Genomic DNA, 88,503 nt, shown 5'->3' with positions numbered 1-88,503 from the left:
CAGCCGCGCAGGCCGAGCGTCGCCAGGACCACCGACAGGTCACGGTCGACGACCGCGACGTCGGCCTCCTCCCGCACCCGCGGCTTCGCGTCGAACGCCACTGACAGGGCCGCGGCCCGCATCATCTCCAGGTCGTTCGCCCCGTCGCCGACGGCGATCGTCCGCGCCGGGTCGACGCCGTCGGCCGACGCCCACTCCCGGAGCGCGGTCGCCTTCGCCGCCGCGTCGACGACGTCGCCGAGCACGCGCCCGGTCAGGATGCCGTCCGTCACCTCGAGCCGGTTCGCGCGGCAGTGGTCGAGGCCGAGGTCGGCTGCGAACGGGTCCAGGACCTCGTGGAACCCGCCGGAGACGACGCCGACCGTGCCGCCTGCGGCGTGCACGCCGTCGACCAACGCACGTGCCCCGCTGGTCACCCGGACCGCCTGCCGTGCGGACCGGAAGACGTCGTCCTGGAGGCCCGCCAGGGTCGCGACACGCTCCCGGAGGCTCGCCGCGAAGTCGATCTCGCCGCGCATGGCCCGCTCCGTGATCGCGGCGACCTGTGGCCGGGTCCCGGCGGCGTCGGCGAGGAGTTCGATCACCTCGTCTTCGAGCAGGGTGGAATCGGCATCGAGGACGACGAGGAAGCGGGGCACGGACCAACGGTACCGACAGCCGGAGGCGCGGCTGACGTNCGCCCGGCAGGACGCCTACGCGTCGGTGCCGACGGCGACGCTACGCGTCGGTGCCGACGGCGACGCTACGCGTCGACGCGCACGCCCTTGCCGACGACCGTGATGCCGGACTCGGTGACCGTGAAGCCGCGGGCCTCGTCGGCGGCGCGGTCGACGCCGACCTGCGCACCCGGTCCGATGACCACGTCCTTGTCGAGGATCGCCCGGTTGACGATCGCCCCGGCACCGATCTCGGCCCGCTCGAACACGATCGAGTCGAGGACCTTCGCACCCGAGTCGATGCTGCACCACGGCCCGATGACGCTGCGCTCGAGCTGGGCGCCCGAGAGCAGGCAGCCGAGCGAGACGATCGAGTCGACCGTCGTGCCGGTGTTGCCGTTCGCGTCCCGGACGAACTTCGCCGGCGGCAGGTTCGTCTGCTGGTTGAAGATCGGCCAGTCCTGGTTGTACAGGTTGAAGACCGGGACGGGGGCGATGAGGTCCATGTGCGCGTCGAAGAACGAGTCGATCGTCCCCACGTCCCGCCAGTAGTACTTGTCGCGGTCCGTCGAACCCGGGACGTCGTTGCGCTGCAGGTCGTACACGCCGGCGTCGCCGCGCGCGACGAAGTCCGGCACGATGTCGCCGCCCATGTCGTGGTTGCTCGTCTCCACCTGGCCGTCGCGGAGGACCGCGTCGACGAGGGCGTCGGCGTCGAAGACGTAGTTGCCCATCGAGGCGAGCACCTCGCCGGGGGAGTCGGCGAGCCCCACGGCGTCCTTCGGCTTCTCGAGGAAGGCGTCGATCTTGGTGGGGTCGTCGTCCGCGACCTGGATGACGCCGAACTGGTCGGCGAGGCCGATCGGCTGGCGGATCGCTGCCACCGTGGCACTGCGGCCGGAAGCGATGTGGGCCTCCACCATCTGGTGGAAGTCCATCCGGTAGACGTGGTCTGCCCCGACCACGACGACGATGTCGGGGCGTTCGTCCCGCAGCAGGTTCAGCGACTGCAGGATCGCGTCCGCCGAACCGGCGAACCACCGCTTGCCGAGCCGCTGCTGGGCGGGGACGGAGGCGACGTAGGAGCCGAGGAGCCCCTCCATGCGCCACGTCGCCGCGACGTGACGGTCGAGGCTGTGCGACTTGTACTGGGTGAGCACGACGATCTTCTGGAGTCCGGAGTTCACGAGGTTCGACAGTGCGAAGTCGATGAGCCGGAAGTTGCCGCCGAACGGGACTGCTGGTTTCGCGCGGTCCGCGGTGAGGGGCATGAGCCGCTTGCCCTCTCCGCCGGCGAGGACGATGCCGAAGACCTTCTTTGGTGCCATACCGCTCACAGTATGCGTCCGGACCCGCGAACGGTTACGTTGAACCGGTGCGAGTCGATCTGTTGACCAGGGAATACCCACCAGAGGTGTACGGCGGCGCCGGCGTCCACGTGGCTGAGCTCACCGCAGCGCTGCGGTCGGGGACGGACACGGAGGTCCGGGTCCGGGCCTTCGGGGCCTTCCGCGACGAGGCCGACGTCTGGAGCTACCGGACGCCGGACGGCCTCGACCGCGCGAACGGCGCGCTGCAGGCCCTCGGCACCGACGTCCGCATCGCCGCGGACGTCGAGGGCGCCGACCTCGTGCACTCGCACACCTGGTACGCCAACGCCGCCGGCCGCATCGCGCAGCTGACCCACGGCATCCCGCACGTCGTCACGGCGCACAGCCTCGAGCCGCTCCGGCCCTGGAAGGCCGAGCAGCTCGGCGGCGGCTACCGCCTGTCGAGCTGGATGGAGCGCGAGGCGTTCGAGCAGGCCGACGGCGTCATCGCGGTGTCGAAGGCGATGCGTGCGGACATCCTGCGGTCGTACCCGTCGATCGATCCGGCACGGGTGCAGGTCGTCTACAACGGCATCGACATCGACGAGTGGAAGCCGACCGTCGACGAGGACGCCGTCCGGGCGCTCGGCATCGACCCGACGCGCCGCAGCGTCGTGTTCGTCGGCCGGATCACCCGCCAGAAGGGCCTGCCGTACCTCCTCCGCGCGGTGGCGTCGCTGCCGTCGGACGTCCAGATCGTCCTCTGTGCCGGCGCGCCCGACACACCGGAGATCATGGCCGAGGTCACCGGGCTCGTCGAGTCGCTCCGTTCCGAGCGCGACGGGGTGGTCTGGATCGACCGGATGCTCTCCCACCAGGAGGTCGTCAACGTCCTGTCCTCCGGCACGGTGTTCGTCTGCCCGTCGATCTACGAGCCGCTCGGCATCGTCAACCTCGAGGCCATGGCCTGTGGCATCCCCGTCGTCGGCACGGGGACCGGGGGGATCCCCGAGGTCGTTGCGGACGGCCTCACCGGACGGGTCGTCCCGATCGACCAGGCGCAGGACGGCACCGGCACGCCGACCGACCCGGACCGCTTCGTCGCCGACCTCGCCGCGACGCTCGACGAGGTGCTCGCCGACGAGGGCCTCGCCAAGCTCATGGGGCGCGCGGGTCGGCTGCGGGTGGAGACCGAGTTCACGTGGGACGCCATCGCGCAGCGGACCCGCGCCGTGTACGACCAGGTGCTCGCCGGGCGCTGAGCGGACCCCGGCCGTGCGCGGCCGGGTGCTCGCCGGTCGCTGAGCCGACCCGGGCGCGTGGCGTGGACCGATCCCGGTGTCGCGCCACGGGCCCGGTGTCCGACCCCGTAGGCTGGGGACATGCCCTCGGTCGTGCGCTTGTCAGACGTCTCCGTGGTCCGCAACGGGGCCACCATCCTCGACTCCGTGACGTGGGAGGTGCAGGACGACGAGCGCTGGGTCGTGCTCGGAGCGAACGGCGCCGGCAAGACCACGCTGCTGCAGGTCGCCGGGGCGCAGTCGTTCCCGACCACCGGACAGGTCGAGGTGCTCGGCACCGAGCTCGGTGGGGCCGACCTGTTCGAGCTCCGGCCCCGCATCGGCTTCGCGTCCACCGCGCTCGCCCGTCGGATCCCGGTCACCGAGACCGTCCTCGACGTCGTCCTCACCGCGGCCTACTCGATCACCGGTCGGTGGAACGAGGAGTACGAGGAGCTCGACGTCCGGCGTGCCCAGCGCGTCCTCGACGAGTGGGGCCTCGGCGCCTTCACCGAGCGCACGTTCGGGGAGCTCAGCGACGGCGAGCAGAAGCGGGTCCAGATCGCCCGCGCCGTCATGACCGACCCCGAGGTCCTGTTCCTCGACGAGCCGGCCGCGTCGCTCGACCTCGGCGCCCGCGAGAGCCTCGTGCGCACCCTCGGCGGGTACGCGCAGAGCGCCGACTCGCCGGCCATCGTCATCGTGACCCACCACGTCGAGGAGATCCCGGCCGGCTTCACCCACGCCCTGATCCTGGCGGACGGACGCGTCCAGGCGGCCGGACCGATCCGCGAGGTGCTGACCGACGCGACCCTCACGACGGCGTTCGGCATCGACCTGAGCGTCACCGAGGACGACGGCCGCTGGACCGCCCGCGCGTCGTAGCGGCTCGCACGGCCGATCTGGTAACGTAGACGGCTGGCGCACGCCGCAGACTTCCCGCGCGGTGTCCTCCGGATCCCTGGCCCACGGTCAGGTGTCTCCTGGTCATCCGCGCAGTCCGACCATCTCAACCGAGGAATCTCCATGAAGACCGACATCCACCCCGAGTACAACGCCATCGTCTTCCGCGACCTGGCCTCCGGTGAGACGTTCCTGACGCGCTCGACCGCGACCAGCGACAAGACCATCGAGCTCGACGGTGCGACCTACCCGGTCATCGACGTCGAGATCTCGTCCGCGTCGCACCCGTTCTACACGGGCAAGCAGCGCATCCTCGACTCGGCCGGTCGCGTCGAGAAGTTCAACCAGCGCTTCAAGGGCTTCGCCAAGTAAGGCAGCTCGCGCGCGTCCTGACGGGCGGTCCTCCTCCGGGAGGGCCGCCCGTTCGGCGTTGGTAGGGGTGAGTGCGCTCGGCGTCGGCGGGCGGTTGCTTGCGTCCAGCTCGAGCGCCGGAACCAGGTTCCGGGCACAGCACCGCGGAAAAGCGTGGTGTGGTGTCCGGAACCAGGTTCCGGCGGCGTCGCTGCGAGGTGGCGGCGTCGCTGCGAGGTGGTGGCTTTACTGCGACGGCCGCGGGACGGGCGCGTGCTACGAACCGTTGCGGTGCGGCCAACGCCCGTCGGCAGTGAACGCCGCGTCGCGCTTCGCCCGCATGTACTCCTGGAACGACGCCGCTTGCTCGGCGCACCAGCCGACCTGTTTCCGGTGGAGCTCCTCGGCCGAGACACCGAGTTGGTCCGGGTACTTCGCGGCGATCGCCTGGGCCACCCGCCCGGCAGCAACGGCGTCCGCCCCGGCATCGTGCGCGTCGGACAGCGTCACGCCGTAGAGCTCTGACGCGGCCTCGAGCGTCCGCTTGCCCTTCCGGTACGTGTCGAGCGCCTTGTCGATCACGAGCGGGTCGACCACGTTGCCGATGACGGGGGAGGGCAGGCCGTGCCGACGGGCCTCCCGATCGAGGACCGTGAGGTCGTACGGTGCGTTGTAGATGACGAGCGGGATCCCGCGGGCGAACACCGCCTCGACCGCAGCGATGACCTCGGCCACGACCTCGCCCGCCGGGCGTCCCTCGGCCTGGGCGCGCTCGGTCGTGTAGCCGTGGACCGCGGCCGCACCCTCGGGGATGGCGATGCCGGGGTCGGCGACCCAGGCGCCCTCGACGATGGAGCGACCGGTCATGTCGATCAGGCCGACGTGCGCCGTGACGATCCGGGCGGTCTCGACGTCGACGCCGGTCGTCTCGAGGTCGAACACGCCGAGGGCGTGCCACCACGGTCGGCCGGAGAGGTCCTGCACCGCTGCCGGGGCGACGCGCGCGCTGCCGGTGCCGGTGTCGCCGCCGGTTTCGTCGCCGGTGCCGCCGACCCCCGGGAGGGCGGAGGACGGTGCGGTCTCGGTCGCGGAGTACGTCACGCGGCCAGGCTAACGGGACGCACCGACACGCACGACGCGACCCGCCTGCGGGACGTGCGCCGTGCCTCCCGTCCGAGCGACCGGACGGGCGGACCCGACCAGACCCGCCCACCGGACGGACCGCCCCGACCAGACCGGCCCACAGGACGGGTCGGCGCGTCGGCCCTCATCCCACGGGACGGGCCGGCGCGTCGGCCCTCAGCCCGCGGCGGGAGCCGGACCCGGATCCGCCACGGCCGCCACCGGCGCGACCGGGGCCGCGCCGACGTGCAGCCAGAAGAACGACTGCGTGCCGAGGGTCAGGGTGACGTTCCCCTCGTCGTCGAACGACGGGAAGGTCCCGCCGCCGAACAGGTCGTACAGGGGCCGACCGGCGAACTCGGGCGCGTGCACCGTCACCGAGGTCGGGTTGGTCGCGAACGAGAAGACGCAGAGGACGTCCTCGGCGTGCGGCCCGAACTGCTGCCCGGAGCCCTCCCAGGACCGCACGAACGCCAACACCGAGTCGTTCGAGGTGTCCTGCACGTCGAGGGTGCCCATGCCGAACACGGGGTGGGCCTTCCGGACGTGGATGACGTTGCGGACCCAGTGCAGCAGCGACCGCGACTGCGCCAGCTGCGCCTCGACGTTGACCTGCGCGTAGTTGTAGACCAGGGACTGCACGACGGGCAGGTACAGCTTGCCGGGGTCGGCAGTGGAGAAGCCGGCGTTGCGGTCGGGCGTCCACTGCATCGGGGTGCGGGACGAGTCGCGGTCGGGCAGCCAGATGTTGTCGCCCATCCCGATCTCGTCGCCGTAGTACAGGAACGGCGACCCCGGGAGCGAGAACAGCAGCGCGTGGATCAGTTCGAGCTCGGCGCGGGAGTTGTCGAGCAGGGGCGCGAGACGCCGCCGGATGCCGATGTTGGAGCGCATCCGCGGGTCGTAGCCGTACCAGCCGTACATGGCCTGCCGGTACTCCTCGCTGACCATCTCCAGCGTCAGCTCGTCGTGGTTGCGGAGGAACACGCCCCACGCCGCCGACGAGGGCACGTCGAGGGTCTCGGACAGGATCGCCTTGAGCTCGGAGGCGTGCTGGGCGCGCAGCGAGTAGAAGATGCGCGGCATGACCGGGAAGTCGAACGCCATGTGGCACTCGGGCTCCTCGTCGGTGCCGAAGAACGCGGCGGTCTCGCGTGGCCACTGGTTCGCCTCGGCGAGGAGCACCCGACCGGGGTACTCGTCGTCCACCATCGCGCGCAGCTTCTTGATGAACTCGTGGGTCTCCGGCTCGCCCTCGCCGTTGCCCTCCTCGGACTCGAACAGGTAGGGGATCGCGTCGAGCCGGAGCCCGTCGACGCCCATGTCGAGCCAGTGGCGGACGACGTCGTACACGGCCTCCACCACGGCCGGGTTCTCGAAGTTGAGGTCCGGCTGGTGCGAGAAGAACCGGTGGAAGAAGAACTGTCTGCGTACCGGGTCGAACGTCCAGTTCGACTCCTCGGTGTCGACGAAGATGATGCGGATGTTCTCGTAGTGCTCGTCGGTGTCGCGCCAGACGTAGAAGTCGCCGTAGGGGCCGTCCGGGTCCTCTCGGGACTGCTGGAACCACTCGTGCTGGTCCGACGTGTGGTTGATCACCATGTCGATGACGATGCGCATGTTGCGTTCGTGCGCCTTGGTGACCAGTTCGCGGAAGTCCTCGAGGGTGCCGAACTCGGGCAGGATCGCCTTGTAGTCGGCGATGTCGTACCCGCCGTCACGCAGCGGCGACTGGAAGAACGGCGGCAGCCAGATCGCGTCGATGCCGAGCCACTGCAGGTAGTCCAGCTTGCCGATCACGCCCTGGATGTCGCCGATGCCGTCGCCGTTCGAGTCGACGAAAGAGCGGATCATGCACTCGTAGAAGACGGAGCGCTTGTACCACTGCGGGTCCAGGGTCAGGCCTGGGAGCTGGATCGGGGCCGTGAACGTCACCCTGGACACGCTAGGCCGCCAGGCTGGCGCTGTCCGCAGGAAGGGTGCAGACCGCCGACGGGCCGGCCTGTCGGCCGTTCGGCCGTTCGGCCTGGAGGCACGGATCACCTCCACAGGTCGCTCGCGTCTGCGAGTTCTCCACATCCACGTCGCCAAGGGGGCTTGTGCGACGGTCGCCTTCCCTAGACTGGCCCGGATGCGTCCGCCCGTGCTCTCCCCGTACCAGTCCCTCATGGCAGCGACCCCGGTCGTGCACCGTGCCGTGCAGGTCGACGGCCGACGGACGCACTACTGGGTGTACGGCCCCGAGGACGCGACGCGCACCGTCCTGGCCGTGCACGGGTTCCGCGGCGACCACCACGGGCTCGAGACCATCGCAGCGCACCTGCAGGGCGTCCGCGTGATCGTGCCGGACCTGCCCGGGTTCGGCGTGTCCGACCCGCTGCCGACCTCCGACATCGACTCCTACGTCGGGTGGCTGACCGGGTTCCACGCGGCGCTCGGCCTCGGTGCGGACACCGTCGTGCTGGGGCACTCGTTCGGTTCCATCGTCGTCGCGGCGACCGTCGCCGCCGGTCTGCGGACCCGCCTGCTCGTGCTCGTCAACCCGATCGCGGCCCCGGCGCTCCAGGGCCCGCGGGCGATCGCGACCGGCGCGGCGATCGGTTACTACCGCGCCGGGGCCCTCCTGCCGAAGCCCCTCGGGCTCGCGCTGCTGCGCGACCCCGTCATCGTCCGGGTCATGAGCATCGCGATGCTCAAGTCGCACGACCGCGAGCTGCGGCGGTGGGTGCACGACCAGCACGACCGGTACTTCTCGGCGTTCTCCGACCGCAGGAGCGTGCTCGAGGCGTTCCGAACCTCGGTGACCCACGACGTCGCGGAGTACGCGGCCCGCATCAACGTGCCGGTGCTGATGATCGCTGCCGAGCACGACGACATCACGGCGGTCCCCGAGCAGCGGGCGCTGGCGGCGCGGCTCGCCGACGCCGAGCTCGTCGTGGTGCCGGACGTCGGGCACCTCGTCCACTACGAGACCCCGGCGGCGGCGGCCTCTGCCGTGTTGCGGCGGATGGACGATGCCCCCGGAGCGCGCCCCGGCGCCCCTCGCGGGGCGTGGGCTCGCTCGAAGCGGGCCGCGGCGGCGGCGCCTGACGGGGCGGACGCAGGTCGCGCCTCCCGGTCCGACCGCGGCGCGGAGCGCGCGTCGTGAGCCGCTTGCGGATCGGTATCGACTGCCGGTACGTGCGGATCGGCCGACACGACGGCATCTCGCGGTTCACCGCCGGCGTCGTGCAGCACCTGCCGGACCGGCACGACTACACGCTGCTCGTGCACGACGAGCGCCAGCTCGAGTCGCTGCCGGCCGGACTGCCGCACGCGCTGCTGCCGGCACCGACCGACGCGGGGGAGCCGTTCGTCGCCCGCCACGTCGACCGGCTCGGGCTCGACGCGGTGTTCTCGCCGATGCAGACCATGGGGTCACGCGGCCGGCACTACGCCCTCGTCCTCACGCTGCACGACCTCATCTACTACCGAAACCGCACCCCGCCACGGGAGTTCTCGTGGCCCATCCGTCTCGGGTGGCGTGCGTTCCACCTGTCCTGGGCGCCGCAGCGCTTCCTGCTGAACGGTGCCGACGGCGTCGTCACCGTGTCCGAGACCACCGCCGGGCTGATCCGGCAGCACCGGCTCACGAAGCGTCCGGTCACGGTGGCGTACAACGCGGCCGACCCCGCCCCGCGTCGGCCGGCGGACGGACCGCGCCGGCGCGACCTCGTCTACATGGGGTCGTTCATGCCGTACAAGAACGTCGAGACGCTCGCCGCCGCGGTGCCGTTGCTCGGGGCGGAGTGGCGCCTGCACTGCATGTCGCGCGTGTCCGACGCCGATCGCGCGCGCCTGTCCCGCCTTGCGCCGCCCGGGTCGATCGTGTTCCACGACGGTGCGAGTGACGAGGAGTACCTCGACGTCCTGCGCTCCGCGACCGCGCTCGCGACCGCCTCGCACGACGAGGGCTTCGGCATCCCGCTCGTCGAGGCCATGGGCGTCGGGACCCCGGTCGTCGTCAGTGACATCCCGATCTTCCGCGAGATCGGCGGGGACGCTGCGGAGTACTTCGATCCCGGGTCCCCGTCCGCGGTCGCGGCCGCGGTCCGACGGCTCGAGGCGCGCTGGGACGAGGCCGCTGAGCGCTCCGTCGAGCGGGCGGCACGGTTCCGCTGGGCGGACTCGGCCGAGCAGGTCGTCCGTGCCGTCGAGCGCGCGGTGGAGGACCGCGCCGGGAGGACGGGGAGCGACGGGGACTGAGCCGTCCCCGACGGTGCCGACGTCCGCGACGGCGCGGTGTCGGTCGTCCGGTCGCGCGCGTCAGTCCTCGGGCCGAGCCGCCGTCACGGTGCTGCCCGGGAACGCCTCCTCCGCCGCGTGCGAGGCCTTCGCCATCACCGCGGCGAGGGCCTGTCCGCGCCCGATCGTCCGGACGGTCATCTGCTGGGAGCCGGGGTCGTCCGTCGGGTCCGCCGTCCCCCAGCCGCACTCGACCCCGCGGACCCCGCCGATGGCGAGCAGCTGGCGTGCGACGTCGAGCCGGCGTGCGGTGACGTCCCGGTCGGCGGAGACCCCGACCTCGACCTCGCCGAGGTCCGCGACGGCGTAGACGTGGACGCCGTTGCCCGCGGTCCGCTCGGCGGCGCGGCTGAGGTCGGCGACGAGGGCGTCCTGCTGCTCGGCCGGCAGGTCCGGGTCGACCGTGACGGTGGACGTCACGTCGTAGCTCGCGAAGCCCGTCTTCTGCGTGTCGCCGGCATCGACCGACCGGACCCCGTCGAGCGCTCCGGCTGCCGCGGCGAACCGGGCCTGCGCGGCGTCGGGTTGGGGGAACACCCCGCCGACCCCGCTCTGGACGCTGCCGATGATGGTGCTCAACGCGACGACGAGCACGCCGGCCGCGACCACGACGCCGACGAGCACCAGGGCACCGCGGCGGACGCGCTGTGCACCAGACCGGGTCGGGACGGACGACGTCTCGGGACCGAACGCTCGGTCGAGGTCGTCGTCCGGGCTGTTCGACCACCCGGGCCCCTCGGTGCTCACGTCGTCCCCTTTCCACCCACCGGGGTGCGCCCCGGGGGTGACCGCGAGCCTAGTCCGCGGGGGTCACGGCCGGGTCAGCTCCGCCGTTCGAGGGGGTTCTGGTACGCGAACGCCGCGCCTCCCGGCCCGTCCGAGGCGTCGTCGACGGGGTCGTCGAAGCGGACGAGTTCGGCGTGGAAGCGCTCGGGGTCCCACCGGAACGAGTGGATCGACCCGTTCCGGATCGGGGTGCGGTGCCGGTCGGCGGTGCCCGGTGCAGCCGCGTTGACGACGCTCCGGATCACGGCGCCGTGGGTCGCGACGACGACGGAGCCGCCGTCGAAACGGACGGCGATCTCGGCGAGCTGTTCGGTGACGCGCGCGAGGAGCGCCGCCCGGGACTCTCGGCCGGGCACGTCGTCGTGCGGGTAGCGGACGCGGATCTCGGCGTCGGTGAGCCCCTCGGCCTCGCCGTAGGACCGCTCGACGAGGCCCGCGTAGGTGTCCGGCACCCGCAGTCCGAGTCGGTCGGCGATGATCGAGCCGGTCTCGAACGCGCGGGACAGCGGCGAGGCGACGACCGCGTCGAACCGGCGTCGGGCGAGCAGGTCGGCGGCGCCGGCGGCCTGGGCGCGGCCGGTGTCGTTCAGGGGGACGTCGGTCGACCCCTGGATGCGGCGCTGCCGGTTCCAGTCGGTCTCGCCGTGGCGGACGAGGGACAGGCGGGTCGTCACCGTTCGGACGCCGCAGGTCGGGTCGGCACGGCGGGTCCGACCGGGACAGCGGGGACGGTCGCGGCGGCTGCGGCGTCGGGGGCGGTCAGCCGGGACGCGAGCTGCACGAGGGTCTCGGTCGTGCCCGCGTCGATCTTCACCGCGGCCCGGCGGTCGCTCCTGGTGGTGCCGCGGTTCACGATCACCACGGGGTGCCGCCGGCGGACGGCGTGGTCGACGAGGCGGACGCCGGAGTTCACGGTGAGGGACGACCCGACCACGAGGAGGGCGTCGGCGTCGGCGACGATCGCCACGGACTCGCGGAACTTCTCGGCGGGGACGAACTCGCCGAAGAACACCACGTCGGGTTTGAGGTCCCCGCCGCACACGGAGCAGTCGGGCACGACGAAGCGCTCCACGTCGGTGATCTCGACGTCGCCGTCCGGTTGCAGCTGCACCGAACCGGGCTCGTCGATCCAGGGGTTCGCGCGGTCGATCGTGGCCGCGAGGTCCGAGCGGGAGAAGACCTGGCCGCACGTCAGGCAGACGGCACGGTCCATCGAGCCGTGGATCTCGACGACGCGGCGGGAGCCGGACCGCAGGTGCAGTCCGTCCACGTTCTGCGTGATGACCCCGGTGACCGTGCCGGCACGCTCGAGCTCGGCGAGGGCGCGGTGGCCGTCGTTCGGCCGGGCGGCGGCGAACGTCCGCCACCCGAGGTGCGACCCGGCCCAGTACCGCTGCCGCTTCGCCGGGTCGGAGCGGAACTCCTGGAAGGTCATCGGCTTGCGTACCACGCGTCCTGCGCCCCGGTAGTCGGGGATGCCCGAGTCGGTGCTGAGCCCGGCGCCGGAGAGCACCGCGATCCGCTTGCCGGCGAGCACCTCGACGGCGCGGTCGAGGTCGTCCGCGGCGGGGGGCTCGTCGATCGGGGGCATCGTGTTCACGGTACCCTCAACAGCCGACCCCCTGGCGCACTTCCCACCCTGGAACGGAGCCCCGTGCACGTCGTCCGCATCGAATCCCTCGACGATCCCCGCCTCGACGACTTCGCACGGCTCACCGACGTGGCGCTCCGCCGGGTGACGGAGCCGGAGGGCGGCCTGTACATCGCCGAGTCGAACACCGTCATCGAACGGGCGGTCCGCGCCGGGCACGTGCCCCGCAGCGTCCTCGTGCAGGAGAAGTGGCTGGAGGGTGTGCTGCCGCTCGTCGCCGACCACGACGGCCCCGTGTTCGTCGGACCGGACGCGCTGCTCGAGGAGCTCACCGGCTTCCGGATGCACCGCGGCGCGATCGCGGCGATGCACCGACCGGCGCTGCCGAGCGTGGCCGACGTCGTCCGGGACGCCCGGCTCGTCGTCGTGCTCGAGGACGTCGTCGACCACACGAACGTCGGTGCGGTGTTCCGGAGCGTCGCAGGTCTGGGCGCCGACGCCGTGCTCGTGAGCCCGCGCTGCGCCGACCCGCTCTACCGACGGAGCGTCCGTGTCAGCATGGGGACGGTGCTGCAGGTGCCGTGGACCCGGATCGGCGAGTGGCCGGCGGCGGGTGACGCCCTCCGCGACGAGGGCTTCCACCTGGCGGCGATGGCGTTGACCGACCGTTCGGTCGACCTCGACGCCTTCGTGACGGACGTCCCGGAGAAGGTCGCACTCGTGATGGGGACCGAGGGGCAGGGCCTCACGCCGGCCGCGGTGGCGGCTGCGGACACGACGGTCCGGATCCCCATGCACCACGGCGTCGACTCGCTCAACGTGGCCGCGGCGAGCGCCGTCGGCCTGTGGGCGGTCGCGCACGCGCAGCGCGCGCGCTGACCGGAGCGGTGCGCGGCGGGCGGTCCGAAGGGGGCGGTGCGCCGCATCGCGTACCGCACCGGGTCCGCTCGGCCGGTCGGGAGGCGCGACCCGCGTTCTCCACAGCTGGTGCGTCCCACCGGGGCCGGGTCGGGCCTCCCGGCTAGGCTCTCCTGCTGTGTCACGAGTCGTCCGCCGCCCCCGCTCCGCCGTCCGGCGGCCCGTGACGGTCTCGGTCGTCGCCGTGCTCGTCCTCGTGGCGGGCTACCTGGTCGCAGCGGCCGTGGTGCCGTTCGCACCGGCGAGCGCCTCGACGACGACGTACGCGGCACCGACGTCGACCGTGCCGGACCTGCGGTTCCCCGGGTACGGCGCGACGGCGGTGGAGGCGACCGGGTTCCCGGAGAGCCTCCGCACGAGCGGGGACGAGCACGAGCGGTCGATCGCGAGCATCTCGAAGGTCGTGACGGCGCTCGTGGTGCTCGACCGGAAGCCGCTGCAGCGGGGGGACGACGGTCCGACGATCACGTTCACGCCGCAGATGCAGGCCCTGTACGGGCAGTACCTCGCGAAGAACGGCGAGGTCGCGCCGATGCCGGCCGGTCTGCGCCTGTCCGAGTACCAGACCTTCCAGGTCATGCTCATGAAGTCGGCGAACAACTACGCCGGTGCGCTGGCGCTGTGGGCCTTCGGGTCGATGGACGCCTACCGGCAGGCGGCGGGCGCCTGGCTCGACGAGCACGGGCTGGACGACACGAGCATCCAGGAACCGACCGGCCTCGACCCGCACAACCGGTCGACCGCGACCGACCTGGTCGACCTCGGCCAGCTGGCGTTGGCGAACCCCGTGGTCAAGGAGATCGTGGGCACCAAGCAGGTGACGGTGCCGGGCGCTGGCGAGATCGAGAACTCGAACAAGCTGCTCGGCCTCGACGGGGTGGAGGGCATCAAGACGGGCACCCTCGACGAGGCCGGCGCGTGCCTGCTGTTCGCGGCCACGTACGAGCGCGGCGGTCGGCAGGTGACCGTCGTCGGCGCGATGCTCGGCGGGGTCGACCACGACGCGCTCGACGACGACGTGCAGCGGCTCCTGCGGTCGGTGGCGGACAACTTCCAGGTCGTGACGCTCACCCACCAGGGGCAGACGTTCGGGTCGTACCGCACCCCGTGGGGATCCCGTGCCGACGCGGTGGCGGCCGAGGCGCAGGACGTGCTCGTGTGGGGGCGGACGACGGTGTCGGCGAAGGCGCACCTCGACTCGGTGACGGTGGGGGAGCGCGGCGAGTCCGTCGGGCGGGTCCGCTTCACGGTGTCCCACCACGATCCGGTGACCGTCCCGCTCGAGCTGGACCGGACCATCCCGGACCCGGGCATCTGGTGGCGGTGGACGAACCCGTTCCGCGGCACGTGACCGGGGCCGGCTGCTCAGGCACGCTGACGGGACCGCGGGCTTGCTGACGCGACGGCGGTCCTGCCGGTAGCGTCGACCCCGTGACGACGACGTTCCCCCGCAGCACCCCGTCCGCCCTCGGCATCGACGCACGCGGGGTCGCCGCGTTCCTCGACGCCCTCGAGTCGACGCCCGACGTCGAGGGGCACTCCTTCGTGCTCCTCCGGCACGGCCAGGTGGCGGCGGAGGGCACGTGGGACCCGTACCGCGCGGAGTCGGTGCACCTGCTGTACTCGCTGAGCAAGAGCTTCACCGCGGCGGGGGTCGGCATCGCCGTCCGCGAGGGGCTCGTCGACCTCGACGCCACGGTGCTGTCGTACTTCCCTGAGCTCGACGCCGAGGTCACCGACGAGCGGAGCCGTCGCATCTTGGTCCGGCACGTGCTGGCGATGGCGAGCGGCCACCGCGAGGAGACCCTGGAGCGGGCCCGGGCCATCGACCCGAAGAACATCGTCCGGGGCTTCCTGTTGCTGCCGCCCGACGAGGAGCCCGGCACGGTCTTCGCGTACAACCAGCCGTGCACCTACACGCTCGCCGAGATCGTCCGCCGGGTGTCCGGCGGGTCGCTCGTCGACTGGCTGCGCCCGCGGCTCCTCGACCCGCTCGGCGTCACCGACCTCGCCTGGAAGCGCGACGAGCAGGGCAACGAGCTCGGCTTCAGCGGCTGCTACGCGCCGGTCGACGCGGTCGCGAAGCTCGGCCAGCTGTACCTCCAGCGCGGCGTGTGGGACGGCCAGCGCATCCTCGACGAGGACTGGGTCGACGCCGCCACCCGGGTGCAGGTGGAGAACCCGCTCGAGGAGAACCCGGACTGGAGCCAGGGGTACGGCTTCCAGTTCTGGATGGCCCGCCACGGGTTCCGCGGCGACGGCGCCTACGGACAGTTCTGCGTCGTCCTGCCGGAGCAGGACGTCGTGCTCGCGCTGACCGGGCAGAGCCTCGACATGCAGGCCGTGCTCGACGCGGCCTGGCAGCACCTCCTGCCCGCCGTCGACGGCGCGGACGCGGACGCGGCCGCCGACACCGCACTGGAGGCACGGATCACCTCCCTGGGACTGCCGCCGGTGGCGGGGGAGCGGCTCCCCGACGACGCCGCGGTGGGTCCGCTGCGCCGCGAGGGCGACGCGTGGCGGCTCTCGGTCGAGGTGGACGGCGGCACCCTCGACGTCCCGGTGGGTGAGGGGGCGTGGGTCGTCGACGGTCCACTGGCCGGCAGCGGAGCGCTCGTCGACGGCGGTCGCACGGTCGCCGTGGAGGTCCGGTTCGTCGAGACGCCGCACGCCGCCCACGTCCGGGTCGCCCGCGACACCGGTGCGACCTCGTTCGCCTGGGTGACCGAGCCGCTCCACGACGGCGCGCTCACGCTCCGACGTCCCGCCGACTGACCGGCGGCCGCACGGGTCGGATCAGGGCGTGTCCGAGCGCCGGCCGACCGCCTGCAGGGTCGGCCGCTTCGGGCTGATCCCGTCGCCGGAGGACGTGTGCCGGATGCGCCGGACCACCCACGGCACGAGGTACTCCTTCGCCCAGCCGAGGTCCTCGGCGCGGGCCTCCCGCCACGGGCGTGCCTCCAGCGGCTCCGGAGTCCACGGGGCCAGTTCGTGCTCGACGCCGAGCGCGTCCAGCACCGCGGCCGCGACGGTGGCGTGCCCGGTCGGGGAGTGGTGCAGGCGGTCCGGAGCCCACATGCGCGGGTCGCGGAGGACCCGGAGCGCCCACATGTCGGCCACGACCGCGCCGTGCTTCAACGCGATGGCGTGGAGGTTCTCGTTGTAGATCGCCGTCTTGCCGCGGACCATGCCGAGCACCGGGGTCATGCCGACGTCGGGACCCGTGAACATCACGACGGTGGCGCCGTCGCTCCGGAGCCGGGCGATCATGGCGTCGACCTCCTCGGCGAGCGCGTCGGGGTCGGTGCCGGGGCGGATGATGTCGTTCCCGCCGGCGGACACCGTGACGAGGTCCGGTCCGAGCGCGAGCGCGGGTTCGACCTGCTCGTCGATGATCTGCCGGAGCAGGCGCCCCCGGACGGCCAGGTTCGCGTAGGCGAAGTCGGCGTCGCCGGCACCGGTCGTCGCAGCGCGGTGTGCGAGGACCTCAGCGACGCGGTCGGCCCAGCCGCGGTTGCCGCCCGGCACCGTGGGGTCCGGGTCCCCGATGCCCTCGGTGAACGAGTCACCGATCGCGACGTACCTGGACCACGGATGACGTTCTGACACGTCTCGGACCCTAGTCTCGTGGCATGAGCACGGCCAACCCGATCCCCGCGGACCTCCTCCAGCGCATCGCCGCACGGGCGCCGGGGTACGACACCGCGAACGCGTTCTGCGTCGAGGACCTCGACGAACTCCGCGCCGCCGGCTACCTCCGGCTCGGGGTCCCGTCGGAGCAGGGCGGGAGCGACCTCGGGCTGCGGGCGACCGCGGCGGTGCAGCGGACCCTCGCCCAGGCGGCGCCGGCGACGGCGCTCGGGCTGGGGATGCACCAGGTCTGGGTGCAGGCGGCTCGCGCGGTGCGTGCGCGAGGCGAGTCGTTCCTCCAGGCAGTCACCGACCACGCGGCGGACGACCACCTGCTCGCGTTCGGGGTGAGCGAACCCGGCAACGACGCCGTGCTCTTCGACTCGCTGACGCGGGCGGAGCCCGACGGCGACGGCGGCTACCGCTTCACGGGCACGAAGGTCTCCACCTCGCTCGCCCCGGCGTGGGACGTGCTCAGCGTGTTCGGGAAGGACACCTCCGGGCCGGAACCCGTCCTCGTCCACGGCTTCGTCCTGCGGTCGGACGGCGGCGTGCGGCACCTGGACGACTGGGACGTGCTCGGCATGCGCGCCACGCAGAGCCGCACGACCCTGCTCGAGGGCGTGCACGTGCCCGCCGGACGGATCGTCCGCACGCTGCCGGTCGGGCCGAACCAGGACCCGCTGACCTTCGGCGTGTTCGCGGCGTTCGAACTCCTCGTCGCCGCCGTGTACGTGGGCATCGCCGAGCGTGCCGTGCAGCTCGCGGTGGCGGCCGTGCGGGAGCGGACCGCGCTCGACGGCACGCCGCGGTCGAGCGACCCGGACGTCCGTCGGGCCCTGGCGGACGCGCAGGGCGCCGTCGACGCCGTCGCGCTCCAGGTCGACACGCTCGCCCGCGACGTCGACGACCTCGTCGACCACGGGCCGCGCTGGTTCCCGCTGCTCGTCGGCACGAAGGCCCGGACGGTCGACGCGACGCAGCGCGTCGTGGACGAGGCCCTGCGGGTCGTCGGCGGCTCGGCGTACCGCGCCGGCAGCGAGCTCGCGCGCCTCGCCCGGGACGTCCGGGCCGGCCAGTACCACCCGTCGACGCGGGACTCGGCCGCGCGCACGATCGCCGCGGGCCTGCTCGGACCCGTCGGCTGAAGCGCCCGCCCGCGGTGCCGGCAGCGGGCGGGACGTCGATGTCGGCGGTCGGTGGCATCATCGCCGTGTGAGCAAGCAGGACGGACGCAACCGGCTCGTCTCCGACGCGCCCGTCGACGACGTGACCGCCACCGTGCTGCACGTCGACATGGACGCCTTCTTCGCCTCCGTCGAACTGCTCGACCGGCCCGACCTGGTCGGCCTGCCGGTGATCGTCGGGCACGACTCCGACCGCTCGGTGGTGACCGCCGCCACGTACGAGGCCCGGAGGTACGGCGTGAACTCCGCGATGCCGATGGCGGTCGCCAAGCGCCGCTGCCCGAACGCCGTCGTCGTCGAACCGCACTTCGAGAAGTACCGCGAGCAGTCCGCTGCCGTGATGGCCGTGTTCGACCGCTTCACCCCGCGGGTCGAGCGCCTCGGCATCGACGAGGCGTTCCTCGACGTCGCCGGCGCCCTCCGGCTCTACGGCACCCCGTGGCAGATCGGGGCGGCGATCCGCCGAGCGGTGTTCGCGGAGACCGGTCTGCACTGCTCGGTGGGCGCGGCGGCGACGAAGTTCGTCGCGAAGCTGGCGTCGAGCCGGGCCAAGCCGGACGGGCTCCTCGTCGTGCCGGCCGACGACACGGTCGCGTTCCTGCACCCGCAGCCGGTGTCGGCGCTGTGGGGCGTCGGCGGCAAGACGCAGGAGACGCTCGAGCGGCGCGGCATCCGCACCGTCGGCGACCTCGCCACCACCCCACTGGCGTCCCTCGTCTCGGCGCTCGGGCCGGCCGGCGGGCAACGACTCCACGACCTCGCGTGGGGCCGGGACCCCCGGGTCGTCGAGACGGGGGTCGGGGAGAAGTCGATCGGGCACGAGGTCACGTTCGGCCACGACCTCACCGAGCGTGACGACGTCGCCCGCGAACTCCTGCGCCTCGCGGACAAGGTGGCCGTCCGGCTCCGCCGTGCCGACGTGCAGGCGCGGACGGTCGCGCTCAAGGTGCGCTACACCGACTTCACCACGCTCACCCGGTCACGGACCCTGGCCGAGCCGACCGACGTCGCCAAGCGGCTGCACCGCGAAGCCGTCGAGCTGTACGACGTGCTGCACCGTCCGGGCAACCGGATCCGCCTGATCGGCGTCCGCGGCGAGAACCTCGTACCCGCGGCGGCGAGCAACGCCCTGTGGGACGACGACGCGCCGTGGCGTGAGACCGAGACGACGGTCGACGCCGTGGCCGCGCGCTTCGGTGCCGGCGTGCTGCGACCGGCGTCGCTCGTGCGGAACGCGCCCGAGCAGCGTGCCCCGCACGCCCGGCAGGACCCGGCGTGACGGTACAATCGGGTGGAGTGAGCGCAGCGGAGTACGACAACCAGGACCAGGCCGCGACGCTGTGGAGCGACGCGTCGGACGGGTCCGCTGTGCGGCCACACGACGCGGCGGCGGCGCAGGCCGAAGCAGCCGGCAACGCCGCGGCCGAGCACCTCTCGCCGGCGTTCCCGGACCGCGCCGCGTGGGGCACCGCGTCGAAGCTGCGCGCCTGGCAGGTCGAGGCCCTCACGAAGTACTTCGAGACCGAGCCGCGCGACTTCCTCGCCGCCGCGACGCCGGGTGCCGGCAAGACGACGTTCGCGCTCCGGCTCGCCACGGAGCTCCTCGCGCGCGGCACGGTCGACCGCATCGTCGTCGTCGCACCGACCGAGCACCTCAAGCGGCAGTGGGCCGACTCCGCCGACCGCGTCGGGATCCGCATCGACCCGATGTTCAAGAACGGCGACGGCATGTTCGGTCGGCACTACCAGGGCGTGGCCATCACCTACGCGCAGGTCGGCATGAACCCCGAGGTCCACCAGCGGATCACGGCCGGCGGCAAGACCCTCGTCATCCTCGACGAGGTCCACCACGGTGGCGACGCGCTCACCTGGGGCGACGGCATCCGCGAGGCCTTCACGAAGGCCACCCGCCGCCTGTCGCTCTCCGGAACGCCGTTCCGTTCCGACACCGCGCCGATCCCGTTCGTGCAGTACGCACCGGACGAGCAGGGCATCCGGACGTCGATCTCCGACTACAACTACGGCTACGGCCGGGCGCTCAAGGACGGCGTGGTCCGCCCGGTGCTGTTCATGGCCTACGCGGGGCAGATGCGCTGGAAGACCCGCATGGGCGACGAGATGTCGGCCTCGCTCGGCGAGCAGGTCACCAAGGACATCACCGCCCAGGCGTGGCGCACCGCCCTGGCGCCCGAGGGTGAGTGGATGCCCGCCGTGCTCTCCGCCGCCGACAAGCGGCTGACCGAGGTGCGGCGCGGCGTGCCCGACGCCGGGGGACTGGTCATCGCGACCGACACGACGACGGCACGGGCCTACGCACGCATCCTCCAACAGCTCACCGGCGAGCGGCCGACCGTGGTCCTGTCGGACGAGGCCGCGGCCTCGGAGCGGATCGGGGCGTTCGCCGAGGGGGACTCGCGCTGGATGGTCGCGGTCCGCATGGTGTCCGAGGGCGTCGACGTCCCGCGGCTCTGCGTCGGCGTCTACGCCACCAGTGCGAGCACGCCGCTGTTCTTCGCGCAGGTCATCGGGCGCTTCGTCCGGGCCCGGCGCCGGGGCGAGACCGCCTCGGTGTTCCTGCCGAGCGTGCCGAGCCTGATGGCGTTGGCGGCGTCGCTCGAACTCGAGCGGGACCACGCGCTCGACCGGCCGAAGGACGCCGACGACGGCCTCTACAACCCGGAAGACGCGATGGTCGCCGAGGCGAATCGTGAGGACCGCGCCTCCGAGAGCCTCCTCGAGGTCCAGCCGTTCGAGGCGCTCGACTCGCAGGCGTCGTTCGACCGAGTCCTCTACGACGGCGGCGAGTTCGGCTCCGGTGGCGAGGTCGGCTCGCTCGAGGAACTCGACTTCATCGGCATCCCCGGGCTGCTCGAACCCGACCAGGTGCGCGACCTCCTCCGGGCTCGTCAGGCGTCGCAGGCGAAGCGCTCGAAGGGACGCCAGGCCAAGGACGGACTGCCGAAGCCCAAGGTCGACGAGGCCCGTCCGATGTACATGACCCTCAAGGAACAGCGCTCCGAGCTCGCCCGGCTCGTGTCGATCTGGTCGCGCCACTCGAACGAGCCCCACGGCGCGATCCACGCCGAGCTCCGGCGGATCAGTGGCGGCCCGGCCGTCGCGCAGGCGAGCGTCGAGCAGATCCAGAAGCGCATCGACGTGCTGCGCTCGCGGATCGGCGGGCGCCGGTGACCCCCGCGTGATCGAGCCCGTCGACGACCGCACCTGGCTGGTGCGGCGCGACCCGGAGTCGTCGCCCGAGGCGATCATCGACCGCTTCGGCGGCGGGTACCGGCTGCGCCGGTTCTCGTTGACCGAGTCGCGGCGGACGCAGCACGGCGTCTACACGGGGCCCGAGCTCGCCGAGACCGCGTGGTGGCGACTGCGCGACCGACGCTCACGGGACTGACCCGGACGACACCCCGGATCGGGCCGCACCGCATCCCCGAGACCGGTCCGAGCGCGTTCCGACAGACTCGGGTGATGCACACCCTCCTGCTCCGGATCCGCGAATCGTTCTGGTTCCTCCCGGCGGTCCTCGGGATCGGCGCGATCGTCCTCGCCGAACTGCTGGTGCTGCTCGACCGCTCCCTCGTCGACGCGGGTACCCGACTGACGTTCCTCGACGCCCTCAGCGCGAGCGGTGGCCGGTCCGTGCTCACCACGATCGGGACCGCGATGCTGACCGTGGCGGGCACGTCGTTCTCGATCACGATCTCGGTCCTCGCGACGACGTCGTCCACCTACGGCCCGCGGCTGGTCCGGAACTTCATGGCCGACCGCGCCAACCAGTTCGTCCTGGCCGCGTTCACGTCGACGTTCCTCTACGCGATGGTGGTGCTGCGCTCCGTGCACACCGCGGTCGACGACGGCGACGCGTTCGTCCCGGTCGTCGCGATCCACGTCGCCGTCCTGCTCGGGGTCGTCGACGTCGCCGTGCTCGTGTTCTTCATCCACCACATCGCATCGAGCACCCAGATCACCTCGCTCCAGGAGCAGGTGCAGACCGACCTCGAGGCAGTCGTCGACGCCGTGTACCGCGACGGCGACGACGAGGGTGTCCGTACCGGAGCGGTCACCGGGCCGCCTGCCGACGGGTGTGCGATCGTCGTGCGGACCGCCGGTGACGGGTACGTGCAGTCGGTGCACTGGGCGGCGCTCGTCTCATGGGCCGCCGACCACGACGCGCGGATCGACGTGGTCGCCATGCCCGGCGACCACGTCATCGTCGGGGACCCGGTCTGGCGGGTCACGCTGCCGGACAGCCCCGACCGCCCGGCCGACGACGGCACGGAGCGCGACGGCACCGCGGGCGACCGGACGGCGCAGGACCGGGCGGAGCGGGCCCTCCGGGGTCTGCTGCGCTCGTCCGTCGCCCTCGGCAGCGCCCGCACGCCGCTGCAGGACGTGGGCTTCGCGTTGCAGCAGCTCGTCGAGATCGCCGTGCGCGGCCTCGCGTCGGGCACCAACGACCCGTACACCGCCGTGAGCGCGCTCGACCTGTCCGCCACCGCGCTCGTGCCGCTCTGGCGCGGCCGCGAGCCGGTCACGGCCTACTGCGACGACGACGGCGGCGTCCGCGTGGTGCCGCGGTGGCCGGCGGTGGTGGAGCTCGTCGACTCCGTGTTCGCGTCGGTGCTGACGTACGGCAGCGAGCACCCGATCGTGCTCGAGGCCGCCGTCCGGCTGGCCCGTCGGCTCGAGGACGTCGCCCCGGAGCGGCGGCGCGGACTATTGGAGCCGACGCTCGACGCGCTCCAGCGGGCACGCGGCTGACCCGGGCCCGCGGCGCACCAGGGAACGCGGCGCACCAGCGAACGCGGCGCACCAGGGAACGCGGCGCACCAGGGAACGCGGCGCACCAGGGCGGTCGGCCGACACCGGCCCCAGCGCCCCGGACTAGCGTCGCCGACGTGAGCGATGAACGACGCCGAGAGCTCGGCGAGAGCGACGCCCCTGTCGAGGACGAGATCGAGGACTCGTTCGAAGCGGTCGTCGAGGAGGGTGCCGAACGGCTCCAGCGGACAACCCGCGTGGTGGTGGCGACCGGGCTCGCCGGCGGCCTCGAGATCGGGCTCGGTGTCATGGCGTACCTGGCCGTCCTGCACGAGACCGACAGCCACCTGCTCGCCGGTCTCGCGTTCGGCATCGGCCTCATCGCCCTGTACCTCGCGCACAGCGAGCTCTTCACCGAGAACTTCCTCCTGCCGATCGTCGCGCTCGTCGCCCGGGAGGGCACCGTCGTGCAGCTCGCTCGGCTCTGGGTCGGCACGCTGCTGAGCAACCTCGCCGGCGGCTGGCTGTTCATGTGGCTCGTCGTGCAGGCATTCCCGCAGTGGCACGACGAGCTCGAGGAGGCCGCACGGCACTACGTCGACGCGCCGTTCGGGCTGCAGGTCGCGGTGCTGGCGGTCCTCGGCGGGAGCACGATCACCCTGGTCACACGCATGCAGCAGGGCACCGACTCCGACCCGGCGAAGATCGTCGCCGCCGTCGTCGGCGGGTTCCTGCTCTCCGGACTGCAGCTCTTCCACTCGATCCTCGACTCGCTCCTGGTGTTCGGGGCGATCCAGGCCGGCGCCGACGTGTCCTACGGGCAGTGGGCGGGGTGGTTCGGCTACACGCTGGTGTTCAACGTGCTCGGCGGGGTCCTGCTCGTCACCGCGCTGCGACTGGTGCGCTCGGCCGACCTCGTGCGGCACCGCCGACGTTCTGCGCGCTCCGGCCCGAGCGGCGCGGCCTGATGACGACACAGGGGAAGTTCCGGTAGACCGGACGCATGGCAGATTCGATCCCGCACGTCCTGGTCCTCGGTGGCGGCGCCGCCGGCTACACGACCGTCAAGCAGCTGCAGAAGCACGCCGCCACGGTCCCGATGCGCATCACGCTCGTCGACCAGAACACCTACTACACGTACCTGCCGTTCCTGCCGGAGGTCGCGGGCGGACACATCGCACCCAAGGACGTCACCGTCGAGCTGCGACGGGCGCTCCGCCGCACCCGCGTCATCCAGGGCAAGGTCACCGGGATCTCGTCGAAGGACAAGACCGTGTCGATCTCGACGGCGGGCGGCGACGACCGCACGCTCGGGTACGACCAGCTCGTCGTGGCCCTCGGCTCGGTCACGCGCACGTTCCCGACCCCCGGGCTCGAGGAGTACGGCGTCGGCTTCAAGAGCGTCGAGGAAGCGGCCTACGTCCGCGCCAAGCTGCTCGACAACATCGCGAAGGCCGCGGCGACCCGCGACGAGGAGGAGCGTCGACGCCTGCTGACGAGCATCTTCGTCGGCGGCGGCTACACCGGCGTCGAAGCGATCGGCGAGCTCTTCGACGTCTCGCAGGCCGCGATCGGGACGTACCCGTCGCTGGCCGGCGAGCACCCCCGCTGGGTCCTCATCGACGCCCTCGACCGGGTCGCCCCCGAGGTCGGTCCCGAGCTGTCGAAGTGGACCCTCGAGTCGCTGCGCGCCCGCGGGATCGACGTCCGGCTGAAGACGACGATGCCGAGCGCCGAGGGCGGGGTCATCAAGCTCTCGGACGGCGACGAGTTCGCCGCCGGCCTGCTCGTCTGGACCGCGGGCGTGAAGCCGAACCCGCTGCTCGACGCCTCGGACCTGCCGCGCGGCCCGAAGGGGCACCTCGCCGCCAACGCGAAGCTGCAGGTCGAGGCCGAGGACACCCACGAGGTCGTCCCGGGCGTCTGGGGCCTCGGTGACGTCGCCCAGGTGCCCGACCTGACCGCCGAGAAGCAGCCGGCGTACTACCCGCCGAACGCGCAGAACGCCGTCCGGCAGGCCGTGGTGGCGGCGGACAACATCGTCGCGACCATCACCGGGAAGCCGCTCGAGGAGTACCGCCACCCGTCGATCGGCACCGTCGCCTCGTACGGCGTCGCGAAGGGCGCGGCGAACATCAAGGGCGTCAAGATGACGAACCTCCTCGCCTGGCTCGCACACCGTGCGTACCACGTCTACGCGATGCCGACGCTCAACCGCAAGGCCCGCATCATCATCGGCTGGGTCACCGGCGCGGTCTCCGGTCGCGACGCGACGTCGCTGATCAAGGAGACGGACCCGCGGCAGAACTTCGTCGAGGCGTCGAAGAGCTGACGCGACCACGTGACGGACGGGAGGCGCGGTGCCGGCTGGCACCGCGCCTCCCGTCCGTCCGTGGCCGTGGCCGTGGCCCCACGAAACGCGCACGCTTCGACCTCCCGCGCGTCGTTCGACGCGTGCCGCGTCGAACCGCGTGCGTTCCGCGAGCTCACCGCACCGAGCGGACCCGTCGCCGTGAGCGGCGCGATGGCGATCCTCGCCGAGGAGCACGAACGCGAAATGCCCCCTGGCCGCAAGGCCAGGGGGCATCTTCTTCGCGTGTCCGAGGGGGGACTTGAACCCCCACGCCCTAATACGGGCACTAGCACCTCAAGCTAGCGCGTCTACCAATTCCGCCACCCGGACAGGGTGTTGATCCAGTTGCCGGCCGGTCTTCCGGGTGTTTCCCCGGCGTTCCTGCCGAGAGAAGACACTAGCACGGGTCTGAACGGGCCATGAACACGGTCGTGCATCCCGGGCGCGTCCCCGCTGGCGACGCCTCCGGGGACGAGTGCGGACGCGGGGTGTCGGCACCGGCCGGTAGCGTGGCCGCATGACCGACCCCCAGGCGAGCACGGCATCCGACCTCGAGCTCGAGGAGACCGCGTCGATCGCTCGTGACCTCATCCGCATCGACACGACCAACTGGGGCGAGGGCAAGTCCCGCGGTGAGACCGAGGCCGCGCACTACGTCGAGGCGAAGCTCCGCGACCTCGGACTCGAACCGCAGCTGTTCGAGTCCGAGCCGGACCGGGTGAGCGTCGTCGCCCGGGTGCCGGGGCGTGACCGCGACAAGCCGGCCCTGGTGGTGCACGGCCACCTCGACGTGGTCCCGGCGGACCCCGCGAACTGGTCGGTGGACCCGTTCGGCGGCGTGGTCCGCGACGGCATGCTGTGGGGCCGCGGTGCCGTCGACATGAAGAACATGGACGCGATGATGCTGACGTCGCTGGCGGACGTCATCGCCGCGCAGGGCGCACCCGAGCGCGACCTCGTCATCGCCTACTTCGCCGACGAGGAAGCGGGCGGGGTGCTCGGCTCCCACCACGTCGTCGAGGAGCACCCGGAGGTGTTCGCGGGGGCGGACACGGCCATCAGCGAGGTCGGGGGCTACTCGATCACGCTGGGGGACCGGCGCGCCTACCTGCTCCAGACGGGCGAGAAGGCCCTGATGTGGATCAAGCTCGTCGCCACCGGCACCGCCGCGCACGGATCACACGTCATCCGCGACAACGCGGTCACGAAGCTGGCCGCGGCCGTCGCACGGATCGGCAGTGAGGAATGGCCGGTCCGCCTGTCCGCGACCACCGACGCGATGGTGGCCGAGGTCGCACGGTTCCTCGGGGTCGACCCGGCGGTGACCGGCCCGGACGAGGTCGCACTCGCCACCGGTTCTGCATCACGGTTCATCCACGCGGCGTTGCACACGACGACGAACCCGACCGTGCTGACGGCCGGGTACAAGCACAACGTGATCCCCGACGCCGCCGAGGCGCTCATCGACATCCGCTGCCTGCCGGGGGACGAGGACGCCGTGCTCGCCCGGGTCCGCGAGCTCGCGGGCGACGAGGTCGAGGTCGTGACGTCTTTCCGCGACGTGGGCCTCGAGCAGGAGTTCGGCGGCCCCCTCGTCGACGCGGTCCGTGACGTCCTCGGGCGCCACGACCCCGGCGCCCCGGTGCTGCCGTACCTGCTGTCCGGCGGGACCGACAACAAGGCGCTCTCGACGCTCGGCATCGCCGGCTACGGGTTCGTGCCGCTGCAGCTGCCGGCGGGCGTGGACTTCCCGGCGATGTTCCACGGGGTCGACGAGCGGGTGCCGCTCGACGCCCTCGCGTTCGGTCGGCGGGTCCTCGGCGACCTCTTCGCGTCGTACTGATATCTTCGATGGTCGCCCTCGTGGCGGTGTCCTGACAGACCTCCCTCCGGAAGGCCGGTGCCATGCACATCCTCGAGGCGATCTTCCTCGGCTTCGTCCAGGGGCTCACCGAGTTCCTCCCCGTCTCGTCGAGCGCGCACCTGCGGATCGTCGGGCTCTTCCTGCCCGACGCCGAGGACCCGGGGGCGGCGTTCACCGCCGTCACGCAGCTCGGCACCGAGACCGCCGTGCTGATCTACTTCTGGAAGGACATCACGCGGATCATCGCGCGGTGGTCGCGTTCGCTGTCCGGCCGGACGGTGCCGCGGAACGACCCGGACGCCCGCCTCGGTTGGCTCGTCATCCTCGGCACCATCCCGATCGGCGTCGCCGGGCTCCTGCTGCAGGACACGATCGAGACGACGTTCCGGTCGCTCTGGATCGTGGCGGTCGTCCTCATCGTCTTCGGCATCGTGCTGGGGGTCCTCGACGTCGTCGGCCGCAAGGTCCGGCGCATCGAGCACATGACGTTCGGTGGCGGCATCCTGATCGGCCTCGCGCAGGTGCTCGCGCTCGTGCCCGGGGTGTCCCGGTCCGGCGCGACGGTCTCGATGGGGCTCGCGCTCGGCTACACCCGCCCGGCCGCCGCACGGTTCGCGTTCCTGCTCGCGGTGCCCGCCGTGTTCCTGTCCGGTCTGTACGAGGCCGCGACGAGCCTCGGCGACACCGGCGCGCCGTTCGGGCTCGTCGACACGCTGGTGGCGACGGTCGTGGCGTTCGCGGTCGGGTTCGTCGTGATCGCCGCGTTCATGAACTACATCAGCAAGCGCAGCTTCCTCCCCTTCGTGGTCTACCGGATCGCACTCGGTATCGTTCTCCTCGTGTTGCTGTCGCTTGGTGTGATCCAGCCGTGAGGGCCTGGGAGGCCCCGTCCGTCCCGTCCGTCCCCGGAACCGGTCCGCGCCCCGTCGTGCACGACACGGCCGCCGGGAGGCCCGTGGACCCGACCCGAGGCGACGAGCGGGCGACGCTGTACGTCTGCGGCATCACCCCGTACGACGCCACGCACCTCGGTCACGCCGCGACCTACCTGGCGTTCGACACGCTCCTCCGCGCGTGGCGCGACGCCGGGCTCGACGTCGACTACGCGCAGAACACGACCGACGTCGACGACCCGTTGCTCGAACGTGCCGCGCGCGACGGCGTCGATTGGCGGGAGCTCGCAGCGTCGCAGATCGACCTGTTCCGCCGCGACATGGAGGCGCTCCGGATCGTGCCGCCGGACGAATACGTGGCGGTCACGGAGGAGGTCGAGCGCGTCGCCGAGGCAGTCGCGTTCCTGCAGGAGACCGGCTACGCGTACGACGTGCCGACGGACGACTCGGAGGGCGACGACGTCTACTTCGACGTGCACCGTCCGACCGAGGCGTGGGCGCTCGGTGACGAGAGCCGACTCGACCGCGAGACGATGCTCGCGCTGTCGGCCGAGCGCGGCGGCGACCCGGAGCGGCCCGGCAAGCGGGACCCGCTCGACCCGCTCCTCTGGCGAGCTGCCCGTGACGGCGAGCCGAGCTGGGACACCGAGCTCGGACCGGGCCGACCGGGCTGGCACATCGAGTGCAGCGTCATCGCGGGCGACAAGCTCGGGCTGCCGATCAGCGTCCAGGGCGGTGGCAGTGACCTCGTCTTCCCGCACCATGAGATGAGTGCCGGGCACGCCGCCGCGCTCGCGCACCAGCCGCTCGCGAGCGCGTTCGTGCACACCGGGATGATCGCCTACCAGGGCTCGAAGATCTCGAAGTCGCTCGGCAACCTGGTCACCGTGCGGGGGCTCCTCGACGAGGGCGCCGACCCACGGGCGATCCGGCTCGCGCTCCTCTCCCACCGGTACTCGGACGACTGGGAGTGGTTCGCGGGCGAACTCGAGTCGGCGGCGAGGCGCCTGGCGACCTGGGACGACTGGGCCGCCGGACGGACCCCGTCGCACGCGGACGACGCGGCGGACGTGATCGCCCGGATCCGGGCACGCGTGGCGGACGACCTCGACACCCCGGGCGCGGTCGCCGCGGTGGACACGGCGATCGCGGGCGGTACGGCTGCCACGCCGGACCTCGTGGACGTCATCGATGCGCTGCTCGGCATCCGTCTGGGCTGACGCGGGCGCGCCGTCCTCCGGTCCGGTCGCACGACGTGCCATGCGCGTGCCGCGCTGGTCACACGATCGGTCGGCTGGCGCCGCGTCAGGCGACACATGGTGCGACCAGGCGCGCGGGCCGGACGGGAGGCGCGTGGCGGGTCGCGCCGTGCCTCCAGTCCGGTCGACGGGTCGCGTTGGTCGCACGACGTGCCGTGCGCGTGCCGCGCTGGTCGCACGATCGGTCGGCCCGACGCCGCGCCGGGCGACACTTCGTGCGACCAAGCGCACGGGCCGGACGGGAGGCGCGTGGCGGGGGCGCGTCGTGCCTCCAGGCCGGTCGACGGGGGACTTGGTCGCGCGACGTGCCTTACGCGTGCCGCGCCGGTCGCACGTCCGGTCGGCCGGCACGTCGGGCGACACTTCGTGCGACCGGGCGCACGGGCCGGGACGGGGGGGCACGACACGCCGCGCGCGGTCCGGCGAGGTTCCACGGACAGCGTGCCGGGCCGCAGGGATGCCGAAATCGTGGAACCTCGGCAGGGCGGGCAGGCCGGGCAAGCCGCGCCGGCCTCGCCCGCGGAGCCCTACTGCTGCGGCGGCCGGAACCCCTCGCCACCGGCGGTGCCGCCGTCCTTGCCGTCCTTGCGCTCCCGACGGCGGAGGTACTGCTCGAACTCCTGCGCGATCGCGTCACCGGAGGCCTCGGGGGAGTCGACGGTGTCCCGGGCCTGTTCGAGCTGCCCGATGTAGGAGGCCATGTCCTCGTCGTCGGCCGCGAGGGCGTCGATGCCCTCCTCCCACTCCGTCGCGTCGTCGAGCAGGGACCCGCGCGGCACCGTGACGTCGGTGAGCTCCTCGATCTTGTCGAGCAGCGAGAGCGTGGCCTTCGGCGAGGGGGAGTTGTGCACGTAGTGCGGTACCGACGCCCACAGCGACAGCGTGGTGAGCCCGGCCTTGTCGACCGCGTCGGCGAGCACCCCGAGGATGCCCGTCGGACCCTCGTACGACGACCGGTCGACGTCGAAGGCCGCGCGGACCCCGGCGTTCTCGCTCGACACGAACACGGAGATCGGCCGTGTGTGCGGGACGTCCGCGAGCATGGCGCCGACGAACACGACCGCGTCGACGGAGTACACGTCCATGAGGTCGATGACCTCGGAGCAGAAGCCGCGCCACGTGCGCGAGGGCTCCGGACCGACGAGGACGAACACGTCGCGTTCGCTCGGCGAGCCGGTCGCACCGACGACGGGACGGCCGTCGGCCCCGGGCCCGTAGAGCACGATCCGCGGCCACTGGATCCCGCGGGCCCCGTCGTCGTCCGCCCCGACGTTCGGCCGGTTGAACTGGTAGTCGACGTACCGCTCGCCGTCGATCTCGCGCAGCTCCTCGAGCTCGAGCGCGTCGACGATCCGACGGGCGAGTCCGCTCGCCGCCTCTCCGGCGTCGTTCCAGCCCTCGAACGCGACGACGAGCAGACGACCGTCGCTGAAGGGGGAGTGCTGTGGCACGGGGCGGACCTCCTGGAAGGGGCGCGGTCCGGGAGCGGGCCGCGCGCGTGGGACGTTGACCAGGCATCCACTGTAGGCCCGCAGGCACCTCGACCGGGCGGCAGTCCGCCGCCAGCGGAACCCCCGAGCGGCCGGGCGGAACCCGCGGACGGCTAGACTCGTCGCCCGTGACCGCCCAGCACCCCGACCGAGTCCTGCCCGCAGCCGTGCTGTGGGACATGGACGGCACGCTCATCGACACCGAGCCGATCTGGCAGCAGTCCCAGGTCGAGCTGACCGACCGCTTCGGTGCGACCTGGACGCACGAGGACGGTCTGTCGCTCGTCGGCTCCGGGCTCGAGCGGTCCGGCGAGATCCTCCGCGACCGCGGGGTGGACATGGAGGTCGAGGAGATCGTCCTCTGGATGACGGAGTACGTCTCCGACCGCCTGCGGCACGACGAGCTGCCCTGGCGTCCGGGCGCCCGCGAACTGGTCGAGGAACTGCACGACCGCGGCGTCCCGACCGCGCTCGTGACGATGTCGCGCCGGTCGATGGCGCTCGTGACCGCTGCGGCGCTCGGCGACCGGGGGTTCGACGTCGTCGTCGCCGGTGACGACGTCGAGCGGCCGAAGCCGTTCCCCGACGCCTACCTCGCCGCCGCCGCCCAGCTCGGCGTCGAGCCGACCGCCTGCGTCGCCATCGAGGACTCCGCCACCGGCGTCGCGTCCGCCGTCGCGTCCGGAGCCGTGACCGTCGCGGTCGAGCACATCGTCCCGCTCGCCGACATCGCCGGCGGCGACGTGCACCTCACGACGCTCGGCGGCGTCGACGTCGACCGACTGGTCGAGTTGACGAGCCCAGCGCTCGCCGCGCGCGCGGACCATCCGGGAGGCACGGCGCACGTGCCCGCGGACGCTGCGGCGACCGAGGGCGGTGCCCGGTGAGCGACCTCGACCACGCCGGCGACGAGGCGGCGGCGATCCGCGCCTCCCGTCCGGACGACGCGACAGCGTCGCTGCCGCACACCGCAGGCGGCGCGCCGCACACGCCGCCGCGCGGACCGTTCCGGTCCGGCGACCGCGTGCAGCTCACCGGTCCGAAGGGCAAGCTCACGACGCTCTCGCTCGAGACCGGTGGCGAGTACCACACGCACCGCGGCGTGCTCCGGCACGACGACGTGATCGGGCAGCCGGACGGGTCGGTGATCCGTGCCTCGACGGGCGACGAGTACCTCGCGCTCCGGCCCCTCCTCAACGACTACGTGATGTCGATGCCGCGCGGCGCCGCGATCGTGTACCCGAAGGACGCGGCGCAGATCGTGGCGTTCGCCGACGTGTTCCCGGGCGCACGCGTGGTCGAGGCCGGCGTCGGCTCCGGAGCGCTGTCGCTGTTCCTGCTCCGCGCGATCGGCCCGACCGGTCGCCTGCAGTCGTTCGAGCGTCGCGAGGAGTTCGCGGCGATCGCGCGCGGCAACGTCGGCACGTTCCTCGGCGCGGTGCCGGACAACTGGTCGGTGACCGTCGGCGACCTCGTCGAGGCGCTGCCGGAGGCCACCGAGCCGCAGAGCGTCGACCGTGTCGTGCTCGACATGCTCGCGCCGTGGGAGTGCGTCGACGCCGCGGCCGACGCGCTCGTCCCGGGCGGACTCATCGTCTGCTACGTGGCGACGGTCACGCAGCTCTCGCGCACCGCCGAGGCCCTCCGCGACACCGGCCGCTTCACCGACCCGATGCCGAGCGAGACGCTCGTGCGGACCTGGCACGTCGAGGGGCTCGCCGTCCGTCCGGACCACCGGATGGTCGGGCACACCGGCTTCCTGGTGACCGCGCGGCGACTCGCGGACGGCGTCGTGCTGCCGAACCTCAAGCGTCGGGCCGGCAAGGCGGAGTTCTCGGACGAGGACGTCGAGGCCTGGACCCCCGGCGCGGTCGGGGAGCGCAACACCAGCGACAAGAAGCTGCGGAAGGTCGCGCGCCAGGCGGCTGCGCAGGCTCGCAGGGTGGCGGCGGCCGAGGCGTCGTCCGCGTCCAGGGAGCACGGAGACGACCGGTAGAGTACCGACCGTGCCCGTCCTGCATCGAACCATCCCCGCACTCCTGGTCACCATCGGACTCGCGGCGTCGCTGACGGCCTGCGCGGCCAGTGGTGCCGGTTCCGCCCCCTCGAGCTGCCCCCAGCCGGGTGCCGCGTCGCGGGCCGTCACGGCCTCGGGCGCGTTCGGGAAGGAGCCGGAGGTGAACGTGCCCGACGGGCTCACCACCTCGGGCACGCAGGTGTCGGTGCTGCGCCAGGGCAGCGGCCGCGAGATCGGCGACGGCACGCCCGCCCTCATCGAGTACACGCTCGTCGACGGCTCGACCGGCAAGGTCGCGCAGACGAGCGGCTACTCCGGCCAGACCGCCCCGATCACCGCGGGCGCGTCGAACTACGGGGCGCTCGGCAAGGCGCTCGAGTGCGCGCACGTCGGCGACCGGCTCGCCGTCGCACTGCCGAAGAGCGCGCTGAGCTCGTCGGGCACGGACACCGGCTCATCGAGCAGCTCCTCCGGCAAGGCCGAGGACGCCGTGGTGGCCGTCATCGACGTCGAGCGTGCCTTCGACTCCCGCGCGACCGGCACCCCGCAGCTCGCCGGCGACGGCATGCCCGCGGTCGTGCTGGCGCCGTCGGGTGCGCCCGGCATCACCATCCCGTCGTGGAGCGCACCGAAGTCCGACGAGCTGCACCTGCTCCGGAAGGGCGACGGGACGAAGCTCACCGCGAAGGACACCGCGGTCATCAAGTACACGGCCGTCACGTGGGCCGCCGACCCGAGCGTGACCGGGTCCAGCTGGACGGACGGGTCGGGCGCGCAGACCGTGCCGCTCGCCAAGGGGCAGATCATCGACGGCGTCCGGAACGCGATCCTCGGCCACCGCGTCGGGGACCAAGTCCTCGCCGTCGTGCACAACCAGGGGTCCACCGACGTCTACGTCGTGGACATCCTCGGGGTGATGCCGCGCTGATCCGTCGCCGTCCACCGACCGCCGCGCGGGTGCACTCCGGTGCATCCGCGCTGCCGTAGGATCGGCTCCGTGCCAGCGACCCGTGCCCCCCGCGTACCCGCCGAGGAACGGCTCTTCAGCCTCGTGCTGGCACTGCTGTCGACCGAGTCCGGCCTGACGAAGTCCGAGATCCTCGCCAACGTGCAGGGCTACCGCCAGCGCTACGTCCAGGGCGGCGACAACGCCTCGCTCGAGCGGCAGTTCGAGCGCGACAAGGACGACGTCCGCGAACTCGGCATCCCGCTCGAGACGATCGAGACGCCCGGGGCGTCCGGCAACAACCAGACCCTGCGCTACCGGATCCCGAAGGGCGAGTACGACCTGCCGCTCGACGTCCGGTTCACGCCGGACGAGTCGGCACTGCTCTCGCTCGCCGCGATGGCCTGGCGTGAGGGCGCCCTGTCCGCCGACTCCCGTCGCGCACTGCTCAAGGTCCGTTCCGCGGGCGCCGAGGACGACGACGGTGCGACGGTGCTCGGAGTCGACGCCTACGCACCCCGGCTGCGCGCCCGTGACGCCGCGTTCGAGCCGCTGCGCTCCGCCCTCGACCGCGCCGCAGCCGTCCGGTTCGACTACATCACCCCGGGCCAGCACGAGCCACGCCGTCGCGAGCTCGCCCCGCTCGCGCTCGTGCAGCACGGCGGGCGGTGGATGCTCGCCGCCCACGAGTTCTCCACCGGCTCCGAGAAGAACTACCTGCTGTCGCGGATCGTCGGCCCGGTCAGCCAGTACGCGGTCGGGCAGCACCCGGCACCGGCGGGTGCTGGGGAGCGGGCCCTGGCCGAGCTCGACCGCATCTGGGCGAGCCGGACCGCTCGCATCCGGGTCGTGCCCGGGTCGGACGCCGAGCGGCGGCTCTCGCGCCGTCGGGACACCGCGACCGAGGCCGACGGCACGCTCGTGCTGCACCACGTCGACCCCCAGATCCTCGCCGAGGAGCTCGCGGCGTTCGGACCCGAGGTGCGGGTGCTCGAACCCGACGACCTCCGCGACCGCGTCACCGCACGACTCCGGGCACTCGTCGCCGACCACGAAGGAGCCGCCCGTGGTTGAGCAGCCGTTGCAGGCGCAGGACAAGCTCGCGTTCCTGCTCGCCCTGGTGCCGTACCTCATCGACCGGGAGCGCGTCTCCGTCGCCGAGGCCGCGCGCCACTTCGGCGTGCCCGAGGCCCGGATCCGGCGTGCCGTCGAGCTCATCGCGGTGTCAGGGGTGCCCGGTGAGACGATGCAGTACCAGCACGGCGACCTGTTCGACATCGCGTGGGACGACTTCGACCAGAACGACATGATCGTGCTGACGAACCTGGTCGCGATCGACGACTCGCCCCGGTTGTCCGCCCGAGAGGCCTCCGCCCTGATCGCCGGGCTGCAGTACCTGTCCGCGCTGCCCGAGGCCGCCGACCGGGACGCCATCCGGGCGCTCATGGCGAAGCTGTCGCGCGGTGCCGGGGGAGCGGCGTCGAACGTCGCCGTCGGGCAGGACCTGCACGACGCCGCGCTCGCGACGATCCGGCAGGCGATGGCCGACGGCCGAGGGCTCTCGTTCGAGTACGCCGGCCCGCGCACGCAGGGCGGCACCCGCCACGTCGACCCGCTGCGCGTGGAGTCCATCGACACGGACTGGTACCTCCGCGCCTGGGACCTCGACCGGCAGGCGCTCCGGACGTTCCGGCTCGACCGGATGTCGGGCGTCCTGGTCGAGGACCGTGCGGCGACGAAGACCGCGGCGGACGTGGTGATCCCGGACACGCTGTTCCAGCAGGCGGGGGAGGACGTCATCGTCACGGTGGAGCTCGACTCGTCGTCGTTGCCCCTCGTGGCGGACTTCCTCGCCGACACCGCGGACGCGCCGGACGCGGACGGCCGGGTGCGGATCCGGCTCGCGGCGTCGAACGGCTTCGACGGCGTGGTGCGGCTGGTGGCGGGGTTGCCCGGGCGCGCGGTGGTGCTCGACCCGCCGGCGGCACGGCAGGCGATCCGCGATTTCGCGGCCGCCGCACTCGGCGAGGGCTGACGCCGCCCCCGCGTCGCCCGTAGGCTTGCGCGCCGTGTGCCTGCGTGCCGTGTGCTTGCGCGCCGTGTGCCGTTCCGCTCGTACGTTGCCGAATCGCTCGTGGGTGACCGATTCGCTCGTGGGTGACCGAATCGCTCGTAGGTGGTCGTTCTTTCCGACCTCCTACGAGCGATTCGGCAACCTACTCCGGGTGTGATGGGCTCGAACGCCGCCCGACCCGACCCGACCCACGCGCCCGCCGCCCCCCGCCGCCGCCCGCCCGCGCCGCGCCGGACGGGAGGCACGTGACGGATCCGCACCGCGCCTCCCGTCCGTCCGCTCCACCGACCCCACCGGACGCACCTGGCTGTCGGACCCGTCCCGTAAGATCGGCGCATGGCTTCGACGACCGCAAGCGGGCGAGCGAAGCGGCCCGGGCGACCGAAGAAGGACGCCGAAGGCCGCATGTCGCTCGGGCAGCACCTGATCGAGCTGCGCAACCGCCTGTTCCGCGCGGTGATCGCAGTCGTCGTCTGCGCGGTCGGCGGGTGGTTCCTGACCCCGTTCGTCCTCGACGCCCTCCGTCAGCCCGTCCAGCAGTTGGCCGAGGTCGGCGGGCACACGGCGGAACTGAACTTCCCGATGATCACCGGGGCCTTCGACCTCCGGCTGCAGATCGCGATCACGATCGGCATCGTCATCTCGAGCCCGGTGTGGCTGTACCAGATCTGGGCGTTCATCGTGCCGGCGCTCGTGCGGCGCGAGAAGCAGTACGTGTTCGGCTTCCTCGGCACCGCGATCCCGCTGTTCTTCGCCGGGTGCTGGTTCGGGTGGTACATCCTCCCGCACGTCGTGCAGATCCTCGGCAGCTTCGTGTCGAGCCAGGACACCTCGATCGTCGACGCGAAGGCCTACTACAACTTCGTCATCAAGCTCATCGTGGCGGTCGGCATCGCGTTCGTGCTGCCGGTGTTCCTGGTGCTGCTCAACTTCGTCGGGGTGCTGTCGGCATCGGCGATCATCAAGTCGTGGCGGGTCGCGATCCTCTGCATCCTCGTGTTCTGCGCGATGGTGACCCCGTCGGCCGACGTCATCTCGATGTTCCTGCTCGCGGTGCCGATGGTGGTGCTGTACATCGCCGCGTGCGCAGTCGCGTGGGTGCATGATCGACGCATGGCGAAGCGGCAGGCGAAGCTGGACGAAGAGTACGGACTGTGACGAACTCGGACCTCAGCCCCGCCGAGCGCTACGCGGCGGCCAGGGTCCGGAGCCGCTCCCGCAACCTGGAGCTGTTCCGGTCCGACCTGCGCTTCGACCTCGACCCGTTCCAGCTCGCTGCGTGCGGTGCCATCGACCAGGGACGCAGCGTGCTCGTCGCGGCGCCCACGGGTGCCGGCAAGACGATCGTCGCCGAGTTCGCCATCTGGCTCGCGATGCGGCAGCCCACGGCCAAGGTGTTCTACACGACGCCGATGAAGGCGTTGAGCAACCAGAAGTACGCCGAGCTCGTCCAGGTGTACGGGGAGACCGAGGTCGGGCTGCTCACGGGTGACACGAACGCCAACCCGCGCGCCCGCGTCGTCGTGATGACGACCGAGGTCCTCCGCAACATGATCTACGCCGACTCGGACCTGCTCGACGACCTCGCCTGGGTGGTGCTCGACGAGGTGCACTACCTCGCCGACCGGTTCCGCGGCGCGGTGTGGGAGGAGGTCATCCTCCACCTGCCGACCGAGGTCCGGCTCGTCTCGTTGAGCGCGACGGTGAGCAACGCGGAGGAGTTCGGCGACTGGCTGCAGACCGTCCGGGGCGACACCGACGTCATCGTGTCCGAGGACCGCCCGGTCCCGCTGGAGCAGCACGTCCTCGTCGGCTCGAAGATGGTCGACCTGTTCGACTCGAGCGGCGCAGCCGCGACGAACCGGGTCAACCCGGAGCTCCTGCGGCTCGTCGGTGGCGCATCCCGCAGCGAACGGCACGGGGGCGGACACCGTGGTGGCCGGGGTCGCGGCGGGTACCACGACCGCCGCGGTCCGCGCACCGAGAAGCTGTACCGCGAACAGATCGCCCACATGCTGGACGACCGGATGCTGCTGCCGGCGATCTTCTTCGTGTTCAGCCGAGCCGGGTGCGACCAGGGTGTCCGGAACGTGCTGCGCTCGGGGCTGTCGCTGACGACCTCGCAGGAGCGGCGGGAGATCCGCGAGACGGCGGAGTACCACTGCCGCACCCTCCTCGACGAGGACCTCGCCGTGCTCGGCTACTGGGAATGGCTGGAAGGACTCGAGCGCGGGGTGGCGGCACATCACGCCGGACTGCTGCCGGCGTTCAAGGAGGTGGTCGAGGACCTCTTCCAGCGCAAGCTGCTCAAGGTGGTCTTCGCCACCGAGACCCTGGCCCTCGGGGTCAACATGCCGGCACGCACGGTGGTGTTGGAGAAGCTCGAGAAGTTCAACGGCGAGGCCCGCGTCCCGATCACGCCGGGGGAGTACACCCAGCTGACCGGCCGTGCCGGGCGCCGCGGGATCGACGTCGAGGGCCACTCGGTCATCCAGTGGAGCGACGGGCTCGACCCGCAGGCGGTCGCGTCGCTCGCGAGTCGGCGGACCTACCCGCTCAACTCGTCGTTCAAGCCGACCTACAACATGGCCGTCAACCTGATCGACCAGTTCGGCCGCGCCCGGACACGTGAGGTCCTCGAGACCTCGTTCGCGCAGTTCCAGGCGGACCGGTCCGTGGTCGACCTCGCCCGCAAGGTGCGGTCGCAGCAGGAGTCGCTCGAGGGCTACCAGCAGGCGATGACCTGTCACCTCGGCGACTTCACCGAGTACGCGGCACTCCGACGCGAGCTCTCCGACCTCGAGCGCACGAACGTCCCCGGCGGACGCGAGGCCTCCCACGGTGCCCGTGCGGAACGGCAGGCGGCGATCACCGACGTCCGGCGCCGCCTCCAGCGCCACCCCTGCCACGCCTGCCCGGACCGCGAGGCCCATGCCCGCTGGGCGGAGCGCTGGTACAAGCTCAAGCGCGCCAACGACAAGCTCGTGCACCAGATCCGGTCCCGGACCGGCGCGGTGGCGACGACCTTCGACCGGGTCACCGACGTGCTGCTCCAGCTCGGCTACCTCGTCGCGACCGGCGACGGCGAGGCCACGGTCGCCGCCGGTGGGCGTCGCCTGCAGCGCATCTACGGCGACCGGGACCTGCTGGTCGCCGAGTGTCTCGAGGCCGATGTCTGGACGGAACTCACCCCGGCGCAGCTCGCCGCGATGGCGGCCACGATCGTCTACCAACCCCGCCGCGAGGACGCGCCCGGCACGGAGCACGCGCTCCCGCGCGGCGCCTTCCGCCCCGCGCTCGATGAGACCCTCACCATCTGGTCGCGGCTGGACGACATCGAGCGGGACGCCCGGCTCGCGGGGTCGCAGCCGCCGACGCCCGCGATGGCCGTCGGCATGTTCCGCTGGGCCTCCGGCTCCGCGCTCGACGACGTCCTCCGGACGCTCGACATGCCCGCCGGCGACTTCGTCCGCTGGTCGAAGCAGGTCATCGACCTCCTCGACCAGATCCGGAACGCCGCTGACGACGATCTCGCCCAGACCGCGCGACGCGCGACGGATGCGGTGCGGCGCGGCATCGTCGCGTACGCGACGGTCTGACGGGAGGCACGGTGTCCGTCCGCGAGTCCGCTGCGCGTCCGCAGGTCCACGGCTCCCGCGCGCGTGGAGCGGGTCGGCGCGGTGCAGGACGGCGTGTTGCCGGACAGCGGGGTGCCGGCGCGCCCGGGACGGGGACCACTCTGCCCGCGGGCCCGTTCGGGCCGGTGCCGGTCGGCGTCGCGTTCCCCCTGGCGGTGATCGGCGGGCTGCTCCTCGCGCTCTCGTTCCCGTCACCGGGCTGGTGGTTCCTCGCCTACCCGGCGGTCGCGTGCCTCCTCGTCGCGGTGATGGGGCAACGTGCGCGCCGCGCGGCGTGGCTCGGCTACCTCGGCGGCGTCGCGTTCTGGGTACCGGCGATCTCGTGGGCAGGACGGTACCTCGGCCCGGTGCCGTGGTTCGCGCTGGCGCTCTTCGAGGCGGCCTACCTCGCGCTCGGCAGCGTCGCGATCGCGCTCGCCTACCGGTGGGTGGCCCGGGCCGTCCCGTCCACGGCCGGGCGGGTGTGGGGGCTGCCGGCCGTCGTCGCCGCGCTCTGGACGGGGCGGGAGTGGTTCTCCGGCAGCTGGCCGTACGGCGGCTTCGCGTGGGGCCGCATCGGGCTGTCGCAGTCGCAGGGGCCGTTCGCGCACCTCGCCGCGTACGTCGGGGTCCTCGGGCTGACGTTCGTGGTCGTCTACTGCGTCGCCGTCGTGGTGTCGTTGGTCGTGGTCGTCCCCTCCGGTCCCGGGCTGTCCGTGCGCGCCCCGTTCCGTGTCGCGACGGCCGGCCTGCTCGTGGCCGCGGTGCTCGCCGTCCCGGCGTGGCCGACCGCGGTGCGCGGGACCGTCCGCGTGGAGTCCGTGCAGGGCAACGGCCCGGCCGGGTACTTCGACGGTGCCGCACCCGGCGAGGTGTTGGCCGCGCAGGTGGCCGCGACCGACCTCGCCGCGAAGGGCGTCGACTTCGTGGTCTGGCCCGAGGCGTCGGCCGAGTACGACCCGCGGCAGCAACCAGTGGTGGCCTCGGCCCTCGACTCGGTCGTCGACACGATGCACGTGCCACTCGTCGCCGGAGCGATCACGCAGACGTCGTCGGGGGTGCTGCACAACACGTCCTTCGTGTGGACGACCGACGGGTGGCAGTCGTCGTACGACAAGAAGCGGCCCGTGCCGTTCGGCGAGTACGTCCCCGACCGGTGGTTCTTCTCGAAGCTCGCGCCGTCGTTGATCGGGTTGTTGCAGCGGGACTACACCCCGGGCACCAAGCCGAACGTCCTGCCGGTCGGCGGGATCCAGGCCGGCATCGCCATCTGCTTCGACATCGTCGACGACGGGCTGACGACCGACATGGCGCGCGGGGGAGCGCAGGTCATCCTCGCGCAGACGAACAACGCCGACTTCGACGGCACCGACGAGAACCTCCAGCAGCTCGAGATCGCCCGGATGCGGGCGATCGAGACGGGTCGGTCCCTCGTCAACATCTCGACGGTCGGTGCTTCGCAGGTGATCGACCCGTCCGGGCGGACGATCGATCGGGTGCCTGCGTACACGGCCACGTCGATGGTGACGGACGTCCCGCTCGGCACGTCGACGACGCCGGCGACCCGGTTCTCCGGCGACCTCTCCCTGGTGCTGTGCCTGGGCGGCCTGCTCGTGCTGCTCGCCTGCGCCCCGTGGCGCCGCCGACGCTCCTGAGCGCACGGTCGGACCGGGCCACGCAGTCGGCCACTGGGAACGCACTGTGAATGCACCGGGTGGGGGAACGGGTGCGGGTGGGACAGTGTTGGGGAGGGCAGGACGAGCGGAAGGAGCACAGACATGGCTGATCGGAGTCTCCGCGGGATGCGGCTCGGGAGTCAGAGTCTCCAGAGCGAGGAGGGCGTCGAGCTCTCGGACCGCAAGCGTGCGGTCTACCAAAGCGGCTCGGGTGAGACGTTCGACGTGATCTTCGCGGCAGATGCCGAGGTCCCGTCGACGTGGTCCGATCCCCGCTCCGGCCGGGAGGGCCGTCTGCTCGGCGACGACGGCGTGCCCGTCGAGGTGGCCGAGGAGGACGTGAAGGCGCCCAGGACCCACTGGGACATGCTGCTCGAACGTCGCTCGCGTGAGGAACTCGAGGAGCTGCTCCAGGAGCGGTTGCAGTACCTGCGCGCTCGACGCGGCGCCTGAGCCGGCCCGCACGACGACGACGCCCGCCCCCAATCGGATCGGGGGCGGGCGTCTGTTCGTGTGGGCGTCTGTCCGTGTCGGCAGCTCGTCGTGAACCGGTCGCCTCGGTGTCGCCCCTACTTCGTGTCGCCCCTACTTCGTGTCGCCGAGCTGGCTCGACGTCTCCTCGTCGGCAGCGGCGAGACGGGCGTCGACGCTCTTGTCGGACTCCGCGAGCCGCTCGTCGAGGCCGGAGTCCGGCACGATGTCCGCTGCCGTGGCGTCGGGACGAGCCGCCGCCGCGGTGGCTGCGTCGGCCGCCGCCGTGTTCGCCAGGCTCTCGTTCGCCAGCTTGGAGATCCGCGCCAGGAAGTCGCCATCCGCGTCGCCGCCGGCGGCCGGAGCGCCCCCGCCGCGCGGGGCGGTGAAGCCCTCGGCGATGCCGGACAGCGCCTTCGTGAACTCGCTCGGGATCATCCACAGCTTGTTGGCCGTGCCCTCCGCGAGCTTCGGCAAGGTCTGGAGGTACTGGTAGGACAGCAGCTTCTCGTCCGGGTCGCCGGTGTGGATGGCGTCGAAGACCGTGGCGATAGCCTGGGCCTCGCCCTCGGCCCGGAGGACCTGCGCCTTGGCATCACCCTCCGCCTGGAGGATCGCTGCCTGCCGCTGCCCCTCGGCTTCGAGGATCTGCGACTGCTTCGTGCCCTCGGCCTGCAGGATCGCGGCGCGTCGGTTCCGCTCGGCACGCAGCTGCTGCTCCATGGCGTCCTGGATCGACACGGGCGGCTCGATCGCCTTCAGCTCGACGCGGCCGACGCGGATGCCCCACTTGCCGGTCGCCTCGTCGAGGACGACGCGGAGCTGACCGTTGATGTTGTCGCGGCTGGTCAGGGCCTCTTCGAGGTTCAGACCGCCGACGACGTTGCGGAGGGTGGTCGTGGTGAGCTGCTCGACCGCTCCGAGGTAGTTGGCGATCTCGTACGTCGCCGCCCGGGCGTCGGTCACCTGGAAGTAGACGACCGTGTCGATCGACACGACGAGGTTGTCCTCGGTGATCACGGGCTGCGGCGGGAACGAGACCACCTGCTCGCGCATGTCGATGAGCGGGCGCAGGCGGTCGATGAAGGGGACCAGCAGGTTCAGCCCCGGGCTGAGCGTCTTGTGGTACTTGCCGAGCCGTTCCACGATGCCCGCGGTCGCCTGCGGCACGATCCGGATCGCTCGGGCGAGCACGACGATCACGAAGATGACGACGACGAGGATGAGCAGGAAGAGCAGGATCGTCCCCGTTGAGAGGGTGGTCATGAGACGGCTTTCTGGTCGATGCGGACGACGGCGGTCGAACCCTCGATGGACTCGACGACGACGGGGGTGCCCAGGGCGGGCAGACGTTCGGTGGACGTGCCCGCGAGGCGGGCGCTCCAGGTCTCGCCGTTGGCGAGCCGCACCTGACCGGGGCCGGAGGAGGTGAACGCCACCGCGACGGTGCCGGTCAACCCGACCAGGGCCTCCACCCCGGTGCGGTGGGGGTCGGCTCCACGGTTCAGGGCGTGGAGGACCCGGGGCCGGACCAGGAAGAGCAGCAGGAGGGCCACGGCCGCCGCGATGAGTGCGGATGCCCACCACGGTGCTCCGAGCAGGGCTGCCACCAGCCCGCCCGCGGCTCCCGCGGCGAGCATGATGAAGATGAAGTCGAGCGTGAAGATCTCGACCACGCCCAGGATCAACACCAGGCCGATCCAGACGATGGTCTGGACCCAGTCCGTTCCGTTCACGCGATCTCCCTCCCTCGGTCGCGCGCGGCTCTCTCGCTGCGTCGCGACGGCCGGTCCAACTCCGTTCAACATATCAACGACGACCGACGAACGGGTGGTGGACGGTAGGCTCGTTGCGGCATCGAGACATCCGACCCACCAGGAGCACGACTGTGAGCACCCCCCTCGCCCCCGGAACCCTCGCCGACAAGCGTGCCCTCGTGACGGGATCGTCCCGCGGCATCGGCGCCGACACGGTCGGGTACCTGGCCGAGGCCGGCGCGAAGGTCGTCGTCAACTACCGGAACAAGGCCAAGCGTGCCGAGCAGATCGCCCAGAAGATCGTCGACGCCGGAGGATCCGCGCTCGCGATCGGTGCCGACCTCACCGACCACGACTCCGTGCAGGCCATGGTGGACCGCGTCGTCGAGGAGTGGGGCGGGATCGACCTGCTCGTGCTCAACGCTTCCGGCGGCATGGAGTCCGGGCTCGGCGAGGACTACGCGCTCCGGCTCAACCGCGACGCGCAGGTCGACATGCTCCGCACGGCCGTGCCGCACATGCCGTCCGGGTCGCGGGTGGTCTTCGTCACCAGCCACCAGGCCCACTTCGTGGAGACCGCGGAGACGATGGACGAGTACGTCCCCGTCGCGAAGAGCAAGCGCGCCGGCGAACTCGCGCTCCGCGAGCTCGTGCCGCAGCTGGACGCCGCCGGGATCGAGTTCGTCGTCGTCTCCGGCGACATGATCGAGGGCACGATCACGGCCACGCTCCTCAACCGCCTGAACCCGGGTGCGATCGAGGGTCGTCGGCAGGAGGTCGGCAAGCTCTACAGCGTGTCGGAGTTCGCCGCCGAGATCGCCCTCGCCGCGGTCGAGCCGATCCCGGCAGACCACACCAAGCTCGTGGGCGATGTCAGCGGCTTCGGTGTCGCGCCCGACGGCTCGCCGGCCGCGTAGCGTACGGCCGTGACCGCTCGACCCGGCCTGCGCCGTTCCTCCCGCATCCTCCTGCTCGACCCGGAGGGCCGGGTGTTCCTGATGGACACGAAGGCCCCCTCATCGACCGGGGAGCACCGGTGGATCACGCCCGGCGGCGGCGTCGACCCGGGGGAGGACCACCACGCCGCGGCCGTCCGCGAGCTCCGTGAGGAGACGGGGATCGTGGTCGAGGACGCCGGGCCGAGTGTGTGGACGTGGGACTTCGAGGTCACGTGGGACCGAGCAGACCACGACCGTGGCCACGCCGAGTTCTACGTCGTGCGGACGCCGGGGTTCGCGCTCTCGGACGCCGGGTGGACGGACGACGAACGCGTCGACATCCTCGACTCCCGGTGGTGGACGGCGGACGAACTCGACCGGACGGACGAGCCGTTCGAACCTGCCGAGCTGCCGGACCTCGTGCGCCGCTTCGCCCCGTAGACCCTGCTTCCGCGGTGTCGGGGCAGACCGGTACGGTGATGTACATGGATACCGGTTCCGGGCGCGCCGCCGACCAGCACGACCGCATCCGCGTGCGCGGCGCGCGGGAGAACAACCTCCGTGACGTGGACGTCGACCTGCCGAAGCGTCGCCTGACCGTCTTCACGGGGGTGTCCGGCTCGGGCAAGAGCTCGCTCGTGTTCGGCACCGTCGCGGCCGAGTCGCAGCGGATGATCAACGAGACGTACAGCGCCTTCGTGCAGGGATTCATGCCGAGCACGGGCCGACCGGACGTCGACCTCCTCGACGGCCTGACCACCGCGATCGTGGTCGACCAGGAGCGCATCGGAGCCGATCCGCGCTCGACGGTCGGGACCGTCACCGACGCCAACGCTGTGCTCCGCGTGCTCTTCAGTCGGCTCGGCTCGCCGCACATCGGCGGGCCGAACGCCTTCTCGTTCAACCTGGCGACCGTGACCGCGGGTGGGGCCATCACCGTGCACAAGGGCAAGGACGCGTCCGCCCAGCGGGTCTCGTTCAACCGGCTCGGCGGCATGTGTGCGGAGTGCGAGGGCCGCGGCACGGTGACCGACATCGACCTGACGCAGCTGTTCGACGAGACGCGGTCCCTGGCGCAGGGCGCGATCACCATCCCGGGGTACGGCACCGACGGGTGGAACGTCCGGATGTTCGCGGAGTCCGGCTACGTCGACAAGGACACCCCGATCCGCGACTTCACGGAGCAGGAACGGCACGACTTCCTGTACCGCGAGCCGACGAAGCGCAAGATCGCCGGCATCAACATGACCTACGAAGGACTCGTGGTCCGGGTGCGTCGGTCGTTCCTGCAGAAGGACCGAGAGGCGATGCAGCCCCACATCCGGGCGTTCGTCGACCGCGCGATGACCTTCACGGCCTGTCCGTCGTGCGGCGGCACCAGGCTGAACGACGTCGCGCGCTCGTCCAAGATCGACGGCAAGAGCATCGCCGACGTCTGCGCGATGCAGATCAGCGACCTCTCCATGTGGCTGCGCCGGCTCGACCGCCCGTCCGTCGGGCCGCTCCTCGACGGCCTCCGGTCCCTGGTCGACTCGTTCGTCGAGATCGGGCTCGGGTACCTCTCGCTCGACCGGCCGACGGGGACGCTCTCGGGTGGCGAGGGGCAGCGGGTCAAGATGGTCAAGCACCTGGGCTCGTCGCTGAGCGACGTCACCTACGTGTTCGACGAGCCGAGCACCGGGCTGCACCCCCACGACATCGAGCGGTTGGACGGCCTGCTGCTCCGCCTCCGCGACAAGGGCAACACCGTGTTGGTGGTCGAGCACAAGCCCGAGGTGATCGCGATCGCCGACCACGTGGTCGACCTCGGTCCCGGCGCAGGGACGGCCGGCGGGACGATCTGCTTCGAGGGGTCGGTCGACGAACTCCGGGCGAGCGACACCGTCACCGGCCGGCACCTCGACGACCGGGTCGTCCCGAAACCGCAGGTCCGCCGGCCCACCGGTGCGCTCGAGATCCGCGGCGCGTCGCAGCACAACCTGCAGGACGTGGACGTGGACGTCCCGACCGGGGTCCTCACCGTCGTCACCGGTGTGGCCGGTTCCGGCAAGAGCACGCTCGTCCACGGGTCGCTGTCCGGTCGAGACGACGTCGTGGCGATCGACCAGAGCGCCATCCGGGGTTCGCGGCGCAGCAACCCGGCGACGTACACCGGCCTGCTCGAACCGGTCCGCAAGGCCTTCGCGAAGGCGAACGGCGTGAAGCCGGCCCTGTTCAGCCCGAACTCCGAGGGTGCGTGCCCGGCGTGCAACGGCGCCGGCGTCGTCTACACCGACCTCGGCATGATGGCCGGCGTCTCGGCGACCTGCGTCGAGTGCGACGGCAGACGCTTCGACCAGTCCGTCCTGCAGTACCGGCTCGGCGGCAAGGACATCAGCGAGGTCCTCGCGCTCTCCGTGACCCAAGCGGAGCGGTTCTTCGGCGCGGACGACTCGCGGGTCCCCGCTGCACACGCGGTGCTCCTCCGGCTCGCCGACGTCGGGCTCGGCTACCTCACCATCGGTCAGCCGCTGACGACCCTGTCGGGCGGCGAGCGGCAGCGGCTCAAGCTCGCGACACGGCTGGGCGAGCCCGGGGGAGTGATCGTGCTCGACGAACCGACGACCGGTCTGCACCTGGCGGACGTGGAGCAGCTGCTCGGGCTGCTCGACCGCATGGTGGACAGCGGGCGGACCGTCGTCGTGATCGAGCACCACCAGGCGGTGATGGCCCACGCCGACTGGATCATCGACCTCGGCCCCGGCGCCGGTCACGACGGGGGACGCGTGGTCTTCGAGGGGACCCCCGCGGAGCTGATCGCCGCACGAACGACGCTGACCGGTCAGCACCTCGCCGAGTACGTGGGCGGCGCTTGACCGGGAGGGCACCACTCACCCCCACGCGCAGGCGCGCTGAGGCACGCGCAGGTACCCGCGCGTAGCGTGCGATCCATGACGTACAGCCAGCCTGACCCTGCCGAAGAGACCACCGCCGCCGAGGCACCCGAGCAGCCCGACACCGACCGCGAGGACCTCGAGGAGTCGGGGCGCGAGGACGCCGCCCTCGAGATCGACGCCGACGACGTCCCGACGGGGGACGACACGCCGGGGGAGTGACGTCCAGCGGTCCTCGATCGGGGGACACACGCCGCCGTCGAACCCGGTCGCGCCGCCGTCGAACCCGGTCGCGCCGCCGTCGAACCCGGTCGCGCCGCCGACGCTCCCAGTCACACGGGCGTCCGGAGCCGGCCGCGAACCGCGAGGGCGGCGCTCCGGACCTGCGGCGGCAGGGGAGACACGACGAGGTTCCAGAACGGGCGTTCGGTGGCGCCGAGCGAGGTCTTGAAGCGACTGATCCCCTCGTCGACGTGGCCGACCAGGTCGACGGCGGTGTGCCCCTGCTCGAGCGAGGACCGCAGGAGCTCGTGGAAGAGCGCCGTGCTCGGGTTGCTCGTGCGGAAGGCGCGGAGCGTCCCGCCGGCCCATCCGGTGACCACCGGGTGCCGGGTGAGGGCGACGATCACGCCCGCGACCTCGTCGGCGACGGTGGCGCTGAATGAGCGGACGTCGTCCCGGCCCTGTGCCCACCGCTCGAGTCGAGCGCCGATGTCGGCCGGGTACGGGGACGGGACGCCACGGCTCGAGTACGACTCCTCGAGGACCATCGGCAGGTGGGTCGTCAGCTCCCCGGGCAGTGAAGGGCGGACCACGACGCCCTTCCGGCTGGCGGTGGTCACCGCCTGGCGTGCACCGCGCTTCATCCCGGCGAGCAGCAGTTCCGGTGTCGTGTCCGCGAGGTCGACGACGTAGGTCCGGTCCGGGGTCGCCTCGACCCCGGCGGCTGCGAGCGTGGACGCCGACACGTCCGTGATCCCGGGCCCGAGGTCGACGTGCGCGGCGAGCACGCCGTGCCGGACCTGCCAGCGACGGAAGGCACGGAGGGTCTCGCCGAGCACCGCGGCGGGGACGAGCGGACCGACGTACGGGAACGGCGGCATCGCCGGACGACGCGTGCGACCCGTCGTGGAGAGCAACGGGAAGACGCCGACGGGGTCATCGTCGTGCAGGACCACCAGCGGGTCGAACCGCCAGCCGAAGACGTCGGCCTGCACGGTCAGCCAGTCCCAGTCGTGGAAGCCGGTCGCGCCGGGGTGTCGTGCGACGAGGTCGTCCCACACAGCGGGGTCGTCCGTACTGGTGAACCGCACTGTTCCTGACACGCTGGTCTCCGTCCGTTCCCGCCGTGGTGCACCGCGAGCCTACGAGCGGGCGGGATCCGGCAGCCGGTCGGCGGAGGAACGTTGCGGGATGCCGTCGCGGTTCGACGCGGATCCGCCGACCCCTCACGACGCTGGTCACAAGCGCCGATAATGCATATTATGTCAACTCACGTTGGCTGGGAGCACCAGACAGAGGTCAGACTGCACTCGAGATCGCGCTGCCCCGGTCCCCGGAGCGACCACACACCGCTCCCCGCTCCGTCAGGACACCGCCACCGTCATCCCGGCCGACGTCGACGGCGAGTCCATCGCGACGAGCGCGCCGGGCAGGTCGTCGAACCCGATCGTCCGGCCGATCGACTCCGCGGGTCGCAGTCGCCCGGCGACGATGTCGTCGAGCATCGCCGCGTACTCACTGACCGCGATGCCGTGACTGCCGAGCAACTCCAGCTCGTCCGCGATGACCCGACCCATCGGGATCGCCGGCGTCGCCTCGTCGTCGAGCAGCAAGCCGACCTGGACGTGTCGACCCCGTGGCCGCAACGACGCCACGGCCGCGACCGACGTGGCGCGACTGCCGAAGGCGTCGACCGACACGTGCACCCCGCCGTCCGTGAGCGTCCGGATCGCGGACACCGCATCGTCGTCCATCGTCACGGGCACGGCACCGAGCGCCTCGGCGCGCGCGAGCGCAGCGGCCGACACGTCGACCGCCAGGACGCGCGCCCCGGCCGCCACCGCGACGATGACCGTCGACAGGCCGACTCCCCCGCAGCCGAAGACGGCGACCCACTCCCTCTCGGCGACTCGTCCTCGGGCGTGGACGGCGTGGTAGGCGGTCCCGAACCGGCACCCGAGGCCGGCGGCTTCGGCGAACCCGACCGCGTCCGGCAGCGCGACGAGGTTGACGTCGGCGTGCGGGACGACGAGCGCCTCGGCCCAGGACCCGGCGAGTGTGAAGCCCGGCTGCTCCTGTCGCGTGCACACCTGCGTCGCCCCGGCGCGGCACTCGGCGCACGTGCCGCACGCGAAGACGAACGGCGCGGTCACCCGGTCGCCGACCGCGAACCGGGTCACGTCGGCCCCGACCGACTCGACCACGCCGGCGAACTCGTGTCCGGGCACGTGCGGGAGCCGCACCGAGTCGTCGTGGCCCTTCCAGGCGTGCCAGTCGCTCCGGCACACCCCGGTCGCGGCGACCCGGACGACGACCCCGTCCGCCGGGGCGACGGGGTCGGGCACCTCGACGATCGACGGAACGGACCCGAACTCCCCGTACTGCACTGCGCGCATCCCGTCATCCTGACAGACGGACGCGCTGTCCGCCCTTCTACGGGTCAAGGCCGGGAGGCACGGTTCGGCCTGGCAACGCGCGCTGCGGTCCGGTGGTCGCCCGTCGCACCGCCCGGTCCACTACGATCCTGTGCGTGCGTTCACGAACGGTGGCCCCGACCCTGCTGCTCTCGCTCCTGCTGGGGGGCGCGGCAGCCCTGACCGGAGCATCGCCGGCGTCCGCCCATGCCGCGCTGGTGTCGAGCGACCCCGCTGCGGACAGCACCGTCACCGAGTCGGTCGAGCGGGCGACGCTGACGTTCAGCGAACCACCCCTGACCGGGCTCGACGCCGGTCTGCGCATCGAGGTGCTCGACGAGTCCGGCGCTGACGTGTCGTCCGGCTCCGTCGAGGTGAGCGGCGCGTCGATGTCCCGGGCGGTCGACCTCGGCCCGGGCCGCTACCGCGTGCTGTGGCGGTACGTCTCCCCCGACGGACACCCGATCACCGGTGAGTACGGCTTCACCTCCGCCGTCGAGGTCGAGACCCCGGACGCGGATCCCACGTCCAGCCCCACTGCCGGTGATCCCGCTGCCGGCGGAGCAGCGACGTCCGAGCCGTCGTCCTCGGCGGCGGCGGGCTCCGACGACGACCTGGCCGAGGCCGGGTCCGCGGAGGACCCGACCGTACTGCCCTGGGTCGCGGGCGGAGCGGCGCTCCTCGCCCTCGTCGTCGCGGTCGTCGCCCTCGCACGTCGGACGCGGCGACCGCACGCCCGGCCCTGAGCCGGTCGACCCTCCCGCGTCCGACCGGCCACGCCCGGACGACCGGAACGACCGGCACACCCGGCCGACCGCTCAGCCCCGACCGCTCAGCGACGACCGCTCAGCGACGACCGCTCAGCGACGACCGCTCACTCGCCGAAGCCGGACCGGACGAGCTCCACGAGAGTGTCCACCGCTTCCTGCGCGTCGGGCCCGGACGCCTCGACCGTCACGGTCGCGCCCTTCGGCAGGGCGAGCGCCATGATCGCGAGCAGGCTCTTCGCGTCGACGCCGTTCACCCGGACCCGCGACTCGAACCGTGCGGCGGTCTTGACGAACTCCGCGGCCGGGCGCGCGTGCAGTCCCGTCTCGTTGACGAGGTCGGCAGCACCGGACACCGCCGCGCCGTCCGCGGCAGCGTCGTCGACGGGAGCCGACGGTCCGACCGGATCCGCGCCTCCCGGCTGGTCGTCCGCCGGACCACCCGCGGTCGCCGCCGCGGCGAGGACCGCCGCCACGTCGCCGCCCGTCTGGGCTGCCACGGCAGCGGCGACCGCCCCCTCGACGAGTGGCGCGCGGGAGACGTGCACGCGCTCGCGCACGTCGTCGTCGAGGAAGTCGAGCGCCGTGTCGGTCGTCAGGTAGGCCGATCCGAGGTCGCAGAGCACGACGATGCCGTCGGCGTCCGACAGCGACTCGATGCCGGCCGTCACGGCTTCGAACGAGGTGCCGATCCCGCCGTCCTCGGTCCCGCCCGCCGCGACCAACTGCACGTCGCCCGCCATCTGCCGGGCGAGTTCGACGGTGCCACGCGCCACGTCGGCGCTGTGCGAGACGACGAGGATGCCGACGCTCACGCTGCGTCCACCGCCGCGCGCAGCACGTAGACGCTCGACTGCGCCCCGGGATCGCGGTGCCCGACGGCCCGCTCCCCCAGGTAGCTCGCCCGCCCCTTGTGCGCGACGAGCGCGTCGGTGGACTCGGCGCCCGTCGCGGCGGCGTCCGCGGCGGCGACGAGGATGTCGCGCGGGGACGCCCCCGATCCCGCCGCGGCGGCCGCGGCGTCGACCGCCGGGCTCCAGGCGTCGACCATGGTCTTGTCGCCGACCTCGGCCTTGCCACGCGAGACGATGCCGTCGCGCGCCGCGGTCAGCACCGCCACGAGCGTCTCGGCGTCCAGCTCGTCCGCGTCGCCCGCCGCCTGGGCGGCCTTGAGGTAGGCGGTGCCGTAGAGCGGACCGGCCGCGCCGCCGACGGTCGAGATGAGCTTCGTCGCGACGACCTTGAAGACGGCACCGGGGGTGTCGAAGGTCCCGCCCTCGACCGCCTCGAGGACGGCGCGGAACCCACGGTCGAGGTTCTCGCCGTGGTCCCCGTCGCCGATCTCACGGTCGAGGGTGACGAGCTCGGCCCGGTGCTCGTCGATCGTCGCGGCGGTGCGGCGCACCCAGTCGATGGCCCATGCGGTGTCGAGCGCCAATGCGGTGTCCCTTCTGCGGCCGGTCCTCGTGGACCGGGATCGTGGTCGGTGGGTCAGCGACCCCAGCGCAGTGCGGGGGTCTCCACCGGGGCGTCCCAGAGCGTGGTGAGTTCGTCGTCGAGCACCGTGACGGTGAGCGAGAACCCCGCCATCTCCAGGGACGTGACGTAGTCACCGACGAGGCTACGCGCGACCTCGTACCCGCGGTCGGAGAGGACCTCGGCGGCGCGTCGGTACACGATGTACAGCTCGGACAGCGGCGTCCCGCCCATGCCGTTCACGAGCAGCAGGAGCTTCGATCCCGACGGTGCCGCCAGGTCGGTGAGGATCGGTTCGAGCACGCGGTCCACCAGCTCGTCCGCAGGTGCCATCGGGATGCGCTCGCGCCCGGGCTCGCCGTGGATGCCGATGCCGAGCTCGACCTCGTCGTCGGCGAGCGTGAACGAGGGCTCCCCCGCGTGCGGGACCGTGCCGGACGAGAGCGCGAGCCCCATCGAGCGGGTGACCTCGTTGACGTGCCGGGCGACCGCGGCGACGGCGTCGAGGTCGTCCCCGCGTTCGGCGGCGGCACCGGCGCACTTCTCGACCACGACCGTCCCCGCGACGCCGCGACGGCCCGCGGTGTAGAGCGAGTCCTGCACGGCCACGTCGTCGTCGACGACGACGGACTCGACCCGGACGTCGTCCATGCCGGCGAGCTCGGCGGCGGTCTCGAAGTTGAGGACGTCGCCGGTGTAGTTCTTCACGATGTGGAGCACGCCCGCTCCCCCGTCGACCGCCTTCGTCGCGGCGACGATCGGGTCCGGGGTCGGACTGGTGAAGACCGGCCCGGGGACCGCGGCGTCGAGCATGCCGTACCCGACGAACCCGGCGTGCAGGGGCTCGTGCCCGCTGCCGCCGCCGCTGACGATGCCGACCTTGCCGGAGACCGGTGCGTCGGCGCGGTGCAGGTGGATCGGGTCCTCGACCAGCACGACGTGTCCGGCGTGTGCGCGGGCGAACCCACGGACGGTCTCGTCGACCACGGACTGTGGGTCGTTGATGAGCTTCTTCACGGGGGAACCTCCCTGTCGACGGTGACGCGTTCACCCTACAGCGGGCGCCCGTTCCCCTGCCGTGCACGTTCGTGCAGCACGATCGTCGCGCAGGGCCCCCGCCGGACGGGCGAACTCGCAGGCGTCCTGCACGTTCGTGCACTTTCGCACGGATCGCTCGGGAATCCATCGCCCCGGGCGGAACCGCGTCACTATGCTCGGGCCCAATCACTCAACGGGGAGTGCCGGACGCAGCACCACCGGACCCCCACCCCTCACGCACTGGAGGTCACCGATGGACGGCATCGGCGTCAATTTCCTCTCGGAGCTCGTCGGCACGGCGATGCTCATCATCCTCGGTGGCGGTGTCGTCGCCGCCGTGTCGCTCACGAAGTCCAAGGGCTTCGGCGCGGGCTTCCTCATGGTCACGATCGGCTGGGGCTTCGCCGTCTTCGCCGGCGTCACCGTGTCGTACAAGTCCGGCGGCCAGCTCAACCCCGCGGTCAGCCTGGCGCTCGCACTGCTCGGCAAGATCACCGTCGGCGAGATGTTCCTCTACTGGCTCGCGCAGCTGATCGGCGCGATCATCGGCGCGATCATCGTCTGGCTCGCCTACAAGCAGCACTTCGACGAGGAGCCCGACGCGGCCGCCAAGCTCGGCGTCTTCTCGACCGGCCCGGCGATCCGCTCCTACGGCTGGAACGTCGTGACCGAGATCATCGGCACCTTCGTCCTGGTGTTCGTCGTCCTCGCCTTCACCAACGGCAAGACCCCGGCCGAGCTCGGCGCCGTCCCCGTCGCCTTCCTGGTCATCGCGATCGGCGTCTCGCTCGGTGGTCCGACCGGCTACGCGATCAACCCCGCCCGTGACCTCGGCCCCCGCATCGCGCACGCCATCCTGCCGATCAAGGGCAAGGGTTCGAGTGACTGGGCCTATTCGTGGGTCCCGGTCGTCGGGCCGCTCATCGGCGGTGCCCTCGCCGCCGGTGCGTCGACGTTCCTCCTGCCGATCGTCGCCTAGTACCCCTCCTCTCCACCACCGCCGCGGCCGGCACCGCTGCCGGCCGCGGCACACCCAACACCCGTAAGGAGCACCAATGGCCGACTACATCGTCGCCATCGACCAGGGCACCACCTCGACCCGAGCGATCGTGTTCGACCACTCCGGCTCGATCGTGTCCGTCGGACAGAAGGAGCACGAGCAGATCTTCCCGCGCGCCGGGTGGGTCGAGCACGACCCCGCCGAGATCTGGGACAACACCCGCGAGGTCATCGGGCAGGCGCTCTCCCGCGCCGACATCACCCGGCACGACGTCGCCGCGGTCGGCATCACCAACCAGCGTGAGACCGCCGTGGTGTGGGACAAGAACACCGGCAAGGCCGTCTACAACGCCATCGTCTGGCAGGACACCCGCACCCAGGACATCGTCGACAAGCTGGCGGACGGCGACACCGACCGGTACAAGGCCATCGTCGGCCTGCCGCTCGCGACCTACTTCGCCGGCACGAAGATCGCCTGGATCCTGGACAACGTCGAGGGTGCGCGCGAGAAGGCCGAGGCGGGCGACCTGCTCTTCGGCACCACCGACACCTGGGTGCTCTGGAACCTCACCGGCGGCACCGACGGCGGCGTCCACAAGACCGACGTCACGAACGCCTCGCGCACGATGTTCATGGACCTCGAGACGCTCCAGTGGCGCGACGACATCCTCGCCGACTTCGGTGTGCCGAAGTCGATGCTCCCGGAGATCGTCAGCTCCTCCGAGGTCTACGGGCACGTCGAGTCGTCGAGCCTCCTCCGCGAGGTGCCGATCGCCGGCATCCTGGGCGACCAGCAGGCCGCGACGTTCGGGCAGGCGGCGTTCGACCAGGGCGAGTCGAAGAACACCTACGGCACGGGCAACTTCCTCATCTTCAACACGGGCACCGAGATCGTCCGGTCGGAGAACGGCCTGCTCACCACCGTCGGCTACAAGCTCGGCGACCAGGAGACGCACTACGCGCTCGAGGGGTCGATCGCCGTCACGGGGTCGCTGATCCAGTGGCTCCGCGACAACCTCGGGCTCATCGGCAGCGCCCCGGAGGTCGAGGCCCTCGCCAAGACCGTCGAGGACAACGGCGGCGTGTACTTCGTGCCGGCGTTCTCGGGCCTCTTCGCGCCGTACTGGCGTCCCGATGCCCGCGGTGCGATCGTCGGCCTCACCCGCTACGTCAACAAGGGCCACATCGCGCGTGCCGCCCTCGAGGCGACGGCGCTGCAGACCCGCGAGGTCCTCGACGCCGTCAACGCCGACTCCGGCGTCGACCTGACGGAGCTCAAGGTCGACGGCGGCATGACCGCGAACGACGCGCTCATGCAGTTCCAGGCGGACATCCTCAACGTGCCGGTCGTGCGACCGGTCGTCGCGGAGACCACCGCGCTCGGCGCCGCCTACGCGGCGGGCCTCGCCGTCGGGTTCTGGGCGAACCTCGACGAGCTCCGCGCGAACTGGCAGGAGGACAAGCGCTGGGAGCCGCAGCTCGACGACGCCGAGCGCGAGCGCACCCTGCGCCTCTGGAAGAAGGCCGTCACGAAGACCTTCGACTGGGTGGACGAAGACGTCAAGTAGGCGACTGCCCACGTGACCGCCTGGAGGCGCGGTGCGGGTCCGACGGACCGGCACCGCGCCTCCAGGTCGTTGCGCTGAGCGCGGGGAGCCGTCGACGGCGCGCGTCCTGACCGCGGAACCGGGTTCCGGACACAACACCGTGCTTGTTCGTGGTTCCGTGTCCGGAACCTGGTTCCGGCGGCTCCTCAGGCGGCGGGTGCGACGCCGACCCAGTCCGCGAGCTTGCGGGCGGCCGCCCCGGAGTCGACCACGTCGGCCGCGACAGCGAGCTGCTCGCGGAAGCGCTGCAGGATGGGACGGTCCGCCTGGGCCGGGTCCTGGGCCAGCCGGAACGACACGAGCCCCGCGGCCGCGTTGAGCAGCACGATGTCGCGCACCGGACCCTGCTCCCCCGCGAGCACGCGGTGCACGATCGCGGCGTTGTGCTCCGGGTCGCCGCCGAGCAGGTCCTCGGTGCGGGCCCGGGCGATGCCGAGGTCGCGCGGGTCGATGTCGTGCTCGATGACCCGCCCGCCGGTGACCTCCCAGATGTGGCTGTGCCCGGTGGTCGTCAGCTCGTCCAGGCCGTCGTCACCGCGGAACACGAGCGCCGTTGCGCCACGGGTCTGGAACACGCCCGTGATGATCGGCACGAGCTCGAGCTGTGCCACGCCCACGGCGTTCGCCTCGCACCGCGCCGGGTTGACGAGCGGCCCGAGGAAGTTGAACACGGTCGGCACACCGATCTCACGGCGCACCGGGGCCGCGTGCGCGAAACCGGGGTGGAAGGCGCTCGCGAACGCGAAGGTCAGACCGACACGCCGGAAGGTGTCCGCGACACGCGCGGCGTCCATCGTCAGGTCGAGCCCGAGCGCAGCGAGCACGTCGCTCGAACCGGACTTCGACGAGCTGGCCCGGTTGCCGTGCTTGACGACCGGTACGCCCGCCGCCGCGATGACGACGGCGGCCATCGTCGACACGTTGACGGTGCCGACGACGTCGCCCCCGGTGCCGACGATGTCGAGGGCCATGGGGTCGACGTCCAGCGGGACCGCGGCGTCGAGGATCGCGTCGCGGAACCCGACGACCTCGTCGACGGTCTCGCCCTTCGCGCGCAGGGCGACCGCGAAGGCGGCGATCTGAGCGGCGGTCGCGTGCCCCTGCACGATCTGCTCCATGGCCCATGTGGACTGCCTGATCGACAGGTCCTGACGCGCCATGAGGGCGCTGATCACCGATGGCCACGTGAGTGCGTCGTGCATGCGTCGATCGTAGTGACTTGGAGCGACCCGCCAGTCGACCAGGAAAACACTGTCCGTGGTTTCGGCCATAATGGAGTCTGTGACTAGCACCCCTCTCTCCAGATCAGCCACCGCACCGGTCCTCAACAGGCCGAACGCCGTGGCCGTGGGGACGATCGTGTGGCTGGGCAGCGAGGTCATGTTCTTCGCCGGCCTGTTCGCGATCTACTTCACGCTCCGCAGCACCTCCCCCGAACTCTGGGCGACCGAGACCGCCAAGCTCGAGGTGCCGTTCGCGTCCGTGAACACGATCATCCTGGTGCTGTCCAGCTTCGCCTGCCAGTTCGCCGTCTTCGCGGCCGAGCGCTTCCAGGTGCACCGCACGAGCTGGAACCCGCGCCACTGGGGCATGACCGAGTGGTTCTTCGTGACCTACTGCATGGGTGCGATCTTCGTCTGCGGGCAGATCTTCGAGTACGCCAACCTCTGGCACGAGGGCATCACGCTCTCCTCGAGCGCGTACGGCTCGGCGTTCTACATGACGACCGGGTTCCACGGCCTCCACGTCACGGGTGGCCTGATCGCGTTCCTGCTCACGCTCGGTCGCGGGTTCGCGGCCAAGAACTTCGGTCACAAGGAAGCGACCACCGCGATCGTCGTGTCGTACTACTGGCACTTCGTCGACGTCGTCTGGATCGGCCTCTTCGCCGTCATCTACCTTCTCAAGTAGGAACTGGATAGCCCCCACCGCATGTTCAACAGAACCAAGTCCAAGAAGGGCCGCCGGTCACCGCTGGCGACCGTGTCGCTCATCGTCGTCGGTCTGATGACCACCGGCGGTGCGTACGCGCTGTTCAGCTCCACGGCGAACGCGGACGACAGCTCGAGCTCGGTCTCGGCCGCGTCCACCCAGTCGAAGGTCAACGAGGGCGAGAAGCTCTTCGCCTCGAACTGCGCCACCTGCCACGGGCTGAACGCCCAGGGCACGAACGAGGGCCCGTCCCTCATCGGCGTCGGCGCCGCGTCGGTCGACTTCCAGGTGGGCACCGGCCGCATGCCGATGGCCGCGTCGGGCCCGCAGGCCGAGCAGAAGCCGGTCCAGTTCACGAACGACCAGATCGACGCGCTCGCGCAGTACGTCGCCTCGCTCGCCCCCGGCCCCGCGGTCCCCTCCTCCGACCTCACGGACGGCAAGGGTGACGCGGCCGAGGGTGCCGAGCTCTTCCGCATCAACTGCGCGATGTGCCACAACGTCGCCGGGGCCGGCGGTGCGCTCACCGAGGGCAAGTACGCGCCGAACCTGCAGAAGGTCTCCGGCAAGCACATCTACGAGGCGATGCTCACCGGCCCGCAGAACATGCCGGTGTTCAACGACCTGAACCTGACCCCGCAGCAGAAGGCCGACGTCATCACGTACCTCAAGTACGTGCAGGACAACAAGTCGCCCGGCGGCTTCGCGCTCGGCTCCATCGGACCGGTGGCCGAGGGTCTGTTCATCTGGATCTTCGGGCTCGGCGCGGTCGTCGCGATGACCGTCTGGCTGACCGCGAAGTCCAACTGATCGTCCGTGTCGAACGACACTGAAGGGAACACCATGGCAGAGCACGACGACGAGGCACTGAACTCGTCCTCGGCTGTCGAGAAGCACGGCACGACGGAGGGCCCATCGGCGCCGGCCGGCACCGCGGTCCTCCCCGCGGACCCGTTCGAGAACCCGGGCGAGCCGCCCCACCGTGCGCGTCGCACGGACGTCGACCCGAAGAAGCAGCGTCTGGCCGAGCGCCAGGTCGCCACGTTCTTCTACCTGTCGATCGTCGGCAGCGTGCTGGCCATCGCCGCCTACGTCGCGTTCCCCATCAAGGAGGACGACTTCGGCTCGGTCCGCCTCGCGAACCTCTGGCTCGGTCTGTCGATCGCCCTGGCGTTGCTCGCGCTCGGTCTCGGTGCCGTCTACTGGTCGAAGACCCTCGTCGTCGACCGCGAGATCACCGAGATGCGCCACCCCACTCGTGGGACCGACGCCACGCGTGCGAAGGCCGTCGAGGCGTTCCAGCTCGCGGACAAGGAGTCCGGGTTCAGCCGCCGCAAGCTGATCCGCAACTCGATGATCGGCGCCCTCGCGGCGTTCCCGCTCCCGGGCATCGTCCTGGTGCGCGACCTCGCGCCCGCGGCCGACCCCAACGAACTCCTCCGCCACACGATGTGGGCGAAGGGCACGCGCCTGACGAAGGACCCGACCGGTCTGCCGATCAAGGCGTCGGACGTGACCATCGGCTCGGTGTTCCACGTCATCCCCGACGGTCTCCTTGACAAGGAGGACATGCTCGAGGAGAAGGCCAAGGCCGCCGTCCTCCTCATGCGCCTCGACCCCAAGGACCTCAACCCCGCCAAGGGACACGAGGACTGGGGCTACGACGGGATCGTCGCCTACTCGAAGATCTGCACCCACGTCGGGTGCCCCGTCGCCCTCTACGAGCAGCAGACGCACCACCTGCTGTGCCCGTGCCACCAGTCGACCTTCGACGTCGCGAACAACTGCGAGGTCATCTTCGGCCCGGCGGCACGCCCTCTCCCCCAACTTCCGATCGCGATCGACGCCGACGGCTACCTCGTGGCGCAGAGCGACTTCCACGAGCCGGTCGGACCGTCCTTCTGGGAGCGTGACCGCTGATGAGCACCACAACCCGCCCTGCAACGGCGACGGCCGACAAGCCGGCAGCCGATCGCGGATCCCGAGTCATCGGGTTCGCCGCCAACTACATCGACGAGCGCACGAGCATCTCGGGCCTGGTGAAGGAGGTCGGTCGCAAGATCTTCCCCGACCACTGGAGCTTCATGCTCGGCGAGGTCGCGCTGTACAGCTTCGTGGTGGTGCTGCTCTCCGGCACCTTCCTGACCTTCTTCTTCCAGGCCTCGATGGCCGAGGTGGTCTACCAGGGCTCGTACCTGCCGCTCAAGGGCATCGAGATGTCGACCGCACTGCAGTCGACGCTGAACATCTCGTTCGACATCCGCGGCGGGCTCTTCGTCCGGCAGATCCACCACTGGGCGGCCCTGCTGTTCATCGCGGCGATCATGCTCCACATGGCACGCGTGTTCTTCACCGGCGCCTTCCGCAAGCCGCGTGAGCTCAACTGGGTCTTCGGCTTCATCCTCTGGGTGCTGGCGATGGCCGAGGGCTTCACCGGCTACTCGCTCCCCGACGACCTGCTCTCCGGCAACGGTCTGCGCATCATCGTCGGCATGATCGAGGGTGTCCCGGTCATCGGCGTCTGGATCGCGTACCTGCTGTTCGGCGGCGAGTTCCCGGGTACCGACATCGTCGGCCGCCTCTACACGCTGCACATCCTGCTGCTGCCGGCGATCCTCGTCGCGGTGCTCGGCGTGCACCTCGTGCTCGTCGTGATCAACAAGCACACGCAGTTCGCGGGCCCGGGCAAGACGAACGACAACGTCGTGGGCGTGCCGATCCTCCCGGCGTTCGCCGCGAAGGCCGGTGGGTTCTTCTTCATCGTCGCCGGCATCCTCGCCCTGATCGCGTCGCTGTTCACGATCAACCCGATCTGGAACTACGGCCCGTACGACCCGTCCCCCGTGTCCGCGGGTACCCAGCCCGACTGGTACATCGGCTTCGCCGACGGTGCGCTCCGACTGGTGCCGCCGCACTGGGAGGTCGTGTGGTTCGGCTACACCGTGTCGTTCAACATCCTCGTGCCGATCGCGGTGCTCGTCGGGCTGATCCTCGCGATCTTCGTCTACCCGTTCGTCGAGGCGTGGGTGACGGGTGACAAGCGTGAGCACCACCTCGCCGACCGTCCGCGCAACGCTCCGACCCGCACGGGCATCGGTGCCGCCGGCATCATGCTCTACGCGAGCCTCTGGGCCGCAGCGTCGTCGGACATCATCGCCACGCACTTCATGGTGTCGATCGACGCGGTGATCCACGTCATCCAGGCCATGACGGTCCTCGGCCCGTTCGTCGCCTTCTGGATCACGAAGCGCGTCTGCCTCGCCCTGCAGAAGAAGGACCGCGAGATCGTCCTGCACGGGTACGAGTCGGGCCGCATCGTCCGACTCCCCCACGGCGAGTACATCGAGGTGCACCAGCCCCTCGACGAGTACGAGCGCTGGCGTCTGCTGCAGTTCAACGAGTACAAGCCGCTCATGCTGCGTCCGAACGCCCAGGGCAAGATCAGCGGTGCGCAGAAGGTCCGCGCGAACCTGTCGCGGTTCTTCTTCGAGGACCGCATCGCTCCGGTCACCAAGTCCGAGCTCGAGGCAGCGCACGCCGCGCACCACGGTCCGGAGCTGACTGGTGGCGACCAGCCCGCCGCCGCGGTCGGAGCCGGCAACCACTGAGTTCCTCGGCAAGAACGAACGAGCCCCTCGTCCACATCGTGGTCGGGGGGCTCGTTCGTTCGCGGCAACCCGAAACACCCTCTGCGGTTCACCACCGATTCAGATTTCTGTGGCAGCGTGTTGCACCACGCATCCGCCAACGGAACGAGACACCGATGGACAGCCGGACGGCCGAACACCCCAGGCCGAACCACTTCCTCCTCCACCTCAGCGACACGCACCTCGTCGGCGACGACGGTGCCCTCTACGGCGACGTCGACTCCGCCGCCCGACTCAGCGAGATCATCGCCGACGTCGAAGCCTCCGGTGCCCGACCGGAAGCGATCGTCGTCACGGGCGACGTCGCCGACAAGGGTGAGCCGGGCGCCTACGCGAAGGTGCGGGCGATCCTCGAGCCCGCGGCCGAGCGCGTCGGAGCGCAGTTGATCTGGGCCATGGGCAACCACGACGAGCGTGGCGCCTTCCGGCAGGGCCTGTTCGACCTCCAGCCGACGGACCGGCCGGTCGACTTCGTCTACGACGTCAACGGCCTCCGGGTGATCACGCTGGACACGAGCGTGCCCGGCGCGCACCACGGTGAGGTCTCCCCCGAACAGCTCGACTGGCTCGCCGAGGTGCTGTCCGAGGCCGCTCCGCACGGGACGATCCTCGCGATGCACCACCCGCCGGTCCCGAGCGTGCAGGACCTCGCCGTCCTCGTGGAGCTGCGGGACCAGGCCGCCCTCGCCGAGGTGGTGGAGGGCAGCGACGTGATCGGCATCATCGCCGGGCACCTGCACTACTCGACGAGCGCCGTGTTCGCGGGCATCCCGGTCTCCGTCGCGAGCGCGACGTGCTACACGCAGGACCTCCTCGAGTACCACGCGGGCACCCGGGGACGGGACGGCGCGCAGTCGTTCAACCTCGTGCACGTGTACGGCCGGAACGTCGTACACTCCGTCGTCCCGATCGGGCACTACACGACGGTGGGCGAGCCGGTGTCGTCCGTCGAGACGGAGGCGCGGCTCGCGGCCGCCGGGGTCCGGATCGCACCTGCGGTCGAGCCGGCGCCGGTGACGTCGAGCATCGCGGTCTTCACGCTGGACTCGGTGCCGCTCTCCCCCGTCCATCCCTGACGGTCAGGGACGGGGCGCCGGCGGCAGCAGGGCGGCTCGAGCGCCCCAGCAGGGCGGCTAGCTCCCCAGGAGTGTCGGGCGCTCCCAGGAGCGTTCAGCGCTCCCAGGGAGCGGGGAACGGGAAGTAGCGCTCCAGGAAGTCCGTGACGCGCTCGGTCCGCTCCTCGTCGGACACCTCCGGGAAGCTGCCGTCGTTGAGGCAGAAGAAGTCGACGTTCCGCTTCTTGAGCAGTTCGTCGAGCGCCGTCAGCCCCGACTGCATGGTGGTGTCGACGTACTTCACCGAGGAGTTCTCCTGGATGATCGCCCGTCCGGTGAGCAGTGCGTAGTAGTGGTAGAGCGAGTTCGTCACCGAGATGTTCTCGGCCGCCCGGAACCGGGACGCAGCCGTCGCGCGGAACTCGTCCGCGAACTCGTGCTCCATCTCGGTCATGATCGAGGCGCGGAGCGGGGTCGGCGCGTGCTCGAGGTGGCGCGTGGTCACCGCTCCGAACCGCTGCTGCAGCAGGCGCCGGTTGACCCGCGCGGAGTTCTCGAACCCGCTGCGTGCCGGGTGGTTCGAACCGAGCCCGATGCGGGTGTCCGCGACGATGAACTTCGTGACCGAGCCCGGGCTGAAGAACACCGACGGCTCGACCAGGCGACCGAAGAACATGTCGTCGTTCGAGTAGATGAAGTGCTCGCTGATGCCCGGGATGTGGTGGAGCTGTGACTCGACGGCCTGCGAGTTGTGCGTCGGCAGCACCGAGGGGTCGGTGAAGAACTCCTCGCTGCGGACGATCCGCACCTTCGGGTGCTCGGCGAGCCAGTGCGGCGCCGGTGAGTCGGTCGCGATGTAGATCTGCCGGATCCACGGCGCGAAGGTGTGCACCGACCGGAGCGCGTACTTCAGTTCGTCGATCTGCCGGAAGCGGGCCGGCGCGTCGTCGCCCTCCCCCAGCACCACGCCGGCCTGCGCGGCCTGTCGAGCGCGCTGGTACTCGACCGCGTTGCCGTCGACCCACGAGAAGACGATGTCGATCGGGAAGCGGATGTCGGAGACGTGGTCGTCGAACATGTGCTCGACGGTGCGCCACGTCCGCCCGTACCGGTCGATGTCGACGAGCACGAACTCCTCGATCGGCAGGCTGCGCCGCATGAGCGCGTTCTCGACCGGCGCGAGGACCTCGGAGTCGGTGACCCGCCAGAACTCGAGCTGGACGCTGGTGTCCGCACCGTAGCGGAGGCGACCGAGCGGTTCGACGCGCGGGCGGAACAGCCGGAGCACGGGCTCGTCGGGTGAGCCGAAGCCGTCGTCGATCACGAGGACGGCAGGACGCTTGGGCGGCTTCGCGTAGAAGGGCTCGTTCGCGGACGCGTCCATCACGGCGCTCTCCGCGCGCTGCCGGTCCCGCTCGTCGACGGCGATGACCGGGCGTCGGTCGTTGCCGCGGATGAGCAGGTGGTCGACGTCCGCCGCGGACAGGGCGTCGTCCAGGAACAGCAGGTCCTCGATCATCGACTGCTGGGGCGTGAGGTGCCCGTTGAGCAGCGTGAGCCGTCCCTTGCGGACGACGACGTCGGGCCGGTCGAGACCGCCGGACGACGGTCGAGGGGTCAGCAGCGGACTCTCGGTCACCGGCTCGGTCTCGTCGCTCATCCACGCCCTTCGGGTTGCCGCCGGGTCCTGCACCCGAACGCTCCGTCGGGTCCTGCACCCGACCGCTCGATCCTACCGTCCGAGCGGACGGCGGGTGCACCCCCGTCCGGTGGGCGGCCGTCGCGCAGCCGGCCTCGCGTCCGTCAGCCATCCGGACAGGAGGCTCAGCCGGCGTCCGTCCCGCGCGGCACCTTGAGCACGATGCCCACCACCACGAACACCGCTGCCGCGACGATCTGCATCGTCGCCCAGACCTCGCCGACGATCGGGACGACCGCCACCGGATTCCAGCACACCGCGATCGCGGCCATCAGGACCGTTGCCCACCACGCCCGACCGCGGACCGTGAACACGAGCACGATGAGGGCGAGCACGGTGACGGCCCAGCGGACGAACACGAAGGCGGGCGCGTCGAGGAACGCGACGCACGCCAGCAGGACCACCGCGGCCAGCAGGGACGGAGCGAGCCCGGGCCGGGTGAAGGACGGGGTCGCACCGGACGAACGGGTGTCCGATCGCGCGGGGGTCGGTGCCGGTCGTGCGGGCACGCCGTGCTGCGACGAGCCGATCGCTGGCCGTCCCCTGCGTGCGGCCATCAGGCCCGGGACTCGTCGAGGTCGATCGCGCGGAACGGACGGGACATCGGCGGCAGGTCCCGGACCCGTTCGAGCGCGGGCTCGAGCTCCTCGAGGAAGGCGCGGTACCCCTCGTCGTTCAGGTGCAGCCCGTCCTCGGTGAACCGGTCGGCGAGGCGGTCGCCGTCGGCAAGGGCCGGCCAGGCGTCGAGGTACTGCGCGTGGCAGGTGGCGACGAACTGCCGCAGGTGCCGGTTCGCCTCCTCGATCTTCGCGCGGTACTCGGCCTGGCGGGGCAGGACGGAGACCAGCAGGAGCCGGACACCCGGCAGTTCGCGGCGGAGCGTCACGAGGATCGTCTCGACGTTCCGCACGACGTGCTCGACGCTGGCGCGGTGGTTGCCGAAGTCGTTCGTGCCGATGAGCAGGACGATCACCTCGGGCTCGGCCGCGACGACGGCGTCGAGCCGTGCGAGCACACCGTCGGTGGTGTCTCCGCCCACCCCGTGGTTGGCCGTGCGCTCCGCGGGGAGTCGGTCCTGCCAGTCCCCGGCCTCGGTGATGCTGTCCCCCAGGAACAGGACGGTGGGTCGGTCCTCGGTCATGCTGCCTCCTCGTGCGACGTCTCCGCGTCCCCATTGTGGTGCGTCCGGTTGCGTGCGGTCGAGTCGGTGTTGTGCGACTCGCGTTCCGCCGCCGCCGTGATGCGTTCGACCATGCCCGGGAAGATCACGCCGTGGAAGGGCAGGATCGAGTACCAGTACAACCGTCCGGAGAGCCCCTGGGGGAAGTAGATCGCCCGCTGGTGGTAGTCGCTGCCCCCGTCGGGCGACGGTGTGACGGTCATCTCGAGCCAGGCGCGCCCCGGCGACTTGAACTCGGCGCGGAGCCGCAGGTAGCGCCCGCGGTCCAGCCGTTCCACGCGCCACCAGTCGAGCGCGTCACCCTGCTCGAGCCGCTGTGGGTCCCGACGCCCCCGGCTGAGGCCGACGCCCCCGGCGACCTTGTCCATCCACCCCCGGGCGACCCAGGCGAGCGGGAAGGAGTACCAGCCGTTCTCGCCGCCGATCGACTCGAGCACGCGCCACACGTCGGCGGCCGAGGCGTCCGTGTGCCGCTTCCGGTCGTCGACGTAGACGGTGTGGCCGGCCCACTCGGGGTCGCTCGGCAGCGGATCCGCCGGGGTCGGGGTCAGGCTCGCGCTGCGCCAGCTCGTCTCGACCTCGCCCGTGCGCATCCGCGTGAGCGCCAACCGGACCGCGCGGCGGTAGGGCGTGAGCCCGCCCTCGGGGTGCGGCACGTACCGGTCGATGTCGTGCTCGCGCTGCACGCACTCGAACTGCAGCGACTCGATGATCGGCCGCGCGAGCTTCCGCGGGATCGGCGTCACGATGTTGAACCAGTGCGCCGCGAGGCCGGGCGTGAGCACCGGGAGCGACGCGATCGCCCGCTGCGGGAGCTTCGCCTCGACCGCGTACCCGTTGAGCATCTGCCCGTACCGGAGGACGTCCGGGCCGCCGATGTCGAAGGTGCGGTTGACGTCGGCCGGGATCTCGAGCGCCTGCACCAGGTAGTACAGGACGTCGCGGATGGCGATCGGCTGGATGCGGTTGCGCACCCACTTCGGCGCCGGCATCCACGGCAGGACGTCGGTGACGTGCCGGATCATCTCGAACGAGGTGCTGCCCGACCCGATCACCACGCCGGCCTGGTACGCGATCGTCGGCACGCCCGAGCGCAGCAGGACGTCCCCGACCTCCTTGCGGCTCCTGAGGTGCTTCGACAGCTCGCCGTCGGGGTGCAGGCCGCCGAGGTAGACGAAGCGTCGGACACCGGCGACGCGGGCCTCGTGCCCCATGGTGCCGGCCGCCTGGGTCTCGGCCCGTTCGAAGTCCCCGTCGGCACCCATGGCGTGCGCGAGGTAGTAGACGGCGTCGATGCCCTCGACGGCGCTCCGCACGGCGCGGGCGTCCATCAGGTCCCCGGACGCGATCTCGACGTCGTCGTGCCATGGCACGTCCTGGAGCTTCCGCGGGGTGCGGACGAACACCCGGACGGTGTGTCCGGCCTCGAGGAGTCTGGGGACGAGTCGGCCGCCGATGTACCCGGTCGCACCGGTGACGAGGACGTGCATGCGGGGCACGGTACGCCGGTCGCCTCCGGGTAGGCTTGCGGGGTGGACAACGCAGCCATCCCCACCCCCGAGCAGTCCGACGCAGGCCACCTCGACGCCGACGCGGTCCGGGCGCTCATCGACCACGCGATCCTCAAGCCCGAGCTGACCCGCGCTGACGTCGACGCGCAGCTCGACGAGGCCGCGGCGCACCGCGTCTTCAGCGTGTGCGTCCGGCCGAGCGACGTCGCGCACGCGGTGGAGCGCCTGGCCGGCACCGGGGTCGGCGTCGGCACCGTGATCGGCTTCCCGCACGGCACGACCTCGACCGCAGCCAAGGTCGCGGAGTCGCTGCAGGCCCTCGCCGACGGAGCGTTCGAGCTCGACATGGTCCAGAACATCGGTGCCGCCAGGTCCGGCGACTGGGAGCGCGTCGAGCAGGACGTCCGCGCCGTGGTCGAGGCGGCCGGGGACACCGTCGTCAAGGTCATCCTCGAGACGGCGTTCCTCACCGACGACGAGATCGTCGCGGCCTCACGGGCGGCGCAGCGTGCGGGTGCCGCCTTCGTCAAGACCTCCACCGGGTTCGCCGGGGGCGGTGCCTCGGCGGAGCACATCCGGCTGATGCGCGAGACGGTCGGTCCGGACACCGGGGTGAAGGCCTCGGGCGGCGTCCGTGGGCTCGACACCCTCATCGAGATGGTGCGGGCCGGCGCGGACCGCATCGGCACGAGCGCCTCGGCACGCATCCTCGACGAGGTCGCCCACCGCGCCGAGACCGGCGCAGCATCGTCCCTCGGCGACGACACCTCCTCGTACTGACCCCCACCCCAGCCCGAGGCGAGCACCCGCCGGACGCGACGACGCGTCCGGGACGTGCGCCGAGCCTCCCGTCCGTCGCACCGGAGCGAACATGACCGACAGCACCACCCAGCCCGCAGCCGTCGCACTGGCGGTCGACCTCGGCGGCACGAAGGTCGAGGCGGCCCTGGTCACCGACCAGGGCGTCGTCCTGCCGGGGACCCGGCACCGCAGCCCGACCGGGCCAGGCCGGACCTCCGACGAGCTGCAGGCGGCCGTCGACGAGGTCGTCACGGCGACCCTGGCCACCCTGCCCTCCGACGCTCGGCTGGTCGGGGTCGGGATCGGTTCGGCGGGCCCCGTCGACGAGGTCGACGGGCTCGTCTCACCACTCAACATGCCGGTGTGGCGCGGCTACCCGCTCCGCGACCGCGTCGCACGGCACGTCCCGGCGGGCACGCCGGTGACGCTCCGCATGGACGGCCTCGCGATCACCCTCGCCGAGCACTGGGTCGGCGCAGCGCAGGGGTACGACCACGTGATGGGCATGATCGTCTCGACCGGTGTCGGCGGCGGGCTCATCCTGCACGGCCGCACGGTCAGCGGCCCCACCGGGAACGCCGGCCACATCGGCCACGTCGAGTGCGGCGGGTACGACGACCCGTGCGCGTGCGGCGGCACCGGGTGCCTCGAGGCGGTCGCCAGCGGTCCGAAGACGGTCGCGTGGGCACAGCGCCAGGGCTTCGCCGGCAGCACGGGCGAGGAGCTCGCGGCCGCCTACGCTGCCGGTGATGAGGTCGCGGTCGCCGCGGTCCGGCGCAGCGGGCGGGCGCTCGGACAGGCCATCGCGGCGGCGACGAGCCTCGTCGACCTCGAGGTCGTGGCCATCGGCGGCGGCTTCTCGCACGTCACGCCCGACCTGTTCGAGTACGCGCGGGCCGCGGTGGCCGAGCGGACCGAGTTCCCCTTCGTCACGAAGGTGCGGATCGTCCCGACCGGGCTGTCGCAGGACGGTCCGCTCATCGGCGCTGCGGCGCTGGTGCACCGCGCCGACGTCCTGCGCTGACGGCGCGGGTTGCGGCGGCCATCGCGCCGCGTTCGTTCGTCGCGTCGCGTCGGTTCGTCGCGTCGCGTCCGTTCGTTCGTCGCGTCGCGTCGGTTCCTCGCGTCGCGTCCTGTCGGGAGGCACGTGGGGACGCAGCCCCGCACCGTGCGTAGCGGGGGCGCTCTCCACAGGCGCCGTCGTCGCGGTCGGCTGGTCCGGCAGGATCGACGAGTGCGCCGTCCTCGTCTCCTGACCACCGACGACTGGCCGGAGAGCGAGCTGCGGGCCGCGGTGCTGGCCGGTGAGCTGGTGGCGGTCGGCGAGTGCTGGGCAGCGACCGTGGAGCCGCAGGACCCGGCGCTCCGGGCCGCTGCGACCGCGTGGGCGCTCCCGGACCGACGGCTCGTCGCCGCCACACGGACCGCGACCTGGATCTGGGGCGGGGTCTCGCGGCCGCCGCTCCCCCACGAGTGCGTCGTGCCGAAGCACGTCCGGCTCCGCGTCGGGACGGAGGTCCGGCTGCGTGAGGTCGTCCTCGACCCCGCCGACGTCGTCGTGCTCGCCGACCTCGCGGTGACCCGGCCGGAGCGGACCGCCCTCGACCTCCTCCGGACACCGGGTCCCGCGGCCGGCCGGTTCGACCCGCAGGACGAGGCGGCCGTCCGCGGTCTGCTCGACCTCGGGCTGGTCGACGTCGACCGGGTGACGGCCCGGCTGCAGGCGCTCGAGGGCGTCCCGATGGCGCGGCAGGCCCTCCGGCGGCTGTCCCGGATCGCGGCGCGGTGAACTCCCCGGGCGCCGGCGCGCTGCGCTCCTCGGCGCGCCGGCGCTGGGCGTGCCGGGCGTCGGCGCTGGGCGTGCCGGAATCAGCCGGCGCTGACGCGGTACACGTCGTAGACGGCGTCGATGCGCCGGACCGCGTTGAGCACCCGGTCGAGGTGCGTCGTGTCGCCCATCTCGAAGACGAACCGGCTCAACGCCAGCCGGTCGGACGAGGTCGACACGGTGGCCGACAGGATGTTGACGTGGTGGTCGGTCAGGACCCGCGTGACGTCGCTGAGCAGACCGGAGCGGTCGAGCGCCTCGATCTGGATCTGCACGAGGAAGACCGATTTCGACGACGGCGCCCACTCGACCTCGATCATCCGGTCGGGCTCGTTCATGAGCGACTTCACGTTGCTGCAGGACGCCTGGTGCACGGACACACCCTGACCACGGGTGATGAACCCGACGATCTGGTCACCGGGCACCGGGGTGCAGCACTTGGCGAGCTTGACGAGGATGTCGGGCGCCCCGCGGACGAGCACGCCGGAGTCGCTGTTCCGGAGCTGCCGGCTCGTGACCTGACGCGGGAAGGCGAGCTCGGGTTCGTCCGTCTCGGTCTCGGTCTGGACGCTGCCGAGGACCTTCTCGATGACCGACTGGGTGGACACGTGGCCCTCGCCGATCGCCGCGTAGAGCGCGGACACGTCGTCGTACCGCATCGACGAAGCGACCTCGGCGATGGTGTCCTGGCTGAGGATGCGCTGCAGCGGCAGGTTCTGCTTGCGCATCGCCCGGGCGATCGCGTCGCGACCCTGCTCGATCGCCTCCTCGCGGCGCTCCTTCGTGAACCACTGCTTGATCTTGTTGCGCGCGCGGGGGCTGCGGACGAACGTCAACCAGTCCTGGCTCGGACCGGAGTCGGGGTTCTTGGAGGTGAAGATCTCGACGACGTCGCCGCTCGACAGTGTGCTCTCGAGCGGGACGAGCCGGCCGTTCACCTTCGCACCCATCGTGCGGTGCCCGATCTCGGTGTGCACGGCGTAGGCGAAGTCCACCGGCGTGGCGCCCGCCGGCAGGCCGATGACCTTGCCCTGCGGGGTGAAGACGTAGGTCTCCTTGGCGCCGATCTCGTACCGGAGCGAGTCGAGGAACTCCCCCGGATCGCTCGTCTCGGCCTGCCAGTCCGTGATGTGCGCGAGCCACGCCATGTCCTGGTCGCTCTGGCTCGACGTGTCGACGTCGCGGCCGGTCACCCGCTGCTTGTACTTCCAGTGCGCCGCGACACCGAACTCCGCGCGCTGGTGCATCTCGTGCGTGCGGATCTGGATCTCGACGGCTCGACCCTGCGGCCCCAGCACCGTGGTGTGCAGCGACTGGTACAGGTTGAACTTCGGCGTCGCGATGTAGTCCTTGAACCGGCCGGGCAGCGGGGTCCACCGCGCGTGCACCGAGCCGAGCATCGCGTAGCAGTCGCGGACCGTCGGCACGAGGACACGGATGCCGACCAGGTCGTAGATCTCGTCGAACTCGCGCCCCCGCACGATCATCTTCTGGTAGATCGAGTAGTACTGCTTCGGGCGGCCCATCACGTCGCCGCGGATCTTCGCGGCCTTGAGGTCCTTCTTCAGCGTCCCGATGACGTTCTGGACGAACTGCTCGCGCTTCGGCTGGCGCTCCTTCACCAGGCTGTCGATCTCGACGTACAGCTTCGGGTGGAGCACCGCGAACGAGAGGTCCTCGAGCTCGAGCTTGATCATCTGGATGCCGAGCCGGTGCGCGAGCGGCGCGTAGATCTCGAGCGTCTCCTTGGCCTTGCGGGTCGCGGAGGCGGACTCGACGAAGCCCCACGTGCGCGCGTTGTGGAGTCGGTCGGCGAGCTTGATGACGAGGACCCGGATGTCCTTTGACATCGCGATGACCATCTTGCGGACCGTCTCGGCCTGCGCGCTGTCGCCGTACTTGACCTTGTCGAGCTTCGTGACGCCGTCGACGAGCATCGCGATCTCGTCCCCGAAGTCCGCGCGGAGCTGGTCGAGCTGGTAGTCGGTGTCCTCGACCGTGTCGTGCAGGAGCGCTGCCGCGATGGTGATCGGACCGATGCCGAGGTCGGCGAGGATCTGGGCGACGGCGACCGGGTGCGTGATGTACGGCTCGCCGGACTTCCGCTTCTGGCCGTCGTGCGCCTGCTCGGCGACGGAGTACGCCCGCTCGATGAGCGTGACGTCGGCTTTCGGGTGGTGCGAGCGCACCGTCCGGATGAGCGTGTCGACCGCCCCGGCCGGCTGTGCGCGCGAGAACAGCCGCGGCAGCAGTGAGCGGAGCGACCCGATGTTGCCCGTGGTGTTCGGGCCGAGCGGACTGGTCGGTCGTCCTGGCGAGACCGGGCGGCTCGCAGCGTCCGACGGCGTGGATTCGCGCGTGTCGGTCATGATGCGCCTCCCGTGGCCCGGTGCGGAGCGGGGACGCTCCGTGCTCGATCCGACAAGACTACGCGCGTCCGGTCAGTGCTCGTGACGCGGTTCGCTCTCGGCGGCGGACCCGGCCGACGCCGGACCACCAGCGCGGACCACCTCGGCGCCGGACTGCTCCCACGCGGTCATGCCACCGGCGACGCTCACCGCGGGGACGCCGGACTGCTCGAGCGCGGCGACGACCCGTGCCGACCGTCCGCCGGAGTGGCAGATCACCATCGCCGGCTGGTCACCCCCGTCGATCTCCTGCCACCGGGCGACCAGCTCGGACATCGGCACCAGCGTCGCCTGCGGTGCGTGCACCTCGTCCCACTCGCCCTGCTCGCGGACGTCGAACAGCGGAGCGCCCGCGTCCACGCGTCGCCGCGCCTCGGCGATGTCGATCTCGTGGATGTCCATGCCCGTCAGACCCCCGCTGCCGCGTCGACCTGCTGCTGGCGCTTGGCCGCAGCCTGCTCCTTCTTCGCGTCGGCCTGCTTGATCTTCGGCTCGTTCTCCCGCAGGTGCGCGTACATCGGGGACGCGATGAAGATCGTGGAGTACGTGCCGACGATGATGCCGATGAAGAGCGCGAGCGAGATGTCGCGGAGGGTCCCCGCGCCGAGGACGTACGACCCGATGAAGAGGATCGCCGCGACCGGGAGCAACGCGACCACCGACGTGTTGATCGAGCGCACGAGCGTCTGGTTGACCGCGAGGTTCACCGACTGCTTGAAGGTCCGGTGGCTCTCCTGGCTGGTGTTCTCCCGCACCTTGTCGAACACCACGACGGTGTCGTACAGCGAGTAGCCGAGGATCGTCAGGAAGCCGATGACCGCGGCCGGCGTGACCTCCAGCCCGACGATGCCGTACACGCCGGCCGTGATCAGCAGGTCGTGCAGCAGCGCGACCATCGCCGACACGGACATCTTCCAAGTGCGGAAGTAGAGCGCCATGACGATCGCGGCCAGCGCGAGGAAGATCACCAGGCCGCGTACCGCCTGCGCGAGGACGTCGGCGCCCCACGTCGCACCGATGTACGTCGACGCGACCTGGCTGTCCGGGACGTCGTAGGCCTTCGCCAGGGCGTCCTGTACCTCGGTCGTCTGCCGGTCGGTCAGCTGCGCGGTCTGCACGCGGATGCCGTGCTGGCCGAGCTGCGAGACGCGCGGGATGCCCTCCGGCACGATCTTCTCGACCGTGTCCGTCGCGATGGACTGGTTCGTCGTGGCGACGTCGGAGATCGTGAACTCGGACCCGCCGGTGAACTCGATGCCGAGCTGGTACCCGCCACGGAGCCACGGCACCACGAGCGACACCACGATCGCGACGATCGCGATCAGGTACCACGTGCGACGGCGTCCGACGATGTCGTAGGAGCGCTTGCCCGTGTAGAGGTCGCTGCCGAACTGGCTGAAACTGGCCATCAGTCGTCCTTCCCGTCCGGCGTGGAGCCGTTGTCGCCCGCTGCCTCGCGGGCCTTGCGCTCGGCGATGGTCTGGCGGCGCTGGGCCTCACCCGCGCTGCGCTGCTGTCGCTTGCCGTCCACGACGGGCGCGCGGAACTGCGCCCGCCCGCGGTACACGGCGCCGAGGGCCGACGGGTCGAGCCCGCTGAACCGGTGCCCTTCGCCGAAGAACCGACTCCGGGCGATGAGCTGCATCATCGGGTGCGTGAAGAGCACCACGACGACGATGTCGATGATGGTCGTGAGGAGCAGCGTGAACGCGAAGCCCTTCACGTCGCTGACCGCGAGCACGTACAGGACGACGGCGGCCAGGAAGTTGATCGAGTCGGACGCCAGGATCGTGCGGAGCGCGCGACGCCAGCCGGCCTCCACCGCGCCCTCGAGCCCGCGGCCGTCCCGGAGTTCGTCGCGGATGCGCTCGAAGTAGACGATGAACGAGTCCGCGGTGATGCCGATCGCCACGATCAGACCCGCGACCCCGGCGAGCGAGAGCCGGTAGTCGATGCGCCACGACATGATCGCGATGACCAGGTACGTGAGCGCGGCCGCCACCGTCAGCGACAGGACCGTGACGAACGCGAGCGCGCGGTACTGGATCACCGAGTAGATGATCACCAGGATGAGGCCGATCAGGCCCGCGACCAGACCGCCGACGAGCTGCGCCGTGCCGAGCGTCGCCGAGATGTTCTCGTTCGACTGCACCTGGAAGTTGATCGGCAGCGCACCGTACTTGAGCTGGTCGGCGAGGGTCTTCGCGGACTCCGCGGTGAACGACCCGGTGATCTGCGCCTTGCCGTTCGTGATCGCGGAGTTGGTCGCCGGCGCCGTGATGACGGTGCCGTCGAGCACGATCGCGAACTGGTTCTGCGGGGCCTGCAGCGACACGAGGCGGTTCGTGACGGTGCGGAAGTCCTTCGTGCCCTGGCCGTTGAAGCTCAGGTTGACCGCCCACTGTCCCGTCGAGGTGCCCTGGGAGTCGGTGGCGAGCCCGGACGTGGCGTTGCTGATGTCCGACCCGGACACCTCGACCGGACCGAGGATGTACTTCGCGGCACCGTCCTGGTCACAGGTGACGAGCGGCTGGTCGTCGGGTGCCGTGGTGACGTCGTCCGGCGCCTTGCAGTCGTAGTTCGTGTAGAGCGCCTGCAGCCTCGGCGTCACGTACGCCAGGTCACTCGCGTTCGTCGGCTTCGTGCTCGGCGTGGCGGCGAGGGACGCCGGCGGCGAGTACGGCGTCGGCGAGGCGGTCGAGCCGTCCGAGCCGCCGACGGCGCTGTTCGTCGCCGCCTCGGTGTAGAGGACCGGGCGGAACGTCAGCTTCGCGGCCGCCTCGATGCGGTCGATGGTCGCCTGGTCCGGCTTGCCCGGGATCGACACCACGATGTTGTTCGCGCCCTGGGTGTTGATCTGCGCCTCGGACACACCGGACGCGTTGATGCGCTGCCGGATGATGTTGACGGCCTGGTTCAGCTGCTGGCTGGTGACGGAGTCGCCCTGTGTGTTCTGCGCCGCCAGGGTCAGCTGCGTGCCGCCCTGGAGGTCGAGCGCGAGCTCCGGGACCCAGCTGGCACCGGCGAACCAGTCCTTCGAGTCGTTCTTCGTCGTGCTCGCCAGGATCGACGCGGCGGTGTTCAGCCCCGCGAGCACCGCCATCAGGATCACCAACCAGGTGAGCGATCGAAGCGCCTTCTTGACGGGTGTCGGTCGTGCCACCGGTCGTCTCGTCTTTCTGTCAGGACCGACGACAGGCGCCGACGGCAGAGGTGTTGCAGTCGGGTCTCACGACCCGACGGCCGAGAATATCAGTTGTCGTGCTTGCGCGAGGTCGGGTCGTCGGTGCGCTCACCGTACGCGGGGGCGCTCGGGTCCTCGACGACGGGCTCACCGTTGAGCTCGGTCACGCGGCGCGGCTCGTCCTCCGTGGTGACGGTCGTGTCGACGTCGTTCGCGGTCTCGTCGACGACGCGCGAGAGCGTCTGGCGGTGGACGGTGACGACCGTGCCGGGCGCGATCTCGACCTCGGCGGTGACCTTCTCGTCGTCGACCGACAGGAGCGTGCCGTAGAGGCCGAACGACAGCATGACCCGGGCGCCCGGGACCATCTTGGTCGCGAGCTCCGACTGCTGCTTCTTGCGCTTGCGGCTGTTGTAGAACATGAAGGCCGCGAACGCCACGACGATGACGATGAGGATGACTTCTTGACCCATGATGCGATGCCTTCTCTGGTTGCTCGGTTTCGGGCCGTAGCAGTCTAGGGCACACGCCGGTCCGGAACACGTGTGCCGCCTGGGCATCCGGGCTCGCCCGGCACCGGTGGTCAGTCCTCGTCGTCGAAGAGGCCCGGCTGCGCGCCGATCCCCTGCCCCGGCGTCATGCCGAAGTGCCGCCAGGCCTGCGGCGTGGCGGTGCGTCCGCGCGGGGTCCGGGTCACGAGCCCGAGTCGGACGAGGAACGGCTCGACCACGGACTCGATGGTCTCGGATTCCTCGCCGACCGACACGGCCAGCGTGTTGAGGCCGACCGGCCCGCCGTCGAACCTGGTCAGCATGGTCTGCACGACGGCGCGGTCGAGTCGGTCGAGTCCGAGCTCGTCGACGTCGTACAGCTCCAGCGCGCCCTGCACGGCGGCCATGCCGTCGGCCGGACGGTGCACGAGCGTGAAGTCGCGGACACGGCGCAGCAGGCGGTTCGCGATGCGGGGCGTGCCCCGGGAGCGCCCGGCGATCTCGCGGAGCGCCGAGCGGTCGATGTCGAGCTCGAGGAGGTGCGCCGCTCGGATCAGGACCTGCTCGAGCTCGTCCTTCTCGTAGAACTCGAGGTGGGCCGTGAAGCCGAAGCGGTCGCGGAGGGGGTTCGGCAACAGCCCCGCACGGGTCGTGGCACCGACGAGCGTGAACGGCGCGAGGTCGAGCGGGATGCTCGTCGCGCCGGCCCCCTTGCCCACCATCACGTCGATGCGGAAGTCCTCCATCGCGAGGTAGAGCATCTCCTCCGCGGAACGCGCCATGCGGTGGATCTCGTCGATGAACAGGACCTCGCCGGGGACGAGCGACGAGAGCACCGCGGCGAGGTCACCGGCGTGCTGGATGGCCGGTCCGCTCGACATCCGCAGCGGTCGCCCGGACTCGTGCGCGACGATCATCGCGAGCGTCGTCTTGCCCAGACCGGGTGGGCCGGCCATCAGGATGTGGTCGGGCGTCCGCTCCTGCATCGCCGCGGCCTTCAACAGCAGGTCGAGCTGCCCACGGACCTTGCGCTGCCCGACGAACTCGTCGAGCGAGCGCGGACGCAGCGCTCCCTCGAACGCGAGTTCCTCCTGCGATTCGGCGCCCGCAGCGGTGATGCCGCTCACCGGCCGGCACCAGCGGGACGGAGGGCCCCGAGCGCGGCGCGCAACAGCGCCTGGGTGCCGAAGGTCGCTGCAGCCGGGTCCTCGGCGACGACGGCGTCGACGGCCGACCGGGCGGCGTCCTCACGCCAGCCGAGGCCGGTCAGTGCCGTGACGACGTCCTCCGACGCGGGGTGGGCGGGCACACCGGACGGCGAGGCCGCCAGTGCCGGCTGCTCGAACGCGACGAGCTTGCCCGCGAGGGCGACGGTGATGAGCTTCGCGGTCTTCGGGCCGATGCCGGAGACCTTGCGGAAGGCGGCGTCGTCCTCGTTCGCGACCGCGGTGGCGATCTGTCCCGGGTCCATGTGGGCGAGCACGCCGAGGGCGGACTTCGGACCGACGCCCGAGACGCTGCGGAGCAGGTCGAAGACGCGCAGGGCATCGGTGGTCTCGAAGCCGAACAGCAGGTGCTCGTCCTCGCGCACGATCATCGCGGTGCGGACGAAGACCTCTGCACCGTGCCGCATCGTCAGGGCGTGCGCGGGCGTCACGGTGACGGCGTACCCGACGCCCCCGACCTCGATCACCACGCTCGACCCGGCGATGTCGGTGCAGGTTCCCCGGAGGCTCGCGATCATGCTCCGAGCCTAGGGCCGCCCACCGACGTTGCTCCGGCACCACGCGTGACGCCGCGCGACCCGCCGCGTGCCGCCGCCGCGGCGGCCCGGGCCAGGGGTGAGTCGGCTCCGGTGCCCTGCTGCGCCTCGCGCCAGGCCCGCTGCGCCGGGGTGAGGGTCGACGGGCCGGAGCCGACCTGGTCGGGCGATCCGAGCCTCCAGGCGTGACAGACGGCCAGGGCGAGCGCGTCCGCCGCGTCGGCGGGCTTCGGTGCCTCGGCGAGGCCGAGCACGGCAGCCACCATCGTCTGGACCTGCCGTTTGTCGGCGTTGCCGTAGCCGGTGATGGCCGCCTTGACCTCGGACGGGGTGTGCAGCCCGACCGGCAGTCCGCGGGCCGCGGCCGCGTGCAGCGCGAGCCCGGCGGCCTGCGCCGTGCCCATCACGGTGCGGACGTTCGCCTGCGCGAACACCCGCTCGACGGCGACCGCCTGCGGGCGGTGCTCGTCGATCTCGGCCGCGATGCCGTCGGCGATCCGGAGGAGCCGCTGCTCGAGGGCCATGTCGGCCGGCGTGCGCACCACCGTCACGTGCACGAGCCGGGCGCGCCGGTTCGGTGCGACCTCGACCACGCCGACGCCGCACCGGGTGAGCCCGGGGTCGACCCCGAGCACCCGGAGCATCGGGCTAGTCCTCGTCCTCGTCGAGCTCGGCCTGGACGTCCGCCGGGATGTCGAAGTTCGCGTAGACGTTCTGCACGTCGTCGGAGTCCTCGAGGGCGTCGATGAGCTTGAACACCTTGCGCGCGGTGTCGGCGTCGACGGGGACCTTGAGACCGGGGACGAACTCGGCGTCGGCCGAGTCGTAGTCGATCCCGGCGTCCTGCAGCGCGGTGCGGGCCGCGACGAGGTCGGTGGCCTCGGTGATGACCTCGAACCCGCCACCCTGGTCGACGACGTCCTCGACCCCGGCGTCGAGCACGGCCGCCATCACGGTGTCCTCGTCGAGGCCGTCGGTCTTCGTCACCGAGATGACGCCCTTGCGCGAGAAGTTGTAGGCGACGCTGCCCGGGTCGGCCATGGTGCCGCCGTTGCGGGACATGGCCGTGCGGACCTCGGCCGCGGCACGGTTCTTGTTGTCCGTGAGGCACTCGATGAGCATCGCGACGCCGTTCGGGCCGTAGCCCTCGTACATGATGGTCGTGTACTCGATCGACTCACCGGTCAGCCCGGCGCCGCGCTTGATGGCGCGGTCGATGTTGTCGTTCGGCACCGAGGTCTTCTTGGCCTTCTGCACCGCGTCGACGAGGGTCGGGTTGCCCGACAGGTCGGCGCCGCCCATCTTCGCCGCGACCTCGATGTTCTTGATCAGCTTGGCGAACGACTTGGCACGGCGCTGGTCGATGACGGCCTTCTTGTGCTTGGTCGTTGCCCACTTGGAATGCCCGGACACGGTGCTCCTTGCGTCTTGCGGAAAATCCTGGTCAGTCTACCGACCCGGGAGGCGCGGCGCGGGTCCGCCGCGCTGGCCCTGTGGACAGCGCGCGGCCGTGGCGGCGTGGACCGTGCTCGGCGGCGGCGGGGAACCAGGTTCCGGACACAGCACCGCGGAACTTCGCGGTGTCGTGTCCGGAACCTGGTTCCGCCGGCGGAACCAGCGCGGCGGGTCGGGCGCCGGCCGGTCAGGCGCTGTGGACGAGGTCGAGGAAGCGCCGGTGGAACCGGTCCTCCCCCGCGACCTCCGGGTGGAACGCGCTCGCGATGACGTTGCCCTGCTGGACCGCCACGACCTGTCCGTCTGGCAGGGCCCCGAGGACCTCGACCCCCGGGCCGTGCTCCTCGACCACGGGTGCCCGGATGAACACGGCGTGGACCGGGGCCCCGCCGAGCGCCGGCATCGGGATGTCGATCTCGAACGAGTCGTTCTGGCTGCCGAACGCGTTCCGCCGGACGGTCGTGTCGAGCACCTCGAGCGTCTGCTGGCCCGGGATGCCCGCCGCGATGCGCGCCGACAGCATGATCATCCCCGCGCAGGTGCCGTACGTCGGTAGGCCACCGCGGATCGCCTGGGCCAGGGGCTCGGCGACACCGAACGCCCGGGAGAGCTTGTCCATGACGCTCGACTCACCCCCGGGGACGACCACGCCGTCGAGCGACGCGATCTCCTCCGGTCGGCGGAGCGGCACCACATCGGCGCCGAGTTCGGTCAGCGAGGCGATGTGCTCGCGGAAGTCGCCCTGGAGTGCGAGGACGCCGATGCGCGGGTGTGCCGTCGGACTACCAGCCACGCTCGGCCAGGCGGTGCGGCGCGGGGACGTCGGCGACGTTGATGCCGACCATGGCCTCGCCGAGTCCGCGGGAGACCTCGGCGATGACCTTCGGGTCGTCGTGGAAGGTCGTCGCCTTGACGATCGCGGCGGCGCGCTTGGCCGGGTCGCCCGACTTGAAGATGCCGGAGCCGACGAAGACACCGTCGGCGCCGAGCTGCATCATCATCGCGGCGTCGGCCGGGGTGGCGACACCACCGGCGGTGAAGAGCACGACGGGGAGCTTGCCGGTCTGCGCGACCTCCTTCACGACGTCGAAGGGCGCCTGGAGCTCCTTCGCGGCGACGTAGAGCTCGTCCTCCTTGAGGTACCGGAGGGCCGCGATCTCCTTGTTGATCGTGCGGATGTGCTTGGTGGCCTCGGACACGTCGCCCGTACCGGCCTCGCCCTTGGAGCGGATCATCGCCGCGCCCTCGGTGATGCGACGGAGGGCCTCGCCCAGGTTGGTCGCACCGCACACGAAGGGGGTGGTGAAGTTCCACTTGTCGATGTGGTTGACGTAGTCGGCGGGCGAGAGCACCTCGGACTCGTCGATGTAGTCGACGCCGAGCTCCTGCAGCACCTGCGCCTCGACGAAGTGGCCGATGCGGGCCTTCGCCATGACGGGGATCGACACGGCGGCGATGATCTCCTCGATCATCGACGGGTCGGACATGCGGGCGACGCCGCCCTGCGCTCGGATGTCGGCGGGGACGCGCTCGAGGGCCATCACCGCGGTGGCGCCGGCTTCTTCCGCGATGCGGGCCTGCTCGGCGTCGACGACGTCCATGATGACGCCGCCCTTGAGCATCTCCGCGAGGCCCCGCTTGACGCGGTCGGAGCCGGTGATCGAGGTGCCGGGGGTGCTCGGGGTGCTGGTGCTGTCGCTCATGATGCCGCCCAGTCTAGTGCGCCGCGAGCCACCCGTCGGCGACGAGTCGGCGGGTGTCCCCGAGCAGCTGGGACATCGACTTCGTCCGCGCGATGATCGGGAAGAAGTTCGAGTCGGACACCCATCGCGGGACGATGTGCTGGTGCAGGTGCGCGGCGACCCCGGCACCCGCGACCTCGCCCTGGTTCATGCCGATGTTGAAGCCGTCGCAGTGCGAGACCTCGCGCAGGACGCGCATCGCGGTCTGGGTGAGCTCACCCATCTCGCGGAGTTCGTCCGGGGTCGCCTCGTCGTAGAGCGGCACGTGCCGGTACGGGCAGACCAGGAGGTGCCCGTTGTTGTACGGGAACAGGTTGAGCAGGACGTAGGCGTGCTCCCCGCGGGCGACGATGAGGGCGTCCTCGTCGGACTTGTGCGGTGCCTCGCAGAACGGGCAGTCGTCCTCGTGCCCACGGCCCCGCCCGTCACGTCCGGCGTCGATGTACGCCATGCGGTGCGGGTTCCAGAGTCGCTGGAAGGCGTCCGGGACGGCCGCGCCGGTCGCGGCGTCGCGGATCACCAGCGGGTCCTCGTGACCCGCTGGACCGGTCGTGCCCGATGCCGCACCCGTCTGCTCGGCCGGACCGCCGGCTCCGGGGCCGACCACGTCCGCGACGTGACCGGTCCCGGGGACCTCGGCTGCGCCTCCCGGCTGGACCGTGGCCATCAGACCTGCGCGCGGTCGCGGATCGCGGTGAGGATCCGCTCCACCGCCTCGTCCACGGGCACGCCGTTGTCCTGTCGGCCGTCGCGGAAGCGGAACGACACCGCGCCCGCTTCCCGGTCGTCGCCACCGGCGATGAGCTGGAACGGCACCTTCGCCTTGGTGTGCGTGCGGATCTTCTTCTGCATGCGGTCGTCGGAGTGGTCGACCTCGGCGCGGACGCCGTGCGAGCGGAGCTTCGCGACGACCTCGTCGAGGTAGTCGCCGTACTCGGCCGCGACCGGGATGCCGACGACCTGCACGGGCGACAGCCACGCCGGGAACGCACCGGCGTAGTGCTCGGTCAGCACGCCGAAGAACCGCTCGATCGAGCCGAACAGGGCGCGGTGGATCATGACCGGGCGCTGCCGCGACCCGTCGGACGCCGTGTACTCGAGCTCGAAGCGCTCGGGGAGGTTGAAGTCGAGCTGCACGGTCGACATCTGCCAGGTGCGGCCGATCGCGTCGCGGGCCTGCACGGAGATCTTGGGGCCGTAGAACGCCGCACCGGCCGGGTCGGGCACGAGCTCGAGTCCGGTCTCCTCGGCGACCTCGCGCAGGGTGTTCGTCGCGATCTCCCACACGTCGTCGTCGCCGACGTACTTCTCCGGGTCCTTCGTCGAGAGCTCGAGGTAGAAGTCGTCGAGGCCGTAGTCGCGGAGCAGCGACAGCACGAACTGGAGGGTCGTGGTGAGCTCCTCCTTCATCTTCTCCTGCGTGGTGAAGATGTGGGCGTCGTCCTGGGTGAGGCCGCGGACGCGGGTCAGACCGTGGATGACGCCGGACTTCTCGTTCCGGTACACCGTGCCGAACTCGAACATCCGCAGCGGCAGGTCGCGGTAGGACCGGGCCTGCGAGCGGTACGCGAGGATGTGCATCGGGCAGTTCATCGGCTTGAGGTAGTAGTCCGCGCCCTGACGGGTGATGTTGCCGTCCTCGTCGCGGGCCTCGTCCATGTGCATGGCCGGGAACATGCCGTCCTTGTACCAGCCGAGGTGCCCGGACTGCTCGAACAGGTCGCCCTTGGTGATGTGCGGCGTGTAGACGAAGGAGTAGCCCTCCTGCTCGTGCCGACGGCGCGAGTAGTCCTCCATCTCGCGGCGGATGATGCCGCCCTTCGGGTGGAAGATCGCCAGCCCGGAGCCGATCTCGTCCGGGAACGAGAACAGGTCGAGCTCGGCGCCGAGCTTGCGGTGGTCGCGCTTGGCCGCCTCTTCGAGCCGCACGAGGTACGCCTTCAGCTGGTCCTTGTCGGGCCAGGCGGTGCCGTAGACGCGCTGCAGCTGCGGGTTCTTCTCCGAGCCGCGCCAGTACGCCGCGGCGACGCGCATGAGCTTCGACGCGTTGCCGATCCAGCGGGTGTGCGGGACGTGCGGACCACGGCAGAGGTCCTGCCAGACGACCTCGCCGCTCTTCGGGTCGACGTTCTCGTAGACCGTCAGCTCGCCGGCGCCGACCTCGACGCTCTCACCCGAGTCACCGGACTCCGCGGCGCCCTTGAGGCCGATGAGCTCCTGCTTGTAGGGCTCCCCCGCCATGCGCTCGCGGGCCTGGTCGTCGGTCACGACCACGCGGCGGAAGCGCTGGGCCTGGCGGATGATCCGGTCCATGCCCTTCTCGATGGCCTTGAGGTCCTCCGGCGTGAAGGGCTCGGCGACGTCGAAGTCGTAGTAGTACCCATCGGTGACGGGCGGCCCGATGCCGAGCTTGGCGTCGGGGTTGATCTGCTGGACGGCCTGCGCGAGCACGTGCGCGGCGGAGTGCCGCAGGATGTCGAGGCCGTCCTGCTCCTCGAGCGTGACGGGCTCGACCAGGGCACCGGCGTCGACCGACGCGTCGAGGTCCTTGAGCACGCCGGCGACCCGGATCGCGACGACGCCGCGGACGCCGTCGAACAGCTCGGTGCCGGTCGTGGTCGTCGTCGCAGTGCGGGGCTCGGGTGCCTGGGGGAGGTCTGCGGGCTCGGCGCCGTCGGCGTGCGCTGCGACTGCTTCGGTCACGATCGTGGTGCTCCTCGGTTCGTTCAGGGGTGGGTCAAGACTAGTGCGCCGCCGCCGCGGGGCGGCTCCGCTGTGGACTGCGTCCGGTCGCGCGTGGGCTGTGCAGGAACGGTGCTGTGCAGGAACGGCCGGGAGGCGCGGCGCGGCTCCGTCAGGCCGGGACCGATCCGAGCGTGGTGACGGGGAGGCGGGCCTCGAGGCGCTCGCGTCCGGCGAGGCCGTCGAGTTCGAGCAACGAGGCGAACCCGATCGCCTGGTAGCCGGCACGCTCCAGCAGCGTGATCGTCGCTGCAGCGGTGCCGCCGGTCGCGAGGACGTCGTCGACGACGAGGACGCGCGTGCCCTCGGGCAGCTGACCCGGGCGGAGTTCGAGTTCGGCCTCGCCGTACTCGAGGGCGTACTGCTCGCTGAGCACCTCGCCGGGGAGCTTGCCGGCCTTGCGGACGGTCAGGACGCCGACCTGGTGCTGCGCGGCGATGCCACCGGCCAGGGCGAAGCCGCGGGCCTCGATGCCGGCGACGGCCTGGAAGCCCTCCCCCACGGCGAACGGGGCGGCGAGGGCCTCGCAGACCCGGCCGAACGCCACCGGATCGGAGAACACGGGCGTGACGTCGCGGAACAGGATGCCCGGCTTCGGGAAGTCCGGCACGATCGCGGTGAGTCGGTCGACGAGGGCAGCAGCGGTTTCGGTCACCGCACAACGGTACGGCAGCGGCGGCGGTCAGCCGGACCCGGGACCAGCCGACAACGCACGACCGCGGTCACCCCGGACCACGGCGACGCGCAGTCCGAGGTGACTCCGGTCGTGCGGAGGCGCTTGTGCGGTGCACGGGCAGCACGCCGCTCAGCGCCAGAGGTGCATGGTGCCGCTCTGCAGCAGCACCCGGAGCTCGCGCTCGCGCTGCTCACGCTCGATCCGCTGCCGGGTCGCGAAGTCGACGGACACGCGCACGGGCGTGGTCCGGCGGCTCCACAGGATCAGCCAGAGGCCGACCCGGAGGGCAATGCGGTCGGGCAGCGACACCCGGCGACGCACCGCACGGGTATCGGGAGGACGGGTGGAGGTCTTCGTGGACATGGTGGTGGTTCCCCTACTGGACGGCGTCCCGGACGGTTCCCGGGCGCGACTGATCGACCCGGGATTCGGGCCGGAGAATTGACGGAAGACCGCACGGAAGAATGCACGGAGGCATCCCGAGAATGCGATCAGGAATGTGTGCCGACGGTCGGAGCCTCACGGCTCCCGTCGACATTGTTCGCGCATTCCACCGCGACGATCGGTCCGCACCGCCACGGGCGGGAGGACGTGGGACGTCGCGTGCAGCGACCACGAGCAGCGATGCGGTGGCCGACCGGCGTGGTGCCCGATCGGACGATCAGTGCACGGCTGGTGCTGCGGTGCGGGAGTGCAGGAGTGTCGTGGAGCGGACGCTTCCGGTCAGCGGACTCGGACAGAGGTGCCGAGGAGTCCGGCGACGGCACGGAACGGCGTGGTGCCGGTGAACTGCGTGCCGGTGAACGGCGTGCCGCGGTGCGTCGTGATGGTGGTGATCATCATGGAGTCTCGCCCCCTCTCGGTCTCGTGCTGACTGTGTGCTCATGAACACTATCCACACCGGGAATGTCCGCGCAAGCCTTTTCTCGAAGATTTCCGGAATCCGTCCGGATTGCCGTCGTGAACACTGCAGGAACGACGAACGGCCCGGCGTCCCGAAGGACACCGGGCCGTTCGCCGGGACCGATCAGACAGCGGCCGGCTGTGCCGCTCCGACGGTGAGCGCGCCGTCCCGCACGTCGACACGGACGGTGTCGCCCGTGACGACCGCGTCCGACACCACGAGGGTGGCGATCCGGTCGTCGACCTCGCGCTGGATGAGCCGCCGGAGCGGACGCGCGCCGTACTCCGGCTCGTAGCCGTGTTCGGCGAGCCAGGCGACGGCCTCGTCGGACACCGAGAGGGTCATGCCCTGGCCGAGCAGCCGGAGCGCGGTGTCCTGCAGGAGCAGGGACACGATCGCCGCGATCTGCGTCGGGTCGAGCTTGCGGAACAGGACGATCTCGTCGATGCGGTTGATGAACTCCGGCCGCATGGCCTCGCGGAGCTTGCCCATCACCCGTGCGCGCAGGTCGTCCTCCGCGTACCCGTCCGCGGCGCCGACCGCCGAGAACCCGAGCGCACCCGACCGGGACGCGAGGAACTCGGACCCGATGTTCGACGTCATGATGACGACCGTGTTGCGGAAGTCGACCGTGCGCCCCTGCCCGTCGGTCAGGCGCCCGTCGTCGAGCACCTGCAGCAGCAGGTTGAACACGTCCGGGTGGGCCTTCTCGACCTCGTCGAGCAGGATCACTGAGTACGGGCTCCGGCGGACACGCTCGGTGAGCTGCCCGGCCTCGTCGTAGCCGACGTACCCGGGAGGGGCACCGACCAGCCGCGACACGGTGTGCCGTTCACCGAACTCGCTCATGTCGAACCGGAGCATCGCAGACTCGTCACCGAACAGCGAGGACGCGAGCGCCTTCGCGAGCTCGGTCTTGCCGACGCCGGTCGGGCCGAGGAACAGGAAGCTGCCGACCGGTCGACGCGGGTCGCCCATGCCGGTCCGGCTGCGCCGCACCGCGCGGGCGATCGCCTGGACCGCGTCGTCCTGCCCGACCACGCGCTCGTGGAGCTCGTCCTCGAGGACGGCGAGCCGCGAACGGTCACCCTGGGTCAGGCGGGTGGCCGGGATCCCGGTCGCGCGGGACACCACGCTGGCGATGTCGGCCTCCGTGATCGTGCGGTCGCCCGGCTCCGGACTGGAGGCGCGGGTCGCGTCCGCCTCCGAGGCGGCGGCGATCCGGGCCTCCAGTCCGTCGATCTCGTCGCGCAGGCGCGACGCCTCCTCGTAGTGCTCCTCCGCCACGGCGGCGTCCTTCGACGCCGTGAGGGCCGTGACCTGGGCGCGGAGGGCCGCGACGTCGACGTCGCCCGACAGGGCGAGACGACGACGGGCACCGGCCTGGTCGACGAGGTCGATGGCCTTGTCCGGCAGGTGCCGGTCGGTGACGTAGCGGTGCGACAGCTCGACCGCGGCGCGGAGGGCCTCCGGCGTGTACGTCACGTCGTGGTGGTCCTCGTAGCGGGGCGCGAGCCCGGTGAGGATCGCGACGGCGTCCTCGACGCTCGGCTCCCCCACCGTGACCGGCTGGAAGCGGCGTTCGAGCGCCGCGTCCTTCTCGATGCGGCGGTACTCGTTCAGCGTGGTCGCGCCGACCATGTGCAGGTCGCCCCGGGCCAGACGCGGCTTGAGGATGTTGCCCGCGTCCATCGACCCGCCCTCGCCGCCACCACCGGCGCCGACGAGGGTGTGCAGCTCGTCGACGAAGACGATGAGGTCGTCCGCGTGCTCGGCGATCTCGTCCATCGCCTTGGTGAGGCGCTCCTCGAAGTCGCCGCGGTACTTCGCCCCGGCGAGCATGCCCGGCAGGTCGATCGCGACGACGCGCTTGCCCTGCAGCAGGGCGGGGACGTCGCCGTCCACGATGCGCTGTGCGAGGCCCTCGACGATGGCGGTCTTGCCGACACCGGGCTCCCCGATGAGGACGGGGTTGTTCTTGGTGCGGCGGAGCAGGATCTCGACGGCCTGCTCGATCTCGTCGGCACGGCCGATGACGGGGTCGATCCGGCCGTCGCGGGCGCGGGCGGTGAGGTCCGTGCCGTACTGGTCGAGCGTCGGCGTGGTGCTCTGCTCGGTGGTGTCGGTGGTGGTTCCGGGCATCGGGCTCCCTGCTCGTGCGGCCGCGGCGGCCTCCTGGGCGTACTCCTGCACCGCCTGCGGGGTGACGCCGGCGCTCGCGAGCAGCTGCCCGGTGACGGTGTCCTGGTCCGTGACGAGCGCGAAGAAGACGTGCTCGGGGTCGGTGTACGTGCTGCCGAAGCCCTTGGCGGCCTGGGTCGCCTCGAGCAGGATGCGCTGGGCGGTGCCGGTCAGCGCCGGGCGACCGTCCGGGCGGGCGCCCTCGTCCGTGGGGACGGGGAGCCGCTGCTCGATCTCGTCGGCGAGACGCTCCGGGTCGGCGCCGGCACGGCGGACGACCGCGGTGAACGGATCGGTGCGGACGAGGACGTGCAGCAGGTGCAGCGCGTCGATCTCGAGCTGTCCCTGCTCGCTCGCGTACTCCGCGGTGCGCTGGAGGAGCTGGTGGGTGCGACGGCTGAGCAGTCGCGTGATGTCGACGGGGCGTCCGAACGGCGTGGGCCGCTGCTGCCGCGCCCACTGCTGACCGCTCTGCTGGGCCGCGATCAGGCGGGCGAGGAACTCGTCGAACGAGTCGCTGCCGTCGGGGCCGAACGTCTCTGGCAAGGGTGCCTCCTGGTTGGACTTGAGTGCCTTCGACTCAATGCAACGCAGGCAGCCGCCGTCCATTCCCGGACGGCGGAAGAAATTGCGCGGACCCGACTCAGGTCCGCGCGACCGGGCGGGTGACGGCGTTCGTCACCCGCACCAGGTCGGCCGGCGCGAGCTCGATGTCGAAGCCGCGTCGACCACCGGAGACGAAAATGCTGTCGTAGGCGAGCGCCGACTCGTCGAGCACCGTCCGGAGCGCCGTCTTCTGGCCGACCGGACTGATGCCGCCGACGACGTAGCCGGTGCGCTTCTCGGCGAGGGCGGGGTCGGCGAGCGTCGCCTTCTTGCCGCCGACCGCCGCCGCGATCGCCTTGAGGTCGAGGCGGTTCGCGACCGGCACGATCGCGACCGCGAGCTGCCCGTCCACCGACACCACGAGCGTCTTGAAGACCTGCTCCTCGCGGAGGCCGAGCGCGGTGGCGGCCTCCTCACCGAAGTTGGTGGCGTTGTCGTGGTGTTCGTACACGTGCGGCGTGTACGGCACACCCGCGCGGTCGAGCGCGACCGTTGCGGGGGTGCTCGGCGATCCAGCGGTCATGCCCCGATCCTGCCCGCCCGCGCGCGGTGGTCCCGGGCGGCGCGCGGATCAGGTGGGCAGTTCGCGTGGATCGGATCGGTCCTAGCCGCCCTGGCCCTCCTGCTGCGGGCCCTGGTCGACGGGGTCGTACTCCGTGCCCCGGCCCTGCTCCTCGTCGGCGGTCGGGACGTGGCGTTCCGTGCCGCTGCCGCCCGGGCTCGTGGCGACGTAGTCGGCCTCACCCGAGGTGGTGTCGTGGCTGACCGGTTCGAGGGTCTCCTCGTCCGGGCCGTGCGTGCGGTCGTCGTGGGGATCGGTCATGCTCCACGACTACTCCTCGCGGGTCCGGACGAGCCGATCGGCGTCCGTGCCGGACACGTCGGCGCGTGCATGCGAACATGGGGTCCGATCAGGACGATCACCACAGGAGTGCCCATGGCCGACGACGACGCGGCGACGGAACGAGCCCGGCTCGAGGCCGTCGCGTGGGGTGCCGGGACGGACCCTGCCGAGGCGGCGCGGGCGCGCATCGCCCTCGACGACCTGGCGGCCGGGCGACGTCCGCGGCGGACCGTGCCGCGTGCGGCGGGTCCGGAACCCTCGCGCGGGCCGGTCACGGGTGGACCGGCCGAGGCCAGCGGCCCGGCCGTCGCCG

At 71.5% G+C, this 88,503-nt stretch carries 82 protein-coding genes and 1 tRNA gene; 43 read left to right on the top strand and 40 right to left on the bottom strand.

Annotated elements, in window-relative coordinates:
- Both serB and Csp2054_RS13740 read right to left on the bottom strand, forming a co-directional pair.
- Positions 1-638 (bottom strand): phosphoserine phosphatase SerB (gene serB, locus Csp2054_RS13745; protein WP_096900002.1); only part of this gene is annotated, 638 nt, incomplete at its 3' end.
- A 104-nt stretch (positions 639-742) separates the two neighbouring features.
- Positions 743-1,984 carry a glucose-1-phosphate adenylyltransferase gene (locus tag Csp2054_RS13740; protein WP_096900001.1) on the bottom strand — a complete coding sequence of 414 codons (1,242 nt, stop codon included), beginning with the start codon at positions 1,982-1,984 and terminating at the stop codon, positions 743-745.
- Between the two features lie 47 nt (positions 1,985-2,031).
- Here Csp2054_RS13740 and glgA point away from each other — a divergent pair, with 47 nt between their 5' ends.
- The 3 genes from glgA (at position 2,032) to Csp2054_RS13725 (ending at position 4,521) form a co-directional block, all read left to right on the top strand.
- Complete coding sequence (glgA, locus tag Csp2054_RS13735; protein ID WP_096899999.1) at positions 2,032-3,228, top strand: glycogen synthase; 1,197 nt, start codon at positions 2,032-2,034, stop codon at positions 3,226-3,228.
- A gap of 120 nt (positions 3,229-3,348) precedes the next feature.
- Positions 3,349-4,131, top strand: coding sequence for an ABC transporter ATP-binding protein (locus tag Csp2054_RS13730; RefSeq protein WP_096899998.1), 783 nt, complete (start codon positions 3,349-3,351; stop codon positions 4,129-4,131).
- A 141-nt stretch (positions 4,132-4,272) separates the two neighbouring features.
- Positions 4,273-4,521, top strand: coding sequence for a type B 50S ribosomal protein L31 (locus Csp2054_RS13725; RefSeq protein WP_096899996.1), 249 nt, complete (start codon positions 4,273-4,275; stop codon positions 4,519-4,521).
- A gap of 255 nt (positions 4,522-4,776) precedes the next feature.
- On the opposite strand, the gene Csp2054_RS13720 is transcribed toward Csp2054_RS13725, so the two are convergent.
- Together Csp2054_RS13720 and treS are read right to left on the bottom strand one after the other, a co-directional pair.
- Positions 4,777-5,484, bottom strand: a complete 708-nt coding sequence (locus Csp2054_RS13720; protein WP_176491708.1) for a 3'-5' exonuclease — start codon at positions 5,482-5,484, stop codon at positions 4,777-4,779.
- A 315-nt stretch (positions 5,485-5,799) separates the two neighbouring features.
- Complete coding sequence (gene treS, locus Csp2054_RS13715) at positions 5,800-7,557, bottom strand: maltose alpha-D-glucosyltransferase (RefSeq protein ID WP_096899993.1); 1,758 nt, start codon at positions 7,555-7,557, stop codon at positions 5,800-5,802.
- 196 nt (positions 7,558-7,753) lie between these two features.
- Between treS and Csp2054_RS13710 the strand changes: the two genes are divergently transcribed.
- Together Csp2054_RS13710 and Csp2054_RS13705 are read left to right on the top strand one after the other, a co-directional pair.
- On the top strand, positions 7,754-8,770 hold the full coding sequence (locus Csp2054_RS13710) for an alpha/beta fold hydrolase (protein WP_096899991.1): 1,017 nt from the start codon (positions 7,754-7,756) through the stop codon (positions 8,768-8,770).
- Between the two features lie 5 nt (positions 8,771-8,775).
- On the top strand, positions 8,776-9,867 hold the full coding sequence (locus Csp2054_RS13705) for a glycosyltransferase family 4 protein (protein WP_096900022.1): 1,092 nt from the start codon (positions 8,776-8,778) through the stop codon (positions 9,865-9,867).
- Between the two features lie 60 nt (positions 9,868-9,927).
- Here Csp2054_RS13705 and Csp2054_RS13700 read toward each other — a convergent pair whose 3' ends face one another.
- The 3 genes from Csp2054_RS13700 to Csp2054_RS13690 form a co-directional block, all read right to left on the bottom strand.
- The gene (locus Csp2054_RS13700; protein ID WP_096899990.1) at positions 9,928-10,653 is read right to left on the bottom strand and encodes a hypothetical protein; all 726 of its coding nucleotides are present in this window, start codon (positions 10,651-10,653) and stop codon (positions 9,928-9,930) included.
- A gap of 74 nt (positions 10,654-10,727) precedes the next feature.
- Entirely contained in the window at positions 10,728-11,366 is a 639-nt protein-coding gene (locus Csp2054_RS13695; protein WP_096899988.1) for a histidine phosphatase family protein, read from the bottom strand.
- Positions 11,363-12,283, bottom strand: a complete 921-nt coding sequence (locus Csp2054_RS13690; RefSeq protein ID WP_255252753.1) for a Sir2 family NAD-dependent protein deacetylase — start codon at positions 12,281-12,283, stop codon at positions 11,363-11,365. The genes Csp2054_RS13695 and Csp2054_RS13690 overlap by 4 nt, the downstream gene beginning before the upstream one ends.
- Before the next feature lie 63 nt (positions 12,284-12,346).
- On the opposite strand from Csp2054_RS13690, the gene Csp2054_RS13685 reads away from it, so the two are divergent.
- From Csp2054_RS13685 to Csp2054_RS13675, 3 genes are all read left to right on the top strand, one after another.
- Positions 12,347-13,162, top strand: a complete 816-nt coding sequence (locus tag Csp2054_RS13685) for a TrmH family RNA methyltransferase (protein ID WP_096899986.1) — start codon at positions 12,347-12,349, stop codon at positions 13,160-13,162.
- 157 nt (positions 13,163-13,319) lie between these two features.
- Positions 13,320-14,552 carry a D-alanyl-D-alanine carboxypeptidase family protein gene (locus tag Csp2054_RS13680; protein WP_096899984.1) on the top strand — a complete coding sequence of 411 codons (1,233 nt, stop codon included), beginning with the start codon at positions 13,320-13,322 and terminating at the stop codon, positions 14,550-14,552.
- Between the two features lie 80 nt (positions 14,553-14,632).
- Positions 14,633-15,976, top strand: coding sequence for a serine hydrolase domain-containing protein (locus Csp2054_RS13675; RefSeq protein WP_096899982.1), 1,344 nt, complete (start codon positions 14,633-14,635; stop codon positions 15,974-15,976).
- A 21-nt stretch (positions 15,977-15,997) separates the two neighbouring features.
- Here the strand turns inward: Csp2054_RS13675 and Csp2054_RS13670 are convergent, their stop codons facing one another.
- The gene (locus tag Csp2054_RS13670) at positions 15,998-16,810 is read right to left on the bottom strand and encodes an SGNH/GDSL hydrolase family protein (protein ID WP_096899980.1); all 813 of its coding nucleotides are present in this window, start codon (positions 16,808-16,810) and stop codon (positions 15,998-16,000) included.
- A gap of 23 nt (positions 16,811-16,833) precedes the next feature.
- Between Csp2054_RS13670 and Csp2054_RS13665 the strand changes: the two genes are divergently transcribed.
- The 7 genes from Csp2054_RS13665 (at position 16,834) to Csp2054_RS13635 (ending at position 25,123) form a co-directional block, all read left to right on the top strand.
- The gene (locus Csp2054_RS13665) at positions 16,834-17,979 is read left to right on the top strand and encodes an acyl-CoA dehydrogenase family protein (RefSeq protein ID WP_096899978.1); all 1,146 of its coding nucleotides are present in this window, start codon (positions 16,834-16,836) and stop codon (positions 17,977-17,979) included.
- Between the two features lie 67 nt (positions 17,980-18,046).
- Positions 18,047-19,297 carry a DNA polymerase IV gene (gene dinB / locus Csp2054_RS13660; RefSeq protein WP_096899976.1) on the top strand — a complete coding sequence of 417 codons (1,251 nt, stop codon included), beginning with the start codon at positions 18,047-18,049 and terminating at the stop codon, positions 19,295-19,297.
- Between the two features lie 89 nt (positions 19,298-19,386).
- Positions 19,387-21,207: a DEAD/DEAH box helicase gene (locus Csp2054_RS13655; RefSeq protein ID WP_096900020.1), complete on the top strand. Its 1,821-nt coding sequence runs from the start codon at positions 19,387-19,389 to the stop codon at positions 21,205-21,207.
- 7 nt (positions 21,208-21,214) lie between these two features.
- Complete coding sequence (locus tag Csp2054_RS13650; protein ID WP_096899975.1) at positions 21,215-21,424, top strand: hypothetical protein; 210 nt, start codon at positions 21,215-21,217, stop codon at positions 21,422-21,424.
- A 74-nt stretch (positions 21,425-21,498) separates the two neighbouring features.
- Positions 21,499-22,791 carry a DUF2254 domain-containing protein gene (locus Csp2054_RS13645; RefSeq protein ID WP_141399269.1) on the top strand — a complete coding sequence of 431 codons (1,293 nt, stop codon included), beginning with the start codon at positions 21,499-21,501 and terminating at the stop codon, positions 22,789-22,791.
- 137 nt (positions 22,792-22,928) lie between these two features.
- Positions 22,929-23,759, top strand: coding sequence for a formate/nitrite transporter family protein (locus tag Csp2054_RS13640; protein WP_096899971.1), 831 nt, complete (start codon positions 22,929-22,931; stop codon positions 23,757-23,759).
- Between the two features lie 35 nt (positions 23,760-23,794).
- A complete protein-coding gene (locus Csp2054_RS13635) occupies positions 23,795-25,123 on the top strand; it encodes an NAD(P)/FAD-dependent oxidoreductase (protein WP_096899968.1) in 1,329 nt (442 codons plus the stop codon).
- A gap of 265 nt (positions 25,124-25,388) precedes the next feature.
- Here Csp2054_RS13635 and Csp2054_RS13630 read toward each other — a convergent pair.
- Positions 25,389-25,474 (bottom strand) — tRNA-Leu (locus tag Csp2054_RS13630).
- A gap of 187 nt (positions 25,475-25,661) precedes the next feature.
- On the opposite strand from Csp2054_RS13630, the gene Csp2054_RS13625 reads away from it, so the two are divergent.
- From Csp2054_RS13625 to mshC, 3 genes are all read left to right on the top strand, one after another.
- Positions 25,662-26,987: a M20/M25/M40 family metallo-hydrolase gene (locus tag Csp2054_RS13625; RefSeq protein ID WP_096899967.1), complete on the top strand. Its 1,326-nt coding sequence runs from the start codon at positions 25,662-25,664 to the stop codon at positions 26,985-26,987.
- 62 nt (positions 26,988-27,049) lie between these two features.
- Positions 27,050-27,880, top strand: a complete 831-nt coding sequence (locus Csp2054_RS13620; RefSeq protein ID WP_096899965.1) for an undecaprenyl-diphosphate phosphatase — start codon at positions 27,050-27,052, stop codon at positions 27,878-27,880.
- Positions 27,877-29,121: a cysteine--1-D-myo-inosityl 2-amino-2-deoxy-alpha-D-glucopyranoside ligase gene (gene mshC, locus Csp2054_RS13615; RefSeq protein ID WP_096899963.1), complete on the top strand. Its 1,245-nt coding sequence runs from the start codon at positions 27,877-27,879 to the stop codon at positions 29,119-29,121. Before Csp2054_RS13620 ends, mshC begins: the two co-directional genes overlap by 4 nt.
- Before the next feature lie 566 nt (positions 29,122-29,687).
- Here the strand turns inward: mshC and Csp2054_RS13610 are convergent.
- A complete protein-coding gene (locus Csp2054_RS13610) occupies positions 29,688-30,611 on the bottom strand; it encodes a proteasome assembly chaperone family protein (protein WP_096899961.1) in 924 nt (307 codons plus the stop codon).
- Between the two features lie 167 nt (positions 30,612-30,778).
- Between Csp2054_RS13610 and Csp2054_RS13605 the strand changes: the two genes are divergently transcribed.
- The 9 genes from Csp2054_RS13605 to Csp2054_RS13565 all read left to right on the top strand — a co-directional run bounded on the left by Csp2054_RS13605 (position 30,779) and on the right by Csp2054_RS13565 (position 41,433).
- Positions 30,779-31,537, top strand: coding sequence for an HAD family hydrolase (locus Csp2054_RS13605; protein ID WP_255252752.1), 759 nt, complete (start codon positions 30,779-30,781; stop codon positions 31,535-31,537).
- A 71-nt stretch (positions 31,538-31,608) separates the two neighbouring features.
- Complete coding sequence (locus Csp2054_RS13600) at positions 31,609-32,646, top strand: tRNA (adenine-N1)-methyltransferase (protein ID WP_096900016.1); 1,038 nt, start codon at positions 31,609-31,611, stop codon at positions 32,644-32,646.
- Positions 32,647-32,656: 10 nt separating this feature from the next.
- Entirely contained in the window at positions 32,657-33,595 is a 939-nt protein-coding gene (locus Csp2054_RS13595; RefSeq protein WP_096899959.1) for an FKBP-type peptidyl-prolyl cis-trans isomerase, read from the top strand.
- Positions 33,596-33,664: 69 nt separating this feature from the next.
- On the top strand, positions 33,665-34,687 hold the full coding sequence (locus Csp2054_RS13590) for a helix-turn-helix transcriptional regulator (protein ID WP_096899957.1): 1,023 nt from the start codon (positions 33,665-33,667) through the stop codon (positions 34,685-34,687).
- Positions 34,680-35,648 (top strand): helix-turn-helix transcriptional regulator, encoded by a 969-nt coding sequence (locus tag Csp2054_RS13585; RefSeq protein ID WP_096899956.1) that lies wholly within the window; start codon positions 34,680-34,682, stop codon positions 35,646-35,648. The genes Csp2054_RS13590 and Csp2054_RS13585 overlap by 8 nt, the downstream gene beginning before the upstream one ends.
- A 444-nt stretch (positions 35,649-36,092) precedes the next feature.
- Positions 36,093-36,845 carry a twin-arginine translocase subunit TatC gene (gene tatC, locus Csp2054_RS13580; RefSeq protein ID WP_096899954.1) on the top strand — a complete coding sequence of 251 codons (753 nt, stop codon included), beginning with the start codon at positions 36,093-36,095 and terminating at the stop codon, positions 36,843-36,845.
- Positions 36,842-39,286 (top strand): DEAD/DEAH box helicase, encoded by a 2,445-nt coding sequence (locus Csp2054_RS13575; protein WP_096899952.1) that lies wholly within the window; start codon positions 36,842-36,844, stop codon positions 39,284-39,286. The genes tatC and Csp2054_RS13575 overlap by 4 nt, the downstream gene beginning before the upstream one ends.
- 164 nt (positions 39,287-39,450) lie before the next feature.
- Positions 39,451-40,959 (top strand): apolipoprotein N-acyltransferase, encoded by a 1,509-nt coding sequence (gene lnt, locus Csp2054_RS13570; protein ID WP_255252751.1) that lies wholly within the window; start codon positions 39,451-39,453, stop codon positions 40,957-40,959.
- Between the two features lie 123 nt (positions 40,960-41,082).
- Entirely contained in the window at positions 41,083-41,433 is a 351-nt protein-coding gene (locus tag Csp2054_RS13565; RefSeq protein ID WP_096899951.1) for an RNA polymerase-binding protein RbpA, read from the top strand.
- 132 nt (positions 41,434-41,565) lie between these two features.
- On the opposite strand, the gene Csp2054_RS13560 is transcribed toward Csp2054_RS13565, so the two are convergent.
- Both Csp2054_RS13560 and Csp2054_RS13555 read right to left on the bottom strand, forming a co-directional pair.
- Positions 41,566-42,717, bottom strand: coding sequence for an SPFH domain-containing protein (locus Csp2054_RS13560; protein ID WP_096899948.1), 1,152 nt, complete (start codon positions 42,715-42,717; stop codon positions 41,566-41,568).
- Complete coding sequence (locus tag Csp2054_RS13555; protein ID WP_255252750.1) at positions 42,714-43,187, bottom strand: NfeD family protein; 474 nt, start codon at positions 43,185-43,187, stop codon at positions 42,714-42,716. Before Csp2054_RS13555 ends, Csp2054_RS13560 begins: the two co-directional genes overlap by 4 nt.
- A 152-nt stretch (positions 43,188-43,339) precedes the next feature.
- Here Csp2054_RS13555 and Csp2054_RS13550 point away from each other — a divergent pair, with 152 nt between their 5' ends.
- From Csp2054_RS13550 to Csp2054_RS18195, 4 genes are all read left to right on the top strand, one after another.
- Positions 43,340-44,125 carry an SDR family oxidoreductase gene (locus tag Csp2054_RS13550; RefSeq protein ID WP_096899945.1) on the top strand — a complete coding sequence of 262 codons (786 nt, stop codon included), beginning with the start codon at positions 43,340-43,342 and terminating at the stop codon, positions 44,123-44,125.
- 9 nt (positions 44,126-44,134) lie between these two features.
- Positions 44,135-44,587 carry an NUDIX hydrolase gene (locus Csp2054_RS13545; protein ID WP_096899944.1) on the top strand — a complete coding sequence of 151 codons (453 nt, stop codon included), beginning with the start codon at positions 44,135-44,137 and terminating at the stop codon, positions 44,585-44,587.
- Between the two features lie 44 nt (positions 44,588-44,631).
- Positions 44,632-47,001 carry an excinuclease ABC subunit UvrA gene (locus Csp2054_RS13540; RefSeq protein ID WP_096900012.1) on the top strand — a complete coding sequence of 790 codons (2,370 nt, stop codon included), beginning with the start codon at positions 44,632-44,634 and terminating at the stop codon, positions 46,999-47,001.
- A 75-nt stretch (positions 47,002-47,076) separates the two neighbouring features.
- Positions 47,077-47,241: a hypothetical protein gene (locus tag Csp2054_RS18195; protein WP_176491707.1), complete on the top strand. Its 165-nt coding sequence runs from the start codon at positions 47,077-47,079 to the stop codon at positions 47,239-47,241.
- Positions 47,242-47,351: 110 nt separating this feature from the next.
- On the opposite strand, the gene Csp2054_RS13535 is transcribed toward Csp2054_RS18195, so the two are convergent.
- Together Csp2054_RS13535 and Csp2054_RS13530 are read right to left on the bottom strand one after the other, a co-directional pair.
- On the bottom strand, positions 47,352-48,344 hold the full coding sequence (locus Csp2054_RS13535) for a lipid II:glycine glycyltransferase FemX (protein ID WP_141399268.1): 993 nt from the start codon (positions 48,342-48,344) through the stop codon (positions 47,352-47,354).
- A gap of 261 nt (positions 48,345-48,605) precedes the next feature.
- Positions 48,606-49,637: an alcohol dehydrogenase catalytic domain-containing protein gene (locus Csp2054_RS13530; protein ID WP_096899940.1), complete on the bottom strand. Its 1,032-nt coding sequence runs from the start codon at positions 49,635-49,637 to the stop codon at positions 48,606-48,608.
- Between the two features lie 134 nt (positions 49,638-49,771).
- Between Csp2054_RS13530 and Csp2054_RS13525 the strand changes: the two genes are divergently transcribed.
- Positions 49,772-50,401, top strand: a complete 630-nt coding sequence (locus Csp2054_RS13525) for a copper resistance protein CopC (protein WP_141399267.1) — start codon at positions 49,772-49,774, stop codon at positions 50,399-50,401.
- 128 nt (positions 50,402-50,529) lie between these two features.
- Here the strand turns inward: Csp2054_RS13525 and dhaM are convergent, their stop codons facing one another.
- The 3 genes from dhaM to dhaK are packed head-to-tail and all read right to left on the bottom strand — an operon-like array spanning position 50,530 to position 52,915.
- Positions 50,530-51,237, bottom strand: coding sequence for a dihydroxyacetone kinase phosphoryl donor subunit DhaM (gene dhaM, locus Csp2054_RS13520; protein WP_096899937.1), 708 nt, complete (start codon positions 51,235-51,237; stop codon positions 50,530-50,532).
- The gene (gene dhaL / locus Csp2054_RS13515) at positions 51,234-51,860 is read right to left on the bottom strand and encodes a dihydroxyacetone kinase subunit DhaL (RefSeq protein WP_096899936.1); all 627 of its coding nucleotides are present in this window, start codon (positions 51,858-51,860) and stop codon (positions 51,234-51,236) included. The genes dhaM and dhaL overlap by 4 nt, the downstream gene beginning before the upstream one ends.
- A 53-nt stretch (positions 51,861-51,913) precedes the next feature.
- Positions 51,914-52,915, bottom strand: coding sequence for a dihydroxyacetone kinase subunit DhaK (gene dhaK, locus Csp2054_RS13510; RefSeq protein WP_096899934.1), 1,002 nt, complete (start codon positions 52,913-52,915; stop codon positions 51,914-51,916).
- A 274-nt stretch (positions 52,916-53,189) separates the two neighbouring features.
- On the opposite strand from dhaK, the gene Csp2054_RS13505 reads away from it, so the two are divergent.
- Positions 53,190-53,915: an MIP/aquaporin family protein gene (locus Csp2054_RS13505; protein ID WP_096899931.1), complete on the top strand. Its 726-nt coding sequence runs from the start codon at positions 53,190-53,192 to the stop codon at positions 53,913-53,915.
- 76 nt (positions 53,916-53,991) lie between these two features.
- Positions 53,992-55,503, top strand: coding sequence for a glycerol kinase GlpK (glpK, locus tag Csp2054_RS13500; protein ID WP_096899930.1), 1,512 nt, complete (start codon positions 53,992-53,994; stop codon positions 55,501-55,503).
- Positions 55,504-55,688: 185 nt separating this feature from the next.
- Here glpK and trpD read toward each other — a convergent pair whose 3' ends face one another.
- The gene (trpD, locus tag Csp2054_RS13495; RefSeq protein ID WP_096899928.1) at positions 55,689-56,744 is read right to left on the bottom strand and encodes an anthranilate phosphoribosyltransferase; all 1,056 of its coding nucleotides are present in this window, start codon (positions 56,742-56,744) and stop codon (positions 55,689-55,691) included.
- Between the two features lie 70 nt (positions 56,745-56,814).
- Between trpD and Csp2054_RS13490 the strand changes: the two genes are divergently transcribed.
- The 5 genes from Csp2054_RS13490 to Csp2054_RS13470 all read left to right on the top strand — a co-directional run bounded on the left by Csp2054_RS13490 (position 56,815) and on the right by Csp2054_RS13470 (position 62,197).
- Positions 56,815-57,453: a heme-copper oxidase subunit III gene (locus Csp2054_RS13490; RefSeq protein WP_096899926.1), complete on the top strand. Its 639-nt coding sequence runs from the start codon at positions 56,815-56,817 to the stop codon at positions 57,451-57,453.
- A gap of 21 nt (positions 57,454-57,474) precedes the next feature.
- Positions 57,475-58,284, top strand: coding sequence for a c-type cytochrome (locus Csp2054_RS13485; protein ID WP_096899924.1), 810 nt, complete (start codon positions 57,475-57,477; stop codon positions 58,282-58,284).
- 33 nt (positions 58,285-58,317) lie between these two features.
- On the top strand, positions 58,318-59,394 hold the full coding sequence (locus tag Csp2054_RS13480; protein ID WP_096899922.1) for a ubiquinol-cytochrome c reductase iron-sulfur subunit: 1,077 nt from the start codon (positions 58,318-58,320) through the stop codon (positions 59,392-59,394).
- On the top strand, positions 59,394-61,082 hold the full coding sequence (locus tag Csp2054_RS13475) for a cytochrome b (protein ID WP_096899920.1): 1,689 nt from the start codon (positions 59,394-59,396) through the stop codon (positions 61,080-61,082). The genes Csp2054_RS13480 and Csp2054_RS13475 overlap by 1 nt, the downstream gene beginning before the upstream one ends.
- A gap of 155 nt (positions 61,083-61,237) precedes the next feature.
- The gene (locus tag Csp2054_RS13470) at positions 61,238-62,197 is read left to right on the top strand and encodes a phosphodiesterase (protein ID WP_096899919.1); all 960 of its coding nucleotides are present in this window, start codon (positions 61,238-61,240) and stop codon (positions 62,195-62,197) included.
- Positions 62,198-62,291: 94 nt separating this feature from the next.
- Here Csp2054_RS13470 and Csp2054_RS13465 read toward each other — a convergent pair whose 3' ends face one another.
- The 4 genes from Csp2054_RS13465 to Csp2054_RS13450 form a co-directional block, all read right to left on the bottom strand.
- On the bottom strand, positions 62,292-63,836 hold the full coding sequence (locus Csp2054_RS13465; RefSeq protein ID WP_096899917.1) for a stealth conserved region 3 domain-containing protein: 1,545 nt from the start codon (positions 63,834-63,836) through the stop codon (positions 62,292-62,294).
- A gap of 164 nt (positions 63,837-64,000) precedes the next feature.
- Complete coding sequence (locus Csp2054_RS13460) at positions 64,001-64,432, bottom strand: DUF6804 family protein (RefSeq protein WP_255252749.1); 432 nt, start codon at positions 64,430-64,432, stop codon at positions 64,001-64,003.
- Entirely contained in the window at positions 64,432-65,016 is a 585-nt protein-coding gene (locus tag Csp2054_RS13455) for a GDSL-type esterase/lipase family protein (protein WP_096899915.1), read from the bottom strand. Before Csp2054_RS13455 ends, Csp2054_RS13460 begins: the two co-directional genes overlap by 1 nt.
- A complete protein-coding gene (locus Csp2054_RS13450) occupies positions 65,013-66,545 on the bottom strand; it encodes an SDR family oxidoreductase (RefSeq protein ID WP_096899913.1) in 1,533 nt (510 codons plus the stop codon). The genes Csp2054_RS13455 and Csp2054_RS13450 overlap by 4 nt, the downstream gene beginning before the upstream one ends.
- 42 nt (positions 66,546-66,587) lie before the next feature.
- Between Csp2054_RS13450 and deoC the strand changes: the two genes are divergently transcribed.
- The 3 genes from deoC to Csp2054_RS13435 all read left to right on the top strand — a co-directional run bounded on the left by deoC (position 66,588) and on the right by Csp2054_RS13435 (position 69,156).
- Entirely contained in the window at positions 66,588-67,346 is a 759-nt protein-coding gene (deoC, locus tag Csp2054_RS13445) for a deoxyribose-phosphate aldolase (protein ID WP_411897157.1), read from the top strand.
- Between the two features lie 91 nt (positions 67,347-67,437).
- Positions 67,438-68,391: an ROK family protein gene (locus Csp2054_RS13440; protein WP_096899911.1), complete on the top strand. Its 954-nt coding sequence runs from the start codon at positions 67,438-67,440 to the stop codon at positions 68,389-68,391.
- Positions 68,392-68,601: 210 nt separating this feature from the next.
- Positions 68,602-69,156 carry a hypothetical protein gene (locus Csp2054_RS13435; RefSeq protein ID WP_096899910.1) on the top strand — a complete coding sequence of 185 codons (555 nt, stop codon included), beginning with the start codon at positions 68,602-68,604 and terminating at the stop codon, positions 69,154-69,156.
- 80 nt (positions 69,157-69,236) lie between these two features.
- Here Csp2054_RS13435 and Csp2054_RS13430 read toward each other — a convergent pair whose 3' ends face one another.
- The 18 genes from Csp2054_RS13430 to Csp2054_RS13345 all read right to left on the bottom strand — a co-directional run bounded on the left by Csp2054_RS13430 (position 69,237) and on the right by Csp2054_RS13345 (position 88,169).
- Positions 69,237-71,564: a RelA/SpoT family protein gene (locus tag Csp2054_RS13430; RefSeq protein ID WP_255252748.1), complete on the bottom strand. Its 2,328-nt coding sequence runs from the start codon at positions 71,562-71,564 to the stop codon at positions 69,237-69,239.
- Positions 71,565-71,636: 72 nt separating this feature from the next.
- Complete coding sequence (locus Csp2054_RS13425) at positions 71,637-72,005, bottom strand: rhodanese-like domain-containing protein (protein ID WP_096899908.1); 369 nt, start codon at positions 72,003-72,005, stop codon at positions 71,637-71,639.
- 5 nt (positions 72,006-72,010) lie between these two features.
- Complete coding sequence (gene secF, locus Csp2054_RS13420; protein ID WP_096899906.1) at positions 72,011-73,012, bottom strand: protein translocase subunit SecF; 1,002 nt, start codon at positions 73,010-73,012, stop codon at positions 72,011-72,013.
- Positions 73,012-74,766, bottom strand: coding sequence for a protein translocase subunit SecD (gene secD / locus Csp2054_RS13415; RefSeq protein ID WP_096899904.1), 1,755 nt, complete (start codon positions 74,764-74,766; stop codon positions 73,012-73,014). The genes secF and secD overlap by 1 nt, the downstream gene beginning before the upstream one ends.
- Positions 74,767-74,855: 89 nt before the next feature.
- On the bottom strand, positions 74,856-75,260 hold the full coding sequence (locus Csp2054_RS13410; RefSeq protein ID WP_176491706.1) for a preprotein translocase subunit YajC: 405 nt from the start codon (positions 75,258-75,260) through the stop codon (positions 74,856-74,858).
- 110 nt (positions 75,261-75,370) lie between these two features.
- On the bottom strand, positions 75,371-76,405 hold the full coding sequence (gene ruvB, locus Csp2054_RS13405) for a Holliday junction branch migration DNA helicase RuvB (RefSeq protein ID WP_096899900.1): 1,035 nt from the start codon (positions 76,403-76,405) through the stop codon (positions 75,371-75,373).
- Positions 76,402-77,022: a Holliday junction branch migration protein RuvA gene (gene ruvA / locus Csp2054_RS13400; RefSeq protein ID WP_096899898.1), complete on the bottom strand. Its 621-nt coding sequence runs from the start codon at positions 77,020-77,022 to the stop codon at positions 76,402-76,404. Before ruvA ends, ruvB begins: the two co-directional genes overlap by 4 nt.
- Positions 77,019-77,684, bottom strand: a complete 666-nt coding sequence (ruvC, locus tag Csp2054_RS13395; RefSeq protein ID WP_096899897.1) for a crossover junction endodeoxyribonuclease RuvC — start codon at positions 77,682-77,684, stop codon at positions 77,019-77,021. The genes ruvA and ruvC overlap by 4 nt, the downstream gene beginning before the upstream one ends.
- Positions 77,685-77,688: 4 nt before the next feature.
- Positions 77,689-78,453 (bottom strand): YebC/PmpR family DNA-binding transcriptional regulator, encoded by a 765-nt coding sequence (locus Csp2054_RS13390; RefSeq protein WP_096899895.1) that lies wholly within the window; start codon positions 78,451-78,453, stop codon positions 77,689-77,691.
- A 229-nt stretch (positions 78,454-78,682) separates the two neighbouring features.
- Positions 78,683-79,288, bottom strand: coding sequence for a pyridoxal 5'-phosphate synthase glutaminase subunit PdxT (gene pdxT / locus Csp2054_RS13385; RefSeq protein WP_096899893.1), 606 nt, complete (start codon positions 79,286-79,288; stop codon positions 78,683-78,685).
- Positions 79,278-80,198 carry a pyridoxal 5'-phosphate synthase lyase subunit PdxS gene (gene pdxS, locus Csp2054_RS13380; protein WP_096899891.1) on the bottom strand — a complete coding sequence of 307 codons (921 nt, stop codon included), beginning with the start codon at positions 80,196-80,198 and terminating at the stop codon, positions 79,278-79,280. Before pdxS ends, pdxT begins: the two co-directional genes overlap by 11 nt.
- Before the next feature lie 13 nt (positions 80,199-80,211).
- Complete coding sequence (locus Csp2054_RS13375) at positions 80,212-80,904, bottom strand: HIT family protein (RefSeq protein WP_096899889.1); 693 nt, start codon at positions 80,902-80,904, stop codon at positions 80,212-80,214.
- Complete coding sequence (gene thrS, locus Csp2054_RS13370) at positions 80,904-82,940, bottom strand: threonine--tRNA ligase (protein ID WP_411897156.1); 2,037 nt, start codon at positions 82,938-82,940, stop codon at positions 80,904-80,906. Before thrS ends, Csp2054_RS13375 begins: the two co-directional genes overlap by 1 nt.
- A gap of 151 nt (positions 82,941-83,091) precedes the next feature.
- A complete protein-coding gene (locus Csp2054_RS13365) occupies positions 83,092-83,634 on the bottom strand; it encodes an adenine phosphoribosyltransferase (RefSeq protein WP_096899887.1) in 543 nt (180 codons plus the stop codon).
- A 150-nt stretch (positions 83,635-83,784) separates the two neighbouring features.
- On the bottom strand, positions 83,785-84,018 hold the full coding sequence (locus tag Csp2054_RS13360) for a hypothetical protein (protein ID WP_141399266.1): 234 nt from the start codon (positions 84,016-84,018) through the stop codon (positions 83,785-83,787).
- A 664-nt stretch (positions 84,019-84,682) separates the two neighbouring features.
- A complete protein-coding gene (locus tag Csp2054_RS13355; RefSeq protein WP_096899883.1) occupies positions 84,683-87,286 on the bottom strand; it encodes an ATP-dependent Clp protease ATP-binding subunit in 2,604 nt (867 codons plus the stop codon).
- Positions 87,287-87,383: 97 nt separating this feature from the next.
- Entirely contained in the window at positions 87,384-87,869 is a 486-nt protein-coding gene (ybaK, locus tag Csp2054_RS13350; RefSeq protein ID WP_096899882.1) for a Cys-tRNA(Pro) deacylase, read from the bottom strand.
- 81 nt (positions 87,870-87,950) lie between these two features.
- Entirely contained in the window at positions 87,951-88,169 is a 219-nt protein-coding gene (locus Csp2054_RS13345; protein ID WP_096899880.1) for a hypothetical protein, read from the bottom strand.
- Positions 88,170-88,283: 114 nt separating this feature from the next.
- Between Csp2054_RS13345 and Csp2054_RS13340 the strand changes: the two genes are divergently transcribed.
- Positions 88,284-88,503 (top strand): hypothetical protein (locus tag Csp2054_RS13340; protein ID WP_217990924.1); only part of this gene is annotated, 220 nt, incomplete at its 3' end.

Source organism: Curtobacterium sp. 'Ferrero' (assembly GCF_002412165.1).
GTDB lineage: Bacteria > Actinomycetota > Actinomycetes > Actinomycetales > Microbacteriaceae > Curtobacterium.
This window is presented reverse-complemented; position numbering and strand designations above follow the sequence as displayed.

What these genes read in the sequence shown, in the direction of transcription:
- Csp2054_RS13540 (WP_096900012.1), top strand. Translation starts at nt 44,632, where the DNA reads ATGGATACCGGTTCCGGGCGCGCCGCCGACCAGCACGACCGCATCCGC.
- Csp2054_RS13505 (WP_096899931.1), top strand. Translation starts at nt 53,190, where the DNA reads ATGGACGGCATCGGCGTCAATTTCCTCTCGGAGCTCGTCGGCACGGCG.
- Csp2054_RS13690 (WP_255252753.1), bottom strand. Translation starts at nt 12,283, where the DNA reads ATGCCCCCGATCGACGAGCCCCCCGCCGCGGACGACCTCGACCGCGCC.
- Csp2054_RS13485 (WP_096899924.1), top strand. Translation starts at nt 57,475, where the DNA reads ATGTTCAACAGAACCAAGTCCAAGAAGGGCCGCCGGTCACCGCTGGCG.
- Csp2054_RS13725 (WP_096899996.1), top strand. Translation starts at nt 4,273, where the DNA reads ATGAAGACCGACATCCACCCCGAGTACAACGCCATCGTCTTCCGCGAC.
- Csp2054_RS13710 (WP_096899991.1), top strand. Translation starts at nt 7,754, where the DNA reads ATGCGTCCGCCCGTGCTCTCCCCGTACCAGTCCCTCATGGCAGCGACC.
- Csp2054_RS13620 (WP_096899965.1), top strand. Translation starts at nt 27,050, where the DNA reads ATGCACATCCTCGAGGCGATCTTCCTCGGCTTCGTCCAGGGGCTCACC.
- ruvA (WP_096899898.1), bottom strand. Translation starts at nt 77,022, where the DNA reads ATGATCGCGAGCCTCCGGGGAACCTGCACCGACATCGCCGGGTCGAGC.
- Csp2054_RS13455 (WP_096899915.1), bottom strand. Translation starts at nt 65,016, where the DNA reads ATGACCGAGGACCGACCCACCGTCCTGTTCCTGGGGGACAGCATCACC.
- secF (WP_096899906.1), bottom strand. Translation starts at nt 73,012, where the DNA reads ATGGCCAGTTTCAGCCAGTTCGGCAGCGACCTCTACACGGGCAAGCGC.
- Csp2054_RS13465 (WP_096899917.1), bottom strand. Translation starts at nt 63,836, where the DNA reads ATGAGCGACGAGACCGAGCCGGTGACCGAGAGTCCGCTGCTGACCCCT.
- Csp2054_RS13475 (WP_096899920.1), top strand. Translation starts at nt 59,394, where the DNA reads ATGAGCACCACAACCCGCCCTGCAACGGCGACGGCCGACAAGCCGGCA.
- pdxS (WP_096899891.1), bottom strand. Translation starts at nt 80,198, where the DNA reads ATGAGCGACAGCACCAGCACCCCGAGCACCCCCGGCACCTCGATCACC.
- Csp2054_RS13730 (WP_096899998.1), top strand. Translation starts at nt 3,349, where the DNA reads ATGCCCTCGGTCGTGCGCTTGTCAGACGTCTCCGTGGTCCGCAACGGG.
- Csp2054_RS13645 (WP_141399269.1), top strand. Translation starts at nt 21,499, where the DNA reads ATGCACACCCTCCTGCTCCGGATCCGCGAATCGTTCTGGTTCCTCCCG.
- Csp2054_RS13625 (WP_096899967.1), top strand. Translation starts at nt 25,662, where the DNA reads ATGACCGACCCCCAGGCGAGCACGGCATCCGACCTCGAGCTCGAGGAG.
- Csp2054_RS13440 (WP_096899911.1), top strand. Translation starts at nt 67,438, where the DNA reads ATGACCGACAGCACCACCCAGCCCGCAGCCGTCGCACTGGCGGTCGAC.
- Csp2054_RS13565 (WP_096899951.1), top strand. Translation starts at nt 41,083, where the DNA reads ATGGCTGATCGGAGTCTCCGCGGGATGCGGCTCGGGAGTCAGAGTCTC.
- Csp2054_RS13410 (WP_176491706.1), bottom strand. Translation starts at nt 75,260, where the DNA reads ATGGGTCAAGAAGTCATCCTCATCGTCATCGTCGTGGCGTTCGCGGCC.
- tatC (WP_096899954.1), top strand. Translation starts at nt 36,093, where the DNA reads ATGTCGCTCGGGCAGCACCTGATCGAGCTGCGCAACCGCCTGTTCCGC.
- Csp2054_RS13430 (WP_255252748.1), bottom strand. Translation starts at nt 71,564, where the DNA reads ATGACCGACACGCGCGAATCCACGCCGTCGGACGCTGCGAGCCGCCCG.
- Csp2054_RS13425 (WP_096899908.1), bottom strand. Translation starts at nt 72,005, where the DNA reads ATGGACATCCACGAGATCGACATCGCCGAGGCGCGGCGACGCGTGGAC.
- Csp2054_RS13560 (WP_096899948.1), bottom strand. Translation starts at nt 42,717, where the DNA reads ATGACCACCCTCTCAACGGGGACGATCCTGCTCTTCCTGCTCATCCTC.
- Csp2054_RS13375 (WP_096899889.1), bottom strand. Translation starts at nt 80,904, where the DNA reads ATGGCCACGGTCCAGCCGGGAGGCGCAGCCGAGGTCCCCGGGACCGGT.
- glpK (WP_096899930.1), top strand. Translation starts at nt 53,992, where the DNA reads ATGGCCGACTACATCGTCGCCATCGACCAGGGCACCACCTCGACCCGA.
- Csp2054_RS13490 (WP_096899926.1), top strand. Translation starts at nt 56,815, where the DNA reads ATGGAGTCTGTGACTAGCACCCCTCTCTCCAGATCAGCCACCGCACCG.
- Csp2054_RS13530 (WP_096899940.1), bottom strand. Translation starts at nt 49,637, where the DNA reads ATGCGCGCAGTGCAGTACGGGGAGTTCGGGTCCGTTCCGTCGATCGTC.
- Csp2054_RS13740 (WP_096900001.1), bottom strand. Translation starts at nt 1,984, where the DNA reads ATGGCACCAAAGAAGGTCTTCGGCATCGTCCTCGCCGGCGGAGAGGGC.
- ruvC (WP_096899897.1), bottom strand. Translation starts at nt 77,684, where the DNA reads ATGCTCCGGGTGCTCGGGGTCGACCCCGGGCTCACCCGGTGCGGCGTC.
- Csp2054_RS13345 (WP_096899880.1), bottom strand. Translation starts at nt 88,169, where the DNA reads ATGACCGATCCCCACGACGACCGCACGCACGGCCCGGACGAGGAGACC.
- Csp2054_RS13360 (WP_141399266.1), bottom strand. Translation starts at nt 84,018, where the DNA reads ATGTCCACGAAGACCTCCACCCGTCCTCCCGATACCCGTGCGGTGCGT.
- Csp2054_RS13450 (WP_096899913.1), bottom strand. Translation starts at nt 66,545, where the DNA reads ATGCACGTCCTCGTCACCGGTGCGACCGGGTACATCGGCGGCCGACTC.
- Csp2054_RS18195 (WP_176491707.1), top strand. Translation starts at nt 47,077, where the DNA reads ATGACGTACAGCCAGCCTGACCCTGCCGAAGAGACCACCGCCGCCGAG.
- ybaK (WP_096899882.1), bottom strand. Translation starts at nt 87,869, where the DNA reads ATGACCGCTGGATCGCCGAGCACCCCCGCAACGGTCGCGCTCGACCGC.
- Csp2054_RS13635 (WP_096899968.1), top strand. Translation starts at nt 23,795, where the DNA reads ATGGCAGATTCGATCCCGCACGTCCTGGTCCTCGGTGGCGGCGCCGCC.
- Csp2054_RS13480 (WP_096899922.1), top strand. Translation starts at nt 58,318, where the DNA reads ATGGCAGAGCACGACGACGAGGCACTGAACTCGTCCTCGGCTGTCGAG.
- trpD (WP_096899928.1), bottom strand. Translation starts at nt 56,744, where the DNA reads ATGCACGACGCACTCACGTGGCCATCGGTGATCAGCGCCCTCATGGCG.
- Csp2054_RS13665 (WP_096899978.1), top strand. Translation starts at nt 16,834, where the DNA reads ATGAGCACGGCCAACCCGATCCCCGCGGACCTCCTCCAGCGCATCGCC.
- Csp2054_RS13470 (WP_096899919.1), top strand. Translation starts at nt 61,238, where the DNA reads ATGGACAGCCGGACGGCCGAACACCCCAGGCCGAACCACTTCCTCCTC.
- Csp2054_RS13460 (WP_255252749.1), bottom strand. Translation starts at nt 64,432, where the DNA reads ATGGCCGCACGCAGGGGACGGCCAGCGATCGGCTCGTCGCAGCACGGC.